Source organism: Nocardia sp. NPDC059177, assembly GCF_042755165.1.
Lineage (GTDB): Bacteria > Actinomycetota > Actinomycetes > Mycobacteriales > Mycobacteriaceae > Nocardia.
This window is the reverse complement of record NZ_JBHZBX010000007.1, coordinates 1-112,173: the sequence shown is the minus strand read 5'-3', so window position 1 is coordinate 112,173 and position 112,173 is coordinate 1. Positions and strand designations below refer to the sequence as shown.

113 protein-coding genes, 2 tRNA genes and 2 pseudogenes (1 of these 117 only partly in view) are annotated in these 112,173 nt (G+C 68.2%); 57 read left to right on the top strand and 60 right to left on the bottom strand.

Annotated features, from left to right (window positions below; translation table 11 throughout):
- Positions 1–242, bottom strand: partial view of a hypothetical protein gene (locus tag ACFXK0_RS11275; protein WP_379409957.1) — the 5' portion only. It extends 238 nt beyond the left edge of the window; only the first 242 of its 480 coding nucleotides appear in the window; the start codon lies at positions 240–242; its stop codon lies beyond the left edge, outside the window.
- A gap of 212 nt (positions 243–454) precedes the next feature.
- Here ACFXK0_RS11275 and ACFXK0_RS11270 point away from each other — a divergent pair, with 212 nt between their 5' ends.
- Positions 455–1,018, top strand: coding sequence for a hypothetical protein (locus ACFXK0_RS11270; RefSeq protein WP_379409956.1), 564 nt, complete (start codon positions 455–457; stop codon positions 1,016–1,018).
- A 66-nt stretch (positions 1,019–1,084) separates the two neighbouring features.
- On the opposite strand, the gene ACFXK0_RS11265 is transcribed toward ACFXK0_RS11270, so the two are convergent.
- Both ACFXK0_RS11265 and mfd read right to left on the bottom strand, forming a co-directional pair.
- Positions 1,085–1,786 carry a MazG family protein gene (locus ACFXK0_RS11265; RefSeq protein WP_379409955.1) on the bottom strand — a complete coding sequence of 234 codons (702 nt, stop codon included), beginning with the start codon at positions 1,784–1,786 and terminating at the stop codon, positions 1,085–1,087.
- Positions 1,783–5,397, bottom strand: coding sequence for a transcription-repair coupling factor (gene mfd, locus ACFXK0_RS11260; protein WP_379409954.1), 3,615 nt, complete (start codon positions 5,395–5,397; stop codon positions 1,783–1,785). Before mfd ends, ACFXK0_RS11265 begins: the two co-directional genes overlap by 4 nt.
- 129 nt (positions 5,398–5,526) lie before the next feature.
- Here mfd and ACFXK0_RS11255 point away from each other — a divergent pair, with 129 nt between their 5' ends.
- Positions 5,527–6,153: a TIGR03085 family metal-binding protein gene (locus tag ACFXK0_RS11255; protein ID WP_379409952.1), complete on the top strand. Its 627-nt coding sequence runs from the start codon at positions 5,527–5,529 to the stop codon at positions 6,151–6,153.
- On the opposite strand, the gene ACFXK0_RS11250 is transcribed toward ACFXK0_RS11255, so the two are convergent.
- Positions 6,154–6,801, bottom strand: a complete 648-nt coding sequence (locus ACFXK0_RS11250; RefSeq protein ID WP_379409951.1) for a TetR family transcriptional regulator — start codon at positions 6,799–6,801, stop codon at positions 6,154–6,156.
- A 158-nt stretch (positions 6,802–6,959) separates the two neighbouring features.
- Positions 6,960–7,598: a TetR/AcrR family transcriptional regulator gene (locus ACFXK0_RS11245; RefSeq protein WP_379409949.1), complete on the bottom strand. Its 639-nt coding sequence runs from the start codon at positions 7,596–7,598 to the stop codon at positions 6,960–6,962.
- Positions 7,599–7,807: 209 nt separating this feature from the next.
- Between ACFXK0_RS11245 and ACFXK0_RS11240 the strand changes: the two genes are divergently transcribed.
- The 6 genes from ACFXK0_RS11240 to ACFXK0_RS11215 all read left to right on the top strand — a co-directional run bounded on the left by ACFXK0_RS11240 (position 7,808) and on the right by ACFXK0_RS11215 (position 12,360).
- Positions 7,808–7,878: transfer RNA gene (locus ACFXK0_RS11240), tRNA-Gln, on the top strand.
- 92 nt (positions 7,879–7,970) lie between these two features.
- Positions 7,971–9,461, top strand: coding sequence for a bifunctional UDP-N-acetylglucosamine diphosphorylase/glucosamine-1-phosphate N-acetyltransferase GlmU (glmU, locus tag ACFXK0_RS11235; RefSeq protein WP_379409948.1), 1,491 nt, complete (start codon positions 7,971–7,973; stop codon positions 9,459–9,461).
- Positions 9,458–10,438, top strand: coding sequence for a ribose-phosphate diphosphokinase (locus tag ACFXK0_RS11230; RefSeq protein ID WP_110039788.1), 981 nt, complete (start codon positions 9,458–9,460; stop codon positions 10,436–10,438). The genes glmU and ACFXK0_RS11230 overlap by 4 nt, the downstream gene beginning before the upstream one ends.
- A gap of 245 nt (positions 10,439–10,683) precedes the next feature.
- Complete coding sequence (locus tag ACFXK0_RS11225; RefSeq protein WP_379409946.1) at positions 10,684–11,310, top strand: hypothetical protein; 627 nt, start codon at positions 10,684–10,686, stop codon at positions 11,308–11,310.
- A 13-nt stretch (positions 11,311–11,323) separates the two neighbouring features.
- Positions 11,324–11,968 (top strand): DUF2461 domain-containing protein, encoded by a 645-nt coding sequence (locus ACFXK0_RS11220; RefSeq protein ID WP_379409945.1) that lies wholly within the window; start codon positions 11,324–11,326, stop codon positions 11,966–11,968.
- A gap of 53 nt (positions 11,969–12,021) precedes the next feature.
- Positions 12,022–12,360: a hypothetical protein gene (locus tag ACFXK0_RS11215; protein ID WP_379409944.1), complete on the top strand. Its 339-nt coding sequence runs from the start codon at positions 12,022–12,024 to the stop codon at positions 12,358–12,360.
- Positions 12,361–12,384: 24 nt separating this feature from the next.
- Here ACFXK0_RS11215 and egtD read toward each other — a convergent pair whose 3' ends face one another.
- From egtD to egtA, 4 genes are read right to left on the bottom strand one after another with little or no spacing between them, the layout of a single operon-like run.
- The gene (gene egtD / locus ACFXK0_RS11210; protein WP_379409942.1) at positions 12,385–13,356 is read right to left on the bottom strand and encodes an L-histidine N(alpha)-methyltransferase; all 972 of its coding nucleotides are present in this window, start codon (positions 13,354–13,356) and stop codon (positions 12,385–12,387) included.
- Positions 13,353–14,342, bottom strand: coding sequence for a class II glutamine amidotransferase (locus ACFXK0_RS11205; RefSeq protein WP_379409941.1), 990 nt, complete (start codon positions 14,340–14,342; stop codon positions 13,353–13,355). The genes egtD and ACFXK0_RS11205 overlap by 4 nt, the downstream gene beginning before the upstream one ends.
- Positions 14,342–15,634 carry an ergothioneine biosynthesis protein EgtB gene (gene egtB, locus ACFXK0_RS11200; RefSeq protein WP_379410158.1) on the bottom strand — a complete coding sequence of 431 codons (1,293 nt, stop codon included), beginning with the start codon at positions 15,632–15,634 and terminating at the stop codon, positions 14,342–14,344. The genes ACFXK0_RS11205 and egtB overlap by 1 nt, the downstream gene beginning before the upstream one ends.
- A 38-nt stretch (positions 15,635–15,672) precedes the next feature.
- A complete protein-coding gene (egtA, locus tag ACFXK0_RS11195) occupies positions 15,673–16,977 on the bottom strand; it encodes an ergothioneine biosynthesis glutamate--cysteine ligase EgtA (RefSeq protein WP_379409939.1) in 1,305 nt (434 codons plus the stop codon).
- A gap of 113 nt (positions 16,978–17,090) precedes the next feature.
- On the opposite strand from egtA, the gene ACFXK0_RS11190 reads away from it, so the two are divergent.
- Entirely contained in the window at positions 17,091–18,269 is a 1,179-nt protein-coding gene (locus ACFXK0_RS11190; protein ID WP_379409938.1) for an aminotransferase class V-fold PLP-dependent enzyme, read from the top strand.
- Here ACFXK0_RS11190 and ACFXK0_RS11185 read toward each other — a convergent pair.
- Complete coding sequence (locus tag ACFXK0_RS11185) at positions 18,259–18,819, bottom strand: TetR/AcrR family transcriptional regulator (RefSeq protein ID WP_379409937.1); 561 nt, start codon at positions 18,817–18,819, stop codon at positions 18,259–18,261. The genes ACFXK0_RS11190 and ACFXK0_RS11185 overlap by 11 nt on opposite strands.
- Before the next feature lie 142 nt (positions 18,820–18,961).
- Between ACFXK0_RS11185 and ACFXK0_RS11180 the strand changes: the two genes are divergently transcribed.
- Together ACFXK0_RS11180 and ACFXK0_RS11175 are read left to right on the top strand one after the other, a co-directional pair.
- Complete coding sequence (locus ACFXK0_RS11180) at positions 18,962–19,366, top strand: lysophospholipid acyltransferase family protein (RefSeq protein ID WP_379409935.1); 405 nt, start codon at positions 18,962–18,964, stop codon at positions 19,364–19,366.
- A gap of 105 nt (positions 19,367–19,471) precedes the next feature.
- A complete protein-coding gene (locus ACFXK0_RS11175; RefSeq protein ID WP_379409934.1) occupies positions 19,472–21,115 on the top strand; it encodes a fatty acyl-AMP ligase in 1,644 nt (547 codons plus the stop codon).
- 50 nt (positions 21,116–21,165) lie between these two features.
- Here ACFXK0_RS11175 and pth read toward each other — a convergent pair whose 3' ends face one another.
- Positions 21,166–21,744, bottom strand: a complete 579-nt coding sequence (pth, locus tag ACFXK0_RS11170) for an aminoacyl-tRNA hydrolase (RefSeq protein ID WP_379409932.1) — start codon at positions 21,742–21,744, stop codon at positions 21,166–21,168.
- A gap of 21 nt (positions 21,745–21,765) precedes the next feature.
- Positions 21,766–22,383 (bottom strand): 50S ribosomal protein L25/general stress protein Ctc, encoded by a 618-nt coding sequence (locus ACFXK0_RS11165; protein WP_379409930.1) that lies wholly within the window; start codon positions 22,381–22,383, stop codon positions 21,766–21,768.
- A 309-nt stretch (positions 22,384–22,692) separates the two neighbouring features.
- On the opposite strand from ACFXK0_RS11165, the gene ACFXK0_RS11160 reads away from it, so the two are divergent.
- A complete protein-coding gene (locus ACFXK0_RS11160; RefSeq protein ID WP_379409929.1) occupies positions 22,693–24,327 on the top strand; it encodes a peptide chain release factor 3 in 1,635 nt (544 codons plus the stop codon).
- 7 nt (positions 24,328–24,334) lie between these two features.
- On the opposite strand, the gene ACFXK0_RS11155 is transcribed toward ACFXK0_RS11160, so the two are convergent.
- Both ACFXK0_RS11155 and ACFXK0_RS11150 read right to left on the bottom strand, forming a co-directional pair.
- On the bottom strand, positions 24,335–24,862 hold the full coding sequence (locus ACFXK0_RS11155; RefSeq protein ID WP_379410157.1) for a nuclear transport factor 2 family protein: 528 nt from the start codon (positions 24,860–24,862) through the stop codon (positions 24,335–24,337).
- 285 nt (positions 24,863–25,147) lie between these two features.
- Positions 25,148–26,023: an Abi-alpha family protein gene (locus ACFXK0_RS11150; RefSeq protein ID WP_379409927.1), complete on the bottom strand. Its 876-nt coding sequence runs from the start codon at positions 26,021–26,023 to the stop codon at positions 25,148–25,150.
- A gap of 330 nt (positions 26,024–26,353) precedes the next feature.
- Between ACFXK0_RS11150 and ACFXK0_RS11145 the strand changes: the two genes are divergently transcribed.
- Positions 26,354–27,676 (top strand): hypothetical protein, encoded by a 1,323-nt coding sequence (locus tag ACFXK0_RS11145; RefSeq protein ID WP_379409926.1) that lies wholly within the window; start codon positions 26,354–26,356, stop codon positions 27,674–27,676.
- On the top strand, positions 27,667–28,560 hold the full coding sequence (locus ACFXK0_RS11140) for an Abi-alpha family protein (RefSeq protein ID WP_379409924.1): 894 nt from the start codon (positions 27,667–27,669) through the stop codon (positions 28,558–28,560). The genes ACFXK0_RS11145 and ACFXK0_RS11140 overlap by 10 nt, the downstream gene beginning before the upstream one ends.
- 47 nt (positions 28,561–28,607) lie before the next feature.
- On the opposite strand, the gene ACFXK0_RS11135 is transcribed toward ACFXK0_RS11140, so the two are convergent.
- Entirely contained in the window at positions 28,608–30,392 is a 1,785-nt protein-coding gene (locus tag ACFXK0_RS11135) for an ABC-F family ATP-binding cassette domain-containing protein (RefSeq protein ID WP_379409923.1), read from the bottom strand.
- Positions 30,393–30,617: 225 nt separating this feature from the next.
- Positions 30,618–31,553: a 4-(cytidine 5'-diphospho)-2-C-methyl-D-erythritol kinase gene (locus ACFXK0_RS11130; RefSeq protein ID WP_379409922.1), complete on the bottom strand. Its 936-nt coding sequence runs from the start codon at positions 31,551–31,553 to the stop codon at positions 30,618–30,620.
- Positions 31,554–31,702: 149 nt separating this feature from the next.
- Between ACFXK0_RS11130 and ACFXK0_RS11125 the strand changes: the two genes are divergently transcribed.
- Positions 31,703–31,906: a heavy-metal-associated domain-containing protein gene (locus ACFXK0_RS11125; RefSeq protein WP_379410156.1), complete on the top strand. Its 204-nt coding sequence runs from the start codon at positions 31,703–31,705 to the stop codon at positions 31,904–31,906.
- Between the two features lie 364 nt (positions 31,907–32,270).
- Here the strand turns inward: ACFXK0_RS11125 and rsmA are convergent, their stop codons facing one another.
- The 5 genes from rsmA to ACFXK0_RS11100 all read right to left on the bottom strand — a co-directional run bounded on the left by rsmA (position 32,271) and on the right by ACFXK0_RS11100 (position 37,850).
- Entirely contained in the window at positions 32,271–33,152 is an 882-nt protein-coding gene (rsmA, locus tag ACFXK0_RS11120; RefSeq protein ID WP_379409921.1) for a 16S rRNA (adenine(1518)-N(6)/adenine(1519)-N(6))-dimethyltransferase RsmA, read from the bottom strand.
- Positions 33,153–33,186: 34 nt separating this feature from the next.
- A complete protein-coding gene (locus ACFXK0_RS11115; RefSeq protein ID WP_379409920.1) occupies positions 33,187–34,341 on the bottom strand; it encodes an alpha/beta fold hydrolase in 1,155 nt (384 codons plus the stop codon).
- A gap of 109 nt (positions 34,342–34,450) precedes the next feature.
- Complete coding sequence (locus ACFXK0_RS11110) at positions 34,451–35,608, bottom strand: lipase family protein (protein WP_379409919.1); 1,158 nt, start codon at positions 35,606–35,608, stop codon at positions 34,451–34,453.
- A gap of 100 nt (positions 35,609–35,708) precedes the next feature.
- Positions 35,709–36,836, bottom strand: a complete 1,128-nt coding sequence (locus tag ACFXK0_RS11105) for a transglycosylase family protein (RefSeq protein ID WP_379409918.1) — start codon at positions 36,834–36,836, stop codon at positions 35,709–35,711.
- A 159-nt stretch (positions 36,837–36,995) separates the two neighbouring features.
- Positions 36,996–37,850 carry a TatD family hydrolase gene (locus ACFXK0_RS11100; protein ID WP_379409917.1) on the bottom strand — a complete coding sequence of 285 codons (855 nt, stop codon included), beginning with the start codon at positions 37,848–37,850 and terminating at the stop codon, positions 36,996–36,998.
- A 1-nt stretch (position 37,851) separates the two neighbouring features.
- Here ACFXK0_RS11100 and metG point away from each other — a divergent pair, with 1 nt between their 5' ends.
- Positions 37,852–39,420 carry a methionine--tRNA ligase gene (metG, locus tag ACFXK0_RS11095; protein ID WP_379409916.1) on the top strand — a complete coding sequence of 523 codons (1,569 nt, stop codon included), beginning with the start codon at positions 37,852–37,854 and terminating at the stop codon, positions 39,418–39,420.
- Positions 39,421–39,509: 89 nt separating this feature from the next.
- Here metG and ACFXK0_RS11090 read toward each other — a convergent pair whose 3' ends face one another.
- Together ACFXK0_RS11090 and ACFXK0_RS11085 are read right to left on the bottom strand one after the other, a co-directional pair.
- Positions 39,510–40,262 (bottom strand): isocitrate lyase/phosphoenolpyruvate mutase family protein, encoded by a 753-nt coding sequence (locus tag ACFXK0_RS11090; RefSeq protein WP_379409915.1) that lies wholly within the window; start codon positions 40,260–40,262, stop codon positions 39,510–39,512.
- A gap of 19 nt (positions 40,263–40,281) precedes the next feature.
- On the bottom strand, positions 40,282–41,880 hold the full coding sequence (locus ACFXK0_RS11085; protein WP_379410155.1) for a dolichyl-phosphate-mannose--protein mannosyltransferase: 1,599 nt from the start codon (positions 41,878–41,880) through the stop codon (positions 40,282–40,284).
- 163 nt (positions 41,881–42,043) lie between these two features.
- Here ACFXK0_RS11085 and rsmI point away from each other — a divergent pair, with 163 nt between their 5' ends.
- Positions 42,044–42,871, top strand: coding sequence for a 16S rRNA (cytidine(1402)-2'-O)-methyltransferase (rsmI, locus tag ACFXK0_RS11080; RefSeq protein ID WP_379409914.1), 828 nt, complete (start codon positions 42,044–42,046; stop codon positions 42,869–42,871).
- A 4-nt stretch (positions 42,872–42,875) separates the two neighbouring features.
- Here the strand turns inward: rsmI and ACFXK0_RS11075 are convergent, their stop codons facing one another.
- Together ACFXK0_RS11075 and arcA are read right to left on the bottom strand one after the other, a co-directional pair.
- Positions 42,876–43,235, bottom strand: coding sequence for a GntR family transcriptional regulator (locus ACFXK0_RS11075; RefSeq protein WP_379409913.1), 360 nt, complete (start codon positions 43,233–43,235; stop codon positions 42,876–42,878).
- A 6-nt stretch (positions 43,236–43,241) separates the two neighbouring features.
- Entirely contained in the window at positions 43,242–44,483 is a 1,242-nt protein-coding gene (arcA, locus tag ACFXK0_RS11070; protein WP_379409911.1) for an arginine deiminase, read from the bottom strand.
- Between the two features lie 129 nt (positions 44,484–44,612).
- Between arcA and soxR the strand changes: the two genes are divergently transcribed.
- A complete protein-coding gene (gene soxR, locus ACFXK0_RS11065) occupies positions 44,613–45,098 on the top strand; it encodes a redox-sensitive transcriptional activator SoxR (protein WP_379409909.1) in 486 nt (161 codons plus the stop codon).
- A gap of 3 nt (positions 45,099–45,101) precedes the next feature.
- Here the strand turns inward: soxR and ACFXK0_RS11060 are convergent, their stop codons facing one another.
- From ACFXK0_RS11060 to ACFXK0_RS11025, 8 genes are all read right to left on the bottom strand, one after another.
- Positions 45,102–45,635, bottom strand: a complete 534-nt coding sequence (locus ACFXK0_RS11060) for a hypothetical protein (RefSeq protein ID WP_379409908.1) — start codon at positions 45,633–45,635, stop codon at positions 45,102–45,104.
- A 34-nt stretch (positions 45,636–45,669) separates the two neighbouring features.
- On the bottom strand, positions 45,670–47,070 hold the full coding sequence (locus tag ACFXK0_RS11055; RefSeq protein ID WP_379409906.1) for a WXG100 family type VII secretion target: 1,401 nt from the start codon (positions 47,068–47,070) through the stop codon (positions 45,670–45,672).
- A 97-nt stretch (positions 47,071–47,167) separates the two neighbouring features.
- Entirely contained in the window at positions 47,168–48,463 is a 1,296-nt protein-coding gene (locus ACFXK0_RS11050; RefSeq protein WP_379409905.1) for an ATP-binding protein, read from the bottom strand.
- A gap of 83 nt (positions 48,464–48,546) precedes the next feature.
- Complete coding sequence (locus ACFXK0_RS11045; protein WP_379409904.1) at positions 48,547–49,527, bottom strand: GAF domain-containing protein; 981 nt, start codon at positions 49,525–49,527, stop codon at positions 48,547–48,549.
- 8 nt (positions 49,528–49,535) lie between these two features.
- The gene (locus ACFXK0_RS11040) at positions 49,536–51,353 is read right to left on the bottom strand and encodes a putative bifunctional diguanylate cyclase/phosphodiesterase (RefSeq protein ID WP_379410154.1); all 1,818 of its coding nucleotides are present in this window, start codon (positions 51,351–51,353) and stop codon (positions 49,536–49,538) included.
- Positions 51,354–51,421: 68 nt separating this feature from the next.
- The gene (locus ACFXK0_RS11035) at positions 51,422–53,569 is read right to left on the bottom strand and encodes an Rv1355c family protein (protein WP_379409903.1); all 2,148 of its coding nucleotides are present in this window, start codon (positions 53,567–53,569) and stop codon (positions 51,422–51,424) included.
- 309 nt (positions 53,570–53,878) lie between these two features.
- Positions 53,879–54,319: an AraC family transcriptional regulator gene (locus ACFXK0_RS11030; protein ID WP_379409902.1), complete on the bottom strand. Its 441-nt coding sequence runs from the start codon at positions 54,317–54,319 to the stop codon at positions 53,879–53,881.
- Entirely contained in the window at positions 54,316–54,759 is a 444-nt protein-coding gene (locus ACFXK0_RS11025) for a GyrI-like domain-containing protein (protein WP_379409900.1), read from the bottom strand. The genes ACFXK0_RS11030 and ACFXK0_RS11025 overlap by 4 nt, the downstream gene beginning before the upstream one ends.
- A 258-nt stretch (positions 54,760–55,017) precedes the next feature.
- On the opposite strand from ACFXK0_RS11025, the gene ACFXK0_RS11020 reads away from it, so the two are divergent.
- Positions 55,018–57,216 carry a hypothetical protein gene (locus tag ACFXK0_RS11020; RefSeq protein ID WP_379409899.1) on the top strand — a complete coding sequence of 733 codons (2,199 nt, stop codon included), beginning with the start codon at positions 55,018–55,020 and terminating at the stop codon, positions 57,214–57,216.
- Positions 57,217–57,235: 19 nt separating this feature from the next.
- On the opposite strand, the gene ACFXK0_RS11015 is transcribed toward ACFXK0_RS11020, so the two are convergent.
- On the bottom strand, positions 57,236–58,135 hold the full coding sequence (locus tag ACFXK0_RS11015) for an alpha/beta hydrolase (RefSeq protein WP_379409898.1): 900 nt from the start codon (positions 58,133–58,135) through the stop codon (positions 57,236–57,238).
- 346 nt (positions 58,136–58,481) lie between these two features.
- Between ACFXK0_RS11015 and ACFXK0_RS11010 the strand changes: the two genes are divergently transcribed.
- The 3 genes from ACFXK0_RS11010 to ACFXK0_RS11000 all read left to right on the top strand — a co-directional run bounded on the left by ACFXK0_RS11010 (position 58,482) and on the right by ACFXK0_RS11000 (position 60,627).
- A complete protein-coding gene (locus ACFXK0_RS11010; protein ID WP_379409896.1) occupies positions 58,482–59,966 on the top strand; it encodes an MDR family MFS transporter in 1,485 nt (494 codons plus the stop codon).
- Between the two features lie 143 nt (positions 59,967–60,109).
- On the top strand, positions 60,110–60,376 hold the full coding sequence (locus tag ACFXK0_RS11005) for a type II toxin-antitoxin system Phd/YefM family antitoxin (protein WP_379409895.1): 267 nt from the start codon (positions 60,110–60,112) through the stop codon (positions 60,374–60,376).
- Positions 60,373–60,627, top strand: a complete 255-nt coding sequence (locus ACFXK0_RS11000; protein WP_379409893.1) for a Txe/YoeB family addiction module toxin — start codon at positions 60,373–60,375, stop codon at positions 60,625–60,627. Before ACFXK0_RS11005 ends, ACFXK0_RS11000 begins: the two co-directional genes overlap by 4 nt.
- 43 nt (positions 60,628–60,670) lie before the next feature.
- On the opposite strand, the gene ACFXK0_RS10995 is transcribed toward ACFXK0_RS11000, so the two are convergent.
- A complete protein-coding gene (locus ACFXK0_RS10995) occupies positions 60,671–61,306 on the bottom strand; it encodes a hypothetical protein (protein ID WP_379409892.1) in 636 nt (211 codons plus the stop codon).
- A 157-nt stretch (positions 61,307–61,463) separates the two neighbouring features.
- On the opposite strand from ACFXK0_RS10995, the gene ACFXK0_RS10990 reads away from it, so the two are divergent.
- Positions 61,464–64,604, top strand: a complete 3,141-nt coding sequence (locus ACFXK0_RS10990; protein ID WP_379409890.1) for a BTAD domain-containing putative transcriptional regulator — start codon at positions 61,464–61,466, stop codon at positions 64,602–64,604.
- 355 nt (positions 64,605–64,959) lie between these two features.
- Here ACFXK0_RS10990 and ACFXK0_RS10985 read toward each other — a convergent pair whose 3' ends face one another.
- From ACFXK0_RS10985 to ACFXK0_RS10955, 7 genes are all read right to left on the bottom strand, one after another.
- Positions 64,960–65,727 carry an ABC transporter permease gene (locus ACFXK0_RS10985; protein ID WP_379409889.1) on the bottom strand — a complete coding sequence of 256 codons (768 nt, stop codon included), beginning with the start codon at positions 65,725–65,727 and terminating at the stop codon, positions 64,960–64,962.
- Positions 65,728–65,732: 5 nt separating this feature from the next.
- Positions 65,733–66,668, bottom strand: a complete 936-nt coding sequence (locus ACFXK0_RS10980; protein WP_379409888.1) for an ATP-binding cassette domain-containing protein — start codon at positions 66,666–66,668, stop codon at positions 65,733–65,735.
- 71 nt (positions 66,669–66,739) lie between these two features.
- Complete coding sequence (locus ACFXK0_RS10975) at positions 66,740–67,207, bottom strand: flavodoxin family protein (RefSeq protein WP_379409887.1); 468 nt, start codon at positions 67,205–67,207, stop codon at positions 66,740–66,742.
- Between the two features lie 352 nt (positions 67,208–67,559).
- Complete coding sequence (locus ACFXK0_RS10970) at positions 67,560–67,859, bottom strand: transposase (protein ID WP_379409885.1); 300 nt, start codon at positions 67,857–67,859, stop codon at positions 67,560–67,562.
- 5 nt (positions 67,860–67,864) lie between these two features.
- A complete protein-coding gene (locus tag ACFXK0_RS10965; protein WP_379409884.1) occupies positions 67,865–68,038 on the bottom strand; it encodes a nitric oxide synthase oxygenase in 174 nt (57 codons plus the stop codon).
- Positions 67,987–68,238, bottom strand: a complete 252-nt coding sequence (locus ACFXK0_RS10960; protein WP_379409882.1) for a hypothetical protein — start codon at positions 68,236–68,238, stop codon at positions 67,987–67,989. The genes ACFXK0_RS10965 and ACFXK0_RS10960 overlap by 52 nt, the downstream gene beginning before the upstream one ends.
- Before the next feature lie 4 nt (positions 68,239–68,242).
- Positions 68,243–68,725, bottom strand: coding sequence for a pyridoxamine 5'-phosphate oxidase family protein (locus tag ACFXK0_RS10955; RefSeq protein WP_379409881.1), 483 nt, complete (start codon positions 68,723–68,725; stop codon positions 68,243–68,245).
- Positions 68,726–69,146: 421 nt separating this feature from the next.
- Here ACFXK0_RS10955 and ACFXK0_RS10950 point away from each other — a divergent pair, with 421 nt between their 5' ends.
- The 17 genes and pseudogenes from ACFXK0_RS10950 (at position 69,147) to ACFXK0_RS10870 (ending at position 85,212) form a co-directional block, all read left to right on the top strand.
- Entirely contained in the window at positions 69,147–70,100 is a 954-nt protein-coding gene (locus ACFXK0_RS10950) for a beta-ketoacyl-ACP synthase III (RefSeq protein ID WP_379409879.1), read from the top strand.
- Positions 70,097–71,146: a 3-oxoacyl-ACP synthase III family protein gene (locus tag ACFXK0_RS10945; protein WP_379409878.1), complete on the top strand. Its 1,050-nt coding sequence runs from the start codon at positions 70,097–70,099 to the stop codon at positions 71,144–71,146. The genes ACFXK0_RS10950 and ACFXK0_RS10945 overlap by 4 nt, the downstream gene beginning before the upstream one ends.
- Complete coding sequence (locus tag ACFXK0_RS10940; protein ID WP_379409877.1) at positions 71,146–71,931, top strand: enoyl-CoA hydratase/isomerase family protein; 786 nt, start codon at positions 71,146–71,148, stop codon at positions 71,929–71,931. Before ACFXK0_RS10945 ends, ACFXK0_RS10940 begins: the two co-directional genes overlap by 1 nt.
- Positions 71,932–71,962: 31 nt before the next feature.
- Positions 71,963–72,682, top strand: coding sequence for an SDR family NAD(P)-dependent oxidoreductase (locus tag ACFXK0_RS10935; protein ID WP_379409876.1), 720 nt, complete (start codon positions 71,963–71,965; stop codon positions 72,680–72,682).
- 32 nt (positions 72,683–72,714) lie between these two features.
- Positions 72,715–72,978 (top strand): acyl carrier protein, encoded by a 264-nt coding sequence (locus ACFXK0_RS10930; protein WP_379409875.1) that lies wholly within the window; start codon positions 72,715–72,717, stop codon positions 72,976–72,978.
- Positions 72,975–74,168 (top strand): beta-ketoacyl-[acyl-carrier-protein] synthase family protein, encoded by a 1,194-nt coding sequence (locus ACFXK0_RS10925; protein WP_379409874.1) that lies wholly within the window; start codon positions 72,975–72,977, stop codon positions 74,166–74,168. Before ACFXK0_RS10930 ends, ACFXK0_RS10925 begins: the two co-directional genes overlap by 4 nt.
- Before the next feature lie 3 nt (positions 74,169–74,171).
- Positions 74,172–75,179, top strand: coding sequence for an AfsA-related hotdog domain-containing protein (locus tag ACFXK0_RS10920; protein ID WP_379409873.1), 1,008 nt, complete (start codon positions 74,172–74,174; stop codon positions 75,177–75,179).
- A 29-nt stretch (positions 75,180–75,208) separates the two neighbouring features.
- A complete protein-coding gene (locus ACFXK0_RS10915) occupies positions 75,209–76,708 on the top strand; it encodes a coproporphyrinogen-III oxidase family protein (protein WP_379409872.1) in 1,500 nt (499 codons plus the stop codon).
- A 62-nt stretch (positions 76,709–76,770) separates the two neighbouring features.
- A complete protein-coding gene (locus tag ACFXK0_RS10910; protein ID WP_379409871.1) occupies positions 76,771–77,652 on the top strand; it encodes an alpha/beta fold hydrolase in 882 nt (293 codons plus the stop codon).
- The gene (locus ACFXK0_RS10905) at positions 77,649–78,971 is read left to right on the top strand and encodes an FAD-dependent oxidoreductase (RefSeq protein ID WP_379410153.1); all 1,323 of its coding nucleotides are present in this window, start codon (positions 77,649–77,651) and stop codon (positions 78,969–78,971) included. The genes ACFXK0_RS10910 and ACFXK0_RS10905 overlap by 4 nt, the downstream gene beginning before the upstream one ends.
- 16 nt (positions 78,972–78,987) lie before the next feature.
- Entirely contained in the window at positions 78,988–79,413 is a 426-nt protein-coding gene (locus ACFXK0_RS10900) for a MaoC family dehydratase (RefSeq protein WP_379409870.1), read from the top strand.
- 37 nt (positions 79,414–79,450) lie between these two features.
- Entirely contained in the window at positions 79,451–80,212 is a 762-nt protein-coding gene (locus ACFXK0_RS10895) for an enoyl-CoA hydratase/isomerase family protein (protein ID WP_379409869.1), read from the top strand.
- Between the two features lie 39 nt (positions 80,213–80,251).
- Positions 80,252–81,258, top strand: a pseudogene (locus ACFXK0_RS10890) (aldehyde dehydrogenase family protein).
- 2 nt (positions 81,259–81,260) lie between these two features.
- Positions 81,261–82,328, top strand: a complete 1,068-nt coding sequence (locus ACFXK0_RS10885; protein ID WP_379409868.1) for a thiamine pyrophosphate-dependent dehydrogenase E1 component subunit alpha — start codon at positions 81,261–81,263, stop codon at positions 82,326–82,328.
- Entirely contained in the window at positions 82,325–83,302 is a 978-nt protein-coding gene (locus tag ACFXK0_RS10880) for an alpha-ketoacid dehydrogenase subunit beta (protein WP_379409866.1), read from the top strand. The genes ACFXK0_RS10885 and ACFXK0_RS10880 overlap by 4 nt, the downstream gene beginning before the upstream one ends.
- Before the next feature lie 11 nt (positions 83,303–83,313).
- The gene (locus ACFXK0_RS10875; protein WP_379409865.1) at positions 83,314–84,582 is read left to right on the top strand and encodes a dihydrolipoamide acetyltransferase family protein; all 1,269 of its coding nucleotides are present in this window, start codon (positions 83,314–83,316) and stop codon (positions 84,580–84,582) included.
- Between the two features lie 57 nt (positions 84,583–84,639).
- The gene (locus ACFXK0_RS10870; RefSeq protein ID WP_379409863.1) at positions 84,640–85,212 is read left to right on the top strand and encodes a nucleosidase; all 573 of its coding nucleotides are present in this window, start codon (positions 84,640–84,642) and stop codon (positions 85,210–85,212) included.
- 25 nt (positions 85,213–85,237) lie between these two features.
- Here ACFXK0_RS10870 and ACFXK0_RS10865 read toward each other — a convergent pair whose 3' ends face one another.
- Positions 85,238–86,173: a MaoC family dehydratase N-terminal domain-containing protein gene (locus ACFXK0_RS10865; RefSeq protein WP_379409862.1), complete on the bottom strand. Its 936-nt coding sequence runs from the start codon at positions 86,171–86,173 to the stop codon at positions 85,238–85,240.
- 158 nt (positions 86,174–86,331) lie between these two features.
- On the opposite strand from ACFXK0_RS10865, the gene ACFXK0_RS10860 reads away from it, so the two are divergent.
- From ACFXK0_RS10860 to ACFXK0_RS10850, 3 genes and pseudogenes are all read left to right on the top strand, one after another.
- Positions 86,332–87,018 (top strand): LuxR C-terminal-related transcriptional regulator, encoded by a 687-nt coding sequence (locus ACFXK0_RS10860; protein WP_379409861.1) that lies wholly within the window; start codon positions 86,332–86,334, stop codon positions 87,016–87,018.
- A gap of 137 nt (positions 87,019–87,155) precedes the next feature.
- A complete protein-coding gene (locus ACFXK0_RS10855) occupies positions 87,156–87,980 on the top strand; it encodes a hypothetical protein (RefSeq protein WP_379409860.1) in 825 nt (274 codons plus the stop codon).
- Between the two features lie 93 nt (positions 87,981–88,073).
- Positions 88,074–88,331: pseudogene (locus ACFXK0_RS10850) on the top strand (transposase domain-containing protein); the annotation flags it as partial.
- A 68-nt stretch (positions 88,332–88,399) separates the two neighbouring features.
- Here the strand turns inward: ACFXK0_RS10850 and ACFXK0_RS10845 are convergent.
- From ACFXK0_RS10845 to ACFXK0_RS10825, 5 genes are all read right to left on the bottom strand, one after another.
- Positions 88,400–88,472, bottom strand: a tRNA-Ala gene (locus ACFXK0_RS10845).
- A gap of 97 nt (positions 88,473–88,569) precedes the next feature.
- Positions 88,570–89,589 (bottom strand): gephyrin-like molybdotransferase receptor GlpR, encoded by a 1,020-nt coding sequence (gene glpR, locus ACFXK0_RS10840; protein WP_379409859.1) that lies wholly within the window; start codon positions 89,587–89,589, stop codon positions 88,570–88,572.
- 136 nt (positions 89,590–89,725) lie between these two features.
- A complete protein-coding gene (locus ACFXK0_RS10835; RefSeq protein ID WP_379409858.1) occupies positions 89,726–90,376 on the bottom strand; it encodes a GNAT family N-acetyltransferase in 651 nt (216 codons plus the stop codon).
- Between the two features lie 12 nt (positions 90,377–90,388).
- Positions 90,389–91,648, bottom strand: a complete 1,260-nt coding sequence (gene glp, locus ACFXK0_RS10830) for a gephyrin-like molybdotransferase Glp (protein WP_379409857.1) — start codon at positions 91,646–91,648, stop codon at positions 90,389–90,391.
- A gap of 68 nt (positions 91,649–91,716) precedes the next feature.
- Positions 91,717–92,643 carry a UTP--glucose-1-phosphate uridylyltransferase gene (locus ACFXK0_RS10825; RefSeq protein ID WP_379409856.1) on the bottom strand — a complete coding sequence of 309 codons (927 nt, stop codon included), beginning with the start codon at positions 92,641–92,643 and terminating at the stop codon, positions 91,717–91,719.
- Between the two features lie 82 nt (positions 92,644–92,725).
- On the opposite strand from ACFXK0_RS10825, the gene ACFXK0_RS10820 reads away from it, so the two are divergent.
- The 4 genes from ACFXK0_RS10820 to mscL all read left to right on the top strand — a co-directional run bounded on the left by ACFXK0_RS10820 (position 92,726) and on the right by mscL (position 95,059).
- Positions 92,726–93,331 (top strand): 5-formyltetrahydrofolate cyclo-ligase, encoded by a 606-nt coding sequence (locus tag ACFXK0_RS10820; RefSeq protein ID WP_379410152.1) that lies wholly within the window; start codon positions 92,726–92,728, stop codon positions 93,329–93,331.
- Between the two features lie 69 nt (positions 93,332–93,400).
- Complete coding sequence (locus ACFXK0_RS10815; RefSeq protein WP_379409855.1) at positions 93,401–93,691, top strand: FmdB family zinc ribbon protein; 291 nt, start codon at positions 93,401–93,403, stop codon at positions 93,689–93,691.
- Positions 93,692–93,781: 90 nt separating this feature from the next.
- Complete coding sequence (locus ACFXK0_RS10810; RefSeq protein ID WP_379409853.1) at positions 93,782–94,453, top strand: SAF domain-containing protein; 672 nt, start codon at positions 93,782–93,784, stop codon at positions 94,451–94,453.
- A 156-nt stretch (positions 94,454–94,609) separates the two neighbouring features.
- Entirely contained in the window at positions 94,610–95,059 is a 450-nt protein-coding gene (gene mscL, locus ACFXK0_RS10805; RefSeq protein WP_379409852.1) for a large conductance mechanosensitive channel protein MscL, read from the top strand.
- 75 nt (positions 95,060–95,134) lie between these two features.
- Here the strand turns inward: mscL and ACFXK0_RS10800 are convergent, their stop codons facing one another.
- The 9 genes from ACFXK0_RS10800 to ACFXK0_RS10760 all read right to left on the bottom strand — a co-directional run bounded on the left by ACFXK0_RS10800 (position 95,135) and on the right by ACFXK0_RS10760 (position 103,130).
- Entirely contained in the window at positions 95,135–95,779 is a 645-nt protein-coding gene (locus ACFXK0_RS10800) for an MspA family porin (RefSeq protein WP_379409851.1), read from the bottom strand.
- Positions 95,780–95,832: 53 nt separating this feature from the next.
- Complete coding sequence (locus tag ACFXK0_RS10795; RefSeq protein WP_379409850.1) at positions 95,833–96,504, bottom strand: MspA family porin; 672 nt, start codon at positions 96,502–96,504, stop codon at positions 95,833–95,835.
- 268 nt (positions 96,505–96,772) lie between these two features.
- Entirely contained in the window at positions 96,773–97,432 is a 660-nt protein-coding gene (locus ACFXK0_RS10790; protein ID WP_379409849.1) for an MspA family porin, read from the bottom strand.
- Positions 97,433–97,496: 64 nt separating this feature from the next.
- Positions 97,497–98,174: an MspA family porin gene (locus ACFXK0_RS10785; RefSeq protein WP_379409848.1), complete on the bottom strand. Its 678-nt coding sequence runs from the start codon at positions 98,172–98,174 to the stop codon at positions 97,497–97,499.
- A 521-nt stretch (positions 98,175–98,695) separates the two neighbouring features.
- Positions 98,696–98,887 (bottom strand): hypothetical protein, encoded by a 192-nt coding sequence (locus ACFXK0_RS10780; RefSeq protein WP_379409847.1) that lies wholly within the window; start codon positions 98,885–98,887, stop codon positions 98,696–98,698.
- A gap of 5 nt (positions 98,888–98,892) precedes the next feature.
- Positions 98,893–99,438: a molybdenum cofactor biosynthesis protein B gene (locus ACFXK0_RS10775; protein WP_375930051.1), complete on the bottom strand. Its 546-nt coding sequence runs from the start codon at positions 99,436–99,438 to the stop codon at positions 98,893–98,895.
- Positions 99,435–100,883: a S1C family serine protease gene (locus ACFXK0_RS10770; RefSeq protein ID WP_379409846.1), complete on the bottom strand. Its 1,449-nt coding sequence runs from the start codon at positions 100,881–100,883 to the stop codon at positions 99,435–99,437. Before ACFXK0_RS10770 ends, ACFXK0_RS10775 begins: the two co-directional genes overlap by 4 nt.
- Positions 100,884–100,979: 96 nt before the next feature.
- A complete protein-coding gene (locus tag ACFXK0_RS10765) occupies positions 100,980–102,434 on the bottom strand; it encodes an ATP-binding protein (protein WP_379409845.1) in 1,455 nt (484 codons plus the stop codon).
- A gap of 9 nt (positions 102,435–102,443) precedes the next feature.
- Positions 102,444–103,130 carry a response regulator transcription factor gene (locus tag ACFXK0_RS10760; protein ID WP_379409844.1) on the bottom strand — a complete coding sequence of 229 codons (687 nt, stop codon included), beginning with the start codon at positions 103,128–103,130 and terminating at the stop codon, positions 102,444–102,446.
- Positions 103,131–103,433: 303 nt separating this feature from the next.
- On the opposite strand from ACFXK0_RS10760, the gene ACFXK0_RS10755 reads away from it, so the two are divergent.
- The 6 genes from ACFXK0_RS10755 (at position 103,434) to ACFXK0_RS10730 (ending at position 109,130) form a co-directional block, all read left to right on the top strand.
- Positions 103,434–106,277, top strand: coding sequence for an ATP-binding protein (locus ACFXK0_RS10755; RefSeq protein WP_379409843.1), 2,844 nt, complete (start codon positions 103,434–103,436; stop codon positions 106,275–106,277).
- Positions 106,274–106,678, top strand: a complete 405-nt coding sequence (locus ACFXK0_RS10750) for a roadblock/LC7 domain-containing protein (RefSeq protein WP_379409842.1) — start codon at positions 106,274–106,276, stop codon at positions 106,676–106,678. The genes ACFXK0_RS10755 and ACFXK0_RS10750 overlap by 4 nt, the downstream gene beginning before the upstream one ends.
- A 6-nt stretch (positions 106,679–106,684) precedes the next feature.
- Positions 106,685–107,056 (top strand): DUF742 domain-containing protein, encoded by a 372-nt coding sequence (locus tag ACFXK0_RS10745; RefSeq protein ID WP_379409841.1) that lies wholly within the window; start codon positions 106,685–106,687, stop codon positions 107,054–107,056.
- A 4-nt stretch (positions 107,057–107,060) separates the two neighbouring features.
- Positions 107,061–107,660 carry an ATP/GTP-binding protein gene (locus ACFXK0_RS10740; protein WP_379410151.1) on the top strand — a complete coding sequence of 200 codons (600 nt, stop codon included), beginning with the start codon at positions 107,061–107,063 and terminating at the stop codon, positions 107,658–107,660.
- Complete coding sequence (locus tag ACFXK0_RS10735; protein ID WP_379409839.1) at positions 107,653–108,417, top strand: hypothetical protein; 765 nt, start codon at positions 107,653–107,655, stop codon at positions 108,415–108,417. The genes ACFXK0_RS10740 and ACFXK0_RS10735 overlap by 8 nt, the downstream gene beginning before the upstream one ends.
- A gap of 488 nt (positions 108,418–108,905) precedes the next feature.
- Positions 108,906–109,130 carry a hypothetical protein gene (locus ACFXK0_RS10730; RefSeq protein ID WP_379409837.1) on the top strand — a complete coding sequence of 75 codons (225 nt, stop codon included), beginning with the start codon at positions 108,906–108,908 and terminating at the stop codon, positions 109,128–109,130.
- A gap of 83 nt (positions 109,131–109,213) precedes the next feature.
- Here the strand turns inward: ACFXK0_RS10730 and rpmF are convergent, their stop codons facing one another.
- Genes rpmF through mrf form a run of 3 tightly spaced genes read right to left on the bottom strand, consistent with a single transcriptional unit; the run spans position 109,214 to position 110,952 of the window.
- Positions 109,214–109,387 (bottom strand): 50S ribosomal protein L32, encoded by a 174-nt coding sequence (rpmF, locus tag ACFXK0_RS10725; RefSeq protein ID WP_379409836.1) that lies wholly within the window; start codon positions 109,385–109,387, stop codon positions 109,214–109,216.
- A gap of 3 nt (positions 109,388–109,390) precedes the next feature.
- The gene (locus ACFXK0_RS10720; protein ID WP_379409835.1) at positions 109,391–109,657 is read right to left on the bottom strand and encodes a type B 50S ribosomal protein L31; all 267 of its coding nucleotides are present in this window, start codon (positions 109,655–109,657) and stop codon (positions 109,391–109,393) included.
- Entirely contained in the window at positions 109,654–110,952 is a 1,299-nt protein-coding gene (mrf, locus tag ACFXK0_RS10715) for a ribosome hibernation factor-recruiting GTPase MRF (protein ID WP_379409834.1), read from the bottom strand. The genes ACFXK0_RS10720 and mrf overlap by 4 nt, the downstream gene beginning before the upstream one ends.
- Before the next feature lie 104 nt (positions 110,953–111,056).
- On the opposite strand from mrf, the gene rpmB reads away from it, so the two are divergent.
- Genes rpmB through rpsR form a run of 4 tightly spaced genes read left to right on the top strand, consistent with a single transcriptional unit; the run spans position 111,057 to position 112,047 of the window.
- Positions 111,057–111,293: a 50S ribosomal protein L28 gene (gene rpmB / locus ACFXK0_RS10710; protein ID WP_019049258.1), complete on the top strand. Its 237-nt coding sequence runs from the start codon at positions 111,057–111,059 to the stop codon at positions 111,291–111,293.
- A gap of 10 nt (positions 111,294–111,303) precedes the next feature.
- Positions 111,304–111,474, top strand: a complete 171-nt coding sequence (gene rpmG / locus ACFXK0_RS10705; RefSeq protein WP_278261372.1) for a 50S ribosomal protein L33 — start codon at positions 111,304–111,306, stop codon at positions 111,472–111,474.
- Positions 111,474–111,779 carry a 30S ribosomal protein S14 gene (rpsN, locus tag ACFXK0_RS10700; RefSeq protein WP_379409833.1) on the top strand — a complete coding sequence of 102 codons (306 nt, stop codon included), beginning with the start codon at positions 111,474–111,476 and terminating at the stop codon, positions 111,777–111,779. Before rpmG ends, rpsN begins: the two co-directional genes overlap by 1 nt.
- A 10-nt stretch (positions 111,780–111,789) precedes the next feature.
- The gene (gene rpsR / locus ACFXK0_RS10695) at positions 111,790–112,047 is read left to right on the top strand and encodes a 30S ribosomal protein S18 (RefSeq protein ID WP_067979995.1); all 258 of its coding nucleotides are present in this window, start codon (positions 111,790–111,792) and stop codon (positions 112,045–112,047) included.
- Positions 112,048–112,173: the final 126 nt, after the last annotated feature.

Below are 112,173 nucleotides of genomic sequence, written 5' to 3'. Positions count from 1 at the left end.
AGGATCAGCAACGCCACCTGCGGCTGCGCCCGCAACCGGGCCAGCGAGCCGCGATCGGACTTCAGGCTGAGCAGAATCCGGCGGTCACCGGCGCGCACCGGCCACGACACGGGGATCGCGTGCGGACCGGCGTCGGTGGTCACCAGCACCGCGATGGTCTCCTGCGGCCAGACCGGCAACACATCCAGTTCTGGGTGATCGATCGCGGTCTCCTGCTGTGCGGGTTCGATTCCAGTTGCCATCTGCCTCACCTCAACGATCGTCGGACACGACGCGCCCACCGCGAACGGCGCGCGTTCCCGAGTCTAATTCGCTGCGGCCCTTGCTCGCTGGCACAGCGAGGATTGTCCACCACATCTCAGCAACGTCTCAGACCCCGTGAGATTCCGGCACCGGCGGCGTATCGTTAGCCCATCGGTAACTGATCGAAGCTCGTCGACGACAGGCTGACGTGATGATCATTCGGAATTCGCTGCGTGCCGCCACAGTCACACTGTTGGGTACCGCCCTCTGGACGCCGGTGCTCGCACAGGCCGAGCCCGCTGTCACTCCGACCGGCGGACCCGAGGGATGTGTGCCCTTCTACTCCTCCGAGGGCCCGCGGCCGTGCGCGCGCGTTCCGGTGACGATCGGGCCGACGGCCACCATCGGCGATGGCCTGTGCGCTGGCCCGCTCACTGTTTCCGGTGCGGCCTACGACGGTCCGGTGAGCACCAACGCCTATCAGCCGAGCACACCGGTCGGCGCCGAGCATTTCGTGGCACTACAGCTCATCTCGGGGTGGTGGCTCACTCCCAGCAATCCGATCGGTGCCTGCAATCTGCGCGCCACGCTGCACTGGCGCAATCTCGACACCGGCGCGGCGGGCGCGCACACCCGCTACCTGGAGCCGTTCTCCGCGGACCACGACCGCAAGGCACCGTCGGTGTATCTGCCCACCGGACCGGGCCGGGTCCACATCGATCTCACCACCGACCATCCCAGCATCCCGATGGGCACCGATCTCGTCGTGCCCTGACCGGTCGTCACCGCCATGGACCGCGCGCTCGCGATCGGGCGCGCCGGTCGGCTCGTCGGCTACCGGTCAGCGCGACCAGAAGGCCCGCCAGTCCGCCGATGTGAGCGGAAGACGTTCGCCGCGTGCAGATTCCGCGGCGTCCTCGGCGGCGCGGATGGTGTCGGCGAAGGCCAGGGTGGCCGTGCGCAGGCGCTCCTCGGCGCTGTCGGGACCACCGAGTTCGACCACCCGCAGCGCGGCGGGCACCAGGTCGTCGGGCAGACCGGCGCGGGCGCTGCGGGCGCGGACCTTCTCGGCCAGGGCGAGAGCGGGCTGGGCCATGGCGATGCCGTCGAGGCAGGAGCGGCGGGCCTTCTCCGCGGATTTGCGTTCCTCCCAAGCCTTTTCCTGGGCGGCGATCTTGTCGGCGACCGAGGTGTCGGCGGGCAGTTCGGCCGCGCTCAGGTGCGGACTGCGGTGCACGAGCTTGGCGACGAGCGCGGCGGCGACCTCGTCGACGGTGAATTCGCCTGCGGCCTCGGCGATTCGGGAGTGGAACAGCACCTGGAGCAGCAGGTCGCCGAGTTCCTCCTTGATGGTCTCGGCGTCGCCCGCGCCGATGGCGTCGAGCAGCTCGTAGGTCTCCTCGAGCAGGTAGGGGCGCAGGGAATCGTGGGTCTGGGTGCGTTCCCAGCCGCCGAAGTGCCACAGCCGGTCCATCACCTCGACGGCGTCGGCCAGGCCGGCCGCCACTACGGCGGTATCGGCGCGCTCGGTGTGCTCGCTCATCGCTGCGCCGTGGCTTCGGTCGGCACCGAGAGATCCACCGCGCCTTGGGCTTTGCCGTCGAGTGCGAGCAGCAGGTCGGCGACGAACTGCAGTACGGCGAGATCGCGCACCCGGTCGGCGCCGATGCTGTCGGTGACGCGTGGCAGCGGCACCTGCACCAGGCCGCTGGCCGCGCGGTAGGTGGCGCTGGGGTAGATCCGCTTGAGCCGCAGCTGCTTGGAATCGGGCAGATTCAGCGGGGCGAGCTTGAGAGTGGTTCCGGTGACGACGATCTCGGACACATCGTAGGAGCGGGCCAGCAGCCGCAGCTTGGCCACCGACACCAGCCTGCCGACCTCCACCGGCAGCGGACCGTACCGGTCGACGAGTTCCTCGATGACCGCCGAGAGCGCCGTATCGTCCTGTGCCGAGGCGAGTTTGCGGTAGGCCTCGAGCCGCAGCCGGTCGCTGGCGATGTAGTCGGGCGGGATGTGCGCGTCCACCGGCAGGTCGATGCGCACCTCCTTGGTCTCCTCGGTGACGATCGGTTTGCCGTCGGCGGCCGCGCGATACGCCTCGACGGCCTCACCGACCAGCCGCACGTACAGGTCGAAGCCGACCCCGGCGACATGCCCGGACTGCTCGGCGCCCAGCACATTGCCCGCGCCACGGATCTCGAGGTCCTTCATGGCCACGGCCATACCGGCGCCCAGATCGGAGTTCTGGGCGATGGTGGCCAGCCGGTCGTAGGCCGTCTCGGTGAGCGGCTTCTCCGGCGGGTACAGGAAGTAGGCGTAGCCGCGCTCGCGGGACCGGCCGACGCGGCCGCGCAGCTGGTGCAGCTGCGACAGGCCGAGGGCGTCGGCGCGTTCCACGAGCAGGGTGTTGGCATTGGAGATGTCGAGGCCGGTCTCGATAATGGTGGTGCAGACCAGCACATCGAATTCGCGCTGCCAGAAACCCTGCACGGTGCGCTCGAGCTGGTCCTCGTTCATCTGCCCGTGCGCGACGACCACCCGCGCCTCGGGCACCAGGTCGCGAATCTTCTTGGCGGCCTTGTCGATCGAGGACACCCGGTTGTGCACGTAGAACACCTGGCCGTCGCGCATCAGCTCGCGGCGGATGGCGGCGGTGACCTGCTTGTCGTTGTAGGCGCCGACATAGGTGAGCACCGGGTGGCGTTCCTCGGGCGGGGTGAGGATGGTCGACATCTCGCGGATGCCGGCCAGGCTCATCTCCAGGGTGCGCGGGATCGGGGTGGCCGACATGGTGAGCACGTCGACGTGGGTGCGCAGCGCCTTGATGTGTTCCTTGTGTTCGACACCGAAGCGCTGCTCCTCGTCGACGATGACCAGGCCGAGGTCCTTCCAGCGCACGCCGGTCTGCAGCAGCCGGTGCGTGCCGACCACGATGTCGACCTCGCCTTCGGCCATGCCGGCCATGATCTCCTTGGACTCGGCCGCGTCGGTGAAGCGCGACAGGCCCTTCACCGTGACCGGGAAACCGGCGACGCGCTCGGTGAAGGTCTGCAAGTGCTGCTGGGCCAGCAGGGTGGTCGGGACAAGCACCACGACCTGCTTACCGTCCTGCACCGCCTTGAACGCCGCACGCACGGCGATCTCGGTCTTGCCGTAGCCCACGTCGCCGCAGACCACGCGGTCCATCGGGACCGCCTTCTCCATATCGGCCTTCACGTCGGTGATGGCGGTCATCTGGTCGACGGTCTCGGTGAAGGCGAAGGCGTCCTCCATCTCCTGCTGCCACGGGGTATCCGGAGCGAAGGCGTGACCCGGCGCCGCTTGGCGGGCCGCGTAGAGCTGCACCAGTTCGCCGGCGATCTCGCGAACGGCCTTGCGCGCCTTGCGTTTGGTGTTCGCCCAGTCCGAACCGCCGAGCTTGGACAGGCTCGGCAGCTCGCCGCCGACGTAGCGGGCGAGCTGGTCAAGCGATTCCATCGGCACGAACAGCCGGTCGCCGGGCTGGCCGCGCTTGCTCGGCGCATACTCGATGACCAGGTACTCGCGGCGCGCGCCACCGATGGTGCGCTCGATCATCTCGACGAAGCGGCCGATGCCGTGCTGGTCGTGCACCACCATGTCGCCGGCCGACAGCGCCAGCGGGTCGACCTGGTTGCGCCGCTTGGCGGGCAGCCGCTTGCCCTCGGTGGGCGCGGTGACGCGGTTGCCGGTGAGGTCGGATTCGGCGACGACGACCAGGCCGGCGTCATCGAAGATCAGGCCGTCGTGCAGCGACCCGCACAGCACCCCGACCACACCCGATTCCGGGACCGCGCCCGCGGCCAGCAGCGCCGAGGAGACCTCGGCCTCACCGAGCCGCTCGAGCACGCGCTGGGCGGTGCCGTGACCGGTGACCACCACGACGGCGCGGCCGCCGGTGGCGACGTGCGCGCGCAGCGAGGCGAAGATCGTGGCGACCAGTTCCTCGGACCCGCGCGCGGTCGGACCGGCCAGCACCGGCAGGTTCACCTCGGCCGGATCGCCGGAGCTGAGCGGGCTCAGCGTCCACCAGGGCAGGCCGAGTTCTTCTGCGCTGGTGTGCAATTCGGGCAGGTTGCGATAGCCGGAGGCGGCCAGGTCGAGGCCGTGCGCGCCCAGCGGCGCGTCGGCGCCGAAGGAGGCCGCGGTCCAGGACGCCTCCAGGAACTCCGCGCCGGTGCGCACGAGATCGGCGGCGCGGGTGCGGATCTTCTCCGGATCGCACAGCAGCAGATGGGTGCCCGCGGGCAGCGCCTCGGTGAGCAGGCTGAGCTTGCCGGGCGCGAGCACCGGCAGCAGGGCTTCCATGCCGTCGACCGGGATGCCCTCGGCGATCTTGTCCAGCATCTCCACCAGGGCGGCGTCGGCGGCATTGTCGGCGGCCACGGCGGCGGCACGTTCGCGCACCGGCGCGGTGAGCAGCAGTTCGCGACACGGCGGCGCGACGACCAGCTCCACGGTCTGCTCGCCGAGCGAACGCTGATCGGCCACCGAGAACGGGCGGATCTCGCTGACCTCGTCGCCCCAGAACTCCACGCGCACCGGATGATCCGCGGTCGGCGCGAACAGGTCGAGGATGCCGCCACGCACGGCGAACTCACCGCGCTTGCCGACCATGTCGACCCGGGTATACGCGAATTCCACCAGGCGGGCGAGCAATTCGTCGAAATCGAACTCGGCGCCGGTGCGCAGCACGATCGGCGCGATATCGCCGAGCCCGGCCGTCATCGGCTGCATGAGCGAGCGCACCGTGGTGACCACCACCCGCAGCGGCTCCGGGTAGATCGGGTCGTCGGGATGGGCGAGGCGGCGCAGCACCTCCAGCCTGCGGCCCACCGTGTCGGCCCCGGGTGAGAGCCGCTCGTGCGGCAGCGTCTCCCAGGACGGGAACTGGGCGACCGTCGACCCGAGGATCTCGTCCAGTTCCAGGGTCAGATCGTCGGCCTCGCGACCGGTCGCGGTGACCACGACCAGCGGCTGGTGCGCGGCGAGGGTAGCGGCGACGAACGGGCGCACCGCCGAGGGCGCGACCAGTTCCACCCCGGACTTGCCGACCAGGTCGGCGACCGCGCGCAGCGCCGCGTCACCCCCGGCCGCCTCGACCAGACCGGCGAGCGGAGGACGAAGGGAGGACATGAACGCTCCTGTAGTGCGCAGACGGGATGGTCGATGAGCCGTAGGGAAGTCTAGTCACCGGGTCCGACAAGCCCACGGACAGGCCGTTCGACCAGGCGACCCGGTGTGCGTGCGCGTAGGGTCGAGCAGGTGAGTCTGGCTCAACGCGAACGCCGCGCCCTGGTCGAAACGATGCTCGAGGTGGGTCCGGCCGCGCCGACCCTGTGCGGTACCTGGACCGCACACGACCTCGCCGCCCACCTGGTGGTCCGCGAGCGCAGGCCGGACGCCTCGCTGGGCATCCTGGTCAAGCCGCTGGCCGGCTATCTGGACTCGGTGCAGGCGAAGATCGCGCAGCGGCCGTTCACCGAGCTCGCCGAGCTGGTGCGGACCGGTCCGCCGCTGTGGTCGCCGCTGCGCCCGGTCGACGCGATCGCCAATCTGACCGAGATGTTCGTCCACCACGAAGACCTGCGCCGCGCCGAACCCGGCTGGGAGCCAAGGCAATTGGCCGCCGAGGACGAAGCCAGGCTGTGGAAGACGCTGCGGCAGATGGCCCGCGCGGCCTACCGCAAGGCGCCGGTCGCGGTGGTCCTCGCGACCCCGGACGGCGCCCGGATCACCGCGCACAAGGCCGACGGCCCCGGAGTGGTACTACTCACCGCGCCGCCCTCGGAGCTGGTGCTGCACGCCTTCGGCCGCGACGAGGTGCGGATCGAAACCAGCGGCGACGAGGCCGACGTGCGCGCGGTGCTCGCCTCCGACCGCAGCATCTGATCAGCCGATATAGCGCCGCAGCCTGCGCGCCGCGAACTCGCGGAAGTAGGAGAGCTTCTCCGCGGGCACCAGCGAGGGCAGCAGGAAGTACCAGGCCCGCTCCATCCTGGCCGACATCTCCTCGATCGAGTCGGTGCCGACGGCGACGATGTGCACGCCCGCGGTGAGCTCCTGCAGCAGCAGCCCGACCACGTCGGCGTCGAGCTCGGCGACCAGGTCACCCTGGGCGATGGCGCGTTCGGCCAGCACCCGGTAGGTATCGCCCCAGGTCTTGGCGATGTTGTCGCCCTGCGCGCCGCGATAGTCGCCGATCTGGTGGGTGAGCTTGAGCATCGCCCCGACCATCGGGTCGTTCATCGACAGGTCGGCCACCACGTAGGTGATCCCGATGCACGCCTCCAGCGCGGGCACCCGGGAGTCGAAGAAGCCCTGGCACGAGCCGATCAGGCGCTCGTTGCCCTGGTCGACCACCGCCCGCGCCAGCTCCTCCTTGGAGCCGAAGTGAAAATACAAGGCGCCCTTGGTCACATTGGACTGCGCGATGATTTCGCTGAGACTCGCGTTGGCGTAGCCCAAACGGAGAAAGACATCGGCAGCGCCTGCAAGGACGGAGTCGCGGGTGATCTCCGCGCGCGCTTGCCTAGCCATCAGATCCGCCTGTCATCCAATAATCCAGCCATCCTGAAGTAGACCGACATCGAAGAAGTTTGATCGACATACCGCCCGGCAGCACCCAAAAGGATGGGTGAACCGTACCATCAGGCGCCCGCACAGCAGCCGAATCCTCGATTCACCCAGCACGGGCGCTATCGTCCGGTTACCCCGCCACCGGTCGGCGCGGTCCCGGTATTCCATTCGGAGCTGAGACCCGGTTCGGCTTCCAAGTGGCTCAATCCGTTCCAGCACAGGTTGACCAGATGCGCCGCGACCACTTCCTTCGGCGGGGTGCGCTCGTCGAGCCACCAGGTCGCCGCGGTGGACACCATCCCGACGAGTGCCTGCGCGTAGAGCGGAGCCAGGCTCGGGTCCAGATCACGGCGGCCGAAATCGCCGGCCAGGATGTGGGCGACCTGGTTGACGGCCTCGTTGAGCAGGCTCGAGTACCGGCCGTCGGCATTGGGCGCGGGCTGGTCGCGGACCAGGATCCGGAAGCCGTCGGTGCGTTCCTCGATATAGGTGAGCAGCGCCAGCGCCACCTGTTCGAGCCGCACGCGGGAGCGGTTCTGGGTCAGCGACGAGGTGACCATGTCCAGCAGCATCGACATCTCACGGTCGACGACCACCGCGTAGAGGCCCTCCTTACCGCCGAAATGCTCGTAGACCACCGGCTTGGAGACCTGCGCACGCTGGGCGATCTCCTCGATCGAGGTCGCGTCGTAGCCCCGCTCGGCGAACAACGCGCGACCGATCTCGATCAGCTGCTGGCGCCGTTGCGTCCCGGTCATCCGTGGCCGCGGCGTCCGACCCGGCTCGCTAGCAGACATGCTGCCCCCGCCTCTCCGTGTCTGTCCGATCTGTCCCAGAAGGCTAACAACGCGGTGAGACGGCGGGTGCGACAGGCACACACAAGATTCGCCGGAGGGCGGTCACGTATGCGAGGATCATGCCGTGCCGTAGCACAGTGGTGGGCCCAGGCGGCCCACTGGTGTGGCGATCCGCCGTAGTGTAATGGCAGCACCTCTGATTTTGGTTCAGATAGTTCAGGTTCGAGTCCTGGCGGCGGAGCACACACGGACACAGTGACGTATCGTCGGCCCGCACCATCATTGACCGAACCCGCCACAGCACACTCGCTGACAGGCAGCCGAGGGAGATTCATGTCACCGCAGACCGCCGTCGTCGTTCTCGCAGCCGGGGCCGGGACGCGAATGCGGTCGAAGACGCCGAAAGTGCTGCACCCCTTGGCCGGGCGCTCGATGCTCTCGCACGCGCTGCACGCCGCCGCGGAGATCGACCCGACCCACCTGATCACCGTGGTCGGCCACGATCGCGAGAAGGTCGGCGCCGCCGTCGCCGAGGTCGGCAAGGAACTCGGGCGCGACCTCGTCTGCGCCGTGCAGGAACAGCAGCTCGGCACCGGGCACGCCGTGCAGTGCGCGCTGAGCGCGGTCCCCGACGACTTCACCGGCGATCTGCTCGTCACCTCCGCCGACGTGCCGCTGCTGGACGGGCACACGCTGTCCGCGCTGCTCGACGAGCACCGCAGCTACGCCGAGCGGCCCGCGGTCACCGTGCTCACCTTCGTCCCCGACGACGCCAACGGCTACGGCCGGATCGTGCGCGACGCCGACGGCCAGGTCGCCGAGATCGTCGAGCACGCCGACGCCACCCCGGAGCAGGCCAGGATCAACGAGGTCAACTCCGGCGTCTACGCCTTCGGCGCCGCTGTCCTGCGGACCATGATCGGGCGCCTGTCCACCGCCAACGCCCAGCACGAGCTCTACCTCACCGATGTGCTGCGGCTCGCGCGCGAAGCCGGTCATCCGGTGCACGGCGCGCGGCTGGTCGACTCGAACAAGGTCACCGGCGTCAACGACCGGGTGCAGCTGTCGGCCGCCGGCGCCACCCTCAACCGCTACATCCTCGAACGCCACATGCGCTCCGGGGTGACCATCATCGACCCGGCGACGACCTGGATCGACGCGAGCGTGCGGATCGGGCGCGACGCCGTGCTGCGGCCAGGCACCCAGCTCTTCGGCAGCACCGACATCGGCGAGGACGCCGAGATCGGACCGGACACCACGCTGACCGATGTGGTCGTCGGCGACGGCGCGAGCGTCGTACGTACCCACGGCGAGCTCGCCGAGATCGGTGACGGCGCGACCATCGGACCGTTCAGCTACCTGCGGCCGGGCACCGTCGTCGGCACCGAGGGCAAGCTCGGCGCCTTCGTCGAGACGAAGAACGCATCGATCGGAGCGCACTCGAAGGTGCCGCACCTTACCTACGTCGGTGACGCGACCATCGGCGAGTACAGCAACATCGGCGCTTCGAGCGTTTTCGTGAACTATGACGGTGTCAACAAACACCACACTGTGGTCGGTTCACACGTGCGAACCGGTAGCGACACCATGTTCATCGCTCCGGTCACGGTGGGTGACGGCGCGTATACGGGAGCGGGTACTGTACTGCGCAGAAGCGTTCCACCGGGGGCACTGGCCGTGTCGGGTGGGCCACAGCGCACTATTGAGAACTGGGTGCAGCGCTACCGTCCAGGAACCGCTGCGGCACGCGCGGCGGCGGAAGCCATCGCGAATGACGAGACGTCGAACAAGGCAATCGAGCAAAAGGATGGCAACCAGCAGTGACCGCGTTCTCGATCGACAACCAGAAGAACTTGATGCTCTTCGCAGGGCGGTCACATCCTGAGCTGGCCGAACAGGTCGCCAAGGAACTGGACGTCGACATCACCCCGCAGACCGCGCGTGACTTCGCCAACGGCGAGATCTTCGTCCGGTTCGAGGAGTCGGTCCGCGGTTCCGACGCCTTCGTGCTGCAGAGCTTCCCCGCACCGCTCAACCAGTGGCTGATGGAACAGCTCATCATGATCGACGCGCTCAAGCGCGGTTCGGCCAAGCGGATCACCGCGGTGCTGCCGTTCTACCCCTACGCCCGCCAGGACAAGAAGCACCGCGGCCGCGAGCCGATCTCGGCCCGCCTGGTCGCCGACCTGCTCAAGACCGCGGGCGCCGACCGCATCATCACCGTCGACCTGCACACCGACCAGATCCAGGGCTTCTTCGACGGCCCCGTCGATCACATGCACGCGCTGGTGCAGCTCTCGGAGTACATCCGCACCAACTACCCGTCGGACAACCTGGCCGTGGTCTCCCCCGACGCAGGCCGCGTGAAGGTCGCCGAGAAGTGGGCCGACTCGCTCGGCGGCACCCCGCTGGCGTTCATCCACAAGACCCGCGACCCGCTGGTGCCCAACCAGGTGAAGTCCAACCGCGTGGTCGGTGACGTCGAAGGCCGCACCTGCGTGCTCATCGACGACATGATCGACACCGGTGGCACCATCGCGGGCGCGGTGAAGGTGCTCAAGGAAGCAGGCGCGGGCGATGTCATCATCGCGGCCACCCACGGTGTGCTGAGCGACCCGGCCGCCGAGCGGCTGGCCAACTGTGGTGCCAGGGAAGTCGTCATCACCAACACGCTGCCGATCAGCGAGGAGAAGAAGTTCCCGACGCTGACGGTGCTGTCGATCGCGCCGCTGCTGGCACGCACGATCCGCGAGGTCTTCGAAAACGGCTCAGTCACGGGCCTCTTCAACGGCAACGCCTGAGCTTGTCCGCCTCTCCGGGATTTTTGCTAGTCCGCCTCCCCGCGATTCTTGCCGGTCGTAAGTGGGTCTGGACTGTGATGTCGGGCCGGCGGTTAGGTGCGCGATAAGTTCTGGGCGTTCCCGGTGAGTTACCCATGTCCTTACGAGATCAGTTGTCACGGGGGGTAGCTTCCCTAGGCGTTCTGGCTTTTCGTGGGTCGGCGGTGGTACTCATGGAGGCTTAGGCGTCTGTGAGGGGGACTCTGGTGGATCGGGAATCGGACCGGCCGGTCGAGTTGGGTAAGGCGCGGGTGCAGGATGCGCCGGAGCCTGAAGCGGCCGTGCCGGAGCCGCCCGCTATACCGGAGCTGCAAGCGGCCGTGCCGGAGCCGCCCGTCGTGCCGGAGCCGGAAGCGGCCGTGGCGGAGCTGCCCGTCGTGCCGGAGCCGCCCGCCGCGTCGGGGCCTCCGCCGGCGGTGTGGGCCGATCAGCCGTGGGCGGGGATCGAGAGTCCGAGCGCGCAGCTGCCGCCTTATCCGCCGCCGCCGCCGGTCGCGCAGCCGATGTTTCCCGCGCCGGGGTATCCGCGGGCGGCCTATGGGGTGCCGCCGTATGCGCCGCCGCAGCAGTTGCCGCCGGGGTACGGGTATGTCGATACCACGCCGATCTATTCGATCCTCAGCTTCTGCTGTGTGGGTGCCTCGGTGCTCGGTGGAGCGATGCTGTGTGGGTTCCCGCTGTTGCTGACCGTTCCCACCGGGGTCGTGCTCGGTATCGTCGGGCATACCAAGGGCGAGCAGATGGGTAAGTGGGCCGCCATCGCCAACGGCGCGCTCGGAGCGCTGGCCGCCCTGGCAGTCGTCGTGCTCCTCGCACTGCTCGGCACCGCCTGACCTGGGAGGACTGTTGGAAGCGTTCACCGGATTCCCGCTCGCGGGACTCGACTTCTACGAAGATCTCGAGGCCGACAACTCCAAGGCGTTCTGGGCCGCGCACAAGCAGACCTACGACGAGGCGGTCCGCGCGCCGATGGCCGCGCTGACCGCCGAACTCGCACCGGAGTTCGGGCAGGCCAAGATGTTCCGGCCCTACCGCGATGTCCGGTTCTCCACCGACAAGTCGCCGTACAAGACCCATCAGGGCGCGGTGGCCGGTGTCGCGCCGGGCGTCGGCTGGTATGTGCAGATCGGCGCGGGCGGGCTGTTCGTCGGCGGCGGCTGCTTCATGCCGTCGCCCGCCGCGCTCGCGACCCTGCGCGCCACCATCGACGACGAGGTACGCGGCGCCGAACTCGCGCAGATCCTGGCCGCGACCACGGCGGCCGGGTTCGCCATCGGCGGCGACCGGCTCAAGACCAAACCCAAGGGCTACCCCGCCGACCATCCGCGCATCGAGCTGCTGCGGCACAAATCGCTCACCGCGCACCGCGACTTCGGCGCGCCCGACTGGCTCACCACCCCCGCCGCCGCGACCGAGATCCGCCGCGCCTGGACCGACCTGCGCCCGCTCGTGGAGTGGTTCGCCGCGGTCTTCGAGGGCGTCGAGCACTGAGCCGCCGGGCGTGGGTTCGTGACGCTCGCCCGGCAGAGGCCGATACTGGACTCATGAGCCGTGAACCGCTGGACATGGACATGGGCGATGACGATCAAGCCGACGACATCGTCGAGTACGAGCGGTATGTGGAGGACCCGCCGGCGGACTATGTGATCCGCAATCGCGAAGCCGACGACAACGGCGACCTCGGCATCACTCAGGAAGTCGACGAGGAATGGACCGAGGCGAGCGCCGCCGCGGCCGCCCTGGCCCAGGACGAACGCCCCGCCGAGGTCGCCGCCGTGCGCATCGTCGGCGACGACGGCGTCGACGGCGACCTCTACGACCGCGACGACGCCACCGAGGACCGCATCAGCGGCGAATACCTCGCCGACGAACTCGACCTCTAGTCCACGTCCCGACCCCAGCCCTGCTCAGCGCCGTTCGGCCAGGACCAGGGCGAAGCGGTCGTCTGGGTCGGTCCAGGTGTGGGTGGGGGTGAAACCGGCGGCGGTCAGCTCGGCGCGCAGGCCATCGGGGTGGAATTTGGCGGAGATCTCGGTGCGCATCTCCTCGCCCGCGGCGAAATCGACAGTCAGATCGAGGGCGGCGACGGTGGCGGTCATCGGCTCGGTGGCGCGCAGGCGCATCTCGATCCACTCGTTCCCGGCATCCCACAGCGCCACATGCTCGAACTTGTCCGGGGCGAAATCGGCGTCGAGGCGATGGTTGAGGACGTGCAGGACATTGCGGTTGAACTCGGCGGTCACGCCGGCCGCGTCGTCGTAGGCGGGCACGAGCACGGCCGGATCGATCACCAGGCCCGCACCGAGCAGCAGCAGCTCGCCCGGTTCCAGCACCTCGGTGATGCCGGCCAGGAAATCGGCGCGTTCGGCGGGGACCAGATTGCCGATGGTGCCGCCGAGGAAGGCGATCATCCGGCGGCCACCGCGGGGCAGATTGTGCAGGGTGTCGGTGAAATCGCTGACGACGCCGTGCACCGCCAGCTGCGGATATTCGGCGGCGATCTCGGCGGCGGCGCCGCGTAGTGCAGCAGCCGAGACATCCTGGGGAACATAGGTTTTCAGCGAGCCCTCGGCGGTGAGGGCGTCGAGCAGCAGGCGGGTCTTGGCGGCCGAGCCGGAGCCGAGTTCGACCAGCACCTCGGGGCGGGCGGCCGCGGCGATCTCACCCACGACACGTTCGAGCAGGGCCCGCTCGGTGCGGGTGGGGTAATACTCGGGTAGCTCGGTGATCCGCTCGAACAGTTCGCTGCCGCGCGCATCGTAGAACCACTTGGGCGGCAACGACTTCGGGTCGGCGGTGAGCCCCGTGCGGGCGTCGGTGCGCAAGGCCGCGGTGAGATCGTCGTCGGTGAGGTGGATGTCCAGCAGCGGCGCGGTCATGAACGGACCCTTTCGGTGGCGGGGAGTTCGAGATCGGTGATGGTGCAGGCGCCCGGTGCGGCGGCCACGACCTGACGGTCGGCGATCAGCTGCCAGCGCGGGTCGTCGTCGTAGGGTTCGGAGCACAGGACGGTGTAGTCGTCGGCGACCAGGACCGCCAGCGCGTGCCAGCAGGTGGTCGCCCACAGGTGAACTCCATTGCCCAGCAACAAGTTCAGGCGTGCGGCGGGTTGGTGCCGCAGCACGGTGTTGACGAGCAGGCGCAGCGCGTCGGCCGGGGAGGTGATCGGCCCGTCGGGACCGATCGCCGAGAGCAGCCCGCGTAGCAGGACCCAGAGCGCGGCGGAATCGGTGAGGGCCTCGGCCTCCAGCAACACAGCCGCCGAGCTGAACAACTCACCGCCGGACGGGTTCTCGCGTGCTGCTGGAACAGCCGGCGCGCCCTCGTCACCCGAATATCCCCCGCCCGTATGCGCACCGCCAGTGCCCACGACATCGTCCATACCGAACGACGCCGGCGCCGCCGCGCCATCCACACCGGGTCGAGCTGTGCGCCACAGCGTGTTCAGGTCGGCGAGGACGGCGAGCAGGGTCGACCGCCAGTCCGGGATGACGCCGTTGTGGCTGAAAGCCCACTGGTCGTCGGTGAACGGGGCGCAGGCCGCGCGTTCCACCGGCATGCCGACCGTGGCCGAGCGGACTGCGGCCAGGACCGAGCGCGACTCCAGCTGCCCGAGGACCTCGGTGACAGCCGGATCGGTCCAGATGGGCGCGGCGTTGCGATAGCGGGTCACCGCGTCGCGGGGACCTTCGACGCCGATTTCCGCGGGTCGCCACCAGGCCACGCCGAACCCGTCGGCATTGATGGTGCCGCCGCCGCGCATCTGCGTCGGCGCCCAGGACTGGACGAACAGCGAATGCGGTCCGCGCAGCACGATTTCACCGACGTCGACCGGGGGCCCGACGTATCCGAGGTGTCTGCACATCAGCGTTCGTCCTCGCGCAGGTCGCGGGCGAGGCGGAAACCGGCGAAGATCTGCCTGCGGATCGGGTGGTCCCAGTTGCGGAACGTGCCACGGCAGGCGACCTCGTCGGTGCCGAAGGAACCACCACGCAGGATCCGGTAGTCACCGCCGAAGAACACCTCCGAGTACTCCCGGTACGGGAACGCGCGGAAACCGGGGTAGGCCTCGAAACCCGAAGCGCACCACTCCCAGACATCGCCGATCAGCTGGTGCACGCCGGTCGCCGAGGCGCCGGCCGGATAGGCGCCGACCTCGGCGGGTTCCAGGTGCCGCTGACCGAGATTGGCGTGCTGAGCGCCGGGAGTCTCCTCGCCCCACGGATAACGGTGGGACGCACCGGTTTCCGGGTCGAAGCGTGCGGCCTTCTCCCATTCGGCTTCGGTCGGCAGCCGCTTGCCCGCCCAGCGGGCGTAGGCCTGCGCCTCGAACCAGCACACGTGCACCACCGGTTGACGCGGCCGCAACGGCGTGCGGACACCGAAGGCCACCCGGCTCCACTGCCCGCCGTCACGCTCCCAGAACTGCGGTGCGACCAGCCCCGCCGACTGCCGATGCGCCCAGCCACGCTCCGACCACAGCTCCGGCCGGTCGTAACCGCCGTCGGCGATGAAGGCCACGTACTGCTCGTTGGTCACGGGGGCGACATCGATGGCGAAACCGGGGACGTGCACCGGATGGGCCGGGCGCTCGTTGTCCAGCGCCCAGGGGTCGGCCGAGGTGCCCATCAGGAATTCGCCTGCGGGAACGACGACTTCGCCGTCTACGTGCACCCGCGCGGTCGGCGGGGGCGGCGCGGACAGCACGGGCGCACCGAGACGCAGTTGATGGGTGGCGAGCATGGTCTCGTCGTGCTGCTGCTCGTGCTGGGCGATCATGCCGAAAGCGAAACCCTGATCCACCAAGGGTTTTCCGGCAAGATTACTGGATTCCAGGACATCCCAAACCTTTTCGCGCACAGTGCCGACATATCCGCGCGCCTGATCGGGATTCAGCAGCGGTAGCGCGGGGCGATTCGCGCGGGCGTGTTTGAAGGCGTCGTAGAGCTCATCGATATCGGCGCGCACCGCCTCGCGGCCGCCGACATCGCGGACCAGCCAGAGTTCTTCCTGATTGCCGATATGGGCGAGATCCCAGACCAGCGGGCTCATCAGCGGCGAATGCTGCGCGGTCAGCTCGGCTTCGTCGACGGCGTCGGTGAGGGTCGCGGTGCGGTCGCGGGCACGTCGCAGGACCTCGGCGATCCGGGCGCGCATCCGGTCACGATCGGCGTGGTCGGCAGGGGCGGACAGGGTCACGGGGCGTTCTCCGAAACAGTAGGGGCGACAACGCCGGAACCGTTGTGCGCCGTCTCCAGCGGGGTCAGCCCCGCGCGACATCGGCGCGAGGCGAGTGCCAATTCCGCTGCGGCGGAATCGGTTCGGGCATGTGCGGTGGCGAGTTCGAGGACATCCACCGCGGCGCGGCGGATCTCGGGATCGGCCAGCCCGTACCGGGCGGCGGTGGACCACTCCCCCGCCACCGGTGCGGCCAGCGCCGTCGCCTGGGCGAGCACCGCAGGCGTGGACAGCAGCGCGTCGAACAGGTGGATCGGCGTGGTCCAGCCCGCGCCGGGCTGGGTGTCGAGGTAGCGCACCTCGAGGTGGCCGGCGGCGCGGACCGGCGGGAACAACGTGGTCAGGTGGTAGTCCAGGTCGGCGCGGCCGGGGCGGCGGCTCACCTCGTCGTCGAGAGCGCCGGAGAGCCAGTCGGCGAAGGTGGCGCCCGGCGGCGGCGACCAGTCGGCGTCGCGGTCGGTGCAGCGCAGGCACAGCAGCGGTACGTCCAGCGCCCAGCGCGCGTAGGCGCTGATCGGATCGGTCCAGTCGGCGACCGGTGGCCGTACCCGGGACGGATCCAGCCGAAGCCAGGCGCGCATCCGCTGAGAGGCCCAGGAACCGGGCGGAGCGCCGTGCAGGCGGGGTGAGCAGGCGAAGGCGGCGATCAGGGCTGGTCCGAGGGCATACAGCGCCGTCCAGCGAGCACCGACCTCGCCGGGATCGGCGCCCGCGTCGACGCTGACCTGGGTGGCTGCGGTATTGCACATCATCAGCGCGCCGAACGGGCCGATACCGGCGAAGCGACGTTCCATCGCCGCGTACCGGGGCAACCGGAGCAGGCGTTCGGCGGGGCGGGCCGCATCGGCGGCGGCGGCGAGGATGCCGATCCGGTGGGCGGCGAGCAGGTCCCGCAAACGGGCCGCATCAGCGGCGAGGTGCCTGGTCAGCGCCGCCGGATCGGCGAACGGAGCGCTGGAGAGTTCGATCTGGCCGCCGGGTTCGACGGTGACCCTGCTGCCACCGGGCAGGGCGGCCGCGGCCGAGGCCGGGGCGAGGGAGACCGGCGCGTAGGGGCCGAGCGCGGCGGCCATCCGGTCGAGGCTGGGGCGGGCCCCGGTGGGGCCGGTGGTGAGCCATTCCAGTTCCGCCCCGATCAGCGCTGGTGGCCCGAGCTTGAAACAGACCCCGCCGACATAGGCTTCAGCGGCCGCCCGCGAGGAGAGTTCGCCCTGGTCAGGCACAGAATCGGGCCAGGACCTACGTTGCAGTGTGACGGCCATGCCAACCTCCGCGCGCTGGGGTAACCCGAGTCCGACTCATTCCAGAGTAGCGACGGCCACCGACAGAAAAAGTGACGAACCGGCGAACGAATCACCGCGCTAGGGTCGAGGCCATGATCGATCTCGCCGCACTCCGAGCCGCCACGCCCGGCCTCGATTCCGGGCAGGTGTTCCTCGACAGCGCGGGCTCCTCGCTGCCGCCCACGGTCGTCACCGATACCGTCGTCGCGCATCTGCGGCGGGAAGCCGAGGTCGGTGGCTATCGGGCAGCTAACGAGCGTCTCGACGACCTCGCCGCAGTGAAGTCCGCCATCGCCGCCCTGATCGGCGCGACCCCGGACACCATCGCCCTGAGCGACAGTGCGACGAGGTCCTGGGCCGATTTCGCCTATTCGGTACCCATGCGCCCCGGCGACCGGATACTCATCTCGGGCGCCGACTACGCCAGCAATGCCATCGCCGCCCTACAGCACGCCCGCGCGGCGGGCGCGACCGTCGAGCACATCCCCAGCGACGCCACCGGCCGGCTCGACACCGCGGCCCTGGCCGCCATGCTCGACGAGCGGGTCCGGCTGGTCTCGCTCCAGCACGCGCCGACCAACGGCGGGCTGGTGAATCCCGTCGCCGAGGCCACCCGGATCGCCAAGGCCGCCGGTGCGCTGGTGCTGCTCGACGCCTGCCAGTCGATCGGTCAGCTGCCCATCGATGTCGCCGCGCTCGGCGTCGACGCGCTCTCGGCCACCGGCCGCAAATGGCTACGCGGTCCGCGCGGCACCGGGTTCCTGTATGTCCGTAGCGAATTGGCGCAGACGATGGAACCGTCGCGCCTCGACCTGCACAGCGCGCAGTGGATGAGTCCCGGCGAATACCGGCTCGCCCCGGACGCCACCCGCTTCGAGTTCTGGGAATGCGATGTCGCCGCCCGCCTCGGCCTGGGCGCCGCTGTGGAATACCTGCTCGCGCTCGGACCGGACGCGGTCTACGCCGCCGTCGCCGATCGGGCCGCCTACCTGCGCAAAACCCTGCCCGACCTGCCCGGTGTCACCGTGCGCGACCTGGGCACCGAGTACAGCGGGATCGTCTCGTTCACCGTCGACGGACTCGATCCGGTCCAGGTGCGCGACCGGCTGGCCGAGCACGCGGTCACCGTCACGGTGAGCCACGCGAGTTCGACACTGCTGGACATGACCGGGCGCGGCCTACCCGCCGTCGTGCGCGCGTCACCGCACTGCTTTGTCAGCCCGGCCGACCTCGACCGCTTCGTGGCGGCACTGGCCGAGATCAGCCACTGAAGGCCAGGTGCTCGCCGACGATCTGCTCGGCGAGCGCACGCGGATCCTCCCCGGGGGCAACCACTTCCAGCGTCCGATTGGCGGCAATGGTGGCGAGCCCGTGCACATTGGTCCACAACGCCAGCGCGCGCCGGGGCGCGTCGGCACCGGCCCCGCTCGCGGCGACCAGCTCGACGATCCCGCGATACAGCGGCCCGGTGGTGGCGCGCAGGTTCTCCCCCGACCCGGCCAGCAGATCGTGGCGGAACATGAGCGTGAACATCTCCGGCCTGGTCACCGCGAAATCGACATAGCTCAGCGCCATCCGCCGCAACCGCGTCCGCGGATCGTCCTCGGCATCCACGCGCGCGAATTCCCCCATCAGGTCCCCGAACCCGCGCGCGGCGATGGCGGCCAGCAGCGCGGCATGGGTGGGGAACCAGCGTCGCGGCGCGCCGTGCGACACCCCGGCGGCCCGCGCGATGGCCCGCAGGCCGAGTTCGCCGACGCCGTCGCGTTCGAGCAGCTCGACACCCGCGTCGATCAGGCGCGCACGCAGCGGTTCGGACATACCGGCAATTCTGCACCCCGCTCCGCGCCCTTCACCGCGACACCCGTAGACAGTGTCTACTAGGGTGCGGTAGACATTGTCTACGACGGGTACCGGACTGCGTGGGCGCGTCAAACGGTGGTTCTTCACCGCGGCGGGTCAGGTGCCGGTGGACCGGACCGGCGGTGACGCGGCCGCCGACGCGCTCGCCGCGGCCACTCGCATCCTCGAATCGGGTGGCGCCTGGGCAATTCACCCGGAGGGCACCCGCTCGGCCGACGGCAGGGTCTATCGTGGTCGTACCGGGGCACTACGAGTTGCCATGGCTACAGGCGCGCCGGTGGTACCCGTGGTGCTCGACGGAACCGACCGCATGAATCCGCGCGGTCGGAAACTGTTGCGTTTCACCAAGGTGCGTATCAGTGTTCGACCGCCGCGACACTATCCAGCGGCGGAGCATCACGCCCAGGTCAGAGTGGCAACTGACCAGCTGATGCGGGAGATTGCCGCACAATCAGGTAGACCATACGTGGACCGTTACGCTGCCACCTTCGCCGTCGGGGACTGACTCGGCGAGGGTGTTCGGGTGTTGGTGGGGTTAACACTCAGCAGTCGGCACGGGATTTGTTGGGAGCACGGCCGTAACCGATCGTTGGCGTAAAGGGGTCCGACGTTGAGCAGGTTCACCGACGAAATGTTTGCCACAGCGTTGACCAGCCCCCGGGGGTTGGTCACCGGAGAGCCGGATATGCCGTTGCGGCAGACCTGGGGGGATATCCACCGGACCGCGCGACGGATGGCGGGCGGCCTGGCCGAGGCCGGGATCGCGCACGGCGACGCCGTCGGCGTGCTCGCCGGTCTGCCCGTCGACATCGCCCCGGTCTGCCAGGCCATCTGGATGCGTGGCGGCTCGATCACCATGCTGCACCAGCCGACGCCGCGCACCGATCTCGCGGTCTGGGTGCGCGACACCGAGACCGTGCTGGACATGATCGAGGCGAAGGCGGTCGTGCTCGGCGCGCCGTTCGCGGCCGCCGAAGCGGTGCTGCGCGAGCGCGGCATCATCGTGGTGCGGATCGAGGATCTGCACGACGGCGCCGACACCGACCCGGTGCCGACCACCGAGAGCGATATCGCCCTGCAGCAGTTGACCTCTGGGTCGACCGGATCACCCAAAGCGGTCCGGATCACGCACGGCAACTTCTACGTCAACGCCTACGCGATGTTCAACCGGGTCAAGTTCCAGACCGACGACGACGTGATGATCAGCTGGCTGCCGCTGTTCCACGACATGGGCATGGTCGGATTCCTCAGCGTCCCCATGCAATTCGGCGCCGAAGTGGTGTGCGTGACCCCGCTGGACTTCCTGGCCAGGCCGCTGCTGTGGGCCGAACTCATCGCCAAGTACCGCGGCACCGTCACCGCGGCACCGAATTTCGCCTACTCGCTGCTGGCGCGGCGGCTGCGCCAGGCCGAGCCGGGCACGATGGACCTGTCCAGCGTGCGCTACATGTGGAACGGCGCCGAACCGGTCGATCCCGACACCATGATCGCGCTGGCCGAAGCCGGAAAAGAGTTCGGGCTCAACCCGATGGCGCTGACCCCGGTCTACGGCATGGCCGAGACCACGCTGGCCGTGTCGATTCCCGATCCGGGCCACGGGCTGATACTCGATGTGATCGACGCGGATTTACTGGAGGCGGTGGGCAAAGCGGTACCGGTGGCCGAGGACGGTCACCACGGCACGCCGCGCCGGCTGCCGACGCTGGGTCATCTGGTCGACGATCTGGAGGGCCGCGTCGTCGACGCCGAACGCCAGCCGCTGCCGGTGCGCTCGGTGGGCGTGATCGAATTGCGCGGTCCCGCAGTGACTTCCGGCTATGTCACCGTCGACGGGTTCCGCCCCGCCCAGGACGCCGACGGCTGGCTCGACACCGGCGACATCGGCTACTTCACCGACGCGGGCCTGATCGTGGTCTGCGGGCGGATGAAAGACGTCATCATCATGGGCGGCCGCAACATCTACCCCACCGATATCGAACGGGCCGCCCTGCGCGTGCGCGGAGTACGCCCCGGCAACGCGGTCGCGGTGCGCCTGGACGCCGGGGAGAAACGCGAAAGTTTCGCGGTGGTGGTCGAATCCAACGACTACCAGGAACCCGACGAGGTCAAGCGGATGGAACGCGAGATCGTCCACGAGGTCTTCGCCGAAGTAGGCGCCCGCCCCCGCACCGTAGCCATCCTGGGCCCCGGTGCCCTCCCGAAGACCTCGTCGGGCAAACTCCGCCGCGCCGCCACCGCAGTACACCTGCGCTGAAACGCATTCGGCGCGCCCCGAACCAGTTCGAGGCGCGCCGAGTTCAGTGCTCAGTGCAGATGGTTCTGCGCCGCTTCCAGCCCGACCTTCAGCAACAACTCCACCGCGTCGGCAGCCTGCTCGACGATCACCGGCACCTCCTTGCGCTCCGGCGCCGCGAACGGCTTGAGCACATAGTCGGCCGGGTCCTGGCGCCCCGGTGGACGGCCGATACCGATCCGGGTGCGCAGGTAGTCCTTGGTGGTCAGTGCCTGCGAGATCGACCGCAGGCCGTTGTGCCCGCCTTCGCCGCCGCCCTGCTTGAGCTTGATCGTGCCGAAGGGCAGATCGAGTTCGTCGTGGACGACGATCACCTGATCGACGGGTACCGAGAAGAACTTGGCCAGCGCGGCGACCGGGCGGCCCGAGAGGTTCATGTAGGTGCGCGGCTTGGCCAGCAGGATCTGGCGGCCGTCCAGGCGCGCCTGCACCAGGTCGGCGCCGGATTTCTTGTGCACGGCAAAACGGCCGCCGATGCGCTCGGCGAGCACATCGGCGACCAGAAAGCCCACATTGTGGCGAGTGCGCTCGTATTCGGGACCGGGATTACCCAGTCCGACCACGAGCGCGGCCCCGGAGGATTCGGTCACGGCCGAACCGTACCAGCGGAATTATTCGGCGGACTCGGCCTCGGCGGTCTCGCCCTCGGCGGCGCCTTCGCCCTCTTCGTCGAGCTGCGCGGCCGACGGCGCGGCGATGACGTTGACGATCAGGGCCTCCGGGTCACCGGCCAGGGTGACACCGGCGGGCAGCGTGATGCCGCCGGCCAGGATCTGGGTGCCCGCCTCGATGCCCTCGACCGAGACCTCGATCGACTCGGGCAGCTTCAGCGCGTCGGCCTCGATGGACAAGGTGGTGGCTTCCTGGGTGATCAGGGTGCCGGAGGCGGCATCGCCGGTGACGACGACGTTGACGTCGGTGGTGACGCGCTCGCCACGCTTGACGATCAGCAGGTCGGCGTGCTCGATGTAGCGGCGGATCGGGTGGACGACGACCGACTTGGTCATGGCCAGCTGCGACTTGCCGTCGATCACCAGGCTCAGGATGGCGTTGGTGCCGTGCTCGCGCAGGATGGCGGCGAAGTCACGGGCGTTGAGCGCCAGGTGCTGCGGCTCGGCGTGGTGGCCGTACAGCACGGCGGGGACGTTGCCGTCGCGACGGGTACGGCGCGCGGCGCCCTTACCGAATTCGGTGCGGACGGCGGCTTCGATGACGTTGGCGTCGGACATACTGGATGCGCTCCTACGGCTCTTCCGGGCTGGTCATGGACGACCCATCTACCGGGGTCTGGGTCTACTCGTCGGACGAAGAACGAACGAGGACGGCCAGAGAGCCGAGCCGCGTCGATCACGGTGAGCACCACAGAGGACTCACCCTCGCCGAGACAACCTGAACACCATACCGCACGGGTATCGCCGCCTCGAAACCACCACCTCCCGCACTCCCCGTCCGCGACCCGGGCCGGGATCCCGACGTGAACTCCCCAGCTCAACCCTCGTACTCTGAAAAGGCTGCCCACCCCTGCGAAAGGTTCGACCGTGTCCGAGTCCGGAGAGAACGTCATCCCCCGCGGATTGCCCGCCGAGGTGGCCCGTCGCCGCACGTTCGCCGTGATCTCGCACCCCGACGCGGGTAAGTCGACGCTGACCGAGGCGCTGGCGCTGCACGCCAGGATGATCTCCGAGGCCGGCGCGATCCACGGTAAGGCCGGTCGCAAGTCGACCGTGTCGGACTGGATGGAGATGGAGAAGGCGCGCGGCATCTCGGTGAGTTCGACCGCTTTGCAGTTCAACTATCGCGCGGCGGGCTCGGATGTCGACAATGTGATCAATCTGGTCGACACCCCTGGTCACTCCGATTTCTCCGAGGACACCTATCGCGTGCTGACCGCGGTCGACGCCGCGGTGATGCTGATCGATGCCGCCAAGGGCCTGGAGCCGCAGACGCTGAAGCTGTTCCAGGTGTGCCGTCATCGCGGTATCCCCGTGATCACCGTGATCAACAAGTGGGACCGGCCCGGTCAGGCCCCCCTGGAGCTGCTCGACGAGATCAGCGAGCGGATCGGTCTCACCCCGACTCCGCTGTTCCTGCCGGTCGGCATCGCCGGTGATTTCCGTGGCCTGCTGCGCCGTGGCGCCGAGGGCGTGGCCGATGAATACATCCATTTCACCCGTACCGCCGGTGGCGCGACCATCGCCCCGGAGGAATCGCTGACCCCGGCCGAGGCCGAGGCGCGCGAGGGCGAGGCCTGGACGACCGCGGCCGAGGAGAGCGAACTGCTCTCGGCCACCGGGCAGGATCACGACCAGGAGCTGTTCCTGGCCGGGCAGACCTCGCCGGTCATCTACGCCTCGGCCATGCTGAACTTCGGTGTGCGCCAGCTGCTGGAGACCCTCGTCGCACTGGCGCCGGCGCCCGGTGCGCGCGCGGATGTCGCGGGTAAGGACCGCGAGACGGCCGATCCGTTCAGCGCGGTGGTGTTCAAGGTGCAGGCGGGCATGGACACCGCCCATCGCGACCGGCTGGCGTTCATGCGGATCGTCTCCGGTGAGTTCGAGCGCGGCATGGTGGTCACGCACGCCCAGACCGGTCGCCCGTTCGCCACCAAATACGCGCTGACGGTGTTCGGCCGGGAGCGCACCACCGTGGACACCGCGTACCCGGGCGATGTCGTCGGCCTGGTGAACGCGACCGCGCTGGCGCCGGGACACACCCTGTTCGTGGACAAGAAGGTGGAGTTCCCGCCGATCCCGAGCTTCGCCCCCGAGCATTTCGCGACGCTGCGCGCGCAGAGCGCGGGCAAGTACAAGCAGTTCCGCAAGGCCATCGACCAGCTCGATTCCGAGAGCGTGGTGCAGGTGCTGCGCAACGATGCCCGCGGCGATGCCTCGCCGGTGCTGGCCGCGGTGGGCCCGATGCAGTTCGAGGTCGTCACCGCGCGCATGCAGGCCGAGTTCAATGTCGAGACCCAGCTGGATTTCCTGCCGTTCACCCTGGCCCGGCGCACCGATGCCGAGTCGGCGCCGGAGCTGGACCGGCAGCGCGGTGTGGAGGTGTTCACCCGCACCGACGGCGCGATCCTGGCGTTGTTCAGCGACAAGTGGCGATTGCAGTACATCGAGAAGGAACACCCGGCGCTCACGCTGGAACCGCTGGTCGCGACCGCGGACTGAGGCTGTCTCAGGCGGCCGGTGAGCCTGGATTGCGCTCGACCGAGGAGATGTGGTTCTCGCCGGCGATCATGCCCCAGCGGCTCGCGGTCAACCGCAGGCTGGGCAGATCGCTGAGCGAGAGCACCACTTCGTAGGTGCGTTCGTAGCCGGTGTGCGCGATCCGCCAGTGCCCGTCCTCGCAGCGGGTGTAGCGGTCGGTGTAGAAGGCCGCGCCGCGCAGCAGCATGTTGTGTTCGGGGATGATCACCGTGTCGGCGAGGTACCAGGTGCCGGTGGCGGTGTCGCCGTCGACATCGATCTCGGGGTGATCACAGCGGTGCTCGGTGATGACGTGCGGACCGAGGGTGTTGCGCAGGAAGGCCAGGAAGGCCTCGCGAGATTCGAACTGCAGGTACTCGCTGTAGGTGGCGGTGGCCTCGGGGACCAGGGTGTCGGCGAACTCGTCCCAGGATTTGCTGTCCAGCGCCCGGAGGTAGCGGAACTTGAGGCGGCTGATCGCGACGATGTCGTCGGGATGATCCGGCGGTCGTCGCACCGGCTCGGGCTGCTCATCGTCGCCCGGTTCGGGCGGCTCCATGGCCATCGGTGCCTCCCCCGTCTCCGGCCCGGCGACCAGTGGTTCGTCGTCACCGGGCAGCAGCGGACCCAGCGGCGCGGAGGCGGGCACGACAGTGTCGTCCACGCGCGCGTCGGCCGATCCGGTCTGCTGGTCCATCTCTCCACGATCCCACCAGATCGCCACGTGCGGCCGGATCTGTATCAGATCGCTAGTCCTGCCGACACCGGAGCGTGACCTGCCGGCCGGTCGGCGGCGGCTGTCTCAGCTACCGATGGTGAAGCAGGTGCGGCAGAAGTCCTCGCCGAACTCCGACAGGCGCAGACTCTTGCGCACGATCTTCGGCGCGCGGCCGGCTTTGCGCAGCGCGTCCTCGACCACCGGCTGCACTTCCAGCACCATGTAGCGGCTCAGCACCACCGGGTCGTCGGAGGTGAGCGTCAGGCCGAGGCGATTGAGGTTGATCAGGTAGGAGCGCGACCGGTCCGGGTAGCGCACGCCTGCCTGTTCGGGCACCGAGGTGAGGTCGCCCTGGACCAGCTCCGAGCCGATGCCCAGCGGGCGGTTGGTTCGTACGTCGACCGCGGGCTGCGGGCCGTTGAGCGCCATGAACCGCAGGATGCGGGCCTCATCGGGCGCGATCTCGTCGAGGATGCGGTCGTAGGCCGGGTGCACGTCCTCGGTGAAGTAGACATCGGCCGAGCGGGCCAGCAGCGCGTCGCCGCGGCGGCGCAGGTCCTCGGTGCTGGCCGAGCGCAGGTACGGGCCGACGGTGATGGCCTGCTGAGACGATCCATTCGGCGTCGGCACGTAGCTGACGATCTCGCGCACCGACCCCTCGGTGACGCCGAGCGCGCTGCGCGCGATGGAACGCAAGGCGTTGCCGGTGCGCTCGGCGATATCGGCCGAGGACTCACCGTCCAGTGCTGCCTGGGCCAGTTCCTTGGTGACCTCGTAGGTGGTGCCGACCGCCCATTGACTGCCACGCACCGCGGTTCCGGCGGCCAGCCCGGCGGCGCGGAACACGCCCCGGATCAACCGTGCTTCATTGCTGATCTGTCGCTGCTCGACATCCGAGCTGCGCTCGACGGCGCGGGTACCGGCACGGGCCAGGTCCTGTCCGGTCCTGTCGTCTGTCACGTCCTACTCCGAAGTCTCGCGCTGTGTGAACTTCTCGCCCACAGATTATTGCCCGACCGCGCTCCAGGCACAGCGCGGACCACTCGGCGCCCCTGCCGCGCCGATTGTCACCTGCCACCAATTGTGGTGATGGTCATTGTTCCGACTCCACACGGGGAGTACGGCATTCGGGACGGCTTCTGTGACTGATGTCTCAGACACTACCCTGTGGCCTGCGGCACGACGAATGGACCTGGTTGCTCGGCTCACAGTAGGGTCACCTCGCCGCGGGGGTGCTAATTTTTGGATGCCGGTGAGGCGGCGATCACCGGGTATCGGCAGGAGGGTGTCGTGCTGGAGAGTGTGTTCGGGTTACATCCGACCCTGCTGCTGGAAATTGTGACGATCCCCCTTTTCACAGGAATTATCGGTTACATCACCAACTGGACCGGCATTCTCATGCTGTTCCAGCCGATCGCATTCCACGGCGTGAAACTGCCCGGGCTGCGTGCGCTGTTCCCGTTCCTGCCCAAGCGCATCCAGGTGCTGCCGCTGCTCAGCTATGACGGCCGGATCGGCTGGCAGGGCATCGTGCCATCGCGCGCGGACAAGATGGCCTCCATCGCCGTGGACAAGGGCCTGTCGAAACTGGGCAGCGTCGCCGACTTCTATCGCGAACTCGACCCGGAGAAGCTGGCCGAACATCTGGCCCAGGTCGCCGACGCGCAGATCCGCGACATCGTCGAGGTGATCCTGCGCCGCGAACACCCCCAGCTCTGGTACAACCTGCCGCTGCCGGTGCGCGAGATGATCCATCAGCGCGTGCGCTCGCAGCTGCCGGAGATCCTGCGCGAACTCACCACCGAACTGGGCACCAATATCGATCAGCTGCTGGATGTGAAGCAGATGGTGATCCGGTATTTCCAGGCCCGCCCGCAATTGCTCAACCAGTTGTTCCAGGTGCTCGGCGCCAAGGAACTGCGGTTCATGCAGAATTTCGGCTTCTACTTCGGCGCACCGTGCGGCCTGCTGCTGGTGCTGGCGCTGCACACCACCGGGCTCTCGCCGCTGATCGTGCTGCCCGTCGGCGGCATCGTCATCGGCTGGGTGGTGAACTGGGTCGGCCTCAATATGATCTTCGCGCCGGCCATGCCCAAGTGGTGGTGCCCGTGGCGGCAGGGCCTGCTGATCAAGCGTCAGCCCGAGATCACCGCCGGTTACGCGGCGCTGGTGTCCACCGAGGTCGTCACCGTCGCCAATATCGGCGACGAACTGCTCAACGGCCCGCGCTCGGACCGCACGCTGCAGATGCTCGAGGACACCCTGCGCCCGGCCGCCGATCGCGCGCTCGGCCCGGCCCGGCCCGCGGTGAAGTTCATGCTGGGCAGCCGCGAATACGATTCGCTGCAGACCACACTCACCGCCGAGGCGATGACGATCGCGCCGATGGCCTTCGCCGACCCCGCGTTCAATGTCCAGCAGGGCAAACAGGTCAACGAATACATCGCCCGGCAAATGTCCGCGCTTTCCCCGCACGACTTCGTGGACATGCTGCGTTCGGCGATCAAACAGGACGAATGGTTGCTTTTCGTCCATGGCGGCGCGCTGGGACTGCTCGCCGGATACGCTCACATCCTGGTCTTCGGAACAGGAGTAGCGACGACATGGATGTAGCCGACGGGACCCCGTCCACCGAGCTGGTGCGACGATCGGTACCGCCGCTCGAGATCACCGGCGACAAGCGTGGCGTGCTGCCGATCTCACCGGCGCGCACGGTCCGCGCGGCGACCGGTGTCGCCCGGGTCGCGCTGACCGCGGCCTCCGGAATGACGATGTGGACCCTGGACACCGCGCTCGGCGTCACCGTCACCGTGCTGCGCGGCAGCCTCGCAGGCACCCCGCCCAACGAAGTACTCGCCGAGGCCGAAACCGAAGTGCGCGACCGGCTCCGGCACGCGCTCGGCCTGCCGACCAGCACCGACTACCACCGCGACGGCATGCCGACCCTGCGCGAACAAGGCGCCGAACTCCTGCGCCTGTCGGCCAGCACCCACGCCGACCAGTCCGAGGTGCACCCCGCCTACCCCGGCATCCTCGCCGAGATCACCCCCGACGAAGCCCGCGTGCTGCGCTTCCTGCATGTCGACGGGCCGCAGCCCGCCATCGACGTGCGGACCGGACGGCAGCGGGCGTTCGGCGGCGAGCGCCTGATCAGCGGGCTGACCATGCTCGGCGAGCACGCCGGCCTGCGTTTCCCGAACCGCGTCGGGCAGTATCTGCCCAATCTGCGCAGGCTCGGACTCGTCGAGTTCACCCGCGAGCCGGTCGGCAATCCGAGCCGCTACCAGCTCATCGAGGCCCAGGAACAAGTCCGCGACGCGATGAAGCGCGGCTTCGGCACCAAGGTGAGCTACCGCAGCATCATCCTCACCGAATTCGGCGCCGACTTCGTCCAGACCTGCCTACCGGTGATCATCACCGACAACCAGGACGCTGTCCCGCCTCCCCGCGATTTCGGGCCGGACTCGAGCGCGGGGTCCAGACGCGTCGGCGGCTGACGGCAGGCGTCGGGCTGAGCCAGCCCGTCCCCGATGAGCCGGCGAGATCAGTGGTCTTCGGCGAGCTCCATCCAGCGTTCTTCCGCTGCTTCCTTTTCCGCGACGACCTCTTTGAGCTCGGCGCCGAGGGTGACCAGCTTGTCCGGGTCGGTGGCGGCGTCGGCCAGGGCGACGTGGAGTTTCTGTTCGCGTTCGTCGAGCTTGGCGATGGTGCGTTCCAGGCGGGACAGTTCCTTGCGGGCGGCGCGGCGGTCGGCCGAATCCGTGGTGGCGGCAGGGGCTTTCACCGCCGTGGGCTTGGTGGCGGCGGCCAGGCTCGCGCGCTTGGTGAGGTACTGGTCGATGCCGCCGGGGAGGTTGGTGAGCTTGCCGTCGCCGAACAGGGCCCAGGTGGTGTCGCAGATGCGTTCGACCAGGTAGCGGTCGTGGCTGATGACGACCAGGGTGCCCGCCCAGTTGTCGAGCAGGTCCTCGAGCTGCTGGAGGGTGTCGATATCGAGGTCGTTGGTCGGCTCGTCGAGCAGCAGCACGTTCGGCTCGGCCATCAGGATGCGGGTCAGCTGCAGGCGGCGGCGCTCGCCTCCGGAGAGGTCGCCGACAGGCGTGCGCTGCCGGGCCGGGGTGAAGCCGAGGCGTTCGGCGAGCTGACCGGCCGAGATCTCCTTGTCGCCCAGCATGATCCGGTTGGCGATCTGCTGCACGGCCTCGAGCACGCGCATATCGGTGGGCAGGTCGTCGAGTTCCTGGCGCAGCCAGCCGATCTGGACGGTCTGGCCCTGAATACGCTTGCCGGTCACCGGTTCCACCGCACCGGCGAGGGCGCGCAGCAGCGTGGTCTTGCCGGAGCCGTTGACGCCGACCAGGCCCACCCGCTCGCCCGGCGCCAGCCGCCAGGTGAGATCGCCGACCAGCTCGCGGCCGTCGGGGGTGGCCAGGGTCGCGTCCTCGAGTTCGATCACCACCCGGCCCAGGCGCTTGCGCGCGAACGCGGCCAGCGAGACCGAGTCGCGGGGCGGCGGCACATCGGCGATCAGCGCCTCGGCGGCCTCGACGCGGTAGCGCGGCTTGGAAGTGCGGGCCTTGGCACCGCGGCGCAGCCAGGCCAGTTCCTTGCGGGCCAGGTTCTGGCGGCGGGCCTCGGTGGCGTCGGCCTGCCGGGCGCGTTCGGCGCGGGCGAAGATCCAGTCGCCGTAGCCGCCCTCATAGGTCTCCACCTTGCCGCCGACGACCTCCCAGGTGCGGGTGGCGACGGTGTCGAGGAACCAGCGATCGTGGGTGACGACGACAAGCGCGGTGCGCCGGGCGATCAGATGCTCGGCCAGCCACTGCACGCCCTCGATGTCGAGGTGGTTGGTCGGCTCGTCGAGGACCAGCAGGTCCAGTTCACGCACCAGCGCGGCGGCCAGGGCGACCCGGCGGCGCTCGCCGCCGGACAGATTGGTGACGGGGGTGTCCAGGCCGAGGTCGGCGATGCCGATGCCGTCGAGGATCGAGCGGATACGCGAGTCGGCGGCCCATTCGTGCTCGGCGATGTCGGCGGTGGACAGATCGTCGGACAGCCCGGCCAGCACGATCGAGCCGATGGTCGCGCCCTCGGGCAGCACACCGCGCTGGGTGACCACCGCCATCCGCAGGCCGCCGACCCGGCTGACCCGCCCGCTGTCGGGGGCTTCCAGCCCGGTCAGGACCTCGAGCAGGGTGGTCTTGCCGCCACCGTTGAGGCCGACCACCCCGATCCGCTCCCCGGCGTGCACACCGAGGGAAACGTCGTCCAGCAACGGCTTGATACCGAAGCTTTTGGAGACCTGCTCGAGGTTGATCAGGTTGGACATGCTCGTCCGCCTCTCCGCGATTATTGGCCAGACATAGGTGCGGTGTTGCGGCACGTCGGCGGCCGGCGGGGGGGGTGCTGGACCCGTCGGCTCGTCCCCGACGAGTTACCCATGTTCGTACGAGATCTGTTGGTACGAATCGTAGTGGATCTGGGCCCGGCGGTTCCCCGCGGCTCGGACGAGGTGGCCTCCGTGCTCGGCGCCGACCGACTCGGCGACCGGTGGTCAGCGCTTGCCGTGCGCCTCGGTATCGAGCACGCGTGCGCCGGGCACCGGACCGCTGGCAGTGCGCACGCTGCGGCATACCCCGGCCCCGGCGAGTTCGGCGGCGACCGCCACCGCCGCCTGCTCGGTCTCGCACAGGAACGCACAGGTCGGGCCCGAGCCGGAGACCAGGCCTGCGAGCGCGCCCGCGCCGACACCGGCCCGCAGCGTGCGCCGCAGTTCCGGCTTCAACGACAGCGCCGCGGCTTGCAGGTCGTTGCCGAGCAGCGGGGCCAGGGTGTGCGGGTCGCCCGCGGCCAGCGCCTGCATGAGTTTCTGTGGGTCGCCCAGTCGTGGCGGGTCGCCCTCGGCGCGCAGCCGGTCGAGTTCACGGAAGACCGAGGGCGTGGACAGTCCATCCTTGGCCAGGGCCAGCACCCAGTGAAAGGTGTTGCGCGAGAGCACTGGTAGCAGGCGTTCGCCGCGTCCGGTGCCCAGGGCGGTGCCGCCGTGCAGCGAGAACGGGACATCGCTGCCGAGTTCGGCGGCCACCGCGGACAGCTCGTCGCGGCCCAGGCCCAGGTCCCACAGTTCGTTGAGGCCGACCAGCGCGGCGGCGGCGTCGGCGCTGCCGCCCGCCATGCCACCGGCGACGGGGATGCCCTTGGCGATGGCGATCTCCACCAGCGGCGCGCGCCCGGCCAGGTGCGCGAGGCGGACGGCGGCCTTCCAGACCAGGTTGGTGCGGTCGGTCGGCACCTCGGCCGCGCCCTCGCCGCTGACCCGCACGGTCAGCGAGGCCGACGGGGCCAGTTCGACATCGTCGGCGAGGGAGAGCGCCTGGAACACTGTGGTCAGGTCGTGAAAGCCGTCCGGGCGCAGATCACCGACTCCGAGATGCAGGTTCACCTTCGAAGGAGCGCGCACGACGACCGGGCTGGGCACAACTGACAGCACGATCACCAAGCGTAACGGGTTCTACCGACGAGTTCGCGCGGCGAATCCGGCGGCATCCGGCGACCGGGTTGCGCCAGGTACCCATGGGGGGTATGTTCGTTCGTGTCGGGGACATACCCCAGGACCGTATGAGCGAGAAGGAGCCGGCCATGGCCACCACCACCTACACCGTCACGGGGATGACCTGCGGACACTGCGCGAGCTCGGTCAAGGAGGAGATCGGCAAGATCGACGGCGTCACCAGCGTCGACGTCGACCTGGCCAGCGGACGGGTCACCGTAGACAGCGCGGCCGACCTGGTCCAGTCCGACGTAGCCGCCGCCGTCGACGAAGCGGGCTACGCGCTGACATAGCGGCTGGCGCCGCGGGTTTTCGGCCCCCTTGTGCCTCGCGTCCGAGGGGCGATACTTCGGCTTCGCCGGTACGTCTCGCCCCTCGAACGCGGGGCGGGCCGAAACCCGTGGTGGTGTGGCGCGATGTCGTTCATCAGGGGTTCACCTGTGGCTGCGGTGGGTCGATTCATCCACAGCGTCATCCACATCCGGTTCGCGCGCTCGTGCGTCGCGGATCGTTCGATGTGATCCGGGGCATCGCGCGGCCGACCATGATCAACACCGGTCGGCGCGAAAACTGGTTGTCCACAATTGCTTTCACAGGTCGCCGGGTGAACAACCGGTGTACTGCGAGTTCCCGTGCGGGGACCCGTGTTTCGCGAGGTCAGGCTTGTGCTGCCAAGCGAACGAAGGCGGCTGTTTCGAGGGTCTCGCCACGCGCGGTCGGGTCGATGCCTGCGGCCACCAGCCTGCGTTCGGCTTCGGCGGGCGAACCCGCCCAGCCCGACAGCGCCGCGCGCAAGGTCTTGCGTCGCTGGGCGAACGCGGCATCGATCACTTCGAAGACCCTGCGGCGATGGGCGTCGTCCATCGGCCAGGGCGCCTCGGCGTAGCGGTCGACGCGGACCAGGCCCGATTCCACTCGCGGCACCGGCCAGAAAACCTGGGTGCCGACCGCGCCCGCACGCCGGACCTTGCCGAAGAAGCCGGCCTTGACGCTCGGCACGCCGTACACCCGGTTGCCGGGTTCGGCGGCGAGCCGGTCGGCCACCTCGGCCTGCACCATCACCAGCGACACCTGGATGCTCGGCAGCTCGGCCAGCAGATGCAGCAGCACCGGGACGGCCACGTTGTAGGGCAGGTTCGCGACCAGAGCCGTCGGTGTCGCGGGCAGCTGACCTGCGCCCACGCGCAAGGCGTCGGCTTCGACCACGCGCAGCCGGTCGGCCAGGCCGGGGGCCCGGTCGGCGACGGTTTCGGGCAGGTAGCCGGCGAGCACGGGGTCGATCTCGACGGCGACGACCTGGTCGACCACGTCGAGCAGCGCCAGAGTCAGCGAACCGAGACCCGGGCCGACCTCGAGCACCGTGTCCTGTGCGCCGACGCCCGCGGCGGTGACGATGCGGCGCACGGTGTTGGCGTCGTGCACGAAGTTCTGCCCGAGCTGCTTGGTCGGCCGGACGCCGAAGCGTTCGGCCAGCGTCCGCACCTCGGCGGGACCGAGCAGTGCGGCGCTACCGCGCGCGGAGATCTCTGGTTCGGGCACGGCTAGAACCTATCAACCCGGCCGATCGAGCAGCTCAGCGCTGCGGCGGGGCGGCGTTGACGCGCGCGAGGAAGGCGTCGATGCCCGCGCGCTGCTCGGCCGAGATGGTGCCGTGCGCGCCGGTACCGGGGATCACCTGCTGGTCGACGCCGCCCGCGGCGAGCTGGGCGACCAGCGCGGCGTGCAGCGGGGACGGGACGATGGTGTCGGTGACGTTCATCGTCAACAGGATCGGCGCGTCGTAACCGCTGGCCGGCAGGGTCATGTAGGCGTCGAGCTGCGGTTTCAGGCCGGCCAGCGGGCGGACCATGAGGTCGGCGGCGGACAAACCCTGCACCGAGGCGATGATCTCGTCGAGGCAGCGGGTCTGCGCGCTGTCGACCAGCGAGCGGCCCAGCGGCGTCAGATACGAGTCGACGTCGGCCTCGGGATGGGTGGCGCGCAGCCCGGCCAGGATGCTGATCACGAACGAGGTCGCCGCGGAGAGCACCGGGATATCGGGCAGCGCGGGGCCGATGAACGGCAGCACCTTCTCCACATCGGAGGCGGCGTCGACCGCGACGGTGCCACGGAAGTCGAGTTCGGGCGCGTAGGTCGCCTGGACGTGCGCGGTGCTCAGCGCCGCGTGCCCGCCCTGCGAGATGCCGAGCACGCTCCAGGTACGCGAGAGTTCTGGCTGGGCGGCACGGGCGGCGCGCACGAGGTCGATGGTGGCGGTGGCCTCGCTGGCGACCTCGAGGTACGGGTGTGGGCCGGTGTCGAAACGGCCCAGGCCCAGATAGTCGGGCGCGACGACGGCATAGCCCTGGTCGACCAGGCGCTGGATCAGCGCGTCCTCGGCGCCGCGATGGGTGGGGAACGGCGCGAGCTCGGGATCGGCCTGGCCACCACACCCGGGACCGGAACCGGAGGAGCCGTGGTCGTAGGCGACGATCGGCCAGCCGGTGACGGGCGCGTCACCGGCGGGCAGGAACAGCGCGCCGCTGGCCGGGCGGGGCACCCCCGCCGAGTCGGCGGTCCAGTACTCGACGACAGCACCGCGCTCGGCGTCACGCCAACCGGCCGGTTCCGGCCGCACCGAGATGATCGTGCCCGGCGTCTGCGCCGCGGCGGGGGCGAACGCGGCCACCGTCACCGCGCACACGGTGAGCGCGGCCACGACCGTCGCGCGAATCGGGTTCTTCTGCAATGGACTGTCTCTCCGCCGGTCTCGAGCTACTGGACGAGTGTACGGATTCCGGCCGGATCGGCTCGGGAGGCGGCGCGAACCGGCTGGCGCCGTTGGTATTCCGGCCGGCTCAGGGCTGTGCCGGTGTCGCGTTGATCCGGGCGACGAAGGCGTCCATGGCGTCCCACATCTGATCGGTGAGCACGGTGTGCTGCCCGAAACCGGTCACCGTCTCGAAATCCACCCCGCCTGCGGCGAACTGGGCGACCAGCGCAGCGTGCAGGGGTGAGGGGACGACGGTGTCGGTGGCGTTGACCAGCAGCAGGATCGGCGCGTCGTAGCCACTGATGGGCAGGGTCATGTACGCGGCGAGGGCGGCGCGCAGCGGACCTTCCGACAGCGGCCGGCTGAACAGCTCGCCCAGTGCGCGACCGTCGAGCCCGGCGACGATGCCGTTGATGCACTGCCCGGCGGCGGCGTCGAGGATCTGCTTGCCCGCGGGTGTGAGGTAGGAGTCGACCTCGGCTTCCGGATGGGTGGCGCGCAGGCCGGCCAGGATGCTGACGGTGAACGCCGACAGCCCCGCGGTGCCCTCGGCCTCGGGGAACCAGGGGCCGAGCAGCGGCAGCACCTTCTCGACATCCGAGGCCGGGTCGACGGCGACGGTGCCGCGGAAGTCCAGTTCGGGGGCATAGCTCGCCTGTAGATGCGCGGTGCTCAGCGCGGCGTGCCCGCCCTGGGAGGCACCGACCACGCTCCAGGTGCGCGAGAGTTCGGGCCGGGCGGCACGGGCGGCGCGCACGAGGTCGATGGTGGCCGTCGCCTCGGTGTGGGTCTCGAGGTACGGGTGCGCGCCGGTGTCGAAGCGGCCGAGGCCCAGGTAGTCGGGCGCGACGACGGCGAAGCCCTGGTCGACGAGCCGGGCGATCAGCTCGTCCTCGGCCTGGCGGTTGGCGGGCAACGGCGCCAGCTCCGGGTCGGCCTGGCCGCCGCAGCCGGGACCGGAGCCGAGGGTGCCGTGGTCGTAGGCGATGATCGGCCAGCCGTTGGCCGGGGCCTCGCCCTCGGGCAGGAACAGCGCGCCGCTGACCGGCCGCTCCACTCCCGCCGAATCCAGGGTGGTGTATTCGATGACAGCACCCCGCGCCATCCCGTGCCAGCCCGCGGGCCGCGTCTCGACCGCGAGTACACCGCCCGGCTCCGCCGCAGCGGGAGAGTAGGTGGCGGTCACCAGCGCGGCGGCGGTGAGCGCGGCTGCGGTGGCAGCGTTGCGCAGGGTTTTCGGCATCGTGGGGGTCACCTTTCAGGCCGATCGAGTGCAATAAACTGGACGTACGTTCAGTTCACTGATCGGTTGCTGGAAGCGACGTGTTACTCCCGCCCGCGACTCAGCTCAGGCCGAGACGCCCCGTGCAGGCGGGCCATGCGCCCCAGCCCTGGCGAGCGCGGGTCACCTCGGCGATGGCGATCTGCTCTTCGCGGGTGGCCAGGTCGGCGCGGGGCGCGTACCGGAGGCCGCCCTGCCGTTCCCAGGTGCTCTGGTCGAACTGGATACCGCCGTAGTAGCCGTTGCCGGTGTTGATGGCCCAGTTGCCGGTCGACTCGCAGCGGGCCAGCGCGTCCCAGATCGCGCCGTCCTTGACCTCGGGCACCTCGGTGCCGGGCTTGGCGCCCTTGCGGATGGTCTTGGGCTGGGCGGGAGTGATGACCTTCGAGTTCACCTGCACTCGCGAGGCTTCCACGCCGTTGACCATGGTCACCGCGAAGGTGGCCTCGTGCAGGCCGGGCACGCCGGGGTTCTCCACGACCGTGCGGCTCATGTTCATGGTGACGTCCTCGATCACCGTCTCGGTGGGCTCGAGCGGCAGGACCTCGGTGCGCTCCTCGGTGCGCTGCCGGGTGACGGTCACCGTCATCCCCTCGGTCAGCGGCGAATCGGCGGCGGGCTCGGCGAAGTCCTCGTTCGCGAGCGGAACACCCGCGGCCGCGAGGAATTCACCGACGGTCGCGGCTGCCAGGCGCACGTCGACGGGGGCGGCGCCGCCGTCGATCAGCACGATCGTGCGCGGGCTGTAGACGCTGAGCGCGGCGCCCTCCAGGGGCAGTTCCTCGGTGCGGGTCGGCACGACGTGGGTGTCGGCCGGGATCTGCATCTGGGCGAGCGCGTCACCGGCGGTGTTGCCGGTGGTCCACACCGTGCGCTCCACACCGTCGACGGTGAGGGTGATCTCGCGGCCACGGTTGAGCGTGATGGTCGCGCCGTCGGAGACCTTGGCGCCGGCGGCGGGGATCACCTCGTCGTGTTCGGAGATCTCGTATCCCGCGTCGCCCAGGATGGCGCGCACATCGCGGGACATGGTGGACAGCTCGGTGCGTTCGCCGTCGACGACCAGGGCGACCGTCTTGTGGTTGACGATGGCCAGCGAGGCACCGGCGAGCAGAATCAGCAGCATGGCCGCCACCGCCGCGTACAGCAGCGGCGAGCGAGAGGAGTTGATCCGCGCAAAAGCCGACATGGTTACAGAACGATAACGACCAAGTACTCGCCAGACAACACCGCGCGGTCCGATCAGGGGCTGTTCAGGTCACGATTCGGCATAGACACCGCTGGTAGGTCACAACATAGACCAACGAATGTGACGCGGATCACGTTTACTGTCCAGCCCCCTGTTCTTCTACCGGATGCGGTAGAGCCTGCGCGCGTTGGCAGTGGTGATCTCGGCCAGCTCCGCCGGGTCCTGTTCGCGTACCTCGGCCAGCGCCCGGACCGTATACGGCAGGCAGTAGGACTCATTGGGCGCGCCACGGTACGGGTGCGGGGTCAGGTACGGCGCGTCGGTCTCGACCAGGATCTGGTCGTCGGGCACCAGCTGGGCCGCCTCGCGCAGCTCGTGCGCGTTCTTGAAACTGACGGTCCCGGAGAAGCTGAGCACGTATCCCTCGGCCACGCACGCCTCGGCCATGGTGGCGTCGGAGGAGAAGCAGTGGAAGATCACCGTGTCCGGCGCGCCCTCGTCGAGCAGCACCGTGAGCAGGTCGTGGTCGGCCTCGCGATTGTGGATCATCAGCGGTTTGCGGACCTTCTTGGCCAGCTCGATGTGCCAGCGGAACCCCTCGACCTGGGTCTCGATATCGGCGCAGCCATCGAGCTTGCCCGGCCAGTAGTAGTCCAGGCCGGTCTCGCCGATCGCGACCACACGCGGGTCGGTGGCGAGGTACTCCAGCTCTGCTTTGGCCTGGTCGTCGAGGGCGTTCGCACGGGTGGGGTGCAGCGCGACCGCGGCGTACACGCGCGGATCCCACTGCGCGGCCCGCACCGCCCACTGCGCGGCGGCGAGGTCGTCGGCGATCGTCACCACCTGACCCACACCCACCGCGGCAGCCCGGTCGAGAATGGCCGTGGTCGAGGCGGCATCGGTCGCACCGCACGCGTCGAGGTGGGTATGCGCGTCGATCAGCGGCGCGAGCGGCGGCGGAGGAGGTGGAGCCGGACGATTCTGGTTTGCCACGCGGATTAGAGTAATGGCCATCATGAGCGCATCTGAAGGCGCCGAGGCGCCCGCCTTCTACATCACCACGGCCATCGCGTACCCGAACGGTGCGCCGCACATGGGCCACGCGTACGAGTACATCTCGACCGACGCGCTGGCCCGGTTCAAGCGGCTCGACGGGTACGACGTGTTCTTCATGACCGGCACCGACGTGCACGGCCAGAAGATGCAGCAGACCGCGGCCACCGAAGGCATCCCGGTGCAGGAACTCGCGGCCCGCAACTCCGACGTCTTCGAGGCGATGGACAAGGCGCTCGACATCTCCTTCGACCGCTTCATCCGCACCACCGACGAAGACCACAAGGCCGCCAGCGTCGCCATCTGGGAGCGCATGCTCGCCGCCGGCGACATCTACCTGGGCAACTACTCGGGCTGGTACTCGGTGCGCGACGAGGCCTTCTACACCGACGAGGAGACCACCCTCCTCGACGACGGCACCCGCGTGTCGACCGAGACCCAGACCCCGGTCACCTGGACCGAGGAGTCCAACTACTTCTTCAAGCTGTCGGAGTACCAGGACAAGCTGCTCGCCCTCTACGAGGAGCGCCCCGAGTTCATCGCGCCCGCGACCCGGCGCAACGAGATCGTCAGCTACGTCAAGGCCGGGCTGAAGGATCTGTCGATCTCGCGCACCACCTTCGACTGGGGCGTGCCGGTGCCCGGCCACCCCGACCACGTGATGTACGTGTGGGTCGACGCGCTCACCAACTACCTGACCGGCGTCGGCTTCCCGAACACCGAATCCGCGGCCTTCCAGAAGTTCTGGCCAGCGAACGTGCACATCATCGGCAAGGACATCACCCGCTTCCACACGGTGTACTGGCCCGCTTTCCTGATGTCGGCCGGGATCGAACTGCCGGACCGGGTGTTCGTGCACGGGTTCCTGTACAACAAGGGCGAGAAGATGTCGAAGTCGACGGGCAATGTCGTCGACCCGCTCGGCCTGGTGTCGACCTACGGCCTGGACCAGGTGCGCTTCTTCCTGCTGCGCGAGATCTCCTACGGCCAGGACGGCAGCTACAGCAACGAGGCGATCGCCGGCCGGATCAACGCCGACCTGGCCAACGAGTTCGGCAATCTGGTGCAGCGCAGCCTGACCATGGTCAACAAGAACTGCGCCGCCAAGGCCCCGGTGCCGGGCGCGTTCACCGCCGACGACCAGGCCCTGCTCGACCGCGCCAACGGCCTGCTCGACCGCTGCCGCGCCGAGTTCGACCTCCAGCAGATGCACCTGGCGCTGGAGGCGATCTGGCTGACCCTCGGCGAGACCAACCGCTACTTCTCCGCCAATGCGCCCTGGGCCCTGCGCAAGTCGGGCACCGAGGAGGATCTGGCGCGGATGGCGACGGTCCTCTACGTGACCCTCGAGGTCGTGCGTATCGTGGCGATCCTGGTGCAGCCGGTGATGCCGGGTTCGGCGGCCAAGATCCTGGATCTGCTCGGCCAGGACGGCCGCACTTTCGCCGATATCGCGACGCCGCTGGTGCCGGGGATCGACCTGCCCGCGCCGGAGCCGGTGTTCCCGCGCTACGTCGAACCCAAGGAGTGAGCTAGCCCGCCGCCCCGCGTATTCGGGCCAGACCCGGGTACCGATCACCTACCGCTGGCGGCCGGCGGTAGGTGATCCGAGCTGCGTGATCAGTTCCAAGCGGTGAGCAGCTTGCTCGCTTCGGCGCCCAGTGCCGCCTGCAACAGCGGCCCGAAGCTGATCCGGCCGACGCCGAGTTCGGCGAGATGCGCCCTGGCCGGCGTCCCCGGCTGTGCGATCGCGTTGATCGGCAACGGCAGTTCGGTGGCGAGCCTGCGCTGGACCTCGTCGGAGTGCCAGCCCACCGGGTACAGCACATCGGCGCCCGCCTCGACGGCCGGCAGCAGCCGCGCGATGGCCCGGTCGACCCGGTCGGCCTCGTCCCCGTCCTGACGCAGGAACAGGTCGGTGCGCGCGTTGACGACCACATGCACCCCCGCCGCGTCGGCCGCCGCCCGCAGCCCGCCGACCAGCTCGGCGTGCTCCTCGGGCGAACGCAGCCGCTTGCCCTCACTGTGCACGGTGTCCTCGATATTGAGCCCGACCGCGCCGGCCCCGAGCAGCCCCTCGATCAGCCGCGCCGGCTCGAGCCCATACCCCGACTCGATATCGACCGACACCGGCACCTCGACGGCCCCGGTCACCTGAGTGACGCGAGCCAGCAGCTCATCGAAGGTCATCCCTTCACCATCACTACGCCCAACTGAGTCGGCCACCGGGTGACTACCCAGCGTCAACCCCGAGAAACCAGCGGCCACAGCGACATTCGCCGACCACGCGTCCCACACGGTCGGCAGCACCACCGGATCACCCGGTTGATGCAGTGCGAGCAGAGTTTTCGCTTTCGCGTCCAGAGAAGTCATACCCGCGATGATGCCGGGTTCAGCGCCAGCTGGGTAGCCAGAGGTGGTCTTGCCAGCTGGCGGGGCTGATCGGTTGGGCGGTGAGGATGGGCCAGAGCCAGACGAAGTTGGCGATGACCAGGGCCAGGTAGATGCTGGCGATCAGCAGGCCGAGGGAGTAGCGCTCGTTGACCGGCGCCGGGAGGTAGGTGCCGGTCGGGCCGCGGGGGATGCCGAGGGGTCTGGCGGGGCCGAGGATGTCGCCGAGGATCATGGCCACGCCCATGGCGAGGAACGGTGCGAGGACCACGGCGTAGAAGAAGTACATCTGCCGGTCCAGAGTCAGGAACCAGGGCAGCAGGCCGGCGCCGTAGCCGACCAGGATCGCGGCGTAGCGCCAGTCGCGGCGCACCACCGAGCGCCAGATCATCCAGCCCAGCGCGGGCAGCGCCAGCCACCACAGCGCCGGCGTACCCACCGCCATCACGGCTTTCACGCACTGCGCCTCGCCGCAGCCGCCGACCGAACCGTCGGCGTAGTAGTAGAGCATCGGGCGCAGGCCCATCGGCCAGGTCCACGGCTTGGATTCCCACGGGTGATGGTTGCCCGAGGAGTTGGTCAGCTCGGTGTGGAATTCCAGCGAACGGGCGCTGTAGTACCAGAGCGAGCGCAGCGCGTCCGGGACGATGTGCGACCAGAATCCGCCGGTGCCGATCGGTTCCTTGGTGATCGTCGAATTGCCCGCGGTGTAGCGGTACACGCTGGACTCGTTGGCGAACCAGGCCCAGTACGACGCGAGATAGGTGATCAGTGGGATGACGACCAGGGCGTACAGCGCGGGCCCGATATCGCGCACCGCCGTCCCGAACCACGGCTTGCGCACACCGTAGGCGCGACGCGCACTCACGTCGAAGGCCACGCTCATCAGGCCGAAGAACATGATGAAGTACATGCCCGACCACTTGGTGCCGCAGGCCAGCCCGAGCAGGATGCCCGCGCCGAACCGCCACCAGCGCACGCCGAGGCGTGGCCCCCAGTCCGTCATCCCGACGCGACCGGCCAGCTCGGCGCGCGCCAATCGCTGTCTGACCTCGTCGCGGTCGACGATCAGGCAGCCGAACGCGGCGGTCACCAGCAGCGCCATGAAGATGTCGAGCATGCCGATGCGGGAGGAGACGAAGGTCAGGCCGTCGGCGATGAGCAGGATGCCGGCGAACGCGCCGATCAGCGTCGAGCGCGCCATCCGCCGCACGATCCGGATCACCAGCAGCACCATGATCGTGCCCGCCAGCGCCGCGGTGCCACGCCAGCCCCAGGCGTTGTACCCGAAGATCGCCTCGCTGATGGCGATGAATTGCTTGCCGACCGGCGGGTGTACCACCAGGCCGTAGGCGGGGTTGTCCTCGACGCCGCCGCCGGTGACCATCTGCCAGGCCTGCGGCGCGTAGTGCTTCTCGTCGAAGACGGGCGTGCGCGCGTCGGTGGGGTAGTTGAGGTTCACGAAGCGGGTGATCGCGGCGATCAGCGTGAGCGTGAGCGTGACCGCCCAGCCACGGGCCTTGTCGAGCGGGCCGAAATCGGGCACGGGCCGCAACGGTCCGGGACCGACCAACCCCGACACGGGTCGCGACGGCGGCATCGCGCGTGTTTCGGTCACCGGGATCACGCCCCGATCGTATGCGGTACGCCCGTCGAACTCCGATTCGACACTGTCGCTCAGTGCCCCCGCACAGGCCAGGACGGGCGCCGTACCCACGACTGACAGAATGGGTCGACACACTACCGAGAGGCGGGACGCCACTGTGCTGGTCCTAGCGGCTACCCCGATGGGCGATATCGGCGACGCGTCCCAGCGACTGCGCGACGCGCTCGGCTCGGCCGACGTGGTCGCCGCCGAGGACACCCGGCGCACCCGCGCGCTGGCCAAGGCGCTCGGGGTGGAGATCACCGGCCGGGTGGTCAGTTTCTACGACCATGTCGAGACCGCGCGCGTCCCCGCCCTGCTCGACGACATCGCCGCCGGGCGCACCGTGCTGCTGGTGACCGACGCGGGCATGCCGTCGGTGAGCGACCCCGGCTATCGGCTGGTCGCGGCGGCGGTCGAGCGCGACCTGCCGGTCACCTGCCTGCCCGGACCATCGGCGGTCACCACCGCGCTGGCGCTGTCGGGGCTGCCGGTGGAGCGGTTCTGCTTCGACGGTTTCGCCCCGCGCAAGGGCGGTCAGCGCCGGGAGTGGTTGCGCGCCTTGACTTCCGAGCAGCGTGCCTGCGTCTTCTTCGAGGCACCGCACCGGCTGGCGGACTGCCTGGCCGACGCGGTCACAGTGCTCGGCCCCGACCGCCGCGCCGCGGTCTGCCGCGAGCTGACCAAGACCTACGAGGAGGTCGTCCGCGGCACCCTCGCCGAACTCGCCGCCTGGTCGGCCGACGGCGTCCGCGGCGAGATCACCGTGGTTCTCGCGGGCGCCCAACCGGTTTCGGCCGATCCGGCCGATCTGGTCACCGAGGTGGAGACCCTGGTGGCGGGCGGGATGCGGCTCAAGGATGCCTGCGCCGAGGTCTCCGCGGGTCGCGGCGCCTCCCGCAAGGACCTCTACGAGGCCGTCCTCACCGCCCGCGCGGACGGCTGAGCACTCAGTTGTCCAGCGCTCGCTCGACCAACGTGAGCGCGTCGGCGTCGCTGAGCCCGAGGCGGCGGGTGGTGGCGATGTACTCCACGGCGGCGCGCCCGGCGATATCGCGGGTCGGGTCGCCGGAGGAGGCGATGAAAGAGCCTTGGCGGCCACGGGTTTCGAGGACGCCGTCGGCCTCGAGTTCGCGGTAGGCGCGTGCGACGGTGTTGGGGGCGATGCCGAGTTCGGCGGCCAGCGCGCGCACGGTCGGGATCTTTGTGCCCGCGGTGAGCGTGCCGGCCCTGACCTGTTCGATCACGGCCATGCGCAGCTGTTCATAGGGCGGTTGGGTGGACCCGGCGGACAGCTCGACATGGAACACGCTCGCTCACACCTCGTCTCGGGACAGCGGACAGGACATGCACCGTGGACCGCCGCGCCCGGAGCCCAGCTCCGAACCGGAGATGGTGAGCACCTCGATCCCGGCGTCGGTCAGACGGGAATTGGTCATCTCGTTGCGCTCGTAGGCGACGACCACGCCCGGCGCCAGCGCCAGGGTGTTGTTGCCGTCGTCCCACTGTTCGCGTTCGGCGGTGACGCCGTCGCGCCCGGTGTCGATCACCCGCAGGTGCGCGATCCCCATGGCGGCCGCGGCGGCGGGCAGGAACGGTTCCGGCCCGATGATGCTGATCCGGTCCAGCTCGCCGCGCCCCGCGAAACCGTCCTCGCGGCGGATCGTGAACGCCCGCAAGGTGTCCCGCACGCCCGGGTACATGACCACCGCGTCGGAGTCGACCATCGTGCACACGGTATCCAGGTGCATGGTGGCCCGGTTCTGCGCGATCGGCACCACCAGCACGGTGTGCGCGAGATCATCGTCGAAGAGGCTGCGCGCCAAGGCTTCCGCGCCGGCCGGCGAGGTCCGCTCCCCCACCCCGACCGCCACCACGCCGGGTGCGAGCAGCAGCACATCGCCGCCTTCGATCGGCGCGGTGTGTGATTCGTAGGCGCGGCGCACGCCGAGGAATCGCGGGTGGAAGGCGTAGACCAGATCGGTGATCGAGGTCTCGCGGATGCGCGCCGGCAGGGCGAGGGAGGTGATCGCGACCTTGGGGCCGATCCAGAACGAGGAATCGCGGGTGAACAGCAGATTCGGCAGCGGATCGATGACGAAATCGGCGCCGTGGTGCATGCGCCGCACCAATGAGGTGGTGTCGGGCCCGAAGGGCAGTTCGTCGAAGGTCATGCCCGCCATCAGGATGTCGGCGAGCTCGCGCGCGTCGGCCTTGCGCAGTTCGGCGGCGAGCTGGTCGGCCAGTCCGTGGCCGAGTCGGCGCGCGTCGACGGCGGCGGAGATGCCCTGGATGCGCGCGGCCCCGCTGACGGCGAGGGTCTCGGCGAGCAGGTCGGCCAGCAGCAGCACCTCCACCCCGCGCTCGCGCAGTACGGTGGCGAAGGCGTCGTGTTCGGCCTGGGCGCGCTCGACCCAGGGGATACCGTCGAAGAGCAGCTGATCGTTGTTGCTCGGGGTGAGCCTGCGCAGCTCGTCGCCGGGCCGGTGCAGCAGCACCGTGCGCAGTGTGCCGACCTCGGAGGTGACGGCCAGGCGCGTGTCGGGGGCGGTTCCCATGCGCAAACCGTAATCCGTCCCGCGCGGGTCGGCACGGAAGACCCGCTGACCAGCGGTACCGAGTCCGCCCGTTTTCGTACACGCGACAAAGACCTCAAGTATTGTTGAGGTAAAGCGGGAGGAGCGCAGATGACGACGGCCGATTGGCAAACGAAGGAGCTGACCCCCGGGCAGCTATCCGATCGTAGTGGAGTCGCAGTGTCCGCGTTGCACTTCTACGAACGCGAAGGTCTCATATCGAGTCGTCGAACCAGCGGCAATCAACGCCGCTACGCTCGGGAAACGCTGCGCCGGGTCGCCTTCATCCGCATCTCCCAGCGCGTCGGCATCCCACTGAGCGAGATCCGCTCGGCCCTGGACCGCCTCCCCGAAGGCCGCACGCCCACCCGCCGCGACTGGGAAACCCTCTCCACCACCTGGCGCGAGGACCTCGACGACCGCATCACCCAACTCACCCGCCTCCGCGACAACCTCACCGGCTGCATCGGCTGCGGATGCCTGTCGCTGGGGTCGTGCAAATTGGTCAACGAACAGGATCGGCTCGGTGCCGAGGGGCCCGGTGCGCGGGTGCTGGACGTGCAGTTGAACTGCCCGACCCGGCCGGTGTGTGGGTGAACGTCACCTGAAGTAGTACCAATAACCACCGAGATGGACATACCGGGTGTCGATAGTGCTGGTGGGAGTTCGCCCGTCCGGCAGATACATGAATCCGCTGCTCACAACAGGGTAATACCTCGAAAAACGGAATATGCAATCTCCGTCAAGGTCACTCGAGACATGATGGAATTCGTACGGCCCAATGGTTACGCTCTTGTATGGAACACCCAATCTTCCGCTGTCCAGCGTTTCACACGCAGCGGCCGCCTGATCCATTTCGCTTCGCGTCATCATCCAACCGATTCGACCCGGCGCGTGGATCCCTGCCAGCACCATCGTGACAATAATGAATACGGGAACCAACAGTCCCCACCGCCACCAATTCGCATACTTCACCCCGGCGACGATCACCAATACCAGCCACACCAGTACCGGAATGGCGATGACGGGTGCGACCCAAAACAAGACTTCGTCGTCATCGAACACCGCCACGCTCGGCCACAGCGCCCACACGCAACACACCAGCGTTGCGACAACCGCTACGGCCATCACCATCTTCCACGCCGTCGGCAGTGGTGACCTGTGGCGCTCAGACCGTTCCGTCAAGATTCTGATACTCCCTATTCCCCTTCGCGGGGTTCTCGTTCACCAACGTGTAGCGCAGCGGCACCTGCTCGCCGGTGTACTTGTCGGTCACTGATACGCCCATATCGGAGGTGAACCGGGCCCAGTCGCCCGGCGGCATCGTCTGGCAGCCCGCACTCGCGACGTCGCCTTCCCGGCCGCAATGCCAGTACATGGTTTGGCCACCCTCACCCCGGGCATTGTCGTTGAACAATCCGTCGTGATTCGTGTCGTACTCGGCGTCGACGCGGGTACCGTCGTCCATTTTGAACACGTTTCCGTCGCCGACCGTATCGTGCTTGTTCTTGAACCAGTTGTGCCCGTACTGGTAGGAGCCTTCGGGCAGCCTTCCCAGTTCCCGCTTTCCGTCCCCGTTCACATCCCGGGTTTCGTCTTCGTTGTCGATGTAGCGGTTGGTCGGATCGGTGTTCGCCTGGTACTCACTGACACGCTTGTTCCCGTGCTCATCGATCCAGATGAGCACGGCTTTGTCGTCGTACACGCCGTTGCCACCGTTGGCCGCGGTGTTGGTCTCCTTGCGGATCGCGACGAGGTTCTTCTGACTCGAATCGACAGTGCCGCCGTTTCTTTCGATCAGCGCTTTGTAGTAGTCGTATTTGGCGTCGATCTCCCGCTGAGCCGCCGACGTCTGCCCCGGCGCCTGGATGTCGGGATCCGAGATGTTCTTCGGGCTGGCCGCCAGGAAAGTGCTGGAATCACCGGCGGACAGGTCGACGAACGCCTTCTCGATCGCGGCCTGCACCGATGCCGCCGCCGTGCGCGCGTTCTCCAGCGCCTGCTTGACCGCGGTGGTCGAGGCGTCGGCGTCCACCTGGAGGGCACCGGCCGCCACCGTGTACGAGGACGCGTCGGACAGCTGCGAGAGCAGCGTCTGATGTGTACTCGTGGAAATCGTGGTCGTACCGTCGGCACCGACCTCGTAGCCCTTGGACTCCGCCGACTTCACCGCGTTCGCGACCGCGGTCTTGGCCGCGTCGAGCGTCCCGGCACCCGCCTGTGCCGCAGCGGCGCCGTCCTGCAGCGCGGTGATGAATGTCTTCGCCTTGGTACGGATTTCGTCGTGCTTGGTGCGCATGGCATCCGCCGCACTCCCGGTCCAGAAGTCCCGCCCCGCATCGACCGCGCGATACATCGTGTCATCGACGGTGCTCAGTCCCGTGGCCTGCGTCGACCACGTATTCGCCCGTGTCGTGAGCGTTGCCGGATCCCACGCCAGCACCTGCGCCACCGTCAGCACCTGCGCGACCGCCGCCGATTCATCGGCCCCGAGTGTCGCCATAACCCCCCACTTCCCTTGTAGCCCTTCGGCCGACACGCTAGCAGCGACGCGGCCCAGCTTGTCCACAGCAATGTGCCCAGTGGCGTCGGTGGTGCTGGTGATGACCTCGGCCGTCGGCCTGTCGACTGTCGTGCCGCCGAATCGGCCCGGCCGTGCCCTGCGGTCACGGTGCGAGCATGCGCAGCGGGACTACATCGACTCCGTCCCGCCGCCGGGTCGCCATACCCCCATTGGTCAGCACCGCGAGGAAGGCACATCGATTGTCGTCGACGAGCTCGGCCATCTTCTTCAGGTTTTCCGCGGCGGAGTCGATGACATGGGCCTCGGCACCGAGCTTGATCTCGAACGCACCCCACCGGCCGTCACGCAGTTCCACGATCGCGTCGACCTCCAAGTGCTTGTCATCGCGATAATGCGATACGTGGCCTCCCAACGGCTGGCTGTACACGCGCAGGTCGCGGACCGCCAGGGACTCGAACAGCAACCCCAGGGTCTTCACATCGGCGGCCAGGGGCGCTACCCCTGTCTGTAGTGCGGCAACGGCCAGTGAGGGATCGACGAAGTGCCGTTTCGGGGAGGTCTGCAGTCGGCGCGCGGAACGGATACTCGGCCCCCACGCAGGCTGGTCCTCGACCAGTCGCAGCCGACGGAGGGCATCCAGGTGCGCACGCACCGCGTCCCGGCTCGTCGCATCCGGCCCCGTTTCCGATGGCTCACCCCCGCGGATGTCCTTGGCGATCGTGGTTTCCGCCATCGGGGTCGCGATACCGCGGGCAAACGAGCGAATCACCCGGAGCGCGACCTCGGGATCCTTGTCAATGCCGGTAGCTCGCTGAATATCGTAGCGGCGCACCACATCCAGATAGTCCCGGTTCGTCAGGAGCGCGTCGTCGGCGTCGAGACCGACATTGACCGGCCAGCCACCCACCGCGATGAGTTCCGCGATCTGCTCGCGGGCACTTGTGGCGGTCCAGACCGGGTCGAAGGCACGGGGCGGTTCGCCGTCGAACATCGCGGCAAGACAGACCTGCCCGGTCGAGTGCCCGGTCTCGTACAGGCTCATGGGGCGCATCCGGATGACGGCGAACCGTCCTGCCCCAGTATGTCGACGAACGTCGTCGTCAGGCGTGGCCGAACCGGTCAGGATGAACTGCCCTTTTGCCTGGCGGTCGTCGACGGCCCTGCGCACAAGGTTCCACAACGGCGGATACGCCTGCCATTCGTCCAGCAGAACCGGAGTTTTCCCCTGCAGCAACAGCGCCGGATCAACGTCCAGAACCTCGCGCACACTGCCGCTCTCGTCGTCCAACCGCACCACGGTCCGGGCAACCCGCGTCGCGGTGAGCGTCTTGCCACATGCTTTCGGACCCTCCACCAGAACAGCGCCGATGCGGCGCAGCGCACCGTTCAGTTCATCGTCGACGACACGGGGCAAGTAGGTGACGTCAGCAGGTGCCATGACCTCAGCCTACAATTTTCACCCGCCTCAACCTACAACTTTTACTCCCTGGGACCTACAACTTTCTCCAGCGGCCATGTTTGCTACCGATCGGAACTCGTCCACACCCGCAGCAATCCGTGGCCGGTGGCGTCGGTGGTGATGGTGACGACCTCGGCCTGGGCCTCGATCCAGTCGGTGCCCGCGAAGCGGACCCGTAGGGTGAGGCGCCGCGTGGTGCCCGGTTGGGCGGCGACGGCGGCGCAGGCGGCGCGGAGGGCGGTGTGGTCGGCGGGGGCGATGGTGGGGCGTTCGACTGCCCAGCGGTCCAGGGGTGGGGGTGGGTCGCCTGCCCATTCGTAGATGACGGCATTGGAGAGCAGGATGAGGCCGACGCCGACGCCGGTGCGCTGGGAGACGGCGCGCAGCATCAGGACGTCGGGGTCGATGGTGGCCGCGTCGGCGTCGAGTTCGGGGATGGCGTGCATGAGTGCGCTGACCCGGGTCAGGGTGGGGCGGGCGCGGGTGATCATCTGGAAGCGGCGCACGGTTTCGTCGTCGCCGGCCATGTCGACCTGGCCCTGCCAGTGTCCGCCGGGTTCGAGCGCGGTGACCATGGCGAAATAGTCGAGCCTGCCGTCGAAGCGGACCATCCGCCCGAACGCGTCGGGTGGGGTCCGGACCACCCGCACCAGTTCGGGGTCCCTGGCGAAGACGAGTTCCTCCAAACCCGGTCCGTGGTGGGCGAGTTCGGTGTCGGCGGCCCAGTCCCAGGCCGCGACCCGGCGCCGGGCACGCACGGGGGCGTCGGCGGGGCCGAGCCAGACCTGCACGCCGTGCACCCCGCCGAAAGCGCAGCGGACCGGTTCGGCCAGCAGCAGCATCCCGTCGACGACGGTCCGTTCGGCGACTCCGGCCCTGGCCCGCCGCACCGCATCGAGCACCGGCGCGACCTCGGCCCGGTCGAGCACGCGATGCCAGCGCTGCGGCGGAATCCATTGCCGGGCAGCCGTTTCCACGGCGACGAGGGTGGGGGTGAGATCCTCGGTGAGGGTCTCCACCAGGAGCCAGCGGCCCGCCGACATCGCCGCCGTCAGTTCGGGGCCACGCCGCGTCCCGCGCGTGGCAGATCGAGGTCGAGGGGAATGCGCCCCTCGCGCAGCCGGGCTTCGACATCCGCGGCCGGCATCGGGCGCGCGATCAGGAACCCTTGCGCGCGATAGCAACCGAGCCCGACCAGCGTGCGGGCCGCCATCGGCGTCTCCACGCCCTCGCCGACCACACCGAGGCCGAACGAGCCGGCCAGCCCGATGATCGACTTCACGATCGCCAGGTCGTCGTTGCTGTCGCCGAGGCGCTGCACGAAACCGCGGTCGATCTTCACCGCGTCCACCGGCAGCGCCTTGAGGTGCGACAGCGAGCTGTATCCGGTGCCGAAGTCGTCGATGGCGATCTGCACGCCCATCCGCTTGAGCCCGCGCAGCGTGAGCCGGGTGCGCACGAGATCCTGCACCACGACGTGTTCGGTGATCTCCAGGCAGACCGAGCTGCCGTCGATGCCGAACAGCCGCAGAATGTCCTCGATCCGCTCCACGAAATCGGCGCTGACCAGCTGCACCGGCGACACATTGATCCGGATCACCACATTGGCGGCCAGCCCGCGCCTGCGCCAGTCGGCGAATTGCGAACAGGCCGAACGGATCACCCACCGGCCGAGTTCACCGGCCAGATTGGTGGCCTCGGCGACGGAGACGAACGCGCCGGGCGGCAGCAGGCCGCGGGTCGGGTGCTGCCAGCGCACCAGCGCCTCCAGCGCCACGATCCGGCCGGTCCGCAGATCGACCTCGGGCTGGTAGTGCAGTACCAGCGAGCCGTCGGACACCGCGCTGCGCAGGTTGAGTTCCACGTCGTCCTGGAGTTCGAACTGCGCGCGCATGGCGTCGGTGAACACCGCGACCCCGTTGCCGCCGCCGGACTTGGCCGACAGCAGCGCGTGATCGGCGCGCCGCAGCACATCCGACACCGAGGTCTCGCCCGGAATGCCCACCGCCACACCGACACTCACGCCACGGCTGACCGATTCCTGCCCCACCGACACCCGCCGGCCGATGAGCTGCTGGATCCGGGTGGCCTCGAGTTCGGCGGCGACCGCGTCCATCGGGGCGGCGGGCACGATGACGAACTCGTCGCCGCCGAGCCGGGCGATCATGTCGCCGGGTTCGAGGTTCTGTTTGAGTCTGCGGGCCAGGGTGCGGATGAAGTTGTCGCCCGCGCTGTGCCCGAGGAAGTCGTTGAGCGCCTTGAGCCGGTCCAGGTCGAGGAAGAAGGTGGCGACCGGGCCCGGATTGTCCGCGCGCAGACGGTCTTCCATGTATTCGAGCAGGGCGCGGCGGTTGGCCAGGCCGGTCAGGTCGTCGTGCAGGGCGATGTAGCGCAGTTTCTCCTCGGCCACCACGCGCGCCTGCAACTGGGCGAACAGCGCCGCGATCGCCTTGAGGACATTGATCTCGCGCTTGGACCAGGCCCGGTCGCCCATTTTCACGAACCCGAGCACGCCGGTGGACTCCCCGCGCGAGACCAGCGGCACGCAGGCCATGGCCACCTCGGGGATGCCCGAGCCCTGGCGGATCGTCTCCTGGTAGTCGGCGCTGTCGTTGCCGGGGCGCACGATCAGCGGCTCGGTGGCGAATTCGAGGGCGCTGAACACCGAGTCGGCGTGCTCGAACTCGACCACGTGCAGCGGATCGGGATCCGGCACGTCGGGCCGGTGCGGCCATTCGGCGACCAGCACTGTCGCGCGCCTGCCGCGATCGGTATGGCGCAGATAGCTGAAGTCGACATCGAAGTGCGCCACCAGGGCGGCGAGCACCCGCTCACTCGCCGCCACCATGGTCGTGGCGTCGACACCCATCAACTCGGAGGCGACCTGCGTCACCAGTGAGTCGAGCGTTTGCCGAGGCACGTTGTCTCCGATCCGCGCTATCCGTCGTTCCTACTGCCGGGCACCGGCAACCGTCGACTGCGAACGCTCGCAGGCGCGGCGTAGCTCAGACGAAGAACCAATGCCACGTTCTCATCTCCAGAGATTTCCAGCATGTCCAGGAAACGCCTCTGAATGCTGGCAAGTGTATCTGTGAACTCGGGAGAAACGCTGTGCAAATCCTCCGGCCGGTCGGCATAGAGGAACACCGGCGACACCGGCTGCACCGCCAGCCCCAGCAGTTGGGCCCGCAACCAGACCCGTTCCACCGCTGCTCCGGCCCGCGCGTAGTCGGCCAGATCCGGCCTGCCACCGGCGCGCGCCCGGAACGACACGGCGATCAGCGCCGAGCTCGAGCGCACCCGGTCGACGGTGAATTCGCCCAGCGCGCTACCGCCGGACCACTCGCGCAGCCGGTCCATCACATCCGAGCGCTTGCCGACCTGGAGTTTGGCGAGTTCGTCGGGCGCCGGGTCGAGTGTGCGCACGTCGATGCCGGTGCGCAGATCATCGCCGGGCCAGCGCAGTTCGGCGTAGAGCTCGTCGTGCAGCTGCGGGGTGAGATAGCGCACCCGGTCGCTCGCGCCGAGCAGCGCGGCTGCCTCGGCCAGCGCGTCGACGCCGGTGAGCGCGTGCACCTCGGCCTGTTCGGCGGCCGCGGCGGTGCGCAGCGCGGGCAGCACGGTCGCCGAGAGGATGCGGGGGATGCCGAGCCTGCGGTTGGTCTGCCTGCTCAGCGCGAGCGGGTAGTCGGCGGCCAGATCGGGGTCGCGGCCGTCGCGCAGACGCAATCGGGCGATCAGCGGGGCCGACGGGTCGTCGACGCGCAGTTCCGGCTCGCTCAGCAACCCATGGGCCGCAGCGGCGACCCGGGCGTTGTACAGCGCGGCGCCGACAGCGACGGCGCTGCCGCGATGGCCGATGTCCATGGCGGTCGCGGCGGCTGCATCGAGCGTGATCTCGATCAGCTCGGTGTCGCCGCGCAGTTGCCACGGCTGCACATTGCCGCCGGACGGCGCGCGTTGGGCGCAGGCCAGGACGGCGGCGAGCGCGTCAGCGGGCGGGGCTTCGGCGTCGTCGTCGGGTGCGATTTCCCCGGCGTCGTCGCGATAGCTGGGCTCGGCCAGCGAGTCCAGCGCGGCCTCCAGGTCGACGCGGACGCGACCCGAGGAGAGTTTGATTCCCAGGCCGATCCGGCGCACCGCCGAGGTCACGAGCGCGGCGCCGAGCTGCACGTCACTGCCCAGTTGCGGCCAGGTGGTGATGGTTTCACCGACCTCGGCCAGGCTGGCGGCCATGCGTGCGGAGAGCTGGCCTGGATCGAGGATGCGCATCACGTGTGGCGCCTTGGCCCTGGTGTCGAGGCCGCTGAGCTGGGCGCCGGTGGTCGCGCCGAGCAGGCCGTGGAAGGGTTCGCGGCCGGGTTCGAGGTCGTAGCGTTCGACGTCGAACAGGCCGCGGTCGCTGGTCTCCATCAGCAGCGGTATCCCGCTGCGGCGGGCCGCGTCGCGGACCGCGAACTTGATGTCGAGCGAGTCGCACTCCTCCACCACAAGTGACAGACCGTCCAGGAACGCGTCGGCGGTCGCGTCGGACACTCCTGCCTGCCAGATCTCGACGGGCAGATAGGGATCCAGCTCGGCGATCCGGCGCGCGGTCACCACCGCCTTGTTGACCCCGACATCGAAGAGCCCGCCGGGCACCCGGTTCAGGTTCGACAGCTCGATGGTGTCGAAATCGGCCAGCCGCAGCAGCCCGCAGGCGCCCTCCAGCGCCAGCGCGTAGGCCACCGAATGCCCGACACTCTGGCCGACGACACCGACCGCGAGCCCGGCCAGCCTGGCCTGTTCGTCCCTGGTGAGCTTGTTGCGATTGCGGTCGGAGCGGATCGCCCGGTAGGCGCCGGGGCCGAGGACAGCGACCAGCGCGCGCCGCCACGGGTAGTAGATCCAGCGTTCCTCGCCGGGGTCGACCTCCGGCGGTACGCCGACCAGGTCGGCCAGTTCGGCGCGCAGGCCCTCGCGCAGGTCGATCTGCTCGATCCAGGCAGTGTCCGCCAGCTGCCGCAGGGTTGCCGCGTCGGCATCCTGCGCGGGGTCGATGATCAGCGGCCGATGCTCGGCCGCCGTGTTCGCGGATCCGGTCATCGCCGGTCCGGCCCACGAAGTGCGTTGACCAGGACCGGTCCGGCCCATCGGTGAACATGCCGCAAACCCGCCCCGTTGCGCGTTGCCTCGACAGCCATCGTGTTCCTACTCAAGTGCTCCACGCCAGCGCGCGGTCGGCGTCCTACCGATGCCGACTGGTGCAGTATCCGTCATCCCGGAGGATTCCACCAGGCGAGTGGCTATTTTTCCGGAAACCGCCTGAGCCGGTTGAAATAACCGCAGGTCAGAAGGGGTGAGCTCGAAGCGGTTCCGTAGAGCGAGACCGAGCGGTTCGGATTCGGCTATTTATCAGCTATCCACCGTGATCGAAATGAACAATTCGACGGTGTGCGGACCGTGCCAGACCTCGATCTCCTCGGCGTAGGCGCGCGAGATCTCCGCGGAGGCGGTGGCGTCGTCGACCTGGGCCCAGACGTCTTCGACCGGGTCGTGATAGTCGCCATTGGGCGCGAACCGGGCGTAGATGCCCTTGGGCACCCGCACCATCAGATCACCCACCGGCACCTCGTCCGGGCTCGCATACTCCCGCGCGACCAGCGCGTTCCAGTTGCCCGCCGCATCGGGGACGTAGACGGTGTGCAGCGGCTCGGTGCCGCCGGGCCGGTCGCGCAACCGGTCCTTGAGGAACTCGATCAGATCGCTGTTGCTGACCTTGAAACTCGGATGCACGCGCGGCACGGTCAGGCCGCCGTACAGTGCGGCGCCGCGCACCACGATCGAATAGGTCATCGCGGATCGACCGCCAGGTAGAGGTCGATCTTGTAGGCGTGCGGGTAGCACTCGAAATCGCCGGTGAAGGTGCGCTTGATCTGGTTGTGCTCCTCGGCGTAGGCGATCTGGGTCCAGAGATCCGTCATCACCTGCGGGAAGTTACCGACCGAGGAGAAGCGCGCGTAGCTGCCGCGCGGCAGGCGCGCCACCAGATGCCCGCGGGTCACCTGGTCGAGCGAATCGCACTGGTAGCCGACGATCTGGGTGTTGTAGGTGCTCAGCTCGCCGGTGTAATCGGTGTAGGCGCTGGCCAGCGGGCCACCGAGATCCTGGTGGAGGACCGCCGACCACGCGGCTTCGAGATCCCGGTCGCGCAGCTCACCGAGTGCGCGTTTGGGACTGCGCACCGGCAAACCGGCCACCCAGGTCTCGTCCCGCTCGACGATTTCGAACTGCATTGATGACTCTCTCGAAGGGTCGGCTCGGTTGCGCCATGCTATCAACATCGGTCTCCGACGGCGGTGACACACCGAGTTGGTCGTCCACCCAACCTAACCCACCTGAGCTGGTCAAACGTCCATCACCACGCGGCGATCGGGCGAGGCATTGTCCGATTCACTTCGATCGCCTAAGCTCCCGCGCTCGTGTGGGTATACGCGGCACTCCGATCGCGACAACAGGTCCTGCGATGGGCGGGCGGGGTCACCGCCGCCGTCGTGCTCGGGTATCTCGCTGTGCTGCTGGCGAACCCACGACACTTCTACACCGACGACACCGAGGCCCAATACGCGCCCATGTGGCAGCTGCTCGGCACCGAACTGCGCGCCGGCCGGTTCCCGGCGATGGTGCCGTGGGAATGGATGGCGGGCAACTACAGCCTCGAGGAGGCCGGCCTCTACAACCCGCCGCAGCTGCTGGTCTACCTGCTGGCACCCTCCTTCGACAATCTCGCGCTGTACGCGACCATCGTGAAACTGGTGTTCGCGGTGATCGCCGCGCTCGGGGTGTTCCGGATCTGCCTGGCCTACGGTGCCCGCCTGCCCTGGGCGGCGGTGGCCGGGGTGGCGTTCCCGTTCAGCGGCTGGTTCCTGTTCTTCGACCAGGCCAGCTGGTTCACCTCGCAGACCGGCACCGCGTGGCTGGTGCACGCCTGGGCCTCGGCGGTGCTCTACGCGCGCGGACGGTCGGGCCCGATCCCGCTGTTCGTGTTCCTGTATCTGGCCCTGACCATCCAATACGCCTTCCCCGCAGTCGAATCCGGGCTGATGATCGCGGCCGTCGCCGCGGGCGAATACCTGTATCAGCGACGATGGGCGCCGGTGCTGCGGGTGCTCACCGTGGCGGGACTGGCTGTGCTCGCCTCGATGATCGCGAACCTGCCGATCCTGCTGTCCTCACAGGCGACCTGGCGCGGCGATGTGTCCACCATCCTCAACGACCAGTTCCTGACCGTGCCCTGGTCGGAGTCACTCAATGCCAGTCTGCCCAGCACAGTTCCGGCCTTCACCGGCTGGTGGGGATATGTGCAACCGCTGCCGATGGTGTACATCGCCTGGTTCCTGATCCCCGCGCTCGCGTTCATCGACTGGCGCGCCGCCGCGCGGGCCGCGGCCGAATGGAGCGGTATCGCGCTGCTCGCCCTCGCCGCGCTCATGTGGACCGCGGGGCCGGGCGCGATCGGTCCGCTACGCTGGCCGGCCCGCGTGCTGCCGCTGCTGGCGATCGCGCTGCTGGTCCTGGTGTGCGTGCTGATCAGCCGGTACGGGGTCTTCACCAGTTCGCGGCGCCGGGCCACCGCGGCCGGGGCGCTGATCGCGCTGCTGTTCATCCGATCGTTCTCGGCCGCACCGAAACTCGTCGAACGGCACCTCATCGCGGTGCTGGTGGTCGCGGCACTGGGCACCGGCGTGGTCTGGCTGGCGCGCACCCGTGGCGTCACCGCCGCCGCCACCCTGACCATCCTGGCGACCTTCCCCATCGCCTACGCCCAGGTGGCGATCGCGCCCGCGACACCGCTGTCCTACGGCTTCCCCGAACGTCGCTCCGAGATGGCCGCCGCCTTCCCCGACTTCGACGGGCGCACCCTGCAATTGGCCGACCGGATCATGGTCCGCAACGAGGACCGCACGCTCGCGGGCACCTACGGGTCGATCGCGCTGGGCAGTTACGCGAAGAACCTCGGGCTGAAGTACGTCAACGGATACACCCCGGTCGGGCACGCGGCCTTCGCCGGGCTGCTGTGCATGGCCTGGGACGGCGGCACCTGCCCCGACGCCTACCGGCGGGCCTTCGCCGTCGAACCGTCCTCGGACACACCCGTTGTCGATCTGATGCTGCTGGATCGTGTTGTGCTGCAACGGGCCCAGTACCCCGACGCCGGCAACAAGCCCGCGCCCGCCGGCTGGAAGTTCGTCACCTATCCCGGCCACGAACACCAGATCTGGGTGCTCGAGCGGGTCAACCCGCTGCCGCGCCCCGGCGACCTCATCGCCCACGAGTCCGGTGTCAAGGCGAGCATCATGCCCGAGGGCGGGCTGACCAACCGCGCCACCGTCTCCTCCGGGACCGGCGGCCGGATCGTGTTCTCCCGCCTGGCCTGGCCCGGCTACACCGCCACCCTCGGCAACCGCGAAATCCCCACCCGCGCCGTCGCGGGCACCTTCCTGGCCGTCGACATCCCACCCGGCACCCACAACGCCACCCTCACCATCACCTGGCGCCCACCCGGCCTGCCGGTCAGCCTGGTGTGCGCGGTACTCGCACTGCTCGGCCTCGCGGTGCTGCAGTGGTGGTACCGCCGCCAAGTCTCGCCGAGCGCCCCGGCCGTCGACGAGAAGCCTGCCGTCGACGAGGAATCCAGCGCGACAGTGCCCGCCGCACCGGAACCCACCGCGACGACGACACCGGGCAGCTAGGCGGTATCGCGACCGCCGGTCAGCTGATGGCGGCGGACAGGTGTGGCCAGGCCTCGTGCAGGTCGGTTTCGAACTGGCCCCAGGTGTGCGAGCCGGTCGGCCGGTGGATGTAGGTCGCCGGAATACCCAGCTGACCGAGGCGCCCCGCGAACGCCGCCGTGCACGCACCCGCGATGGATTCCAGCGGCGGGAAGGGCAGCCCGCGATCATTGGCCCCCGGCACCCCGGTCGCGGCCGCGAGGAAGACCGTCTTGCCCGCCAGCGCGCCCGCATTGGCGAACACGTCGTGCTCGCGCCACACCGGCCCGCCGGGCAGGCCCCACATATTGCCCGGATTGCCGCCACCGCGCACGGCCTGCGCGCTGGCCATGGAGATGCCGAGCGGATCGGCGGCCCACGGGCAGCCGCTCAGCGCCGCGACCGCCAAGAAGCGGGAGCCGCCGCGAATGGTCAGGTCCAGCGCCGAGGACGCGCTCATCGACACCCCGGCGATGGCATTGCGCCCGCTCGCGCCGAGCGTGCTGTCGATGACGCCGGGCAGTTCCTCGGTCAGGTAGGTCTCCCAGCGCACCCGGCCGACGCCGGGATCATCGGAGATCCAATCGGTGTAGAGGGTGAACGCGCCGCCGACCGGCATCACCACATTGACGAACTTGTCGGCGAAGAAGCTGCGCACATCGGTGTTGTCCCACCACGAGATCCCGTCCGCGCCGCCACCCGCGCCGGTGAGCAGATACAGCGTCGGCGCGCCCGCCCCGGCCGCTTTGATCACCCGGTTCTGGATCACCTTGCCCATCGACGGCGAGAACACGTCGAGCTGCACGGCCCGCCCACCCAGCGGCGCCTCCCCCGCCACATACGCGCCCGGATCCGCGTTCGCCCCGGCCGCCATCCCCAGCGAAGCGACGAACGCACACACCACAGCAAGCCACCGTCTCGTTGTCGTCACCCCTTCGATATACCCCGCTGCCTCAGCCGACACACCCAGCCACACGCGCCCCATCGGAATCGAGACCGCAGTGACCAGGCTCACCCCCGGCCCGAATCTCCGGTGGAATACCGTATCGAGCTGGGCTTTTGCATGGTCCCGTAGCTGCGGTTACGGCGAAAACCGGGTGATTTGTGTCGGAGGCAGCCGGAATACTTGCCCGCGCCCGATGAGTTGGCTACTTCGACACCGTCGTCTCCAGTAGTGCCGGCGCGCGAAGCGTGACTCGGCATCGGGCCGCCGCCCGCCGATACTCATGCTCCGGAGGTACTACCCGATGTCAGCCGAAATATCCGCACCTACATCCAAGAGGCGGACGCCGACCGTCATCCGGGTACTGGTGCTCGCGACGTTCGTCGTGATCCTCAACGAAACCATCATGATCAACGCGATCCCGCGGTTGATGGACGATCTGCACGTCACCGAGGTCGCCGCGCAATGGGTCTCCACCGCGTTCATGCTGACGATGGCCGCGATCATCCCGACCACCGGCTGGTTCCTGCAGCGCGTCACCACCCGCACGGCCTATGCCGTCGCGATGGGCGTGTTCATCGCGGGCACCGTGCTCTCAGCGCTGGCGCCGACCTTCGCGGTACTGCTGATCGGCCGGATCATCCAGGCCGGCGGCACCGCGGTGATGATGCCGCTGCTGATGACCACGTTGATGACCGTGGTCGCCGAACAGGATCGCGGCAAGGTGATGGGCAATGTCACCCTGGCCATCTCGGTCGCCCCGGCCATGGGCCCGGTCATCTCCGGGCTGATCCTGCAGGTCGAGGTCCCCGGCATCGACTCCTGGCGGCTGCTGTTCGTGGTGATGCTGCCGATCGCCGCGCTGGTCACCTGGCTGGGTCTGCGGCAGCTGGAGAACGTCGGCGAGCCCGAGGCGGGCGTGCTCGACATCCCCAGCGTGCTGCTGGCGGCGCTGGGCTTCGGCGGTCTGGTGTTCGGTCTGAGCAAGTTCCACGGCGACAGCTACACCACCGCCGTGCTGATCGTGGCCGCCGGCGCCGCGCTGATCATCGCGTTCGGGCTGCGTCAGGTTCGCCTGCAGCGCACCGGCACCCCGCTGCTGGATCTGCGGGTTCTGCTGGTCGGCACCTACGCCAAGGCGCTGGTGCTGCTGTCCGTCGCGTTCCTGGCGATGATGGGCTCGATGATCCTGCTGCCGCTGTACCTGCAGAACCTGCGCGGCCTCACCCCGCTGGAGACCGGCCTGCTGGTCATGCCGGGTGGTCTGGCGATGGGTCTGCTCGGGCCGAGTGTCGGCAAGCTGTTCGACAAGTTCGGTGGCCGCACGCTGGTGATCCCCGGCTCGATCGGTATCGCGGTCGCGCTGGCCGGGTTCACCCAGGTCTCGCTGACCATGCCGTACTGGCAGCTGCTGGCCCTGCACATCCTGCTGATGGTCTCGCTGGCCGCCGCCTTCACCCCGGTGTTCACCCTGGGTCTGGGCGCGCTGCCGATGAACCTGTACTCGCACGGCAGCTCGATGCTGGGCACCCTGCAGCAGGTCGCCGCGGCCGTCGGCACCGCCCTGGTGGTGACGGTCATGTCCGCGCGCAGCACCTCGCTGATCGACGCGGGCACCGAACCCGCCACCGCCGCCCTCGACGGCATGCGCCTGGCCTTCCTGGTCTCGGCCGTCCTGGCCCTGATCGTCATCGCGATGGCGGTCCTGCTGCCCAACCGCTCGGCCAACCCGCACGGCGCCCACGCCCCGGCCGACGAGCCGGAAGCGCCGGAACTCGTCAAGAGCTGACCCACCCCGCGAAGCCCCTGACCGCGACCACCGCGAGCCAGGGGCTTCGCCGTCTCCGGCACCGGTCGGTCCAGGTTCGGCACGTCGACATGTCGTACCGGAATTCGGTACCATCATGGGAGCGTCGAGGAGAGGAACAGCCGATGACCAGCATGTCCGCCAGTGAGGCGCGCGCCAGCCTGTATCCCCTCATCGAGCAGGTCAACGATGATGCCATCGCCATCCACATCACCAGCCGCAAGGGCAATGCCGTCCTGATCTCCGAGGACGAGTACAACTCGCTACGGGAGACGCTGTACCTGATGCGTTCCCCCGCGAACGCCGCGCGGCTGGCCCAGGGGATCGCCCAGCTCGAGTCGGGTGACGTGGTCGAGGTGGACTTGGAGCGGCTGGCGAGAGAGCTCGGGTGAAGGTCACCTTCGCGAAGGTCGCGTTCGAAGACCTCGGTCACTGGATCGCCACCGACCGGAAAATGGCGCTGCGGGTCCTGCGCTTGATCGATGACATCCGCCGCGACCCGTTCTCCGGTCTCGGCAAACCGGAACCGTTGAAAGGCGACAAGTCCGGGTATTGGTCTCGCCGCATCAACGACGAGCACCGCCTGGTCTACGCCGCCTCCGGCGACAACATCCGCATCGCGCAGGCCCGCTACCACTACTGACCGCTGCCGTCGCGTGATCAGTAGTGGGCGGCGCCGTTGCGGTTCAGGCGGCGGCGGTGTGCCCGATGACGATGTTGCCCAGGGAGGTTCGGGCGTGCACCGTGACGGTGTCGCCGGACGGGTCGGCCGGGGCCAGCGCGTTCTGGACGGTGCCGAGCGAGGTGGCGGTGTCGAGGCGGACCGTGCTGCCGGGGTGGATGCCCACCGCCAGGTCGCCCATGGACGTCTCCAGGTGGAGCCGGCCGCGGGTGGCCTCGCCGATGCGGATGTCGCCCTTGGCGGTCTTGGCGTTGACCGAGCCCTGGGGGCGATCCAGGACGATGTCGCCGAGCGAGACCGTCAGGTCGCACTCGCCGAGTTCGCCCTCGCCCACCACGCGGCCGACGGCGGCGGTGCCGGTGAACGCCGAGCCGGTCGGCACCTCGATGGTGACCTCGATGGACGGGTTACCGCCGAACGGGGTGTGGGTGCGCCAGCTCTTCGGGGTGGTGACGGTGAGGGTGTCGCCGGTGAGTTCGACGGTGGTCTGCTCGGCGGCGCGCACGTCGGCCTTGTTCGCTGTGTCGGCGGGCCGGATCGCGACAACAGTGTCGGTGCGATCGGTGGCGACGACGGTGACGTCGGCGGAGAGGACCTCGACGGTCACGGCGATCGGCTGCGGGGTCTGGAAGGTGTACACGATGTTCTCCTCGTGGTCGTTGCGTTGCTGTTGGGACTACTGTCGCGCCCGCCGCTGACACCGACCTGACACCACCCTGACGCACCACCTGACATCGCATTCCCCCTGGTAGACCGACTGCAACGCGCCCCGGCGACCGGCAGTGCAGAATAAGCGGGTGCAGATCGGAATGCTTGGGCCACTGGAGATCCGGACGGCTGAGGGCGGATCACTGGAGGTCCCCGGCGCCCGGCTGCGCGCACTGCTGATCGCGCTCGCTCTCGACGCGGGCCGCGCCGTCCCGAAGACGACCCTGGTCGACTGGATCTGGGGCGAACAGCCGCCCGCCGACGCGGCGAATGCCTTGCAGGCCTTGGTTTCCCGGCTGCGTCGCGTCCTCCCCGACGGCGTGATCGACATCCGGCCGGGCGGCTACCGGCTGACGATCGCACCACACGCGGTCGACGCCCTCCGCTTCGAACAACTCCTCGACCAGGCCCGCAACGGCGACGACGCACACCAGGCCGGGCTGCTGCGCGAGGCGGGCGAGCTGTGGCGCGGCGCGCCGATGCCGGGCCTGGGCGACAGCGCCGCCGTCGACGTCGTGCGCACCCGCCTCGACAACCTGCGCCTGGCCGCGGCCGAGGACCGCTACGAGGCCGAGATCCGGCTGGGTCGCGGACCGGAGCTGGTCGCCGAGCTGACCGAGCTGGTCGCCGACCACCCGGTGCGCGAACGTCTGGTCGCCGCGCTGATGCGGGCACTCGGCGCCGCAGGCCGGGGCACGGAGGCGCTGACGGTGTACCAGCGCGCTCGCGAGGCGCTCGCCGACGAACTCGGCGTCGACCCGTCACCGGAACTGTCGGACCTGCATGTGGCCCTGCTGCGCGGCGAGGTCGGCGCGCGCCGCACCGAGGAGCGCACCACCAACCTGCGCGCCGAACTGACCAGCTTCGTCGGCAAGGACGCCGATATCGCCGCAGTCCGCGAACTCCTCGCCGCGCACCGGCTCACGACACTGACCGGCCCGGGCGGTTCGGGCAAGACCCGGCTGGCGGTGGAAACCGCCCGGACCATGCTCGACGACCTCCCCGAAGGCGCCTGGCTGGTGGAACTGGCCGCCACCGACGCGGCGGGCGATCTGGCCCAGTCCGCGCTGGCCGCACTCGGCCTGCGCGACGCGCTGCTCGGCAACGGACCGGCCGCCGAACCGATGGACCGGCTGATCGCCGCGATCCGGGACCGCGAAACCCTGCTCATCCTGGACAACTGCGAGCACGTGATCGAGGCCGCCGCGGCCTTCGCGCACCGGCTGCTCGGCGAATGCACCCGGCTGCGCATTCTGGCGACGAGCCGCGAACCGCTCGGCATCACCGGCGAGGCGCTGTGGCGGGTCGAGCCGCTGGCCCTGCCCACCGGCACCACCGACCCGCGCGAGATCGACCGCTCCCCCGCCGTCGCGCTGCTGCGGGACCGGGCCGGCGCCATCCGCACCGACCTCGCCACCGACCCGGCCGCCGCGGCCACCATGGCCCGGATCTGCCGGGCACTCGATGGGATCCCCCTTGCCATCGAACTGGCCGCGGCCCGGCTGCGGACCATGTCCCTGGACCAGCTGGCCCACCGCCTCGACGACCGGTTCCGGCTGCTGACCGGCGGCAGCCGCACCGCGATCCCGCAGCACCGGACCCTGCGCGCGGTGGTCGACTGGAGCTGGGAGCTGCTCACCGCGGCCGAGCGGACCGTATTGTGCCGGTTGGCGGTGTTTGCCGGTGGCGCGAATCTCGAAGCGGCCGAACAGGTCTGCGCGGACGACGCGACGGTCGAGCAGTGGGAGGTGCTCGACCTGCTCACCGCCCTCGCCGAGAAGTCGCTGCTGCTGGTGACCACCACCGACGACGCCCCGCGCTTCCGCATGCTCGAGACGATCAAGCAGTACGCGGCGCACAAACTCGCCGAATCCGGCGCCGCCGAAGCGGTCCGGCTGGCGCATCTGGCCTATTTCACCGACCTCGCCGCCACCGCCGAACCGCATCTGCGCCGCGCCGAACAGCTGCACTGGCTCGCCGTCCTGGAGTCCGAGCACGACAATCTCGCCGCCGCCATGCGTGGTGCGCTCGCGGCGGGCGAGGCCGCCGGGGCAACTGACCTCGCGGCGGCCGCGGGCTGGTACTGGTGGCTGGGCGGGCACAAGGCCGAAGGCACCGATTTCGTCATCGCGGCCGCCGAACTGCCCGGCGCGGCCGACGACGAGACCAGGGCACTGGTGTACGGGCTGGTCGTGCATTTCGTGACCTCGGGCCGCAGTGACGAACAGCAGGTGGCGGCGTGGATCCGCAAGGCCTACGAGTCCGGCCGCGAGAGCCGGGGCGGTCATCCGGCCCTGCGCTTCACCGTCGCGCTGGAACGCATGCTGGCCGGGCCAGGGGAATTCCTGCCCGCGTTCGAATCGCTGCTCGCCGACGAGGATCCGTGGGTGCGCGCGCTGGCCCGCCTGCAACTGGGCAAGCTGCGGACCGTGCTCGGCCATGCCGGGCCGGAGGTGGAGGAGTATCTCGAACAGGCACTGGTGGAGTTCCGCGCGCTGGGTGAGCGCTGGGGGATGTCGTTCGCACTGACCGAGCTGGCGAACCGGACCGCCCAGCGCGGTGATTTCGCCGCGGCGATCGCACTGCTGGACGAGGCGGTCCTGGTGGTCACCGAGGTCGGCGCGATCGAGGACGTGGTCGGCCTGCGCCTGCGCCAGGCCCAGCTGTACTGGCTGCTCGACGACGCCGAGGCGAGCGCGGCCGCGCTGGCCGACGCCCAGCACCACGCCGATCAGACGGGCTGGCCGACCGCGCTGGCCGAAGTCGCTTTGGCCCGTGCCGAACTGGCCAGGCGCCGCGCGGACACCGAACTCGCCCACGAACAGATCACCCTGGCCCGCACGCTGCTCGGCACCGACGCCGAACAACCGAACGTCAGCGCGGTAGTACACACCCTGCTCGGCGCACTCGCCAACGATCCCAGCGAAGCCCGCGCCCACCTCACCACAGCCTTCGCGGCGGCCACCACAGCCGGCCACGCACCCCTGATCGCCCACGTCCTGCTCGGCATCTCAGTCCTGGCCCTGCGCGAACAACACTACGACCAGGCCACCCACCTCCTCGCCGCCGCCACCGCCACTCGCGGCCTCCCCGACCTCAGCCATCCGGACACCGCCCATATCGAGCAGACGGCACGAGAACACCTCGGCGACAAGCGATTCACCACCGAGACGCAGGCGGGCGCGACAGCTGGCCCAACCGAACTAGCCGCCCGCGTGCTCGCCGGGTAAGGCCCCGCTCAAGGCAACTCATCGAGAAACCGGCGAACCCGCTCGGCCTCACCACTTCCGGTGGTCGGCAGGCGCAGCAGCGAGCCAGCTGGACCGGATCGGCCTCATGGGTACCGAAACCGTCCACCTCGACCGTGCCCACGATCTGGTTGGTGATCTCGTTGAACAGCACGCAGTCGAAAGTGGATCGACCACCGAAACCCCTCGTCCAAGCTCCCCAGCGGACCGCACAGCGAACAGGCTACCGGCCTGAGACGAAAACATCTGCCCAGCAGTCGAATTCACCCTATGCGCGAGATCGCCTCGGTGACGGAGAGTCACCGAGGCGATGTGGGTGGGTGGTCAGTGGTCGTGCTCACGCCCGCTTGGTGAAGGTGGCGCGGGACCACAGGTAGCCGATGACGGCGAAGGCGGCGCACCAGGCCAGGGCCGCGAGGGTGTGGCCGGTGTCGGGCTGGGCGGTCAGGAACCCGCGGACGGATTCGATGATCGGGGTGAAGGGCTGGTATTCGGCGAACTGGCGGACGCCGGGGCCCATCTTCTCGGCGGGGACGATCGCGCTGCTCAGGAACGGCAGCATGATCAGCGGAACCACCGACATACCCGCGGCCTCCGGGGTCTTCGCGGCCATGCCGAGCGCGACGGTGAGCCAGGCGGCGGCGAACGCGGTGGCCAGCAGGATACCGAGGGCGCCCAGCCACTGCACCGCTGTCGCCGGGGAACGGAACCCGAGCGCGAAGCCGACCCCGAGGACCGAGGCGATCGCGACCACATTGGTCACCATGCTCGCGGCCACGTGACCGGTGAGCACGGCGCCACGGGAGACATCCATGACCTTGAAGCGGTTGATGACGCCGGTGGTCATGTCCGAGCTCACCGAGACCGCGGTGCCCGACAGGCCGTAACTGATGGCCAGCATGAGCATGCCGGGTACCGCGTAGTCGATGTAGTCGCCGCCGACGTCGAACGCGTCGCCGAAGACGTAGACGAAGATCAGCATCATCACCACCGGCATCAGCGCGGCGTTGAAGATCGTGACGGGGGAACGGGTGATGTGGGTGAAGTTGCGGCGCAACATGACCGACGAGTCGTACAGGGCGCTGGGCGCGGACAGGGTGCTCATGATGGTCAGGCCTCCGTGGTGGCGCGCCCGGTGAGGGCGAGGAATACGTCGTCGAGATCGGGGGTGTGGATGGAGACCTGTGCGGCCTCGAGATCGTGGGCGGCGAGTCGATCCAGCAGGGCCCGCAGGGTTTTCGAGCTGCCGTCGCCCGGGATTCTCAGGGTGAGTGCGTCATCGTCGGCGGTCGCTTCGGGCAGAATCCGCACGGCCGCGGCCAGTTCCGTGGCATCGGCGAAGCGCAGCCGCAGGTGGCTGCCGGGTACCCGGCGCTTGAGTTCCTCGGCGGTGCCCTCGGCGACGATGCGGCCCTGGTCGAGCACCGCGATGCGGTCGGCCAGCTGATCGGCTTCCTCGAGGTACTGGGTGGTGAGGAAGATCGTCACCCCGTCATCGGTCAGCTCCCGCACGATCTCCCACATCGTGCGCCTGCTGCGCGGGTCGAGGCCGGTGGTCGGTTCGTCGAGGAACACGACCTGGGGCCGGGTGACCAGGGTCATCGCCAGATCCAGCTTCCGGCGCATACCGCCGGAGTAGCTGGACGCGGGCTTGTCCGCCGAGTCGGTGAGGTCGAAGCGGTCGAGCAGTTCGGCAATCACCCGCTTGCCGTCCCGGCCACGCAGCCGGTGCAGATCGGCCATGAGTTTCAGGTTCTCCGCGCCGGTCAGCAGATCGTCCACGGCGGCGAACTGGCCGGTGACCCCGATCGCCTTGCGGACCGCCTTGGTCGCGGTCGCGAGGTCGTGGCCGGCCACCTGGGCGGTGCCACCGTCGGCCCGCAGCAGCGTGGTCAAGACATTGACCGTGGTGGTCTTGCCCGCGCCGTTGGGACCGAGCAGCGCGAAGATCGTGCCCGCGTCGACGTGAAGGTCGATGCCGTCGAGGACGGTCTTGTCCCCGTAGGCCTTACGCAGCCCGGAGGCCGCAATTGCTGTGCTGTTCATGGCAATACCGTCGCCGGTACCGCTGATACCGGCCTGACACCGCCCTGACAGCCCCGCTGACGGAGCCCCCGCTACCCCGCGATCCGCTCGCGCAACCCCTCGGCGAAGGTGCGGGCGGCGGCCAGGTCCGCTGCGTCGGGGTGGCCCTTGCGGACGCCGCCGACGATCATCAGCGGCAGGAAGGTGTCGTAGCCGTAGCAGGAGAAGGAGTCGAGGATCTCGAATCCTTTCCGCTCCAGCGTGGCCGTGAAATTGCGCCGGTACCGGCGAAAACCAGGCTCGGGAAAACCGCTCGTGTTGAAGACGAAGGCCTTCCCCCGCTGCCCGTCCGGCAGGGCCCGCGCGAACTTGCGCAGCTCCGGGTAGAAGTCCATGTTCCGCACGCCCGACCCGAAGCCCACCAGGTCGTAGCCGGCCAGCTCAGCGGGCCCGATCTCCGCCGGATCCACCACCTTGGCCCCCAGCACCTCCCCGATGACCTCGGCGACCTTCCTGGTATTGCCGTGCGATACCGACTTGCACACGATAACGGCGTTCATCCCCAACTCCTGTTTCGGTGATTCGCGGCGACACCGATCAGCCCCCGCCCCCCGACCGTCTTACCACAGACAGCGAAGAAGGGCCCGGTCGAATGACCGGGCCCTTCTTTTGTGGAGCTAAGGGGAATCGAACCCCTGACCTTCTCGGTGCAGGTAGAACCGATTACCACAGACAACGGCAAGCAACAAATCGGACATCGGATCATCGTTCTGACCTGGCGAAACAGGATCGTGACGACAATCCTGGACAACTATCGACAACGGTGGACAACGGCGTGTTCAGCGCCGGTCGGCGTGGCGATAGTTGAGAGTAGTAGGCGGATACGCGCCAGCGACAGGCTCAACCGCAACTTCACCGCCACCGCGCCGAACCAGGTATGGGTGGCCCATCTCGGACTTCTTTGCGCAACCGCGCCAACTCGTCGCGTTCGGCGTTCGACAGGCCCGGCGAGGCCGGCGCAGTCAGTGACGGCGCCTGCTCGATGGCCTTCTTGATCCAGAGCCGCAGAGCCTCAGGGTGCACGTCGACCATCGGGCCGATCACGCGCGCGGCGGCGTAGGCGGATCCGTACTCATCGAGCCGTTCGAGAGCCAGACGCACGGCCTTCTCACGAACCTCGGGCGGGCAGCGCTTCGACATGATGGGGTCCATCTTCCTCAAAGACGGAAGCGGTCCCAAATCCGTGACGGTTCAACGGTGAGCAGGCAGCGGATGTTGCCGCCGTTGGTCGCGGCGGACAGATGCTCCCAACAGGCCTGTGCCAGTTCGGCTGCCGAGTTCAGGTGCCGGGCGTCGACCAGCGCCAGCGCTTTCCAGAACTTGCGGCCCACGCAGCGCGCGTGGTTGCGCCAGGCTGGGCGCCGATCAGGATCTCGTCGACGGTGTGGGTGTAGGTGCCGGTGCGGCGCAACTCCGCCATCGCCTCGCAGCGGCGCTCGGGCGGGGAGTCGGAAAGCTCCGGCAGCGCGAAGAATTCGTCGAATTCGCGCAGCCGCCGGCCCAGATCGAACGGGGTGGAGCCCCGTGTCACCGCGTCACGCGTCGAAGGTGGCTACGACCGGAGTGGTGTTCCGTGGAAAGTCGACCGCGTCGAGGATCTGCACCCGGACCGGATCCAGCCGGAGTACGCAGAACTCCGGGCTCGAGGGGCCGTCCGGAGCGAAATAGCTGACATTGTAACCACGCGGCGGCGGAGTTGTCATGAACAAATCCCAAACATATTTCTCCGTCTCGGGGTCTGTTACCCAACTCGCGACGGCCTCGCCCTGGACAGTGTTTTGTGCCGGACTCCAATAGGAAAAAGCGATGGTCGGATTCGCCTCCAGGTGGGCCACCTTGATGGGCGATTTCGGGGTCACGATCCATCCGACCGGCTTGCCGTCGACAAATTCCCACATGGGATGAAGGACGCGTGAACGCGGTCGACCGTTGCCGTCGACGGTCGTTATCGCACACCACACGATGTCGTCGGTGAACTGGACGAACTTATCCGCGATGGTATCGAACGGTACAGCCACCACAAACCCCCTTTGTGCTCTGACGCTAACACCATCGTCATGCGTGCCGTATGAAAGCCGTCGCCGGCCCGCAACCACAGCGATCCTGGGTCGCCGGTGCATTTAATCGATTTGGATCGTGTCCCGCTGGCTGCGCAGTGGTCAATGCCTCGTAGGGGGTGTGGGCGTACTCCTTTGGATACATACTCGCGCATCCGGGCGCTCGATAGGATCTGAATCACCGCAACATTTCAGGAATTCTAGCGCCTCGGCGAGGTGACAGGAACTCCGGGTAGCGGGAGCGTGTCGGGTCGAGGGGATTTTATATGCGCACAGCGGAAACATCCGCCTTGTACAGGATGAAGTATGTGACTTGCCGGCCGACATCGAACGATGAGATACGGACGAGATTCGAGTCGACCGGCGTAAAGGCGACGCGAAAATGAGCGCTATTCTTTCCGGGGCGGGATCGTCGCTGCCCGGCCAGGTGCTGACGAACGATCATTTCGCGTATCTCGATACCACCGACGAGTGGATCACGAAGCGCACGGGCATTCATGAGCGCCGCTGGATCGGGGAAGGTGAGAGCCTCGCCGGACTTGCCACGCAGGCCGCCGAGGACGCACTGAAGCAAGCTGGGCTCTGCGGTTCGGATGTCCAGCGAGTGATCGTAGCGACGTCGACCGGAGATCGCTTGGCGCCCGGCCTTTCGGTCGAGGTCGCGGACCGAATCGGTGCCAATTTTCCAGCCGCTTTCGATATCGCGGCCAGCTGCGCCGGGTTTCTCTGTGCACTGGACCAAGCGGTGGCAGCGATCGAAACGGACCGGGCCGAGCATGTCCTGGTCTGCGGGGCCGACGCACTGTCACGCATTACCGACAAGACCGACCGGGGCACCGTGGTCCTGCTCGGCGACGGGGCCGGCGCGGTGGTTGTGTCCAAGGCGCCCGGTGAGCTGCGGCCTACCTTCGCATTGGCTGCCGACGGAAGCAAAATGGACCTGCTCTATGTCGGCTGGGCGGATCGGTTGTTGCGGATGCAGGGTCGAGACATCTTCGATTCGGCGGTCCAAGCCATGGCGGATCATTCTCGACTGGTGCTCGAGCGCAGCGGTCTGACGGCAGAGAATGTCGACCTCTTCGTGCCTCACCAAGCAAATATCAGAATTATCCGTGCAGTTGCGCGAGAACTCGACCTGCCCGCGGACAAGGTATTCGTCAATATCGAAAAGGTGGCGAACACCTCGGCAGCCTCCATTCCGATAGCGCTGGCGCAGGCCGCAGCCGACAACGTGCTGCTGCCGGGCTATGTGCTCGGGCTCGCGGCCTTCGGCGCCGGACTCACGTGGGGCGCCGGGTTGATCACATGGAAGCCGACGAAGGGTGCGGAGCTATGACCAGCGAGACTCTTGCGGTAACGGACCGGAAGTTCGGCGCTGCTGGCCTGACCCGGCCGGTGGGCGTCATGGGCTCCGGTGTCTTCGTGCCCGACCGGGTCGTGCCGAATGACGAACTGGTGCACGGCCTGGACACTTCGGATGAATGGATAATCAAGCGCACCGGTATCCGTGAGCGCCGATTCCTCGGTGAGGGTTTGGCGACATCCGATATGTGTATTCCGGCGGCCCGGCAGGCGTTGCGTGCTGCCGATGTCCGGCCGGAGGACCTTGCGGCGGTGATTGTCGCTACCTTCACGCCCGATCAACCGTTGCCCTCCACTGCGCTGGTGGTAAAAAACGCGCTGGGCGCTGACAATGCTATTCCGCTGGACCTGACTCAGGTGGCCTGCGCGGGCCCGATCTACGCCATGCTGACCGCAGCCCATCTGCTGCAGAACGAGACCGCTGCCGCGGTGCTGGTGATCGGTGCCGACTGTGGGTCACGAGCGACGAATCCGACGGACCGGACCACTCGGGTATTCCTGGGTGACGCCGCGGGTGCGGTGGTACTGGGCCGCACCGAGACCGGTTACGGGCTCCTGTCCTGGGATACCGGAGATGACCTGAGCTTCGAGGTTCAGATCCCGACCGGCGGCTCGCGTCGACCGGCCGACGCCGAACGGGTGGTGGCCGGTGAGCACTTCCTGCACATGAACGGCCGCGCGGTATGGAATATCGCGACCACCCGGATCCCGCAGACCATTCGTCGCTCGGTCCGTCGGGCCGGTTTGGAAATCGGCGATGTACGGCACTTCCTCTTGCATCAAGCCAATCTGAACATCATCAACGAAGCGATGAGTGCGCTCGAATTGCCCGCGGACAAGGCGCCTTCGACGGTGGGGCGGTACGGGAATACCGGTGCCGCGAGCATGTTCACGGTCCTGCACGAGGCGATGGAGAGCGGACTCGACGATGGTGACGTGCTGGTGCTGGCGGCCATCGGTGCCGGCTTCCTGTGGGGATCGATGTGCATCCGCCACAACGACATCGGGCACGGTGCGTAATGGCTACCGAGTTCCTGGTCGAGGCCGAAGGGGACGTGGCCGTGGTGCGGCTCGCCGGAACGTCCGGCAACGTGCTCGACGCGGCCGTTCTCCGCGCGGGAGCGAAGCTGGCGCGCGACCTGGCCACTGAGCGGCCTGCGGCGCTGGTCGTCACCGGCGGTGATCGGTTCTTTTGCGCCGGGCTGGATTTGAAGGCGCTGTCGATCCTGGACAAGGCCGGCCAGCGTGAAGTGGTAGCCGGGTTCAACGAGTTCTATGCGGCTTGGTACGCGCTGCCGTTCCCGGTGATCGGCGCGCTCAGCGGCCATGCGGTCGCGGGCGGCCTGGTATTGGCGTTGTGTACCGATTACCGAGTCGGTTCGGTCGACGGGTACTTCGGGCTGTCGGAAGTGCGTGTGGGCGTTGCGATGCCGATCGTCGTGGACGCGATCTGCCGTGCCGAGCTGCCGGCTCACGCGGCCAGGGTTCTGCTGTTGGGCGGCGAGTTGGTAGACGCCGCAACAGCATTGCGCCTCGGCGTACTCGACGAAACGGTGGGCGAGGATGTGGTGGTGGCACGCGCTGTGGAGCTCGCGCGGGCGCGGGCCGAGCTGCCGCGAGCGGCCTACGCCGATCTGAAGGAGCAGCAGCGTGGTGGCCTCCGGGCGCAATTCGACGACTGGAACGCCCGGCAATCCGATCCCGCGCTCACCGCGTGGTTCGGCCCCGAGACCGCGGCAGCCGCGGCGGCCATCCTGCGGACGCCGGCCGAGCGCCGAAACCGGAAGGAGTCACCGAGTGCCTGAGGATGGGTCACCGACTCGTGGTTGCGCATTGGTGACCGGTGCGGCTCGTGGCATCGGACTCGCGACTGCCCACGCGCTGGCCGCGGACGGCTGGCCGGTGGCACTCAATTGCCGGAATGCCGAGGACGGCGAGGCGGCCGTATCGGCGATCAACGAAGTCGGGGGCCACGCAGTCCTTGCCCTCGGCGATGTGACGCACGACAGTGCCGTGGAGGCGATATTCGCGGAGCTGGAGCAGCAGTTCGGGTTCGTCGGTGTGCTGGTCAACAATGCGGGCATCAGTTCCGGCGGCCCGGTGACCGGAATCGACTGGGATCCGGTCATCGATACCAACTTGGCTGCACCGTTCCGGATCATCCGTCGCGCCCTGCCCGGAATGATGCGAAAAAGGTTCGGCCGGGTGATCAACATCAGTTCTGTGCTGGCCGCCCGATCGATTCCTGGCGTGAGTTCGTACGCGGTCGCGAAGTCCGGCCTCGATGCGCTGACCAGGTCGGTCGCGATCGAAGTTGCGGGGCGCGGGATCACGGTCAACTCGGTGGCTCCCGGCATCGTCGGCACCGAAATGACTACGGCGCTACCGCATTTCGAGAAATCGGTGCGTGCGGGTGTACCGATGCGGCGAGCTGCGGCTCCCGAGGAGATCGCCTCTGCCGTGGCGTATTTGGCCTCACCGGCGGCAGCGTACGTCACGGGCGTGACGCTCCCGGTCGACGGCGGGATCTCCGCCTCGGCTTTCCGGATTCCCTGATCTACAGGTACCAACCCACAGTGGAGGAATATATGTCGAACATGGCTTCACAAACTGACCGCGAAAAGTTCGAGGAGTTCGTGACAGAGCAGGTGTTGGCGATCGGCGTGGAGTCCAGTGAGATACGTCCACAGGCCACGCTGGAGGACCTGGGGCTCGACTCCTTGGACGTCGTGGAGTTGAGCCGCAGTCTCACCCGAGAATTCGAAATCGTCGTCAAACCGGTCGATTTCGAGGACGCGACGACGATAAGCGACCTCATCGATGTCATATGCAAGGTCGCGGACGTCGGATGAGCAGACGGGTCGTAGTGACCGGGATGGGTGCGGTGACACCGCTCGGGCTTGGCGCGGATGCGCTGCACAGCCGCGCGGTCACCGGCTCCGCGGGCCTGGTCGACGGGGTGGGCCGGTGTGAATTCGACCTGGGTGCAGTGCTGTCCCGCCGAGAGGCGCGGCGGATGGACCGGTTCTGTCAGTTCGCGGCCGTGGCGGGTGACGAGGCGGTGGCCCAGGCCGGTTGGTCGCAGGGACCGCCGTGCCCACGTGACCGGGTGACCGTGGTCATCGGGTCCGCCATCGGCGGACTGGGCACGCTGGAGACACAGCTGGACAACTTCACCCGGGCGGGCGCCGATCGAGTCGCCACCCTGACGGTGCCGATGTTGATGGTCAATGCCGGTGCCGCTCAGCTGTCGATGCGCTACGGGCTCCACGGCGAAGCCACGGCGCCGGCAGTGGCGTGTTCGAGTGGAGCGCAAGCGATTTGCGCAGGGGCCCGGGCGATCCGGGCCGGCGAGGCTGATGCCGCGGTCGTCGGTGGCGCCGAGGCGTCGACCGGCCCCTTCACCGCGGCAATGTTCGCGGCCGCGGGAGCGCTGTCGGCTACCGGCCGCTCGGTGCCGTTCCACCGCGATCGCGACGGCTTCCTGCTCGGTGAGGGCGCCGGGGTCCTGATTCTCGAGGCCGCGGAGGTCGCCGAGGCCCGGGGAGCGCCGATCCTGGCCGAGCTCGCGGGATACGGGACCCGGACCGACGCGCATCACCTCACCGCACCCGACCCCACAGGCGCGGTAATGGCACGCGCGGTGCGGGTCGCGCTGGCCGACGGCGGGATCGGCCCGGCCGAGGTCGCCTATATCAACGCACACGGAACCGGAACGCAGATCAACGACCGGGTCGAGGTGACCGCGATGCGCAGCGCCCTCGGTACCGGCCTTGCCGCGATACCGATCTCGTCCACCAAATCGGTGGTCGGTCACCTGCTCGGTGCCGCGGGCGCGGTCGAATCCATCGCAACGATTCAGGCGCTGCGGCACCGGACCGCCCCGCCCACTGCCGGACTCACCGTTCCGGATCCGGAATTGGGTGACCTGACGCACGTCCGAGCGGCGCGGCCGCTGACCTCGGTGGGCGCGGAGTGCGTGGGACTGTCCAATTCCATGGGATTCGGCGGCCACAACGTTGCTATTGCATGGAGAGCGTGAGCGATGACGATCGATTCTTCCCCTGTCTCGACGACTCCCCGCACCCTCGGCTGGCCCGCCCTGCCGCTTGCGGCCGATGGCTTGTCGCGCAGGGCTACCGTTCCGACGGAACTCGCTCATAAGCAGTGCATCGAGCAGGTATTCGTCACCGACGTTGCCCTCGACGACGACCACGCGGTCGCTCGCGCGGAGTTGCCTCGCCAGCACCTGTATTACAACGACGGCGGGGCCGGCTACTACGACACTCTCCTGCTGGCCGAAGTCATTCGCCAAGCGGTCGAGGTGATGGCGCATCGCGTGCTGAACGTGCCGTTGAGCAGCCAGTTCGTCCTGCGCACTGTCGACGTCGAAGTGGTCGATCCCGGCGCTGTCCGGGCGGGACGCGACGTCGCCGATGTCGTTGTCGCGCTACCACTTCGCCAGGTGCGGCGCAACGGGTCCGGTGTCCCCTACGCCGCGCGGGGGCCGGTGTATTGCTGGGTCGACGGTCTGCCCGCAGTCACCTTCGGTGGCACGGTGGGGTTCCTGGCGAGCGATACGTACACGCAGCTGCGAAGCGACAGCGGAGCGGGCTCGCACCGATTCCCGGTCGGTGACGCCCGCGGCGTGCCGCCGGCCATGGTGGGTCGCGTGCTCCCGGCGAACGTTCTGATCGCCGAGCCCGCCGGTGAGCCGTCCACCCTCGCAGCGACTGTCGTCGCTTCGGCATCGCCGGTCTTCTTCGACCGACCACTCGACCACTATCCGGGCATGATGCTCGCCGAAGCGGCTCGCCAGTTGTCGGTGTACGCGCTGGGGCTGTCCGGATCGGCGGTGGCGGATCGGGTCATCGTCCGCAGAGCTGTTCTGGAATTTGTTTCCTTTGCGGAATTGACCGGACCGGTTCGATGTCGTGTCGATTCGTGGTCCCAGTGTTCGGACGGCACGGAGACGGTCGTTGTCGCGGAACAGGACGGCCGGCTGCGATCCCGGTGCAGGTTCGTTATCGATCATGTTCCTCTCGACAACTGATCGTGCCGGCAGGATTACCGAGTTAGGAGATGGATATCATGGTGGAAACAGCACGGAAACAGCTTTACATCGGTGAAGGAGCAGAGCGTCCGCTCCCGTTCCCCGGGTTGGTCACCGCATCGAACTATGTGGTGCCCAACTTCATGACGATGGACTGGCACCGGGTCACCCCCGAGCAGATGGAGGCCAATATTGCCAGCCTCGGTGACCCGGGTGGCAATCTCAACGACGAAATTATGCTGTACGTCCATGTGCCGTACTGCAAATCGTTCTGCCATTACTGCAATTTCAACCGCTATCACTATCCGAAGCAGGACGAGGAGCGGCTGGAGAAGTACACCGATTACCTGATCAAGGAAATCGAATGGTACATGCGGCAGCCGTATGTGCAAGCTCGGAAGTTCACCTCGATCTATGTCGGCGGTGGCAGTCCGTCGACCTTGCCGTTGTCGGCCGTGGAACGGCTCAGTGAGTGCCTGGAACGCACGATTCCGAACTACGCCGACATCGAGAAATCGTTCACCGGTGAGCCCCGCACGCTCCGTCGCCCCGGCATGCTGCAGTTGCTCAAGGACCACGACTGGAACCGGGTCACCTTCGGAATCGAGACTCTCGACCCGGTGATTCACCGAAAGATCGGTCGCCTGGACACGCGCGAGGACGTCGATTCGGTCTTCAGCCAGATGCGTGACCTGAACTACAACGCGGATACCTGCGTCGACATCATGTACGACCTGCCCGGTCAGACCTTCGACGGGTTCGTCGAGGAACTTGCCGAGCTGGTCGACTGCTACCAGCCGACCGAGATCGACGGCTTCTCGACCATCTATCTGCCGTACCGCCCGCTGCACAAGATGATCCTCGACGGCCGCGCCGAGCAGCCGGGATCCGGTTGGGACGTGTTGGCCATGCGCGAACACATCTACGACGAGTTGCACGCGCGCGGTTACCACAACACCATCGCCGAGACCTACTCGAAGCATCCGGAGAAGAGCCAATACCAGACCGCGCACTGCGCCCGGCAGGATATTATCGCTGCTGGTTGCGCGGCCCGCGGAAACATCAAGGACATGGTCTCCATCAACCCGGACAAGGTCGATGAATGGCAGAAGAACATTGATGAACGTGGTGTGTCGACCGAAACGCTGCAATCGATCGGCCGCGCGGGCGTGCTCGACCGAATCATGGTGATGTTCCCGCGCTACAAGGAGCTGTCGAAGGAGCTGCTGGACGAATTCTTCGACCTGCCGGACTTCGACCGTGTGCGTGGTGTGATCGCCGAGCACATCGCCGCGGGTGTCGTCGAGGAGCAGGGCGATCGCTTTGTTGTCAACAAGCTGGGCGTCATCTGGCACGGCAATCTGCAGCACGACTACCAGCGGCACGTCATCAATGCGAACGGTGACCAGCTGATGCAGCATCTCACCGAATCGGCGGACAACTTCGACAACAAGAACCGGTTCGAGGTAAATTCGCAGACGCTGTACATAAAGGAGCACGACAAGGAATATCCGCGCCTGATGAAGTAGCAACATGTAGTTACCGGTGATGTCCATAGGTTGCGGCAGGCAAGCGTAGAAAGGTATGTAGATTGACATCGATCCGTATTGTGGAGTCGACGCCGAAAACGAAGTTGTCGATAATATCGTCCGTTCCGGAGAATCCCGATGCGGTCGCGCTTGTCCTGCCCGCCATGGGCGTCCCGGCGAAGTTGTACACCGACTTCGCCGAAAAGATGGCGGCCAACGGTATCGCCGCACTGGTGATGGACCTCCGCGGCCAGGGCGGCAGTGTGCCCAAGAGCAGTCGAAACGCGAATTGGACACATTCCGACCTGGTCGATATCGACGTACCCGCGGCCCTCGAGTTCGCGGCGAAGGAGTGTCCGGACCTGCCGATCTTCTTGATCGGGCACAGTCTCGGTGGGCACCTGGCGCTCATGCGTGCGTCACGGGCCCCCGAAGGGCTGGCCGGCGTGGTGCTGATCGCGAGTGGCTCGGTGTGGTTCAGGACCTTCGACGGCGTGCAGCAGCAGGTGAAAAGCCTGCTGGGCGCGCAGTTGTTCGCGCTCGTGGCCCGCACCTTGGGCTACTTCCCCGGTGAGCGGATGGGGTTCGGCGGTCGGCAGGCGACGGGAGTGATGACCACCTGGGCACGCCAGGTTCGTCAGGGAATCATGACCGACGACGGGAACACCTCCGGCAACGGCATTTTCGAGTGTGATCTGCCGCTACTGGCAGTACGCGTCGAAGGCGACACCTTGGCGACCGAGGCCGGGGTTCGCCGGCTGGTCGACGCGGTGCCGCATGCGCCACAGGCCGATTGGACATATACCGCCGCCGAAGCCGGCGGCAGGTTGGATCACTTCCGCTGGGCCAAGCACAGCGGAGCATTGGCTACCCGGCTGAAATCGTGGATGGACACCGTCGTCGCCGATACGCAAGAAGTCTCTCGATCAGAAGGCGAATCATGACACGGATAGGTCGTGAGCCGCGCACAGCGGTGGTTGTCGGTGGTGGTTGGTCGGGTATCGCGGCCGCTTGGTATCTGCACCGGCGCGGAGTCTCGGTGACGTTGCTCGATGAGCAGGCCGGGCTGGGCGGCAGGTCAGCGGCGGCAAAGCTCGGCGATCGTTCGATAACGCTGGGCGGCAAGAACATTGGTGTCCGTTACCGCGAATTCCGCGCCTTCGTGGCGGCCATGGAAGGCGGGGCGTTCGAGCACTTCGGCCTCAATTCGTCGCGCGTCGAGAACGGCCGGGTCGTCACGGTCGACGGCACGTCGCCGATCGCCGGGATCGCCGGCTACGCGCGGCACGCACGTCCGATGGATCTGCTGCGCGTGCTACAGCTCGTGCGGTACATCCGGGCAGACGAATCGAATCGGTTCGTGCGCGGTCCACAGTTCGTGGAACTCGCGAAGCGGCGCGGTGAGCCGCTGCTGGACCGCTTCTTCGGCCGCTATCTGCAAAGTTCGCTGATCCGGCCGATGACGGTCCGAATGAACGGAGCTGAGCCCGACGAATTCCAGCTCGCTGACTTCGGCGCCAACCTGGGCATGATGCTGGATCGGTTCGAGCAGCTCACCAACGGTCTGCAACCGGCGCTGGACCGATTCGCCAAGTGGGTCACCGTCGAAACCGAAACCACGGTGACCGAGCTGCTGACGGCCGACGGCCGCGTTACCGGTGTCACCGCTACCGATGCCGCGGGCGACTCCCGAACCTACGAGGCCGACCTGGTCGTCGTCGCGGCGCCCGCCCCGGCTGCGGCAGCACTCGTCGGATCGGAATTGCCCGCCCTCGCGACCGAGCTGGCGGAGATCCGGTACTTTCCGGCGACGGTGGTCGTGACCGAGTACGACCGGCCGGTCTTCGGTCCGGTCGCCCGGTCGCTGTTCTTCGGGCCCGACAGCGTCGTGAGCAATGCGGGTGCCTACGGAATCAATGATCGGCACCTCGTTCGATACACCTTCAGCGGCCGGGCTGCGCGTCCCTACCTCGCCGACGATTTCGACGAACTGCGCAAGCGTGCGGAAGATCAACTGTCCCCGTACTTCCCGCAGTTCGCCGGCGCCGAAGTCGTTGCGCAAACAGGTAAGCATTGGGCGCACGCCTTCTGCGCCTACAGTCACCGGCATGCCGATCGCATCGCGCGGATCGATACCGAAGCGGCCGCCGCCGGGATGATCATGGTCGGTGACTATCGCCGGGGCACGTCGATCGAGGCGTGTTTCCGCGGAGCCCAGGAACAGGTCCAGTCCGTCGATGGGACAAGGGATGTCATCGGCTGAGGTGACGTCCGGCTGGATGCTCCGAGTGGGACAGGTACTCGGGACGAGCGCGTGGCAGCGGGTCGGCCAGGATCGGATCGACGCGTTCGCGCAGGTGACCGGCGATCATCAGTGGATCCATGTCGATCCGGAGCGGGCTCGGCACGAAGGCCCGTTCGCCGGCACGGTCGCCCACGGGGCCTTCGTCTTGTCGCTGGTGCCGGTGTTCATCGCCGAGGTACTCGATACCCGTGACCTGCGGCTGGTGGTGAACGGTGGGCTGCATCGGGTTCGGTTCCGGACGCCGGTGCCCGCCGGTGCCCGGGTCCGGGGTAAGTCCACGCTGCTCGACGCCGGCCCGATTGCGTTCGGATGGCACCTCGTCGTCCGGAACGAGGTCGAGATCGACGGTGCGGTCAAGCCGGCCTGTGTGGCGGATCAGGTTCTGGTGCTGCATGTCTGAATCCGATGACGCTGTCCTGCTGGATCGAACGGGGGCAGTGGCCACGCTGGTCCTCAACCGGCCGAGCCGGCGCAACACACTCGAGCCGGCTGTGTTGGACGGACTGGTTCGACACACATCGACACTGCTCGAGCAGGGCGACGTGCGGGCGGTAGTGGTCACCGGCGCCGGTCGCGACTTCTGTCTCGGCGGCTCGCTCGATGACCTGGACAGGTCGGTGGCGGGGGATCCGTCGGATGCGACCGCCGAGTACACCAGGCTCACCGACGCGCTGGCCACCGTCGTACTCAACCTCACCGCTTTGCCGTGCCCGGTCATCGCCGCGGTGAACGGCCAGGCGGCGGGGGCGGGGTTCTCGCTCGCCCTGGCTTGTGATCTGCGCATTGCCGGCCGGAGCACCCGACTCAATTTCGCGTACGGCGCACTCGGCGCCGCCACCGACGGCGGAATGACGTGGCAGTTGCCGCGGATCGTCGGTCAGGCCCGAAGTCTGGAACTGCTGTTCGAGCAACCGGTCATCCGCGCGCCGCAGGCGCTGGCCGAAGGGCTGGTTACCGCGGTCGTTCCCGATGCCGACGTGCTGGACCGCGCTCGACAGCGAGCGCTGCGCCTGGCCGAAGGACCGCCGAACGCTCTCGCGTCCGCCAAACGACTGGTCCGCTCGGGCTGGACGGAGTCACTGACTACCCATCTACAGCACGAGCACGCGGCTTTCCTGGCCGCACTGCACAGCGGAGACGTCGCCCGCGGGCTCGCGGCCCGGCGTAACGGGGATGTGCCGTGCTTCGACGGTGCATGAAGGAGATCGATCGTGTCGACTGCCACGTTTCCTGGCTCGGTGCCTGCCCTGGACGAGGGTGACTTCGCACTGGTAGCCAGGCTTCGCGCCACCTTCGATTCGGGCCGCACCCGGTCGGCGGAGTGGCGAATCGATCAGTTACGCGCATTGGAGCGGCTTCTGATCGAGCGTGAAGCCGACTTGGTGGCGGCGCTCGCTGCGGACCTGGGCCGACCGCAGCTGGACGCGTACATCGGTGACATCGCTCCGGTGCTGATCGAGTCCCGTTTCGCGCGAAGGCATCTGAGAGCGTGGATGCGCCGAAAGTACGCGTGGGTTCCGCGGGCGGTTCAGCCGGGCCTGGCGTGGTCGCAGTGCGAACCGCTCGGGGTCACACTCGTGGTCGGGCCCTGGAATTATCCTGTCTGCCTGAACCTCGCCCCGCTGGTCGGTGCGCTCGCCGCCGGAAATTGCGTCATCGTCAAACCTTCCGAACAGGCGCCGGCGGTATCGGCGTTGCTGGCCGAGTTCCTCCCGAGGTACCTGGACTCGGATGCAGTTGCGGTGGCGGAAGGTTCCGGCGCGCGGACCCAGGCACTCCTGCAGCATGGACTCGACCATGTCTTCTTCACCGGTGGCCCCAAGACTGGCAAGGCTATATTGGCAAGTGCCGCAGAGCATCTCACGCCGGTCACGCTGGAGCTCGGTGGATCTTGCCTGTGGTGACGGTGGATTCGGTCGAGGCCGCGATCACACATGTGCGGCAGGGTCAGAAACCGCTCGCTGTGTACCTGTTCAGCTCCGATCGTGCAGTGCAGCGCCGGGTGGTCACCGGGATCGGCAACGGCGGGACGATCATCAACCACCTGATGATCCACCTGCTGGTGCCGGGCTTGCCGTTCGGTGGCGTGGGCAACAGCGGCACCGGTAACTACCACGGCCGCCGGGGATTCGAAACGTTCAGTCATCGCAAGGCGGTACTGCGCAAGCCGGCATTTCCGGATCCGGATCTGGGATACCCGCCCTACTCCACATGGCAGCAATGGCTGCTGCGAAAGGTCTTCTGACCGTGACGGACCACGCCGCCAGTCCGATTCGTTTGCTCACCCCCGACGGAAAACTCTGCCCGAACGACCTAGTCACAGCCGAGATCTCGGCCGACCTGTGTCGGGACCTGTACCGGAAGATGGTGCTTGCCCGCCGATTCGACGCGGAGGCCCTGGCACTGCAACGGCAGGGCGAGCTCGGACTGTGGCTCCAGTGCGCGGGGCAGGAAGCTGCCCAAGTGGGCTCGATCTGCGCCCTGGACGAACAGGATTACGTCTTCCCCAGCTACCGCGAACATGCCGCAGCGCTCTGCCGCGGGATCACTCCGCGGGAAATCCTTGCCCAATGGCGTGGCTCGAGCCACAGCGGCTGGGCTCCCGACCATCGACGGTTCCACATCACCACGCTCGTGCTGGCGAGCCAGCTCTTGCATGCCACCGGGTACGCGATGGGCATTCAACGCGACGGGGCCGTCGAGTTGACCATGGCCTACTTCGGTGACGGGGCAAGCAGTCAGGGCGACGCGAACGAGGCCTTCAACTGGGCCGCGGTCGCGGGTGCGCCGGTGCTGTTCTTCTGTCAGAACAATCAATGGGCTATCTCTACGCCGGCCAGTGTGCAGACCAGGGCTCCGCTGTTCCAGCGGGCTCGTGGATTCGGCATGGAGGGATATTCGGTCGACGGCAACGATGTGCTCGCAGTTCATGCGGTGACGCGGCTTGCCGCGGAGTACGTCCGTGGTGGCGGGGGCCCGGCGCTCATCGAAGCAGTGACCTACCGGATGGGTGGGCACAGCAGCGCGGACGATCCACGCCGGTACCGGTCGGATTCGGACGTGGATCGATGGCGCGAACTGGATCCGATCGACCGGCTACGGCGCCTGCTCGATAATCAAGGCTGGGCCGACGAGACTTTTCATGCTGCGGTGAACGCTGAGGGCCGGGAGCTCGCGGCACAAGCGCGGCGCGACTGTCTGAACCTCGGCGCGCCCGCGCCGGATGCCCTCTGGCGCAATGTCATGGCGCACCGGACGGTGGCCGGCCGCGAGGAACGCGAGTACTACCTCAGGTATGCGGAGTCGTTCTCATGATCACTCTGGCCTCAGCTCTCAATCGGGCTCTGCATTCGGCGTTGGAGGAGGACCCCAGGGTCCTTGTGATGGGTGAAGACGTCGGCGCTCTCGGCGGGGTGTTCAGGGTAACCGATGAACTGCAGAAGAAATTCGGCGAGCAGCGGGTTTTCGATACACCCTTGGCCGAATCGGGAATCATCGGCACGGCGATCGGCCTCGCATTACGCGGATATCGTCCCGTCTGTGAAATCCAGTTCGATGGATTCGTCTATCCTGCCTTCGACCAGATCGTCTCGCAATTGGCGAAACTGCGGGCCCGTTCCGGCGGAGCGCTGTCGTTACCGGTGGTCATTCGCATTCCGTCGGGCGGCGGAATCGGCGCAGTCGAACATCACAGTGAATCCAACGAGGCCTATTTCGCGCACACCGCCGGATTGCGCGTGGTGGCTTGCAGTGATCCCAACGACGCGTACTGGCTGTTACGGCAGGCGATCGCGTCGGACGATCCGGTGATCTTTTACGAGCCCAAGCGATTGTATTGGGAGAAGGGCACTGTCACGGCGAACGCGCCCGCGGACGGGTCTGTATCGCTCGACAGCGCAGCGGTGATCAGGGGCGGTCGCGATCTGACGTTGATCGGGTACGGCTCGACGGTGCACACATGTCTCGGCGCGGCTGAAATCGCGAGCGAGGAGGGCCGAGAGCTGGAAGTGATAAATCTCCGGTCACTCTCACCGATCGACATCGGCACCGTGGCGGCATCCGTGGCCCGCACCGGCCGGTGTGTCGTTGTCCACGAGGCTCCGACGTTCCTCGGGGTGGGGAGCGAGTTGAGTGCGCAGATAACCGAGCGATGCTTCTACTCGTTGGAGGCACCCGTCCTGCGCGTCGGCGGGTTCAACGTGCCCTATCCGCCCGCATTGCTGGAACACCATTACCTGCCTGATATCGACCGGGCGCTGGACGCTGTGGACCGAGCCTTTGCCTGGTGAGGAGTAGAACAATGGATACCGTGGAATTCCGCCTCCCGGACGTCGGTGAGGGCACCATCGAGGCAGAGGTCGTCGGCTGGTTGGTTGCGGTCGGCGACACCGTCGAGGTCAACCAATCGCTCGTCGAGGTCGAGACCGTGAAAGCTCGAGTCGAATTGCCGAGCCCGGCCGCCGGCATGGTCACCGAGATCCTCGCCGAGCCGGGGCACACGGTGCCGGTCGGGACCGCGATCCTGCGGCTGGCGACACAGGGAGTCCCGTCCGCACCGGCGGAGGCCGGTGTAGTCGCCGGAGCCAACGTTGGCGCCGGTGCGTCGAGCCGGTCGACCACTGAGATCTCATCGCCCGTGTACACACTCGGAAACGGATCCACCCTGCGGGCTTCGCGGCGATCCGCGGCCCGCTCGGGGACAGCCGAATCCGGAGGGGGCGAGCGGTCCGGGATTCAGGCAAGTCCGCCGGTCCGTCGGCTGGCAAAGGAATTGGGGGTGAACCTTGCGGATGTGCCTGCTGCCGGGCAGCGAGTCGCGGAGTGCGACGTCCTCCGCCACGGGAGCCGCGCGGCGCCGTCGAGCACTCCCGATGTGACCCGAGTCCCGGTGCGCGGGGTACGCAGGGCTACCGCGCAGGCTGTGGTTGCCAGTGCCTTTTCCGCGCCGCACGTCACCGTCTTCCTGACCGTCGATGTCACCCGCACCATGCGATTCGTCGACAAGCTCAAGGCCGACCGCCGATTCGAAAACGGCAAAATCACGCCGCTTCTGGTGGTCGCCCGCGCCCTGGTGATCGCGGCGCAGGAGTTTCCGGAAATCAACGCTTCATGGGCGGAATCCGGCGACGAGATCCTCATCAAGCGGGAAGTCAACCTGGGTATCGCCGCCGCTACACCGCGGGGACTGATCGTGCCGAACATCAAGTCCGCCCAGCGCATCTCGATGAGCGAACTCGCGGCCGAGCTCACCCGATTGACCTCGGCCGCTCGAGCGGGCCTGACGACGCCGGCGGCACTGACGGGCGGAACCATCACCGTCACGAACGTCGGTGTGTTCGGAGTCGACGCCGCCACGCCGATCCTGAACACCGGCGAGAGCGCGATACTCTGCTTCGGCGCGGTCAGGGAAATACCGTGGAACCACAAAGGCCGGCTGGCGCTGCGGAAGACCACGCAGCTGTCCCTGTCCTTCGACCACAGGCTGATCGACGGCGAGCTCGGCAGCCGGGTGCTGACCCGCATCGGTGAAATTCTGGAACGGCCCCAGTGGGAGCTGGCACTGGGGTGAACGTGGCAATCGCTCCGAATCGGCCCCTGTCCAGCCCAGACCATAAGGTAAGTCATCATGAATCTCACCGGCGAAATCAGTTCCGCTCGGCCCTTGCTCGTGCTCGCCACGACGGAGGAGGCCGCTCACCTGGCCGAAGACTTCCCCGTCCTGCTGACGGGAATGGGAAAGGTCAACGCCGCGGCGGCGCTGGCCGCCGTACTCGGCCGCGGCGACCTGCCCTCCGCTGTGGTCAATCTCGGTACAGCAGGGGCTCTTTCGGCGGTAGGTCCCGACGTGTACGAAGTGGGCACCGTAGTGCAACACGACTTGGACACGGCGGCCCTGCGAGCTCTCACCGGCGAGAGCTACGGTCTGCCACTGAAACTGACGGACGAAGGTCCGACGTTGGCGACCGGGGATTCCTTCATCGCCGACAGCTCGGCACGTGAGCGGCTCGCCGCTCGTGCCGATCTGGTCGACATGGAAGGCTATGCGCTGGCCCACGTATCGCTTCGCGCGCAGGTACCGGTCCGCCTCGTCAAGCATGTCAGCGACAGCGCGGACGAAGGGGCCGGCGACGCGTGGCGTCGCAATGTCGACAATTCCGCACGCGCACTGGCGGATTGGGTGCGGGCGAACCTTCGCTGACCGGTGTCCGCGTGTCCGGACGCCGTCAGTAGTAGATGGTTGTCCGATCGCTGACGCGGACAAGCTCACCGCGCTGATTGGTCCAACTGTCTCGGTCGATCAAGAACAGCAGCTTTCCGGCTGACCCGATCTTCTCGTATGCATCCAGAAGCGTTACGCGAGACTCCAATACGTCTCCGGCATGAATGTCGTTGTAGTGCCGGAACCGTAACCCGCCGTTCAATCCGCGGTATCCGACGGTAGTGCCCATGCCGCGCATCCAGGGGAACCCGTCCGTGCGCCGGCTGGGGTGCCAGGCGAACGGATTGAAGTCTCCGGGCGCCGCGCCGGTCTGCGACTCGCGGTCGGTGAATCCCTGGGGCACATGCCCGTCCGACGGTGGTGTTGCCGGATACCACACGGCACGCTCCCAACGCCGGATATCGTTCGGGTCGACCGGGTAGGAATAGAACGGCCCCTGCACATCGCCGATGAGGTCGAGCGTCCGCTGGTCGAGGTAGGCCCATTCACCCGGCGTCGGCGTGACACTTCCCACCCGACACTCGTCGCCGATCGAGTCGGCGTAACCGGCGCCCAGTATCGCGCGCGCCGGTGTCGTGTCGATGCCATGCTGATTTCGCATTGTCAACTCGACCTGGATTTCGCTACCGACATCTTTGTGGTCCGCACCGATCTCCAGCGTGTCTCCAGCAAAGCTCAATGCCGTGAATTTGCAGGAGAATTCGCGGATCCGCTGGGCGGGCGCCTTCAGGTGCTCCAGCCACGCATAGTAGTAGGCGATCCTGAGGTTGCCCATACCGAAGGCGCCCGGTTGGCCGGCCGCAATTGCCGCAGCGTCGGACATGTGCAGGTCGATGAACTCGTCATTGACAGCTGCGTACCTGTTCCAGCTGGGAAAGTCCGAGAGGCGCCGCCACTGCAGCCCAGTGCTCGAGCCGCCCAGGCTCTCTACATCACTCACCTTGCCAAGCTAGCGCCTGTTCGGTCATGCAGGCAAGGCCGTTCCATCAAGTGTCAACTGCCCCTTTGCATTTCGATGCTCTACGGGTGGACGCTCGCTGTAGAACGTGTTACAGTGTTGTCGCGTGGCATGCGTGTTGGGGAGGGTGAACGGGTCACATGGTGAAACGGGGAATTACTGTCGTCGTCATCGACGATCGCCGCTTGTTGCGCACGGCGCTCTGTGAGAGTCTTCGCGTCGAGCGGGACATCGAAGTGGTCGGCGACGCGGGTTCAGGGGATATCGGTGTCGAGATCGTCCGTAGCATGTCGCCGGATGTCGTGGTACTCGATGTCGACATTCCTGGCGAGGGCATCGCAATGACGCTGCGGCAGATCCGTCGAAGTTCTCCGGAGTCCAAAGTGCTCATCGTCACGATGCACCGCGGGGTGGAGATAGTGCGCGAGCTGTTTCGCCTGGGAATCTCCGGCTATGTGCACAGCAGTGCATGCCGCGACGATTTGATCGTTGCGATTCGCACCGCCGCACGGAGTGACCTCAGTTTCGTGCTGATTCCCAGGCAGCCGTCCGCCCCGGTCGACGACGAGCCCGACAGCGGCGAGGGCACACTCACGGCGCGCGAACTGGAAGTGCTCCGTTACGTGCAGCAGGCAATGAGTAATCGGCAAATCTCTCGTAATCTGAAGATCGCCGAGGGGACGGTGAAGCGTCATTTGAGAAATATTTTCGCTAAACTGGATGCGGAGTCGCGGATCGATGCGGTCAATCGTGCCGTGTCCGCGGGTCTCTTGCTGTCGAGTCAGGCTGCCACACCGGTACCTGAGCGGCAGGGCGCGCGGCGATGATGCTCTTACGATGAGATCCGCTCGGTGTCAATGTCCACTCCGGAGTATCTGAGTTCCCAATTCGATTCATTTCGGGACCGGCGAGTGTTGGATAGCCTGGCGGGTGTATAAGATGCATTCCTTTCTGAGGAGTCTCGATGACCATCAATGCAATCGTCATCGGTGCTGGGCCGTCAGGTCTGTTGGCTGCGGCGTCCATATCGCGGTTTGTCGACTCCGTGACTGTCATGATCATGCCGGATATCACGACCGGTAATCCGGGCCGGAACGCGGTGCTCATGCCGATCGAAGGTGGCCGATGGCTTGTGACCCTGGGCGCTACCCGTGGATCGACCTCGCCGGCTGACGACAACGAGTTCATGGAGTTCGCCCGGCACGGGCTTCCGCATGGACTGGTGGGTGATCTGATCGCCGACGCGGAGCCGTTGTCGGATACTTGGCGATCGCGCAGCACCACCAACCGCCGTTACGGATTCGGCAATTCGTCAGATCTGCCACCGGGTTTGATCGTGGTCGGTGACGCCGTGGCTGCATTCAATCGCGTATACGGTCACGGCTTGTCCTTTGCGGCACGATGCGCGCTGGCGCTTCGGAATGCCGTACAGAAATATGGGCCCGACCCGATGCGCTCGCCTTATGTTCAAAGCACAATCGCGGAGACGTCACAGATGCCGTGGCAAATAGCTACCAGTCAAGACAGTCGCTACCGTGAGACTATCGGACAGCCTCCGACGCGTAGTGCCGATATCCGCCACATATTCGCTCATCGTATCGTCCAGGCCGCAGCGGAACGGCCCGCCGTAGCCGCGGCGTGGATCGACATCATTTCGCTGTCCCGGCCGACCGTGACGATGGCGAATCCGGCCCTCCTGATGGGGGCGTTGCTGGGTCGGCGGCGCCCGCCGCGGCCCGATCCGCCCCTGACTCGGGTCGAACGGCAATTGCTCCCTACCCAGCGGTAAACGGCCGGTCAGCGGCCGAGTTCGGCGGCAATGCCGTCAACTTACGATCGTAGCCGCTGGTCAGCGGCATGACGGCTCACTGGACCGGATCGCCTGCGGGGCAGTGGATTTCGCGTATCGTGCCGACCCGTGGTGGAGGCGGAGGGGCGGTTGACCGACCGGATCGGATTGGGTGTGCTGACCCGGGTGGTCGGCGCGGACCTGGTCGACGAGGTGCTGACGCAAACGGGCCGGACCGAGAAGCGACGGCGGCTGCTGCCCGCGCGGGTAGTGGTGTATTTCGTGCTGGCGTTGACGTTGTTCTTCGACGACGCCTACGCGAGCAAGTCCTCACGAGAATTAGTGGGGAGCTAGTGGGGAGAACGAGCCAGGCCGGACTCCGATTGCTTCTCGGAACCCGGCCTGACCTGCACTTGTTGTGGAGCTAAGGGGAATCGAACCCCTGACCTTCTCGATGCGAACGAGACGCGCTACCAACTGCGCTATAGCCCCGTGCGGCTCTGGTGAACCGCGCTGTCACACTGTATCAGGCGTTCGGTCCCGATACCGAATCGGTATTCTGACCTGCTGTTCTGCGGTGATTCACCAGTTACTCGCCGACTGCGCGACCGAGGTCTTCGACCCGGTGCCGGAGCGCGCGCGAGGTGGCTGGATCGAAGGCTTCGAGGTACTCGAACATCGGGTCCTCGTCGTCGGTGTCGAGCAGGGTGGAGCGGCGGCGCAGGGCGCGCGCGGTGTCGCGGTCCATGGTGCGCCGGGTTGTCGCGGCCTCGGGGGTGACGGCGGTTTCCTCGCGGCGCTTGCCACGGGTGAGGCGGGCCGCGCGACGCCGGCGGATCTCCTCCTCCACGTGCACCTGCTTGCGCAGGTAGGCGAGGTAGCCGGTGAGCACGGCCGCCGACAGGCCGCAGGCCCACCAGAACATCGAGTTCAGCAGCAGCCCGAAGGCCGCGAACAGGATGACGGCGATGATCAGCCCGAGCACAGCACGCTGCCGGAAGCTGTAGCGGGCGGCGCGGGCGATCGCGTCGGCCTCGGGGTCGTAGCCGCCACGGCCACGGCGCGATGGCACGAAATCCTCGTCGTCGTCGGCGGCGGAGTCCTCCGGTATCTCGACATCGTCGAGCCGGGCCGGCGGTGCGGGTGGGATGCGCGCGGCGACGGGGGCCTCGTCGGCGTCCTCGGGCGAGACCTGTTCGGGCGCCTCGTCTTCGACGTCACCGGGGCCGGAATCGACTGCCTCGCCTGGCTCTTCACCGGAGCTATCCGCGGCGGCATCGGGCTCCGGTGGTGCGGCTTCGAGTTCGCCTGCTGTGGTGGGCTTTTCGTTGTCGTCTTCGGTGACGGGCACGTCGGTCGTCATCCGATCCTCCGAGTCGGTTCGGTGGGGGTGCTTGCTCAGCACACGGGGGCGGTAGTCGGGATCGGTCTCGTGATCGCCCGCGGCCCCGATCCGGATCCGTCGTTCGGCCCCGCCACGGTGCAGCACCCGCGTAGCGAGTGCGGCATCGGTGGTGCGGCGGATCCGGGGATGCCGGTCCGCCAGAATCGGGAACAGGACGAAGACCCACAGCACGACCAGTCCGATCCACAGGATCGAATTCGGCATCGCGGTCATCACCTCCCGTCCCCGCCTGCGTGTTGTCCATCCGTGGACGCACCACCGACGTCCGTAGGTTAATTCGGGTGCGCGCGCCCGTGTGGCAGGCGCGCCGAACACACCTGCCACATGAGTAACAGAAATTTCACGGCAGCGCCGCTCGACCCTCCCTGACCAGGCGGTCGGTCACGGTGCCCATGACCTCTTCGACTGTGAGACCGACCAGCATGTGATCGCGCCACGCGCCGTCGACATCGAGGTAGCGGCGCAGCAGGCCTTCCTCCCGGAAGCCGACATTGCGCAGAACCGCCTGGCTGGCGAGGTTTTCCGGGCGCACGGTCGCCTCGACGCGATGCAGGCCGACCGGCCCGAAGCAGTGGTCGAGCCCCAGCCCCAGCGCGGCTGTCGCCACGCCTTGACCACCCAGGTCCTTGGCCACCCAGTAACCGATCCAGGCCGAGCGCAGCGCACCGCGGACGATATTGCCGATCGTCAGCTGTCCACTGAACTGGCCGTCGACCTCGATCACCAACGGGATCATGGCGCCGCGCCGGGCCTCGGCCTTCAAGCTCGTCCACAGTGACGGCCAGTTCGAGGCGTGATTGCGCGCCTCCCAGCTGCCGCGCCCGGTCGGCTCCCAGCGTTCCAGGTGGTCGCGGTCGCGCAGGCGGATACGGCTCCACGCCGCGGCATCACGAAAACGCACCGGGCGCAGGGTCACCTGCCCACCCGCCACGATCAGCGGCCCGAGCCGAGCGGGCCATCCGGGGTGCTGTCCGGCCCGGAATACGTTCATCGACTCCACGTTTCAGCCGCGCTGCGCCAGGAATGCGACCCGCACCTCGTCACCGGTGCGGAAATCGGTGTCGTCGGGTTCGACCACAATCAAGCTGTTGGCCTCGGCGAGGGTGGCCAGCAGATGCGACGAGCCGCTGTTGCCGTTACCCAGCGGCTGCACCAGGTAGTCGCCGGTGGCCTCGTCGCGCAACAGCTGCGCGCGCAGATAACCCTTGCGGCCCGGCATCGAGGAGACCGGGGTGATGGTGCGGGCGTTGACGATTCGGCGCATCGGCTGACGACGGCCCAGCGCGATCCGGATCAGCGGACGCACCATCACCTCGAACACCACCAGCGCGCTCACCGGATTCGACGGCAACAGGAAGGTCGGCACCTCGTCGCGGCCCAGCCGCCCGAAGCCCTGCACCGAACCAGGATGCATGGCGATCCGGTCGACCTCGAGCTCACCGAGCCCGTCGAGCGCCTCGCGCACCTGATCGGAGGCCCAGCCGCCGACCGCACCCGCGATCACCACGACCTCCGAGCGCACCAGCTGACCCTCGACCACATCGCGCAGCCGCCGCGGGTCGGCGCTGACGATGCCGACCCGGTTCACATCGGCGCCCGCGTCACGCGCGGCGGCGGCCAGCGCATAGGAATTCACGTCATAGACCTGGCCGGGGCCGGGCGTGCGATCGATATCGATCAGCTCGCCACCGATCGAGATCACCGACAGCCGCGGGCGCGGGTGCACCAGCACCTTGTCCTGGCCGACAGCGGCCAGCAGGCCGACCTGGGCGGCGCCGATGATGGTGCCCGCGCGCACGGCGACGTCACCGGGCTGCACGTCGTCACCGATGCGGCGCACGTAATCGCCCGAGCGCACCGGCTCGAACACCTTGATCCTGGCCCGGCCACCGTCGGTGAAGTCCAGCGGCAGCACGGCGTCGGCGAGCGTGGGCAGCGGCGCGCCGGTGTCGACGCGCACGGTCTGGCGTGGCTGCAACCGGATGGGCTGCCGCGAACCGGCCACCACCTCGCCGACCACCGGCAGCGTGAGGTCGATCAGCTCGCCCTCTTCGTCACGGACATCGGTGCCCGCTGCGGTCACGTCGACGCTGCGCACCGCGTAGCCGTCGATGGCGGCCTGATCGAAGCCGGGCAGCGGACGTTCGGTGACCACGTCTTCGGCGCACAACAAACCCTGGGCCTCGGAAATCGCCACCCGGACCGGCCGGGGCGCGACCGCTGCCGCGGTGACCTTGATCAGCTGATCCTCAACCGAACGCATCAAGCTCCTGTATCTATGGCGGCGGCTGCGCCGCCGCGGGTTCGCGACCGCCTGCCCAAGTATCCGCGCTAAGCACCAGTGGCCCGGGGGTCCCACTCCGGGCTGAGCCGGAAATTCAGCCACTCGCGCAGCTGTGGGCCGTATTCCTCCCGCTCGAGGGCGAAATCGACGGCAGCTCGAAGATAACCGCCCGGGTTGCCCAAATCGTGGCGCGACCCACGGTGGACCACGACATGGACGGGGTGGCCCTCGGCGATCAGCAGGGCGATGGCGTCGGTGATCTGCAGTTCTCCGCCCGCGCCCGGCTCGATGCGGCGCAGTGCGTCGAAGATCACGCGGTCGAGCAGGTAGCGGCCGGCCGCGGCCAGGGTGGACGGGGCGTCGGCCAGCTCGGGCTTCTCGACCATGCCCTTGACGCGCAGCACATCGGCTTCCGCGCCGTCGGCGAGCGCCTCGACATCGAAGACGCCGTAGGCGCTGACCTGGTCTTTGGGCACGTCGATGGCACACAGCACCGAGCCGCCGCGCTCGCGGCGCACCCGGCTCATCGTCTCGAGCACGCCGCACGGCAGCACCAGGTCGTCGGGCAGCAGTACCGCGATGACGTCCTCGTCGGCGTCGAGCACGGCCTCGGCCTGGGCGACCGCGTGGCCCAGCCCCAGCGGCTCCTCCTGCACGACCGAGGTGACATCGAGCAGGGCGGGCGCCTTGCGGACCTTCTCCAGCAGCGCGAACTTGCCGCGCTCAGCGAGGGTGCTCTCCAGCACCAGGTCCTCGACGAAGTGGGCGACCACGCCGTCCTTGCCCGGCGAGGTCACGATCACCAGCCGGTCGGCGCCGGATTCGGCGGCCTCGGCGGCGACCAGCTCGATGCCGGGGGTGTCGACCACCGGCAGCAATTCCTTGGGCACCGTCTTGGTGGCAGGCAGAAACCGCGTCCCGAGTCCGGCCGCGGGTACCACCGCAGTGCGGAAACCGGAAGTCTTGTCTGTCATGCGTATACCCTATCCATTCAGCGTGCCGTCCGATCGCCCCGTCGCGACGATCCGGCGTCGGCAAGAGCTTAGGGTGGTCGCTGTGGAGATGCCCGGTGAGCGCACCAAATATGCGTGGCGGACCAGGATCCTGGCCGATCGCGCGCAGGTCGGCGCCGCCGAGCACACCACGGAAGCCGGCTTGCTCGCCGCGCGGATGCCCGGGCTGGCCGGGGCCGATGCGGTGGTGTGCGCCTATGTGCCGATCCGCGGCGAGCCGGGCGATCTGCGGATGCTCGACGCGCTGCGGGAGCGCGACGCCACAGTGTTGCTACCGGTCACCGGGGAGCCCGGACCACTGAGCTGGGCGCGCTACGAGGGCCCCGATTCACTGCGTAAGGCCCGCTTCGGCCTGCTCGAACCGGCGACGGCGATCCTGCCGCCCGCGACGGTGGCCGAGGCGTCCACGATCCTGGTTCCGGCGCTGGCGGTGGACCGGCGCGGCGTGCGGCTCGGACGCGGGGCGGGCTACTACGACCGCACCCTGAGCGCGGTGCGGCCTGCGACTCGCCTGATCGCGATCGTGCGGGATAATGAACTGGTCGACCGGCTGCCGGAGGAACCGCACGACCGGCGAATGGGGTGGGCGCTGACACCGGCGGGCGGACTCTGCGAACTGGGCCGCGACCAGCCTGTTCGACCGGAATGAAAAGGCGATTCGCGACGTTGGCAGTGTCGGCGGTAGAGTGCTAGATCGACGAGACTTGCGGAGGATCCTGTGCCAACTTATTCATACGCGTGCACCCAGTGTGACAACCGCTTCGACATCGTTCAGTCCTTCTCCGACGACACACTGACGGAATGCCCGCAGTGCTCCGGGAAGCTGCGGAAGCTGTTCAACTCGGTCGGTATCGTGTTCAAGGGCAGCGGTTTCTACCGCACCGACAGCCGGGGTGGCGCGTCCACCGCGAGCGAGCCGGCCAAGACGTCCTCGGACAGCAGTAGCAGCAACGGCGATTCCGCCGCGTCGAGCGCCGGCTCGAGCTCGGCTCCGGCCGCCGCCAGCTGAGGTTTTCCGCAGTTATCCACAGCCCCGTAGTTATCCACAGGCGGGGCTTTCGGCCGCATTTCCGGCTGGTCGGATCCCTAGGCTTCGAGCATGACTCGCAGTCTCGCCGACCTGGGCAGGCCCAGCTCCTGGCGCTTCGCCTTCGGTAACCGCCCCGCCTGGGCCGATGCCCTGCTCGCCCGGCGCATACTCGCGACCCTGCTCGCGCTGACGGCGCTCGCGCTGTTCGTGCGCGGCGATCCCGGTAGCGCGCGGCGCGCGGTGGTCGTCGCCGCGCACGATCTGTCGCCCGGCCGGCTGCTCACCGCCGACGACCTGCGCCTCGATCAGCGCGAATCCCGTTCGTTGCCAGCGGGTTCCGTCACCGAGACGGCCACCCTGCTCGGCGCGACCCTGTCCGGGGCGATGCGCGCCGGGGAGACCTTCACCGATCTGCGCGTGGTCGGGCCGCGCCTGGCCGCCGCGGCGGCGGGCAGCGCCGACGCGCGGATCGTGCCGATCCGGCTGGCCGATCCGGCGGTGGCCGAGGTGTTGCGCGCGGGCGATCGCGTCGATGTGGTCGGCGTGGCGGACGCCGGTGCGCCCGGTGCGGCCCGGCCGGCGCGCACCCTGGCCACCGATGCCGCGGTCGTGCTGGTCACCGCGACCGGCGAGCGGCGCTCGGGTGCGGAACGGGTGGTCCTGGTCGCGCTGAGCACCGAATACGCCACCGCCGTGGCCGGCGCCTCACTGCGTACGGCACTCACCGTCGTCTTCCATTGAGGACCACGAAATCGCCCGCCTCCGCCGCGCACGGGCAGTTCGCGAGAAATTTGCCATCACTCTAGTTAGCATCACATTCGACCAGCACGATCGTTTCAGCATTCGAATTGGGAGCGCAGCGCCCCGGGCCGGCTCCGCTACGAAGGAGGCATCGGCATGCTCAAAGGTTTCAAAGAGTTCCTGCTCCGCGGCAATGTGGTCGATCTGGCGGTCGCCGTCGTCCTGGGTACGGCATTCGTCGCGATCGTCACCGCGTTCACCAACGGGATCATCAATCCGCTGCTGGCGGTATTCGGCGGAACCAACGAGATGGGCCTGGGTATCCAGCTGGTCGCCGACAAACCGGCGACCTTCATCGAGATCGGGCCGATCATCACGGCGGGCATCAATTTCCTGCTGATCGCCACGGTCCTGTACTTCATTCTGGTGCTCCCGGCGACCATGGCCAAGAAGCGGTTCTCTACTGCCGACGAATCGCTCACCGAGAACGAATTGCTGATCCAGATCCGCGATTTGCTGGCCGAGCGGGGAAATTCCTCCAATGGCAAGCACAGTTTTACCGCCGAGCAGCCCGAGTCGACCACCGACGGTAAGCACACATACTGAATTCCGCTGCCGCACATACGCTTCGGGGCCCACTCAGGTCGACTGAGCGGGCCCCGATGCTGACCAGGTGGGCGATCAGCCGAGGCTGAAGGGCTGGCCCCACAGGGTGACCCAGCTGATCACATTGTCGGTTTCCACCTCGACGCTCACGAACGAGCGAGCCTGGGCGTAGCCACCGCAGCCGGACAGGCCGATGGTCTCGTCGGCCCAGGTCACCGAGCCGCTGCCGCCCTTGAAGGCGTTGCGGGTCTTGTGTGACTCTTCGCCGTAGTCGTCGGGCATTTCCAGGTCGAGCACGTAGAAGGACTTGGACTGGCCGGGGCCGAGCGTGAGCGAGCCGCCGCCCAGACCGACCGCGCTGTCGGCGTCGAAGCCACCCTCGGCCGACGGCCCGCCGCCCGCGATATTGACCTGGCAGCCGACGGTGTAGCCGGGGAAGATCTTTCCGCCACCGCCGCCCGACACCGTCACCTGGGCGCTGCCCGATACCCACGCATTACGGTGCACGGGCGTAGATCCCATCGAGGGATTGATGTTCGCGGACTCCCCGACCATGCTGATATCGACGACAGTGCCGTCGGACAGGGTTTTGCTGATGTGCCCGCCCGGCAGTGGAATAAAGGTGTCGGCCTGTGCCGCACCGGTGGAGAACAAGCCAAGTGCCATGGTCGCCGCGGCGGTGAGACCGGCCACGCGCGTCATGTTTGCGACATTGATCATCACAGTTGACCCCTCGAGGGTGAATTCGTGTGAGCTAGCGAGGATTTCGTGTCTCAGCCGATGCTGAACGGCATGCCGTACAGGGTCGTCTTCGAGTAGTGGTCACCGATGATCTCGACGACCGTGTACGACCGTGCCTGGGCATAGCCCGCGCACCCCTGGATCTGGATCTCGGCATCCTGGTATTCCACCGAGTAGACACCGGGCTTCAGGATGTCCTTGGAGCTGATCTGGACGAAACTCACGTCGCCGGGCCCGAGATTCAGGCCGATCGAGGCCTCACCCAGCGGACCGTCCACGTTGTCGAAGCCGATCGCGGCCTGGGCGCCGATGGCTTCGTCGCCGATGCTCACCTGGCATCCGACGATGTAGCCCGTACTCAGCTGCGACGCACCGTGTGTCGACGAATTGTTGGAGCCGGGGCGGTTGGCCGGGCCGTTCCACGGACCCACCTCGCCCTCCGGGGTGACCTGCACATCGGCGCGCGCATTACCCGACACCCAGACCACGCGGCCCGCACCGTTGGCGGCCAGCGACGGGGAGATGACGGCATGCTCGCCGGTCCGGCTCACCGTGACGCCGGGGCCGTTCTTCTGGCCGTCCGGCAGTGGAACGAAAGTATCCGCGTTGGCAGCACCGGCCGACAACAAGCCGATCGTCACGGCCACTGCGGCACCGGCGCCCCAGGCACCGCGACGCACGCGGTTGGTGCGGTTCTCGCTCATTCTTCCCCTCGAGGTGTACGCAAAGTCCGACCTCGACCATCGAGGCCGATATCTGTGATGCGCCCGGACCCAGCTGGGGTGTGCCGCAAGGCAATCACCGCTGGCAACAGAACAGAACGCTCTGCCGGGAGGTGGATCGAGAAAGCTGAAAGCCGCCCCAAACATAGTGAGCCGACCGGCCGATGTCCAGCGCTGTCGCGTCGAGAGGACAACAAACGGGCCGGTCGCGTGGCGACCGGCCCGTTTTGTGTTCTGGTGTGAGTGTGGATCAGCCCAGGCTGAAGGGCTGGCCCCAGAGGGTGACCCAGCTGATCACGTTCTCGGTTTCCACCTCGACGCTGACGAAGGCGCGCGCCTGCGCGTAGCCGGCGCAGCCCGACAGCCCGATGGTGGTATCGGCCCAGGTCACCGAGCCGGAGCCGTCGGTGAACTTGTTGGACTTGCTGTGCGACTCGGAGCCGTAGTCGTCGGCCTTCTCGAGATCGAGAATGTAGAACGAGGAGGACTGGCCGGGGCCGAGCGAGAGCTCGCCGCCGGTGTTCACGCCGGCGTCGACGTTGCCCTCCCAGTCGCTGCCGACATCGCCGCCGCCGGAGACGCCGCCGCCGGAGATGTTGACCTGGCAGCCGACGGTGTAACCGGGGTAGATCTTGCCGGAGCCGCCGTCGGAGACGGTGACCTGCGCGCTACCGGAGACCCAGGCGTTGCGGTGCAGGGGGGTGGAGCCCATCGACGGGTTGATGTTGGCCGATTCGCCGACCAGGCTGATGTCGACGACGGTGCCGTCGGACAGCGTCTTGGTGATGTGGCCGCCCGGCAGCGGCACGAAGGTGTCGGCGTTGGCCGCACCCGTGGAGAACAGGCCGACGGCCACGGTGGCCGCGGCGCTGACGCCCGCCACCTTCGCCAGGTACTTACGGTTGATCATTGATTTGTCCCTCGAGGAGTGAGTTCGCCGCAGCGAGAAGAAGATTCGTACCGGTTCGAAGACGTCAGCCGATGCTGAACGGCATGCCGTAGAGGGTGGTCTTCGAGTAGTGGGAACCGATGATCTCGACCACGGTGTAGGCCCTGGCCTGCGCGTAGCCGGCGCAGCCCTGGATTTCGATCTCCGCGTCCTGGTAATCGATGGCGTAGGTGCCTGCCTTCAGGATGTCCTTCGAGCTGATCTGCACGAACTTGACCTCGCCCGGGCCCAGGTTGACACCGATCGAGCCGCCGGCGGTCACGCCGCCGGTGCTGATGCCGCCGGACACACCGGCGCCGATCGCGTCGTCGGCGATGCTCACCTGGCAACCGACGATGTAGCCGGTGTTCAGCTGGGAGGCGCCGTGGGTGGAGGAGTTGTTGGAACCGGGACGGCCCGACGGACCGTTCCAGGGGCCGACCTCACCCTCGGGGGTGTTGGCGACCTCGGCGATGGCGGTGCCCGAGACCCAGACGACGCGGCCCGCGCCGTTGGCGGCGAGCGACGGGGAGATCAGGGCATGCTCGGCGGTGCGGGTGATCGTCACGCCCGCGGGGCTGACCTTCTGACCGTCCGGCAACGGCACGAAGGTATCGGCGTTGGCGGCGCCGGTCGACAGCAGACCGAAGGCCACGGCGGCGGCAGCGCCGACGCCCGCGACACGGGCGCCGCGGCGCACACCGGTGGTGCGGTTCTCGCTCATACTTCCCCTCATCAGGTGTCTAACAGCCGGTCTCGACTTTCGAGACCGAACGGATGGACCTCACAGGCCCAGCTCAGTGTGTCGCCCCTTTGTTGCCGTTGCGTAACCAACTGTTATTTCGGCGATACAGACGGGGCCGGCGTGACGAACCCGAGCCAGGGTTCACCGGTGTGGATCAACTCACGGAAGTGGGTACTGCGGGGGCCAGTAGTTGATGGCTCGATGGCGAACATTAAACGCTCGAGCAGCAATACGCCAGGGAAAGAGTTCGTAAATTTCATCGTGACCCGGGGCACATGTGCGCACATCGCCACATGCTTTGACATGCATCAATGCCCTCGGCGGCGGCCGTGTCAACGGGGGTCGACCAGAGGTGGTTCAACCGCGGCGAACCACCCTTATACGACAAAAAGACCACGCTCTCGCGTGGTCTGGGGGAATTGTCACCGGTTCGCAATCACCGCAAAAAGGACATTACTGCGGAGTATTATTACGTAGGCACTACGTAGATAACGGCATGGTCACCCGTGGTGCGGCGGTACCTGCGACCGTAACCATTCGTCGTTATCGGAGCGGCGCGACTGTTCGCCCCGCTCGTCACCGGTGGTATCGGGCAGCACGTCACCGAAGATCCGGGCCAGGCGCAGTGCCTCGGCGGCCTTGCGCCGGACCTCGTCCTGATCCCGCGGCGACGTGCTGTCCGGTGTCGGCATCGATGTCACTCGTCCAAGCCGGAGAGCTCGCCGATCACCTTGCTCGCCAGCGGGCCCAGCGTGGCCATGCCGTCGCGGATCGCGGCCCTGGTCCCCGGCAGGTTCACCACCAGGGTGCTGCCGGAGATACCGGCGACCCCGCGCGAGAGACCGGCGTCGAGCGAACCGGCCACCCGGCCCGAGGCCCGCAGCGCCTCGGTGATGCCGGGCAGATCCCGGTCCAGCACCTGAGTGGTCGCCTCCGGGGTGACGTCACGCGGGGACATCCCGGTGCCGCCGACCGAGATCACCAGGTCGACACCGCCGATCACCGCGGTGTTGAGGGCATTGCGGATCTCGACCTCCTCGGCCTGCACACTCACCGAGGCGTCGACCAGAAAGCCCGCCTCGTTGAGCAGTTCGGTGACGAGTGGGCCGAGCGAATCCACGCCGCCATGCGCCGTCCGATCGTCGACGACAACAACCAGTGCACGCCCTGCCACGGGAGCATCGATGTCCATGCTCATCACCGTAGCGCCTACACACGACAGCGCAGCGCTCGAGCGCATCATCGGCCACCCTCCGCCGCGGCGGCGGTCAGCGTGACCTCGACGGTCTCGGCATTGCCGCCCTGTTCGTCGGTGTAGGTGACCTTCACCTTGTCGCCGGGCTGGTGCGAACGCACCGCCGCGATCAAGGCGTCGCCGGAGTCGATCGGCCGGTCGCCGAGCCGGGTGATGATCGCGCCCGCGGGGATACCGGCCTCGTCCGCCGGACTGCCCGGCGTCACCTCGAGTACCCGGGCCGCGGTGTCCTGGGCGCGCAGTTTGATGCCGATCTGGGCGTAGGTGGCGTGGCCGGTCTTGATCAGTTCGTCGGCCACCCGGCGGGCCTGGTCGACCGGGATCGCGAAACCCAGTCCGATGGAGCCGCTCTGGGCCCCGGCCGCCTCGCCGCCGAGGCTGGCGATGGCGGTGTTGATGCCGATCAGCTTGCCCTGGGCGTCGACCAGGGCGCCGCCGGAATTGCCCGGGTTGATCGCGGCGTCGGTCTGGATCGCGTCGATCACCGGGTTCACCTGGCTGGGGACGCCCTCGCCGCTGGTGGAGACCGGGCGGTTCAGTGCCGAGACGATGCCGGTGGTGACCGTGCCCGCCAGGCCGAGCGGGGAACCGATGGCGATCACCGGCTGACCCACCGCGAGACCGTCGGAGGTGCCCAGTTCGATCGGGGTGAGCCCGGTCTTGCCGCTGACCTTGATCACGGCCAGATCCGAGACCGGATCGGCGCCGATCATCGTCGCCGGGGCGGTGCTGCCGTCGTTGAACACCACCTCCATCGTCGCGCCGCTGCCCGCGCCGGCGGCGACGTGGTTGTTGGTGAGGATCAGGCCGTCGGAGGACAGCACGACACCGGAGCCCTCCCCCGAGGCGCGGTTGCCCGCGACCTTGATCATCACCACGCTGGGGAGCACGCGCTGGGCGACCGCCTGGGTGGACCCGGCGGGCGCGTTGGCGACATTGTTCACCGAGGGTTTGGGCGCCTCGAGCGCATTGGTGACCTGGCCGGCCTCCGAACCGGTGGCCAGCACGCCGACCACCCCGCCGACACCGCCACTGACCAGTGCCAGCGCGGCGGCGCCCGCGACCAGGCCCAGCCGCAGCGGCTTGCGCTGGGCGACCGGGGCCTGCGTGTACTGGCCGGGTTGCCCACCCTGCGGCGGCAGGCCGAAGCCCTGCTCACCCTGCGAGGCGCCGAGGAATCCCTGCCCGAATCCCTGCGGTGGATATCCGGCGTCGGGTCCCGCGCCGTACTGCGGCGGCGCGAACGGCGCTTCCGGACCCGTGCCGTAACGCGACTCGGGACCGTGCTGCGGTTGTGCGCCGGTGCCGAAGCTGTGGGCGCCGGTGTGCGGCCCGGGGAAGGGCGCGCGCGGCGGCTCGGCGGGGTGATGATCCGCGCCGCCCGCGCCGGTCGCGGGGTGGTCCGCAGGTCGCTGCTGGGGATCGTCGGTCATGGTGTCTGTCTCCTCACGCTTGCTGTCCAGCATCGCGGCGAGTACTGAGAGGCGGCTGAGATCGCCCCGTCAGTTCGCCGAGACTCCGGCCCGCGGTCAGATCGCGTCGGCTTCGTCGGGGACGGCGGGCGCCTCGCCCGGCAGCACGATCCGGACCAGGACCCCACCCCGATCGGAGGTGTCCACCGCGATCGTGCCACCGTGCTTGGTCACCACCTGTTTGACGATGGCCAGCCCGAGCCCGGAACCGGGCATCGAACGCGAGGCGGTGGTCCGGTAGAAGCGCTCGAAGACCAGCTCGCGTTCACCCACCGGGATGCCGGGACCGGCGTCGCCGACGGCCAGTTCCAGCAGGCCCTCCCCCACCGGGCGCATGGTGACGCGCACCTCGGCGTCGGCCGGGCTCCACTTGGCGGCATTGTCGAGGACGTTGAGCACCGCGCGTTCCAGCCCGGCCTCGTGCCCGTAGACGAACCACGGCCGCAGCTCGGCGGCGAAGGTGATGGTGGCGCCGCGCCGCCGCGCCCGTTCCAGCGCCCGCTCGGCCACCTCACCCAGATCCACCCGTTCGTACACGGTCTCGGGGGCGTCCTCGCGGGCCAGGTCGACCAGGTCGCCGACCAGGGTGGACAGCTCCTCGATCTGGGCGACCACATCGGCGCGCAGCTCGGCCATGTCCTCGTCGGGCAGCTGGGGCGCGCCCGGCCTGCCGGAGGCGATGAGCAGCTCCATATTGGTGCGCAGCGAGGTCAGCGGGGTGCGCAGTTCGTGGCCCGCGTCGGCGACGAGACGGCGTTGACGGTCGCGGGATTCGGCGAGTGCGCGCAGCATGGTGTTGAAGCTCTCGGTGAGCCGGGCCAGTTCGTCGTCGCCGGTGACCGGGATCGGGGTCAGGTCGTCGGTGCGGGCGACGCGCTCGGTCGCGGCGGTCAGCCGGGCGATCGGGCGCAGGCCGGTGCGCCCGACCGCGGTGCCCGCCGCGGCGGCCAGCACGACACCGCACGCGCCGACAACGAACAGCAGCCAGGCCAGCCGGTCGAGCACCTCGCGGGTGCGGTAGAGCTTCTGGGAGATGATCAAGGTGGCGCCACTGTGCGTGCGCACGGCGAGCACCCGCTGGTCACCGACGGTGCGCAGCGACGAGTTGAGCTTGCCGTCGGCCACGGCGAGCTCCTGGGCGCCGACCGGCGGAATCGTCTGCTGCGGCGGCATGTACGGCTTGTGGTCGGCGTAGATCAGCGCGACGCCGACATCGTTGGAGAACAGCCCGGCCAGCACGATGGACTGGAAGCCCAGGGTCTCGAAATTGTTGTTGATCATGGTGGCCGCGCGCGCTTCGAGCTGGGCGTCGACATCTTCGTAGAGCGAGCGCGCCACCATCGCGTAGGCCGCGATGGAGGTGACCGCGACGGCGATCAGCACCACCGAGGCGGCCAGCAATGTCACCCGCCAGCGCAGCGAGACCGAGCGCGTCAGCGGCATCGGCGGGCGCATCTCGCCCGCGTCCGGTGGACGGCGCAGGGCCGCGACGGCCGGCTCCTTGTGTGCCATGCCCGCCGCCTACGGAGGGGTCTCGCGCAGCACGTAGCCGACGCCGCGCACCGTGTGGATCAGTCGCTGTTCGCCGTCGGCCTCGGTCTTGCGCCGCAAATAGCCGATGTAGACCTCGAGCGCGTTGCCGGAGGTCGGGAAGTCGTAGCCCCAGACCTCCTCGAGGATGCGCCCGCGGGTCAGCACCCGCCGCGGATTGGCCATCAACATCTCCAGCAACGAGAACTCGGTGCGGGTCAGGCTGATCGCGCGATCGGCTCGCGCGACCTCCCGGGTAACCGGATCCAGCGACAGATCGGCGAACACCATCGCCTCGGACGCCTCGCCGGCATCGGGCGTTCGCCTGCGCAGCAACGCGCGTAAACGCGCCAGCAATTCCTCCAACGCGAATGGCTTCGGCAAATAATCGTCGGCGCCCGCGTCCAGACCGGCCACCCGTTCGGAGACCGAATCGCGCGCGGTCAAAACGAGAATCGGCAGATCGTCGCCGGTGCTGCGCAGCCTGCGGCAGACTTCCAGCCCGTCCAGGCGCGGCATCATGACGTCGAGTACGAGGGCATCGGGCCTGGCAGCGGTCACTTTTTCGAGCGCGTCCATGCCGTCCACCGCCAGGTCGACGGTGTAGCCGTTGAAGCTCAGTGACCGGCGCAGTGATTCCCGCACGGCGCGATCGTCGTCGACTACCAGAATGCGCATGTGCCCAGTTTGCCGTGACCGACTGAGAACGCACTGAGAGGGGGCGTGGCGGTGCGTGGCGGGCCGGTTCCCCGGCAGCCGCGCGGCGAACGTTGGAGGTCTTGACAAAGCCACGCGAATCGTCTTTGTGTCAGCGCATATTCGGCGAATTTCCTAGGCAGTGGCCCGGATTGCCGTTGATCACCCAGCACGGTATCTTTCCTGCGGTATAACAAGACCTCCAGTTGGTTCTGCGCTCGCATCGCTCCGCGACCTCCCCGCGCGGGCCGGAGTCACACGTGGAAGCAGAGGCAACGCACGCGGATGGAACCTGCATCGCGCTCCTGGCAATTCAGCCTGTCCAACTGGTCGGTAACGCGCAAGGTCGGTGTGGTGCTGGTGCTACCGGTGATGCTGGCCACCGCCTTCGCCGTCCTGCGGATCAACAACGAACTACAGACGATGACCCAGCTCGGTGCCGCCACCGAGCAGGCCACCGTGCTGCGGCCGGTCGTCAAATTCGCCACCGCGACCGAGCAACTCGCCGTCGCCGCGACGGCCAACTGGGGTGCGATCGCCGACCCGCAGACCGACGCCGCGCTGACCACCTACGACCAGGCCCTCGCCGAGGTGCAGAGCGCGCTGCGCTCGGCCCGCATCGACCCCGCCGTCGCCGCTGACCTCACCGCGGCCACCGTCACCGGCGCCACCCTGCGCAACACCGTGCGCGGCGGCTCGCCGGCGATGGTCAGCGAGCAGACCGACGAGATCGGCGAGCGGATCGGCAACGCGCTGGCCAAGACCCCGCAGGTCGAGGACTTCGTCGTGCAGCGCTACTTCCTGCAGCTGACCGCGCTGCACCAGGCACGCCGGGTGCTCACCCGCGAGCGCACGCTGGTGGTCTCCCCGGAGGCGACCAGTACCCAGAGCGCGCGCGCCAAGATGCTCATCGAGCTCGGTTCCGAGTCGACCATGATCAAGACCTACGGCATGATCCTGCCGGAGAACGCGGGCGCGATGGCCTCGCTGCTGGACGCGGTGCAGACCAGGATCAGCGTGTTCAGCCAGAACAACGGCGATCCGACCACAAACGCCGCGGTGCTCAACACCTTGCAGGTCAGCGCCGACACCTACGCCTCGACCATCAACGCCCTGCTCGACACCATCGACAAGACCCTCGACACCAACACCGCCACCGCGCAGACCGCCGCGCTGCGCGAGACCACCCTGGTGCTCGGCATGTTGCTGGCCGGTCTGGCGCTGGCGCTGGCGGTGGCCCGCACGCTGGTCGTCCCGGTGCGCAGGCTGCGCCGCGACGCGCTCGAGGTCGCCCACGTGAAGCTGCCCGAGGAGCTGGCCGTGGTGCGCAGCGGCGGCGCGACCCCCGAGATCGCCCCGGTGGGTATCCATTCCACCGACGAGGTCGGCCAGCTCGCCCGCGCCGTCGACGAGATCCACGAGCAGGCGCTGAATCTGGCCGCCGACCAGGCACGCCTGCGCCTGCAGATCGGCAACATGTTCGAGACGCTGTCGCGGCGCAGCCAGTCGCTGGTCGAGCAGCAGCTCGCGCTCATCGAGGAACTCGAACACGACGAGGACAACCCGACGCGGCTGCAGACGCTGTTCCGCCTCGACCATCTTGCCACCCGCATGCGCCGCAACGGCGACAACCTGCTGGTGCTCGCCGGCACCGTGCTGCGCCGCGGTCATCTGCCGCCGGTGCCGCTGTCGGACATGCTCTGGAGCGCGGTCTCCCAGGTGGAGGACTACCAGCGCGTCGAGATCGGCAATGTGCCCGACGGTGTCGTGGCCGGTGAGTCCGCGGTCGACATCGAGCATCTGCTCGCCGAACTCATCGACAACGCGCTGCGCTACTCGCCGCCGAGCACCTCGGTGGCGGTCATCGTCGGGCGCGCGGTCGACGGCGGCTACCTGATCGAGATCACCGACCGCGGTCTCGGTATGTCGGCCGAGGATCTGCAGACCACCAACGACCGGCTCGCCTCCGGTGGTGAGGTCACCATCGAGACCGCCCGCCGGATGGGTCTTTTCGTGGTCGGCCGGCTGGCCAAGCGGCACACCATCACCGTCAGCCTGCGCCGCACCGCCGGGCAGGCACCGCAGCCCGGCATCACCGCGGGCGTGCATCTGCCCAACGCGCTGGTCGCGCCGTCGCCCGCGTCCTCGGGTCCGGCGACCGGGCCCAACCCGATCGTCGCGCCCGGCTCGGGCCCGATCGGCCCGCACGCGCTGACCCCGGCCGACATCACCGGCCCGAACCCGATCGTCGACCCCGATCTCGGCAGCCCGCTGCTGCCCTCGGCGGCGACCGGCCCGCAGCCGCTGATCGCGCCCGTGTCGTCCACCGGCTCGCATCCGCTGGTGCCGACCGGTCCGCAGCCGCTCGTGCCGACCGGACCGACCCTGGTCCCGCTCGATCCGAAGGCCCCGTTGACCGAAGCCGGTCTGCCGCAGCGCCGTCCGGGTGTCGTGCCGCCGCCGGTGCCCGAACCGGTGGCCGTGATCCGCGAGCCGATGCCCGCCGAGCCGGAACCCGAGCCCGAGGAACCGACCGGGCTGTGGGCCGAGCACGACACCGACGACCTGCCCGTCCCGGTGCCGGCGAGCACTGCCCCCGAGCCGACGGCGACCACACCGCGCCCCATCGGCCTGCCGCCGCGCCTGACGGCGCCGTCACTCGCCGACGCCCACACCCCCGAACCCACCCCGGCTCCGGAACCCGAGCCGATCCCGGAGCCGTTACCGCGGCCCGTCGAGGCCGACCCGGCGCCCACCACGAGTACCCGGCTGCAACCGGTGACCGGCGAGGCGCCGACCCCCATCTATCAGCGGATGGTCTCGGAATGGCTGGTCGAACCCGCCACCGCGCCCGTCGAATCGAGCGCGCCCGCGCCCTCGTGGAGCGCGCCCGGTGACGACGGCTGGTCGGCCGCGGCCAGTGCCGATCATCCGTCGACCTCCTCACGTACCGTCGGCGGCCTGCCGATCCGGCGGCCGGGCGCCCAGCTGGTGCCCGGTGGTCTCACGCCGGCCGAGGAAGCGGGCCCGCGCGATCCCGAGGAGATCCGCAACAACTTGACCCGACATCTCAGCGGCGTGCGAAGCGGCCGCGCCGAGATCCAGCACAACGACGGAGGCCTCGAATGAGCAACGCGCATCCCACAGACGAGAACCTGAACTGGCTGGTGGCCCGCTTCACCAGGGATGTGCCCGGGGTCTCGCACGCGGTGCTCGTCTCCGCCGACGGTCTGCTGCAGGCGACCAGTCCGCACCTGCCGTCCGAGCGCGCCGAGCAGCTGGCGGCGGTGACCGCAGGCCTGGCGAGCCTGTCGATGGGTGCCGCGCACCTGTTCGACGGCGGCAAGGTGATGCAGTCGATCGTGGAGATGCAGCGTGGCTACCTGCTGGTGATGAGTGTCGGAAACGGCTCGCACCTGGCGGTGCTGGCCAACAAGAGCCACGACATCGGCCGGATCGGCTACGAGATGGCGTTGCTCGTCGACCGGGTGGGCTCGGCGGTCACCGCCACCGCCCGCTCCGCCGGCTGAGGTGAGATGTCGAGCCCATACGGATCTGAAAACCGGCCGACGACCCGGGTCAGGCCCTACGCGCTGACCTCCGGCCGCACCGAACCCGCCGTCGCGCTGCCGCTGGAGGCGGTGATCGAGACGGTTTCCTATACCGCACACCTGGAATGGCCCGCAGGCGATCTGCGGACCGAAATCGTGCGTCTCGGCACACATCGGCTCTCGGTCGCCGAAATCGCCGCATACCTCGGGCGCCCACTGGGTATGGTCCGGGTGATGATCGGTGATCTCGTAGTGGGCGGGATTCTTCGAGTGCATTCGACGCTGACCGAGCAGGCGAGCTACGACGAACGACGATCACTGATGGAGAGGACTTTGCGTGGACTCCGTGGCCTCTGAGGGGATGCGCCCACCGACACCGGATCAACGGGTCGCGTCGACGAAGATCGTCGTGGCCGGTGGTTTCGGCGCCGGCAAAACCACTTTCGTCGGTGCGGTCTCGGAGATCGTGCCGCTGCGCACCGAAGCGATGGTGACTCACTTCTCCGACGGCATCGACGATCTCGCCGAGACGCCGGAGAAGGAGACCACCACCGTCGCGATGGACTTCGGCCGCATCGTGCTGCCGGGCAACCTGGTGCTGTACCTGTTCGGCACGCCGGGCCAGAAGCGGTTCTGGTTCATGTGGGACGACCTGATCCGCGGCGCCATCGGTGCTGTGGTGCTGATCGATACCCGCAGGCTGGAAGACAGTTTCGCCGCGGTCGACTTCTTCGAGGCGCGTGGTCTGCCGTTCCTGATCGCGGTCAACCGTTTCCCCAACGCCCCCCGCTTCCCCATCGCCGAACTGCGCGAAGCGCTCTCGGTGCGCGAGGGCATCCCGATCGTCGACATCGACGCGCGCAATGCCGTCGAGGTCCGTCAGGCGCTGGCGGCGGTGACCGAATACGCCATCGCCCAGCTCGAACCGCAGGAATTCGAGGGGGCGGGCAGGCGTGGTTGACACGCTCGCCGCGACCGGAGCAGACACGTTCGGACGCGGGGGCGGCATCGCCTGGCTCGCGGTCGCGCTCTCCACACTCGGCGCGCTGGTGGCTTTCGCCTGCGTGCGCCACGCGAAGTACTCGATCAAGTTCCGCCTGCTCTGGTTGACGATGGCGGCGGTCTCGCTCGGCGGCGTCGGGCTCTGGCTGGCGAATTCGGTGGCGTTGCTGGGCGTTCGGGTGCACGACAGCCCCGTGCGCTACAGCGCCCCGATCGGCACCTCGGCGCTGGCCATCGCGGTGGTCGGCGTGCTGGCCGGCCTGCTGATCAGCGGCCGGACGCCGCAGCTGCCCCGGCTGATCATCGGCGGGCTGACCATGGGCCTGGGCACCGGGCTCTCGACCTATCTGACCCTGGACGCGCTCGCCGTGCAGGGCACCGTCGAGGAGTCGCTGCCGATCATCGGGCTCGCGGTGCTGGCGTCGATGGCGTTGTGCGTGGCGACGCTGTGGGCGTTCCAGACAGTGCGGCTGATCGGCCTGCGTGTCCTGGCGTCGGTGCTGTTCGCGCTCGGTGTCGCCGGGGTGTACTACCTCGGGGTCTCGGCGCTGGAGTTCGCGGTCGACCCGGGCAATCTCGCGCCCGAGGGACTGCAGCTGTTCGACCTGGTGTTCCCGATGTTCGTGCTCGGCGCGCTGGGGCTGACGGTGCCGATCACCGCGGTGCTGGTGGCGCCGGATCGGCGCGATGTCGTGGCGCCCTCGACGACCAGCTAACGTCCGGTTTGCCGGAATATTTGTGGACGTCCGCCCCATTCGCGAAATCCTGCGCGTGGGGCCCGATCCGGCCCGAAAACCGCCCCTGAAGTGGCGATGAGCGGGTTCTCCGTCACCGGAGAACCCGCCCTCCCGCACGAGAGTACATACCTGTCTACAACTCCGCATCAGGTGTTCCGGAATTCTCTTGTGCGAGAAAACAAACCGCGAGTCGGTAACGAGGTCGCCAGCAATCGACCGGCAAGCCGCCGACCCGGTTCATGCCAAGTGGCGTGCGTCACATCGTTAACCAGGCAATTGCCCTGTCGGCGCCGCAGAGCCGTGAACAGGCACAACAGCTCCCACGCAAGACCCCTGAACAGCAGAGTCCCACGAACCGCCCAGCCACGGCGCGTTCGGACCCCACACCGCACCCGCGCGGACTATCGTCGCGAACAGGGCGCGTCCGTCTCGCCCAGCACATCCCAGGTTCGTCCGAAGGAGTTCGTATGGCCGTCAACGTGGTGCTCGACAAAGTTCTCGACAAGGAATTCGAGAACAAGACGCTCGAAGAGATCCTCGCCGCGCCGCCGTCAGCCCTGGCCGGCCTCACCGAGGCGCACGACAAGCAGCTGCTCGACGCGCTGAAGATCAAGACCATCGCCGATCTGGGCAACAACAAGTTCTTCCAGCTCGCCGCGACCTTGGTCGAACTGTCCAAGCGCGAGGGCTGAAAGCCCTTATCAGCAACGGCCTGCCAGGTTTCCCTGGCAGGCCGTTGTGGTGTCGGTACCCCGACTCCGGTGCCGCGCGTCCCTCAGATCCGCGAAGGGTCGATCAGGCCACGTCGCACAGCGTTGACGATACGGCGTGGCACCCGGTATTCGACGCCCGCCACGGTCACCGGGACCAGCTGCGGTGCGCTCGCCTTCCACTGCGAACGCCTGCTGCGGGTGTTCGAGCGCGACATCCTGCGCTTGGGAACCGCCATGGGTCAGCCCTCCTTGCCCGCGCGCGCACGCTTTCCGTACTTGCGCTCGAATTTCTCCACCCGGCCCTGGGTGTCGAGGTTGCGATGGGTGCCCGTCCAGAACGGGTGCGAATCCGAGGTCACGTCCACCATCAGCAACGGGTACGTGTTGCCGTCTGTCCAGTCGACGGTCCGGTCGCTGGTCGCGGTGGATCGGGTCAGGAACTGCTTGCCGGTGCTCGCGTCCTCGAACACGACCGGGTGGTAGTCGGGGTGGATACCCGTTCTCATGGCGTTTCTCCTCTCGGGTTGGTGCGCTCGCTCGCCGTGGCGGGAGCCTCGGCCGGATCGGCGCACGGGTCTTCGTGCCAGTCGCCGAAGGGGTCCTCCCACAGCGCGACTCGCTCCGGCGCACGGTCGACCAGCAGCAGCTCGTCGTCCTCGACCAGCGCCCAGTGCAGGGCGTGCCGGATCTCGGCGGGGTCGACGTCGTGGGCCAGGATCACCAGCGACACATCGCGATCGCCGAAACGCTCGTCCCAGCGCAGCGCGGCCATCGCCCGGCGATCGGGATCGGCGCCCGCCTGCTCCGCCGGTGTCATGGCCGCCAGCCAGCGCCCGGCGCCGCCGACCCGCAGACCACCGCCCGCGGATTCGAGCCAGACCACCTGATCGGGCTGGGTCGCGAGCCAGATCCGGCCGCGCGCGGTGACCACGCCGTCGAAGAGCACGTCCAGGGCGTCGTGCAGGCGGACCGGATGGAACGGCCTGCGCGCGGCGAATTCGATGAGCGTGACACCGCAGTCGGTGCTCAGCGGCGGCTGGCCGCGCAGCAGCGGAGCGTGCGCGTCGAAGATCCGGCCGCGCCGGGCATCGGCGGGCACGCGGGTCAGCAGCGCGCCGATCTCCATGGCGTCGAAGCCGTCGAGCGCGTCGAGCCAGGCCACCGGGGCCGCGGGCGCGAGCCGGTCCAGGACCGCGCCGAGCCGTTCGCGCTCGAACGCGTCCGCGGCCAGCACCACCAGCGCGTCGGCGAAATCGACCTGCCCGACCGCGACCTGGGCGACCGTGCGCTCGTCGTCGGCGGCGGCCAGGCCGCGATCGGCCAGCGCCTCGTCGCCGGTGGCATCGGCCAGCCACTGCTGCCCGTCCAGGCAGGTCAGCACGGCCTCGATCCGCACGTTGCGGCTCGCGGGACCGTCGACCCGATCGGCCACTCCGGTGACCACGACGGTCTCGATCGCCTGGCACAGCGCCTCGGCCTCGATCGCCGGATCCAGGGCGAGCACGATGCGGCGCACCGGCTCGCGCGCGGCGAGCGTGCACAGCATCGGCAGCAGATCCGCGCGCAGCGTGCACGACACGCAGCCGTGCGCCAGCTCGAGCACCGTGGTCGTGGTGTTTCCCGCGGTGCGCACGGTGCGGCGCACCACGCCTTCGCGTAGTTCGGCGAGGTCGTGGTGCACCACCACGGTGCCCGCGTCCTCGCTCAGCGTCGCCGCGATGTGCTCGACGCCGCGCATGGCGGGTCCGGAGAAGCCGGCCAGCAGCACCACGGGCGTTCTCCGGTCGGATTGGTCCAGCACCCGGCACCCCTTTCGATAACGATTTTCATTTACCCGAGGCCCAACGGTACAGTGCGGAATACCTGTTGTCGAAAATGGTTGTCATCACCATGGAGGGAGGTCGCATGTCGGCCCACTGCCAGGTCACCGGTCGCAAGCCCGGGTTCGGGAAAGCCGTCTCGCACTCGCACCGGCGCACCAACCGGCGCTGGAACCCCAATATCCAGCGCAAGACCTACTACCTACCCAGCGAGGGCCGTCGCATCACGCTGACGGTCTCCGCCAAGGGCATCAAGACCATCGACCGGGACGGGATCGAGGCCGTGGTGGCCCGCATCCGCGCCCGGGGCGACAAGATCTAGGAGCTGATCCATGGCCTCGAAAGCAACCGAACTCCGGCCGATCGTGAAACTGAAGTCCACCGCGGGCACCGGCTACACCTATGTCACCCGCAAGAACCGGCGCAACGACCCCGACCGCCTGGTCCTGCGCAAATACGACCCCGTTGTGCGCAAGCACGTCGATTTCCGCGAGGAGCGCTGATGGCGAAGAAGTCCAAGATCGCCCGCAACGAGCAGCGGCGCGCGATCGTCGAACGCTACGCCGCGCGCCGGGCCGAGCTCAAAGAACTCATCCGCAAGCCGGGCACCGACGACGAGGTGCGCGCGGCCGCACAGGCCGAACTGCGCGCCCAGCCGCGCGATGCCAGTCCGGTACGATTGCGCAATCGGGATGCTGCTGATGGACGGCCACGCGGCCATCTCCGGAAGTTCGGCCTTTCCCGTGTCCGTGTGCGCGAGATGGCCCACCGGGGCGAGCTCCCCGGGGTCCACAAATCGAGCTGGTAAGGAAAATTCCATGGCAGTGAAGCGAGCACCGTCCAAGAAGGCCCGCGCCGAGCAGGGCCGCAAGCCGAAGAAGAACCCGCTGATCGCCGCGGGCATCGAATACGTCGACTACAAAGACGTCAACCTGCTGCGCACCTTCATCTCCGACCGCGGCAAGATCCGCAGCCGCCGGGTCACCGGGCTGACCCCGCAGCAGCAGCGACAGGTCGCCGTCGCGGTGAAGAACGCGCGCGAGATGGCGTTGCTGCCGTTCACCACGACGAAGTAGACGCCGGCACGAAAATGGCCCCGAGGCAACAGGGCGGTTTCCAGGGGTCGTCGCAACACTGCGTGGTGTTAGGCGGTAAGTAGATCACGCAAACGCTCGGCTGGGGTATCCCAGTCGAGCGCTTTG

Bases quoted from the DNA above. Each gene is read 5' to 3' on its own strand.
- metG (WP_379409916.1), top strand. From the start codon at position 37,852: ATGAGCGCATCTGAAGGCGCCGAGGCGCCCGCCTTCTACATCACCACG.
- glp (WP_379409857.1), bottom strand. From the start codon at position 91,648: ATGCGTTCGGTTGAGGATCAGCTGATCAAGGTCACCGCGGCAGCGGTC.
- ACFXK0_RS10925 (WP_379409874.1), top strand. From the start codon at position 72,975: ATGAGCAGACGGGTCGTAGTGACCGGGATGGGTGCGGTGACACCGCTC.
- ACFXK0_RS10980 (WP_379409888.1), bottom strand. From the start codon at position 66,668: ATGAACAGCACAGCAATTGCGGCCTCCGGGCTGCGTAAGGCCTACGGG.
- ACFXK0_RS11190 (WP_379409938.1), top strand. From the start codon at position 17,091: ATGATCGATCTCGCCGCACTCCGAGCCGCCACGCCCGGCCTCGATTCC.
- ACFXK0_RS10920 (WP_379409873.1), top strand. From the start codon at position 74,172: ATGACGATCGATTCTTCCCCTGTCTCGACGACTCCCCGCACCCTCGGC.
- ACFXK0_RS10800 (WP_379409851.1), bottom strand. From the start codon at position 95,779: ATGATCAATGTCGCAAACATGACGCGCGTGGCCGGTCTCACCGCCGCG.
- ACFXK0_RS10945 (WP_379409878.1), top strand. From the start codon at position 70,097: ATGACCAGCGAGACTCTTGCGGTAACGGACCGGAAGTTCGGCGCTGCT.
- ACFXK0_RS10780 (WP_379409847.1), bottom strand. From the start codon at position 98,887: ATGCCGACACCGGACAGCACGTCGCCGCGGGATCAGGACGAGGTCCGG.
- ACFXK0_RS10970 (WP_379409885.1), bottom strand. From the start codon at position 67,859: ATGGACCCCATCATGTCGAAGCGCTGCCCGCCCGAGGTTCGTGAGAAG.
- ACFXK0_RS11250 (WP_379409951.1), bottom strand. From the start codon at position 6,801: ATGGCTAGGCAAGCGCGCGCGGAGATCACCCGCGACTCCGTCCTTGCA.
- glpR (WP_379409859.1), bottom strand. From the start codon at position 89,589: ATGCCGAATTCGATCCTGTGGATCGGACTGGTCGTGCTGTGGGTCTTC.
- ACFXK0_RS11135 (WP_379409923.1), bottom strand. From the start codon at position 30,392: ATGTCCAACCTGATCAACCTCGAGCAGGTCTCCAAAAGCTTCGGTATC.
- rpmB (WP_019049258.1), top strand. From the start codon at position 111,057: ATGTCGGCCCACTGCCAGGTCACCGGTCGCAAGCCCGGGTTCGGGAAA.
- egtD (WP_379409942.1), bottom strand. From the start codon at position 13,356: ATGACCGCGCCGCTGCTGGACATCCACCTCACCGACGACGATCTCACC.
- ACFXK0_RS11045 (WP_379409904.1), bottom strand. From the start codon at position 49,527: ATGTCGGCGGGCCGCTGGCTCCTGGTGGAGACCCTCACCGAGGATCTC.
- ACFXK0_RS11005 (WP_379409895.1), top strand. From the start codon at position 60,110: ATGACCAGCATGTCCGCCAGTGAGGCGCGCGCCAGCCTGTATCCCCTC.
- ACFXK0_RS10785 (WP_379409848.1), bottom strand. From the start codon at position 98,174: ATGAGCGAGAACCGCACCACCGGTGTGCGCCGCGGCGCCCGTGTCGCG.
- ACFXK0_RS10740 (WP_379410151.1), top strand. From the start codon at position 107,061: ATGCGCCCACCGACACCGGATCAACGGGTCGCGTCGACGAAGATCGTC.
- ACFXK0_RS11060 (WP_379409908.1), bottom strand. From the start codon at position 45,635: ATGGTGATGGCCGTAGCGGTTGTCGCAACGCTGGTGTGTTGCGTGTGG.
- ACFXK0_RS10745 (WP_379409841.1), top strand. From the start codon at position 106,685: ATGTCGAGCCCATACGGATCTGAAAACCGGCCGACGACCCGGGTCAGG.
- ACFXK0_RS10795 (WP_379409850.1), bottom strand. From the start codon at position 96,504: ATGAGCGAGAACCGCACCAACCGCGTGCGTCGCGGTGCCTGGGGCGCC.
- ACFXK0_RS10975 (WP_379409887.1), bottom strand. From the start codon at position 67,207: ATGAACGCCGTTATCGTGTGCAAGTCGGTATCGCACGGCAATACCAGG.
- ACFXK0_RS10810 (WP_379409853.1), top strand. From the start codon at position 93,782: ATGACTCGCAGTCTCGCCGACCTGGGCAGGCCCAGCTCCTGGCGCTTC.
- rpsR (WP_067979995.1), top strand. From the start codon at position 111,790: ATGGCAGTGAAGCGAGCACCGTCCAAGAAGGCCCGCGCCGAGCAGGGC.
- ACFXK0_RS11010 (WP_379409896.1), top strand. From the start codon at position 58,482: ATGTCAGCCGAAATATCCGCACCTACATCCAAGAGGCGGACGCCGACC.
- ACFXK0_RS11245 (WP_379409949.1), bottom strand. From the start codon at position 7,598: ATGACCGGGACGCAACGGCGCCAGCAGCTGATCGAGATCGGTCGCGCG.
- egtA (WP_379409939.1), bottom strand. From the start codon at position 16,977: ATGGCCGTCACACTGCAACGTAGGTCCTGGCCCGATTCTGTGCCTGAC.
- ACFXK0_RS10880 (WP_379409866.1), top strand. From the start codon at position 82,325: ATGATCACTCTGGCCTCAGCTCTCAATCGGGCTCTGCATTCGGCGTTG.
- ACFXK0_RS11100 (WP_379409917.1), bottom strand. From the start codon at position 37,850: ATGGCCATTACTCTAATCCGCGTGGCAAACCAGAATCGTCCGGCTCCA.
- ACFXK0_RS10940 (WP_379409877.1), top strand. From the start codon at position 71,146: ATGGCTACCGAGTTCCTGGTCGAGGCCGAAGGGGACGTGGCCGTGGTG.
- ACFXK0_RS10770 (WP_379409846.1), bottom strand. From the start codon at position 100,883: ATGACCGACGATCCCCAGCAGCGACCTGCGGACCACCCCGCGACCGGC.
- ACFXK0_RS10755 (WP_379409843.1), top strand. From the start codon at position 103,434: ATGGAACCTGCATCGCGCTCCTGGCAATTCAGCCTGTCCAACTGGTCG.
- ACFXK0_RS10985 (WP_379409889.1), bottom strand. From the start codon at position 65,727: ATGAGCACCCTGTCCGCGCCCAGCGCCCTGTACGACTCGTCGGTCATG.
- ACFXK0_RS11050 (WP_379409905.1), bottom strand. From the start codon at position 48,463: ATGGCACCTGCTGACGTCACCTACTTGCCCCGTGTCGTCGACGATGAA.
- ACFXK0_RS11125 (WP_379410156.1), top strand. From the start codon at position 31,703: ATGGCCACCACCACCTACACCGTCACGGGGATGACCTGCGGACACTGC.
- ACFXK0_RS10760 (WP_379409844.1), bottom strand. From the start codon at position 103,130: ATGCGCATTCTGGTAGTCGACGACGATCGCGCCGTGCGGGAATCACTG.
- ACFXK0_RS11035 (WP_379409903.1), bottom strand. From the start codon at position 53,569: ATGACCGGATCCGCGAACACGGCGGCCGAGCATCGGCCGCTGATCATC.
- ACFXK0_RS10930 (WP_379409875.1), top strand. From the start codon at position 72,715: ATGTCGAACATGGCTTCACAAACTGACCGCGAAAAGTTCGAGGAGTTC.
- ACFXK0_RS11215 (WP_379409944.1), top strand. From the start codon at position 12,022: ATGAGCCGTGAACCGCTGGACATGGACATGGGCGATGACGATCAAGCC.
- ACFXK0_RS11090 (WP_379409915.1), bottom strand. From the start codon at position 40,262: ATGACTTCTCTGGACGCGAAAGCGAAAACTCTGCTCGCACTGCATCAA.
- arcA (WP_379409911.1), bottom strand. From the start codon at position 44,483: ATGGGAACCGCCCCCGACACGCGCCTGGCCGTCACCTCCGAGGTCGGC.
- ACFXK0_RS11085 (WP_379410155.1), bottom strand. From the start codon at position 41,880: ATGCCGCCGTCGCGACCCGTGTCGGGGTTGGTCGGTCCCGGACCGTTG.
- ACFXK0_RS11140 (WP_379409924.1), top strand. From the start codon at position 27,667: ATGGATGTAGCCGACGGGACCCCGTCCACCGAGCTGGTGCGACGATCG.
- ACFXK0_RS10750 (WP_379409842.1), top strand. From the start codon at position 106,274: ATGAGCAACGCGCATCCCACAGACGAGAACCTGAACTGGCTGGTGGCC.
- ACFXK0_RS11025 (WP_379409900.1), bottom strand. From the start codon at position 54,759: ATGCAGTTCGAAATCGTCGAGCGGGACGAGACCTGGGTGGCCGGTTTG.
- rpmG (WP_278261372.1), top strand. From the start codon at position 111,304: ATGGCCTCGAAAGCAACCGAACTCCGGCCGATCGTGAAACTGAAGTCC.
- ACFXK0_RS11030 (WP_379409902.1), bottom strand. From the start codon at position 54,319: ATGACCTATTCGATCGTGGTGCGCGGCGCCGCACTGTACGGCGGCCTG.
- ACFXK0_RS11110 (WP_379409919.1), bottom strand. From the start codon at position 35,608: ATGCCGAAAACCCTGCGCAACGCTGCCACCGCAGCCGCGCTCACCGCC.
- ACFXK0_RS11185 (WP_379409937.1), bottom strand. From the start codon at position 18,819: ATGTCCGAACCGCTGCGTGCGCGCCTGATCGACGCGGGTGTCGAGCTG.
- ACFXK0_RS11205 (WP_379409941.1), bottom strand. From the start codon at position 14,342: ATGTGCAGACACCTCGGATACGTCGGGCCCCCGGTCGACGTCGGTGAA.
- ACFXK0_RS11040 (WP_379410154.1), bottom strand. From the start codon at position 51,353: ATGGGTGTCGACGCCACGACCATGGTGGCGGCGAGTGAGCGGGTGCTC.
- ACFXK0_RS10905 (WP_379410153.1), top strand. From the start codon at position 77,649: ATGACACGGATAGGTCGTGAGCCGCGCACAGCGGTGGTTGTCGGTGGT.
- ACFXK0_RS10765 (WP_379409845.1), bottom strand. From the start codon at position 102,434: ATGGCACACAAGGAGCCGGCCGTCGCGGCCCTGCGCCGTCCACCGGAC.
- ACFXK0_RS11265 (WP_379409955.1), bottom strand. From the start codon at position 1,786: ATGAGCGAGCACACCGAGCGCGCCGATACCGCCGTAGTGGCGGCCGGC.
- ACFXK0_RS11270 (WP_379409956.1), top strand. From the start codon at position 455: ATGATCATTCGGAATTCGCTGCGTGCCGCCACAGTCACACTGTTGGGT.
- ACFXK0_RS11165 (WP_379409930.1), bottom strand. From the start codon at position 22,383: ATGTCCGACGCCAACGTCATCGAAGCCGCCGTCCGCACCGAATTCGGT.
- egtB (WP_379410158.1), bottom strand. From the start codon at position 15,634: ATGCGCGCCCGGATCGCCGAGGTCCTGCGACGTGCCCGCGACCGCACC.
- ACFXK0_RS10870 (WP_379409863.1), top strand. From the start codon at position 84,640: ATGAATCTCACCGGCGAAATCAGTTCCGCTCGGCCCTTGCTCGTGCTC.
- ACFXK0_RS10900 (WP_379409870.1), top strand. From the start codon at position 78,988: ATGCTCCGAGTGGGACAGGTACTCGGGACGAGCGCGTGGCAGCGGGTC.
- ACFXK0_RS10835 (WP_379409858.1), bottom strand. From the start codon at position 90,376: ATGAACGTATTCCGGGCCGGACAGCACCCCGGATGGCCCGCTCGGCTC.
- mscL (WP_379409852.1), top strand. From the start codon at position 94,610: ATGCTCAAAGGTTTCAAAGAGTTCCTGCTCCGCGGCAATGTGGTCGAT.
- ACFXK0_RS10775 (WP_375930051.1), bottom strand. From the start codon at position 99,438: ATGATGCGCTCGAGCGCTGCGCTGTCGTGTGTAGGCGCTACGGTGATG.
- mfd (WP_379409954.1), bottom strand. From the start codon at position 5,397: ATGTCCTCCCTTCGTCCTCCGCTCGCCGGTCTGGTCGAGGCGGCCGGG.
- ACFXK0_RS10875 (WP_379409865.1), top strand. From the start codon at position 83,314: ATGGATACCGTGGAATTCCGCCTCCCGGACGTCGGTGAGGGCACCATC.
- rpsN (WP_379409833.1), top strand. From the start codon at position 111,474: ATGGCGAAGAAGTCCAAGATCGCCCGCAACGAGCAGCGGCGCGCGATC.
- rpmF (WP_379409836.1), bottom strand. From the start codon at position 109,387: ATGGCGGTTCCCAAGCGCAGGATGTCGCGCTCGAACACCCGCAGCAGG.
- ACFXK0_RS10855 (WP_379409860.1), top strand. From the start codon at position 87,156: ATGACCATCAATGCAATCGTCATCGGTGCTGGGCCGTCAGGTCTGTTG.
- ACFXK0_RS10950 (WP_379409879.1), top strand. From the start codon at position 69,147: ATGAGCGCTATTCTTTCCGGGGCGGGATCGTCGCTGCCCGGCCAGGTG.
- ACFXK0_RS10825 (WP_379409856.1), bottom strand. From the start codon at position 92,643: ATGACAGACAAGACTTCCGGTTTCCGCACTGCGGTGGTACCCGCGGCC.
- glmU (WP_379409948.1), top strand. From the start codon at position 7,971: ATGTCACCGCAGACCGCCGTCGTCGTTCTCGCAGCCGGGGCCGGGACG.
- soxR (WP_379409909.1), top strand. From the start codon at position 44,613: ATGACGACGGCCGATTGGCAAACGAAGGAGCTGACCCCCGGGCAGCTA.
- ACFXK0_RS10720 (WP_379409835.1), bottom strand. From the start codon at position 109,657: ATGAGAACGGGTATCCACCCCGACTACCACCCGGTCGTGTTCGAGGAC.
- ACFXK0_RS10860 (WP_379409861.1), top strand. From the start codon at position 86,332: ATGGTGAAACGGGGAATTACTGTCGTCGTCATCGACGATCGCCGCTTG.
- ACFXK0_RS10915 (WP_379409872.1), top strand. From the start codon at position 75,209: ATGGATATCATGGTGGAAACAGCACGGAAACAGCTTTACATCGGTGAA.
- ACFXK0_RS11105 (WP_379409918.1), bottom strand. From the start codon at position 36,836: ATGTCGGCTTTTGCGCGGATCAACTCCTCTCGCTCGCCGCTGCTGTAC.
- ACFXK0_RS10790 (WP_379409849.1), bottom strand. From the start codon at position 97,432: ATGATCAACCGTAAGTACCTGGCGAAGGTGGCGGGCGTCAGCGCCGCG.
- ACFXK0_RS10730 (WP_379409837.1), top strand. From the start codon at position 108,906: ATGGCCGTCAACGTGGTGCTCGACAAAGTTCTCGACAAGGAATTCGAG.